Source organism: Rothia sp. HMSC072B04 (genome assembly GCF_001813725.1).
Lineage (GTDB): Bacteria > Actinomycetota > Actinomycetes > Actinomycetales > Micrococcaceae > Rothia > Rothia mucilaginosa.
In genome coordinates, this window is sequence record NZ_KV813796.1 from 1 (window position 1) to 115,343 (window position 115,343).

A 115,343-nucleotide genomic window follows, 5' to 3' on the forward strand; every position below is an offset into this window, starting at 1 on the left:
TCGGTCTAAAAAGCAGGCGGCCCCGGATGCATGCACGCATCCGGGGCTGTCTCTTTTGCTTTTTTGACGAATTCTCTATTGCTATTTTGATATAATCATAGGAGATGTAATTAATAGTCAGAAGGACTGGGTAATATTGATATATTGCAGAATTTTTTCATATTAAAATTTAGTGACGTAACAAGAGAAGTGACTCTACGAGAGGCTATTGGAGGTATCGATGAGTTTTCTAAACTATAACAAAGATGAAAAGCTAGAATTTAACTATAAGAGGGCATGCGGCCTGTGGTTAATTGTGGTGGCGGCAGTTATAGCAATAGCCGCCATGACTGGAGGAAAGCAAATAATAAACATGCAAGTATTCAGTATTGGCTATGTTATTAGCTTTTTCTCGATCAACATGAACAAAAAGGTGCTAAATAGCCTGTCTGATGGTCCTTCAAGTGAATTTCAAAAGAAAGTATCTTCACGTGCCGTTATTCTATTATTTGTCTTGATGATTTTGCTGGGCGGCCCATTCTTTGCAACTGAAAATTGGAGACTGATTTGGCTGGGAGCGCTGATGGCAACCGCGCTGCATTTCTTCCCATACTATTTTGTGCATGGAAAGTCAATGATATATCTGGGTCTTATCTGTGCCATTAACGTGTTTGCAGGATATATTTTTACCAGCATCCCGTTAGAGGTAATTGCATATATCGATGCGGCGATTAAGCTCCTCTTCGGAATCTATCTGCTATTCCTTTCAAAGCCGTCAAAACAAAAGTAAGGCAAATCTTCGGCACGGCAAAACAGGGCGGCCCCGGACGCACACACGCATCCGGGGCCGCTCGCCACCTGTCAGGACCTACTTCTTAGCGCCGAACGCCCGTGTCCACGCCCAGCGGGTCAGCACCGCCGTGCCCACCGCAACCGCCATCGGCAGCCACGCACTCGCACCCTGACCCGTAAAACCAATCAACAACGTCAACGCAGACAACGGCGCATTCATCGAAATACCCAAAAACGCCGCCGTACCCGTCAACGCCGCCGCATACAACACCATCGACGCACCACCTGGCACCCCACCCAAAGCAGGGAACGCCCACAGTGCCAGCGCCGCCACACAAAACGCAGCCGCCGCACCCAACGCCAAACCCGGCGTCAACGTACCGCCATAAGAACCGAAACGCAGACTCAACACCACCACGGCAGCCTTCGCCACACACAACGCCAACACATACACTGCCGCCGCCGCAGTCAAACCGCCCGCCGCCGCATCCAACGACACATTAAACGTGTGCTGAGTCAGCAGACGACCATTACCCAGAATCTCCGGAAGCCACAGCGAAACCACCGCGACCAGCGCAAACGCCACAGGAATACGCCATAGAAGAGAACGATCCTTCGCCTTCAACTTCTCCGCACGCTGCGACAACGCCCTAAAACCCAACGCCAACGGAGTCAACACCACACCCGTCAGCGCCGCCACCGTCAGCGTCGTCGCATCCAACGGAAGCTGCGGCACCGGGTACGTCGGCGCACTCGAAATCACCAGATTCGCCGTGGCCGTCGCCGTCCACACCGTCACCGCACCCACATACAGCGACCACAGGCTCAGACCCGCAGCCATCGCCTCCACAAGGTACACCAGACCACCAATCGGCACCTGATACACCGCCGCCAAACCGGACGCCGCACCCGCCGCTACCAGCAGGCGACGCTCACGATCACCCAGCAGCGGCGAACCATCCGGGCGAGTGCCACCCACACGCTCCAGAAAACGCGCGCACCGACCCGCAGCCAGCGCACCCAACTCACGCGGCGCGACCTCCTTACCCACCGGGGAACCCGCACCTACCGCAACAATCTGAATCACCGAATGCGAAATCTGCCGCCACAGCGGGGGCTTAAGGTCCTCCTCGGTAGCACCCGCAATCTGCGCTTTCACGCTCACCACGCGCCGACCGCCCGACTGCAGGTAATACCAAACCAGCGCCACGAACGGGCCCAGAGCTGCCAGCACCAGCGCACGGCGCGCCGGGTCAGCACCGTCAGTCACCATCGGGTGGTGGCCCTCCGAATGACCGAACGTGAGCTCCTGCATAAAATCCAGCACATAGTGCAGGGCAATCGCTCCCAAACCGCTGAACACGCCCGTGACCAGCGCGGCAAGGGTTAGCCCCAGAAGGAGGCGAAATGAAAAAGAGCGGGAACCCGCAGGCTTCTGCGGGCTATTCGAGGAAGAACCAGTATGAGAAGACATAGAAAAAGGGGTTTTGTGTGTTACGTGCTGTGCGTTGTTGAAGGCTTCATACCCGGCACAAACTGCCGCGGTTGAAGTTGCTTTCATTTTACGCCTGCACTTTTGGCGGCTCAGGGGTGGGCCGCAGAGTGGGAAGCTGAGCCCGGCGCATGGGACGCGGTGCATGTGGCGCGGTATATGGGACGCGGCGCATTGGGGACGGTACATGAGGCACGCAGAGTGAAGCCGCCACCCAGAAAGCCCGGAGAAGCACGAGCCAGGTCACATGCCCGTAGCCGCACCCGCTATGCTGGAAGGGTACGCCTCCACACGCCCGCCGCGCACAGCACACCGCGCACCCGCAGGGCGCAGGCACCCCATTAGGAAGGATCAACGATGACCGCAACTATTGCTTTTCTCGGCACCGGCTCCATGAACGGCTCCATCGCCGCAGGTCTGCTCGCCGCAGGCCACGACCCCGCCCACATCCGCGCCACCGTGCGTAGCGAAGAATCCCGCGCCGCCCTCGCCCAGCGCCTCGGCGACAAGGTCGAAATCATCACCACCGGCGGCGAAGCCGACGGCAACCACAAGGCAACCGCCCACGCAGACGTCGTGCTGCTCGGAGTGAAGCCCTACGGCATCGTCGAGCTCGCCCGCGATATTGCGCCCGCCCTCGCACCGAACGCCGTTGTGGTGTCTGTTGCTGCCGGCGTGACCCTCGAAACCCTCGCCGAGTGCCTTCCCGCAGGTCAGCCCATTGTTCGCTGCATGCCGAACACCCCCTCCTCCGTGGGCAAGGGCGTGCTCGCCATCTCCACCACTGACACCGTCAAGGATGAGCAGAAGAAGCTCGTCGAAGAGGTCCTGGGCACCGTCGGTCTGGTTGTTGAGGTTCGCGAGGACCAGATGGATGCGGTCACCGCCGTCTCCGGTTCCGGCCCGGCATACGCGTTCCTGCTTGCGGAGGCGATGGCCGCCGCCGGCGAGAAGCTCGGCCTGGACGCAGACACCGCCCTCAAGCTGGCCAGCGCAACCGTTGCCGGTGCGGGCTACCTGCTCGACACCAACCCGGATGCGCCCGCCCTGCGCCGCGCCGTGACCAGCCCGAACGGCACCACCGAGCGTGCGCTGAACACCTTTGTGGACGGTGGCCTCTTCCAGCTGACCGAAGATGCGATGCGCGCCTGCGCCGCCCGTTCGGCGGAAATGAGCCAGCTGTACACCGCTGATGAGGACTAATCAGCGGGAATTAACCAGCGGGGACTAATACCGTCCGGTAGCATCTCCCTGGCTAGGTAAAACTATAGAAAAACAGCCTCCTCCCGGCAGAACGGGAAGAGGCTGTTTTTTCTATGTCTAATTGCGGGCTCCTCAATCGCTGGCTCCTTAAGGCAGCGATGAAAAATGCGCTTAGGGTCGCGCCGCGAAACGCTCAATCAGGTCCACCTGACCGGACACAATCAGAATGTCACGCGAGTGAATGCGGGTGGTTGCATCCGCGTAGGTGAAGTCCTCACCGGGCGACTTAATACCGACCACGGACACGCCGTACTTGGAGCGGATATCCGACTCGGCGAGGGTAAAGCCGTGGGTTTCCTTCGGCGGGCGCATCTTCGCAATCGCGAAGTCGTCATCAAACTCAATGTAGTCCAGCAGACGACCCGAGACCAGGTGCGCGGCGCGGCGGCCGGCATCCGCCTCCGGGTAGACCACGTGGTGCGCGCCAATACGCTCCAGAATCTTGCCGTGCGCGGGGGTAATAGCCTTCGCCCAGATACGCTCCACGCCAATGTCTACGAGGTTCGCGGTAATCAGCACGGATGCCTCCACTGAGGTGCCCACACCCACCACGGCGGAACCGAAATCGTCCGCACCCAACTGGTGCAGGGTGTCGATATCGGTCGCGTCGGCGGAGACCACGTGCGTCAGCACGCCGGACCACTTCTGCACCAACTCGGGGTCCTTCTCAATAGCAAGGACCTCCTTGTTCTGCAGGCGCAGCTGGGCCGCCACCGCGGAGCCGAAGCGTCCCAGACCAATCACGAGGACGGGGGCGTTATGTGCACTAGCCAATGGTGGGCCTTTCTTCGGGGAACTTGTAGAGGCGGCGGCGTGAACGCAGCGCCAGGCCGGTCGCGGCGGTTGTGGTGCCCACACGGCCAATGAGCATCAGGCCGCTGAGCACGTAGATACCCGCCGGCGGCAGGCTGGAGGAGAGACCATTCGAGAGGCCGCAGGTCGCGAAGGCGGAGATGACCTCGAAAATGACTTCCTTGAGGTCCGCGCCGCTAATAATCAGAATCGACGCGGCGCCGACACCTACCACGGTAGCACCCATAACAATCACGGAGATAGCAATACGCAGGGAGGACTCGGGGATGGTGCGGTTGAACGCGACAACCTTCTGATCGCCTCGCGCCTCAGCAAGGATAGACAGGGCAATCACGGCGATGGTCGTGACCTTCACGCCACCCGCGGTCGAGCCGGAGCCACCGCCAATGAACATGAGCATGTCCGTCAGGAGTGTGGAGACGGGGGTAATGCTGCTCATGTCGACCAGATTGAAGCCGCCCGAACGCATCATGACGGAGGCAAAGATGGCGTTCAGAACCTTGTCGCCTGCGGAGTAGTCGCCGATGGTGGCGGGGTTGTTCCACTCGAAGAGACCCCAGAAGAACGCGCCAAAAGCAAAGAAAAACAGGGTCGTCACGGTGGTCAGCTTCGCGGTGAGCGACCAGTGGCGGGGGCGGAAAGGGTGATGCTGAATCGCAATGAAAACAGGGAAACCGAGTGAGCCCAGGAACACCGCAATACATATGGGTACGAGCAGGAAAAGGTCATGACCGTAAGGCACGATGCCGTCGGAATGCGGAGTGAAGCCTGCATTGTTGAAGGCTGAGATGGAGTAGAAAATGCTGTGCCAGATCGCCTGGAACGGGTCTTCGCCGAGGGTCAGGAACCGAGGAATCAGCACAAGCGCAATGATTGCCTCGATGGAGAATGAAGCATAGGAGACGCTCTTGATGATGCCACCGACCTCGCCAAGACGACTGATGTTCAGGTCTTCCTGCGCGATGAGTTTGGTGCGCAGACCCATCTTACGGCCGATAGCCAGCGCCAGCAGGGAGGTAATGGTTAGAGTACCCAAACCACCGACCTGACAAGCCACAAGAATCATTGCCTGACCGAAGGTGGACCACTGCTCGGCGGTGGAGACGGTAGTCAGGCCGGTCACGGTCACCGCGCTGGTAGAGGTAAAAAATGCGTGGTGGAAAGGCGCGGGCTGCCCATCATTGGAGGAGATGGGCAGTAGCAAGGTGAGCGTAAAGAAGATGATGACCAACAGAAACGCAGTGATTGCGGTGCGCGAAGGCGAGGCAAGAACGGTCACGTCAATAAAGTCACGGAACCGTTCGAGGGTCTGCAGATTGAACCCCATGGGGGCGCGCTTACGCTGAACCTCGGAGGTTTCGCTCACGTGGTCGCGTAGGGCGAGCAGACGATCGAGGTCAATACCGGGCACGCTCGTGAGGATGCTAAGGTTTTCGGCCTCGAGGCGGTCGCGTCGGCTACGGTGAACCTGCTGCTTTTGAGGTACGGATGTGGTGCCGCTGAGGGTGTCCCAGCGGCGGTTGAGCTGGCCCTGGGGGTGGTGATGTCGGCGCCGGGTGCGGCGGAGTATGCGTCCCATGCGCCTCCTTCAGCGGGTGTCTGGGTGTTGGTGTGTTGGGCGGCGGATTTGTGCCTGTTTTGACGCCTTCTAGTGTATCGCGCCGGGTGCTTTGAAAGGGGGTAGTGTGTTGATAGCTGGACGCTCAATATGTGAGTTTGGCAAAGGCGTAGGGGCGGTTTTCTGTATGAGGCGCGGAAGAGTGTATATGCTCTTTATGGTATATATACTGTGGTGGGTTGAAATATCAGCATATGCCCAAGAAGAGATACAGATATGTACCCTTACAATGTGACGGACACTTCATGCTTTTATCCCCTTCAATCCTGCATTTTGAGCTAGTGCTCAGGCTTCTTTCAGAATTTTTGAAGGTAATTTCTGCATCACCCTCATTCTAAGCTTGAGGCGCCACTTTATATGTCATAATCGCTATATGCATTCTGATGTTTTTTCTGTCATCGCGGATCCGACTCGCCGCCGAATTGTGCGTATTCTCGCCGAGCAAACCCACACTGTGGGTGCAGTGGTCGAAAAGCTGGGCATGAGCCAGCCGACCATCTCAAAGCACCTGAAAGTACTTCGCGATGCAGACGTGGTCTCCGTGACCGTGGAGGGGCAGCGTCGCCTCTACTCCCTAAACCCGGATGTATTCGCCACCGTGACCGAGTGGATTAACGAGACCGTTCAGATTGCACGTCAGTCCAGCGAGGCGCACGTGCCCGTGGCGTTGCCCGGTGGTGCTACCGCTCCCGCTGAGAATAAGGCAGCGGATAAGGCTCCCGAGAAGGTTGCTGTGAAGACCGCTGAGCCGGAGGTCGCGGCATCTGCGAAGCCCGCCGCTGAGACCGAGAAGAAGGTTTCGGAGCCCTCTTCTGCCGAGGCGACCGGCTCTGAGACTCCCATTGTTGAGGCTCCTTCCGCTGAGGAAATCGAACAGGCTCGCATTCAGCGCGCCCGCGCCCAATACCTGACCCCGAGCGCACGCATTTACTCGCGCCCGGCGGAGCAGGCTGTTGAAAGTGCCGCCTCCGAATCGACTGTCGAGAAGAGCGCTGCTGAGCCCACCTCGCAGGAAGAGGCAGTGGATAGCACCCCGATGCGCCCCTTCACTCCTGCATCGTACGGTTACGATGCTGGGGTGACCCCCGCGGCGTCGGCAACCCCCGCTCAGCCCGCTACCCCGGCGACATCTGCTGAGGTGAAGCCCGCTGAGACCACCAAGACCACTGAAGCGAAGCCTGTCGTAGAGGAAAAGCCGGTGGTAATCGCTCAGCCTGCCGCTACTGTGTCTTACGGTATTGATCCGGCTGCGGTTGTGGGCGGTTCGATTCAGCCTATTGCTGTGACCCCCGAAGCTCCTGCTGCCGAGGAGCCTGCGGCGGCTGAGAAGACTGCCAACGAACAGCCCGCAGAAAAGGCTGAGGAGAAGCCCTCGGTTGAAGAAACCGTAGTTGCTGAGAAGCCTGCAGTTGAAGAATCTGCCCCCGAGAAGGCAGCTGTAGAAGAGTCTGACAAGTCTGAAAGCAAGTCTGAGCCCTCCTCTGAAGAGGCTGAGTATCAGACCATGCCCGCCTACGATTCGGTGTACCGCCCCAGCACTGAGACGACCAGCACCGAGGCGAAGGACACCCATCGCGGTGGTCTCTTCGGCTTCCTGCGTGGCCGCCGCCGCTAAGGCGCGCCCTGACGCCGTTCAACCTCCGGCATAACTCATCGATAAAGCACACACACTCTCACTCACCTTTATCTAACCGAAAGACGCATTCACGTGGCTATTCATCGTAAAATTCTGCGCTGGCTCGAGAACGAACTGTTCGAGGGCAATATTCAGCTGGGTCAGGACCTGCCCAGCGATAGCGAGATTGCACGCGCTATTGGTGTGGGTCGTTCCCGCACTCGCGAGGCTCTGCGCACCCTGGAAGATATGGATCTGGTGCAGCTGTACAACGGCCGCGGCAAGGAAATGCTGGTACACCTGAGTGATGAGCCTGCCGCTGCCGCGAGTGCCGCTCTGCGCCTGCACATGTCCAGTTCGCGTTACCCGACTCGTGACCTGGTGCAGACCCGTATTCTGCTGGAAAGCTGGGCGATTGCGCGTATTGACCCGAAGACCGTCTCCTTCGCGGAGATGGACGAGGTTCTGGAGCAGATGGAAGATTTCGACCTGTCGATTCGTGACTTCCTGGAGCTTCTGTTGACGTTCCACCACCAGGTGATGCGTTGCGGTGGTAATGAGTTGCTGGTGGGTCTGCTCGCGTCGGTGCGTCAGCCGAGTTTTGAGTCGATGCTGTCTCTGGTGGGTCGTATGCCGCTGTGGAGTAGCGCTGTTGAGCGTCTGCGTGCTGAGAGTCGCGCTATTGCGGAGGCGCTGAAGGCTGGCGACGCTGCGACTGCGCGTGCCATGGTGATTGGTCAGCTGCGCGGCATGTATTCCGATGCCGGTATTGACCTGGAGCAGGAGGCGACCTCGGCGAATGGCCTGCCGGGCGAGCCGATTGCGTCTGAGTTCGCGCCGGTTGATGTGGATGAGTTCGCCGCTGATGACTTTGACGATTTGCTGCAGGATGACCCGTCCTTCGCTGATGTGGAGGCTCTGCCCGCCGCAGATGCACCCGTTGCGGCACCCGCTTCTGTGGAGCCTGCGGCTGAGCCTGTTCAGGTTTCTGCTCCGTCTTCTGTCGTGGAGTACACGGTGCCTGAGGGCGATATTGTCTACATTGAGGAGACTGCTGCTGAGACTCCTGTGGAGCGGGTTGATGAGCCTGCTGAGGTTCTTTCTAGCTCTAACGCTTCTGGTTCTGACAAGGTAGAACGTTCCATTCCCGCTGTTGCTCAGCCCGCACCTGCTGCACCTGCTGCAGCTCCTGCTGCTCCCGCGCAGCCTACCGCTCATTCGGTGAGCGCGGATGTGCCGCTGAGCTTCGGCACCCCGCGCCGTAGCACCTCGGTATCGCAGGTTACCCCGGCTGCTTCTGCGGCACCGGTTGCTTCTGTAGCGGCTAGCTCCCAGACTCTCGCTTCCCAGCCCCTCAGCTCCCAGACCCCCAGCGGTCAGCTGCCGAGCGTCCCTGCCGCGTACGCGCAGGAAGAAGCTGAGGGTCCCGCGAAGGTTCTGCGCGCCTCCACGGCGGCTCCGCGTCGTCGTAGCGGCCAGATTATTTCTCCGGTGCGTGCGACCATCATTAAGCCGGTGGATCGCAGTAAGGTGCTGACTGCGCCTGCTCGTACGGCGCGTCCTGCGGCTGTTGTGACTGCCGCGGCGCCTGCGGAGACTGAGCCGGCTGAGAAGGTTCTGCGTGCCCCTGCGCGCCAGGAGGCGCCCGCTACTGAGCCTGCTGAGCCTACCCGTCTTGAAGCGGCTGCGACCATCCACGATACCTACGAGAAGCTTCCGCATGATGAGCCGGTGCAGGAGCGCGGCGGCATCTTCTCGAAGATGAAGCGTTTCTTCGGCGTGGATGTGTACGAGCCTGAGCATGACGAAGCGCAGGAGAGCGCCGAGAAGGAGCAGGATCTGAAGGCAGAAACGAAGCCCGAGCCCCAGCCTGAACCCCAGCCCGTCATTGATGCGGAGGCGCTGGCTCGTGCCGAGGCTGAGCGTGCTGAGCGTCTGAAGGCACTGCACGCGGCGGCTGAAGAAGAGGCAGCTGAGGAAAGCGCCGTTGAAGAGGTTTCGGTGGAAGAGCCGGTTGAAGAACCCGTTGAGGCTTCTGATCCCGCGCAGGAATCGGTAGAGGCCGACTCCCCGGCTGAGGAGAGCACTCATGAGGGTGCTGTAGCTTCTTCCGGTTCGGTGCTCTCTCATGGCCGCGCTAAGGGCTCGAAGAAGTCGAAGAAGAAGCGCCGTTAGGGCTACCGAATCCGCGTTTTCGCCCCGAGATATCCTCGATATACCCGCGGGAAAAGCGGAAATTCAGGGAAAAACTCCTGAAAAGCCGCTCTCGAATGGTGAAAATGGGGGTAAACCTAGTACTCTAGGTAGGTAGCGCTCTAAAACGCAAGGGTATTTCTGTGCCTAAAATGCGTTTTGGATCGGTTATACCGGTATAAATATCCCCGGGTAGCTACCGAGTCGAATGGCTCGGCCGGGTACGAGTAAAGTGAGGAAATCCTATGGGTTCCGTTATCAAGAAGCGCCGCAAGCGTATGTCCAAGAAGAAGCACCGCAAGCTGCTTCGTAAGACCCGCCACCAGCGCCGCAACAAGAAGTAAATAGACTTCTTTCGCCCCGCCCTCCGCATGGAGAGGCGGGGTTTTCGCGTTCCTGCAGTTTTGGCGGGCCGGGTTTTGTACGCCAGGTTTTGTATTTGTAGAGGGTATGTGCGGGTCACTTGTTTGGGGTGCGGCGCGCTATCTGAGAGACTGGGATTATGACTGAAACTTCCACCATTAAAGTTCACCTCATGCGTCACGGCGAGGTGCACAACCCCGAGCGTATCGTGTACGGCCGTCTGCCCGGCTACCGTCTGTCCGATAAGGGCCAGCAGATGGTGCGTCTGAGCGCCGAGGAGTTCGCGGCTCGTGCTGGGCGAGGCGCCCGTTTCGTGCATCTGGTCTGCTCGCCGTTGCAGCGTACCCGTGAGTCTGCCGCTCCGGTTGAGGAGCTGCTGGGTCTGACCGCGCAGCCGGATGAGCGCGTCATTGAGGCGGATAACTACTTTGAGGGCCTGCACGTGAATGCACAGGAGCTGCTGAAGAACCCGCGTCACTGGACGAAGCTGTACAACCCGGCGCGCCCCTCCTGGGGTGAGTCGTACCTGGAGCAGATTCGCCGTATGGCTGCAGCTGTTCAGGATGCGGCGCGTACCGCCTACGAGCGCGGCGGCGAGGGTGCGGAGGCGATTATTGTGTCGCACCAGCTGCCGATTTGGATTACTCGCCTGGGGGTTGAGGGCCGCATGCTGCAGCATGACCCGCGTGCCCGTGAGTGCAACCTGGCGTCGATCACGACTCTGGCGTTTAGCACCACTGATTTTGAGCATGAGATGCCGCATTTTGTTGGGTATTCGGAGCCTGCCGCGCCGCTGTACGGTGGCGTGATTCAGCTGCCCGGTAGCTGAAACATCCGGTAGCTAGTTCCTGAAGCTGTTTTTGAGCATAGTAAGAGGCTGTGAGCCCATCCGTTGCGGATGCGCTCACAGCCTCTTGCTGTAAACCTTGAGGGGATGCGAGCCTAGCTGTCCTGACTAGTTCTGCCCGCTGCTTTGACCAGGAGTGTTGTCCTCGGGGTCTTGTTTGTCCTGGGATTCTGCTTCGCGGCTGCGGCGTTCGCGTTCTGCTTTTGCCTTGAGCCAGCGCAGGTACTCTTCATCGTCGTCGGGGGAAGATACCGAGGGCGCCGGGGTGCTGCGTCGCTGACCGAAGCCGGGGCGAGGAGCGCCTGCTGCGGGCTGTGCCTTGGGGCGGCCCAGGATAAGCCACATGAGCGGGCCCACCACGGGGAAGAGTAGGGTGACGAGAACCCACAGCCACTTGGGCAGGGTTCGCGCCTCGTGTGCGGGGGTGCGGACGGCGTCCAAGAGGGTGTAGAGGGTCAGCCCCACGATGAGGGCGGCGCCGCCAATTATCAGCATGGCTCGAATCATAAGCACTACTATGACATACCGCCGCGTTATTGCGGAACTGTGAACCGGGTGCCCGCCAACGGCGTAATGGCGCGGCAATCCGGTGCAGATTTGTACGTCGGCTTAGTAGCCGGTCTTAGTAGCCGGTGAACACCTGAACTTCGTGGCTAATAATATCCAGCGAGCCCAGCCACACGGCGAGGGCAAGAATAACCGAGTACACGAGTGCCACAATACCCGCCTGCTTGAGCACGGGAATCAGCTCGCGGCCACCACGCATCCACACAGTCATGCAGGAGTGAACGGTCGGGCCCACGAGCACGAAGACCAGCATGAACCAGGGGTTCTGGTCGAGCAGCAGGACGGTCAGGAGCAGCGCGAGGGCCATCTCCACGATGTAGGTGATGCGCGACCAGCGTTCACCCAGACGGACCGCCATGGTCAGCTTGCCCGCCTCAATGTCGGTAGGAATGTCACGCACGTTATTCGCCATGAGCAGCGCACAGGAAATCAGACCAATGCCGATAGCGCCAACCCAGCCGAGCAGGGTCAGGGTGTGCGCCTGCGTGTAGAGGGTGCCCAGGGTCGCGACCAGACCAAAGTAGACGAAGACGAACACATCGCCCAGGCCCATGTAGCCGTAGGGGTGCTTGCCGCCGGTGTAACCCCACGCCGCGAAAACGCTGGAGGCGCCAATCGCCAGGAACCACCACTGGTTCGCCAGAGCCACCAGGGCAAGACCGGCAAGCATCGCTAGGCCGAAGCAGGCGAAGGCGGCGTACTTGACGGAGCGGGGGCTTGCCACGCCGGAACCGACGAGGCGTAGCGGACCTACGCGGTCTTCGTCGGTGCCCTTGATGCCGTCGGAGTAGTCGTTGGCGTAGTTCACGCCGACCTGCAGGAAGAACGCGACGAGGAACGCCAAGAATGCGTAGAGCGGCTTGAATTCGTTGACCTCGTAGGCGGCAGCTGAGCCGGCAATAATGGGGGCGACGGCGAGCGGCAGGGTGCGCAGGCGAGCGCCTTCAATCCATTGGGCGGCAGTTGCCACGTGGGTTCCTTCCGGGTCTAAGTGCGTATGATGCGTGGGTTTTGTGCGTGACGGTCAGGGCATGCGGGCGGCTGCGTGTGCGGGGTGAAAACCCGCGGATGAGCCTGCTTTAGCCCTGACGGTAGTCTCTGTCCAGGATACTGTATATTTTTGCGCGGTCCGGCTTGCCGGTGCTGGTGAGCGGGAAATCCGGCAGGATGCTCAGCTGCTTGGGTACGGCGGGGGCGCCGAGCTTTTCGGCGCAGCGGGCACGCAGCAGGGCGCAGAGTTCTTCGTTCAGTGCGGGGCTATTCTCGGTAGACGCAGCCGCGGTACCGGCAGAGGGTACCAGCGTGACCGCGGCGGCAATGGCGGTGCCCCAGCGTGCATCGGGTAGGCCGATTACGCAGGCTTCGCGTACGGCGGGGTGCTCTTCGAGGACGGTTGCCACGGCGCGGGCGGAGATTTTTACGCCTCCGCTGATGAGCACGTCGTCGCTACGACCAAGCACCTGCAGGCGCTGCTCGCTACAGTTCTTGTTGCTGTCGGGAGCCAACAGACCGTAGTCGTCGGTGCGGTACCAGCGGGTGCCGTTGGCGGCGGTGAAGAAGTGCTCGGCGGTGCGGGCGGCATCGCCAATGTAGCCGCTGGCAAGGTGCTCGCCGCTGATCCAAATACGACCCACCTGCGCCGGCTTCCCACCGGTATCCGGCACGGCGGGCATACCTTCTTCGGGTACGAGCTCCACCCGCACGCCGGGCAGAACAGAGCCGGAGTAGACGCATCCGCCGGCGGTTTCGGCACTACCGTAGGTGGTCACCGTATTCAGCCCAAGCGCGGAGGCGGCGGCGAGCAGGTCGGCGCTGGTGGGGGCGCCTCCGAGCAGGATTCCGGTGAAGGAGCCGAGCGCCTCGTGAATCTCAGCGCCCAGGCGCGGGTCGGCATCCGCGCTTTCAAGGAGCTTATGCAGTTGGGTGGGTACCAGGGAGATAAACCGACGTGCCGAGCTCATCTGCTCAACCGCCTGCAGGAAAACCTCGGGGCTAAAGTGGACCGGCTCAATGACGGAGCGGGCAATCACCGGAGCGGTACCGGCGAGTATGGAACGGGCGAGCACCTGAGCACCGGCAATATAGTGCGCGGGAAGAGCCAGGAGCCACTGCGAGGCGGCATCGGAGTTTGAACCGAAGAAGTTCTCGGTGGCTGCCGCACTGGCGGCAAGAGCTCGCGCGGTCAGCGCGGTGCGTTTGGGGATTCCGGTGGATCCGGAGGTGCCCACCACCAGGGCAATAGGTTCCGTAACCTCTACACCCTTAGAGCCCGTGCTTTCCGCCTCTGCACTCTCCGCACCAGCACCCGCCGTGAACTCACCCAGCAGCTGCTCAAAGGCACCCAGCATGGCGTGAGGGTCGGCGGGCTGATCGGCACGCACCTGTACCGCCTGCGGGTGCAGGGCAGTCTCCCACGGGGCGGGTGAAGGGGTGAGCCCGGGTGCGGGGATGTTCATCATGGCTAAATCCTTAGCGACTGTTGGTAGCGGCTGCGTGCTGTCATGCGCCGGGCTGTCATGCGCCGGGGCGGCATCAAATGCGCTGGAGCCGGATTCTTAGCTGAGGTTCTCAGGGTTGAATCCGGCTCCGAGCCTATGCATCTGAAACTACTTCTGCGGAAGGTACTTCCTCTGAGAAGTACTGCTTAGAAGTAGTAGGGGTAGTTGGACCAGTCCGGGTCACGCTTCTGCAAGAACGCGTCGCGGCCCTCCACAGCCTCGTCGGTCATGTACGCCATGCGGGTTGCCTCACCGGCGAAGACCTGCTGGCCGAGCATGCCGTCGTCGGGCAGGTTGAAGGCGTACTTGAGCATGCGGATTGCCTGCGGGGACTGGCGGGCGATGTGCGCCGCGTATTCCAGGCCCTTGTTCTCAAGCTCGGCGTGGGGAACTACGTCGTTGACCGCGCCCATTTCATACATGCGCTGTGCGTCGTATTCCTTGGCGAGGAAGAAGATTTCGCGGGCGAACTTCTGGCCCACCTGGCGTGCAAGCAGTGCCGAACCGTAGCCTGCGTCGAAGGAACCGACGGTTGCGTCAGTCTGCTTGAACTTGCCGTACTCCTCAGAGGCGATGGTCAGGTCAGCCACCACGTGTAGGGAGTGGCCGCCGCCTGCAGCCCAGCCGGAGACGAGTGCGATAACGACCTTGGGCATGGTGCGGATGAGGCGCTGCACTTCCAGGATGTGCAGTCGGCCTGCACGTGCCGGGTCGATGCTTTCTGCGGTCTCACCGCTGGCGTAGTGGTAGCCGTCGCGGCCGCGGATGCGCTGGTCGCCGCCGGAGCAGAATGCCCAGCCGCCGTCCTTGGCGGAGGGGCCGTTGCCGGTGAGCAGTACAGTGCCCACGTTGGAGGTCATGCGGGCGTGGTCGAGGGCGCGGTAGAGTTCGTCCACGGTGTGCGGGCGGAATGCGTTGCGGACCTCGGGGCGGTCGAATGCGATGCGCACGGTGGGCAGATCGCGCAGGATTTCGCCGTTTTCGTCGCGCTCAACCTGGCGGTGGTAGGTGATGTCGGTGAAGTCTTCGAAGCCTTCGACGACGCGCCAGTCGGCGGGGTTGAAGATGTCCGAGACCTTTTCGGGAAGTTGTGCAGTCATAGACCCTATTCTACGTTGCCCGGGCGCTAGGTGAGGCTGCGAACCAGGTTGCCGAGCGTAGCGAATCAGGTAGCCCGGTATAGCGAATCAGATTGCCGAGCATAGAAGAAGGCCCGGACCGCGTGTGTGCGGCCCGGGCCTTAGAAGCTGGGCAATAATCCTTACCCTGCTTTCGTTATGTGTAGGTTACTTGACCTTTGCAAGCTCTACTGCGCGGTCGAACTCTTCGTCAATGACCGGGTTCTTCTTGTAGGTGACCAGGGAGACGATAATTGCGACCAGCATTGCCGAAGCGAAGCCGGGAACCATTTCGTAGAGCACGGACTTCATCGGGCTCTGGCCCCACGCGAATGCCACAACGGCACCGGTAATCATGGAGGCGAGTGCACCCTGGGTGGTCAGCTTACGCCAGTAGAGGGAGAGCAGAACGGTCGGGCCGAATGCCGAACCGAAGCCAGCCCAAGCGAATGCGACCAGCTGCAGAATGGAGCTGTTGGGGTTCCATGCCAGGGCACCGGCGACCAGTGCCACGATTGCCACGCCTGCACGGCCGAGCCACAGGGACTTGGATGCGCTGAGCTTCTTCGAGGAGAAGATGCCGTAGAGGTCCTCCACCAGAGCGGAGGAGCACACAATCAGCTGCGAGGAGAGAGTGGACATAATTGCCGCCAGAACCGCAGCCAGAATCAGGCCCGCAACGAGGGGGTGGAACAGAATCTGGGAGAGGTCCAGGAAGACCGACTCAGCGGTTTCCGGGTTGGTGAGGGATGCCTCAGGGTGGCGTGCAAAGTATGCGATACCCATGAATGCGCCGCTCAGTGCGCCGAACACGGTCAGGACCATCCAGCTGATGCCGATGCGGCGGCCGGACTTAGCGTCCGCGGGGGTGCGCATCGCCATGAATCGTACGATAATGTGCGGCTGGCCGAAGTAGCCCAGACCCCACGCGAGGGACGAAACGATACCAGCGAAGGTGGTGCCTGCGAAGATGCTCAGTGCGTCGGGACTTACCTGGCTGATGGACTCAACCACGGGACCCACGCCGCCGAGGTTAATAATAGTGACGACCGGAACGGCAATCAGCGCTGCGAGCATGAGCAGGCCCTGAACCATGTCGGTGTAGGATGCGCCCATGAAGCCGCCGAAGAAGGTGTAGAACACGGTGATGCCTGCCAGCAGGAGCATACCGGTGTGGTATTCCTGTCCGAAGGAGGACTTGAAGAACAGGCCGCCGGACACCATGCCGGAGGAGACGTAGAAGGTGAAGAACACCAGAATCACGACACCGGAGACGATGCGCAGCACGCGCTTGGTGTCATGGAGGCGGTTGCTCAGGAAGACGGGGACGGTCACGGCGTCGCCTGCTACTTCGGTGTAGCTACGCAGTCGCGGTGCCACGAACTTCCAGTTGCACCATGCGCCGATGGTCAGACCGACGGCGAGCCATGCCTGGGAGAGGCCGCTGAGGTAGACGGCGCCGGGCAGACCCATGAGGAGCCAACCGGACATGTCGGAGGCGCCCGCTGAGAGAGCGGCGACGGTGGGGGAGAGCTGTCGCCCGCCCAGCACATAGTCGTCAAGACTGTTGTTTTTGCTATTTGCCCATAGGCCGATTGCGATCATGGCAACAAAATAAATCGCCAGCGCGATGACCTGGTATGTACTCGCGGCCATAATGTTCCTTCTCTCCTGGTGATAGTGTGCGCCTGTGTGTATTTATGCGCTACCCCATAACTTTATGAGTGGCATAGGATACAGTCTAGGCTCTGAGGGGCTGAAAATAAAGTCTATTTGACGTCTAGGAATGGGAAGCTGTGGAATAAATATGTATTTGCTGTGTAAATTCCATGGTCGTACAGGTGGGGTGCTGTGGGAGCGTGTGCGAAAAAGTGCCCGAAAAATCCCTGGATTTCAGGGTTTCGGGCACTTCGGTGCAAGAGACGCAGTTTAAAAGCAACGTAAACGATCAGAGCTGTATGCATCTAAAACGAATTAAACGAAAAATTTAAAAGCCGTTCGGAGTGTTGAACTGTTACACAACAATGTCACAGAGGCTTAGAGATCCCTCACGACCCACGGCTCAGAAGCCATACGAGCCGGGTCAAAACGCTCCAAAATCGCTGCCGCATTAGGCACCGGAACATCCGCGGAATGGGTGGAGCCATCAGCGTTATACACCGGAATAGACGCGGCAATCCAACCCAAAATCGTCGGAATCTCGACACCCGCCTCACGTAGTTGCGGCAGGGTTACCGCCCCGTCACGCTTCGCCAGGCGCTTACCCTCCTCATTCAGCGCCAGCGGCACGTGAGCGTAACGCGGCTGCGTCAAACCCAAAAGCTGCGCCAAATACGACTGGCGAGGCGCCGAAGGGAGTAGATCATCGCCGCGCACAATCTGCTCAACACCCACAAAGGCATCGTCCACCACCGAGGTCAAGTTATAGGCGTAGGTGCCGTCATTGCGCACCAGCACAAAATCATCCACCAGGCCGGTGTAGGTGCCGTAAAAATCATCCTGCACCGTGTAGCTCGTGCACTCGGCACGCAGACGCAGAGCCGGCGGACGCTGGGTGCGGCGCTCCTCCCGCTGCGCCTTGCTCAGCTCACGGCAGGTGCCCGGGTATGCGCCCGGCGCACCGTGTGGGGCACTCGAAGCCTCCTGAATTTCGCGGCGGGTACAGAAACACTCATAGACGAGGTTCGCCTCACGCAGCTGCGCAACCGCCTGCTCATAGGCGGCAAGGCGCGTGCTCTGATACAGTACGCCCGCCTCTTTAATCTCGGCTCCCTCAACGCGCTCTGCCGGGGCGCCGGGGCTTGCATCCCAATCCAGACCCAGCGCCGCCAAATCAGCAATCTGACGCTCCGCAGCACCCGGGCGCACGCGGTCCAGATCCTCCACGCGCAGGTAGAAGGGCTTGGTGCCGCGGCGAGCCATCGCCCACGCCAAAATAGCGGTACGCAAATTACCCAGATGCAAATCCCCCGAGGGGGAGGGAGCGTAGCGTCCGGTACCGCTGGGGAAAGGCAGGTTTGAAGGGGTGGAAGACGAGGTGAGGGAAGAAGTCATACTCCTATCCTATAGGGCGTGATTTCTGGTTCTTGCTCAGAGCCTAATCAGAGCTGGACTAGCTGGGAGAACGCGCTACCCGACTAATCAATCTGCAGAGGTTGTCAAGCATCACGTGCCACCTGCCCGTAGAGGCGTAATTATGCGGAATGATGCACTTTTATGCCCTTAGTGATGTGCAATAGTGCAAAAATATGTTCTCCAGAAGCCCGAATAGCCCCGCAAGTACCAAAAATTACAGTAGGGTTGTATCTATGGCTCGTACTATTGAACTCGCAGACGGCGTGTACCGTATTGCGACCGACAACTACCGACTGAACACCGGACTGGTCCTCGGACTGGAACGGGCACTTGTCGTGGATACCGGCGCAGGTCCCCGTCAGGCAACCGAAATCTATGATGAGGTTCGCCGTCTCACGCGCCTTCCTATCACCGTCGTAAACACTCATGGACACTATGAGCGTTTCTTCGGTAACGATGTTTTCGCGGCAATGGGTGCCGAAGAATTCTGGGCGCATCCTCGCGCCGCGCGCGCAATTCGTAAATACGGTGAGGCGCAGCGTCCCTACGTCGAGACGCTCGAACCGGAAATGGCGCACCATCAGGGTGCAGCCACCAACATTATTGTCCCCAACCGCCTGGTCGCCAATAGCGGTGACGGTATTACCTTCACCCCCATTGATCTGGGTGAGCGTAGCGCAACCCTCATGTACATGGGTCCCGGCCACACCGATGGTGACATTCTGGTCGGTATTGAAGATGTGCTCTTCATGGGTGGTCTGATTGAAGAGGGTACCGACCCCTACTTCGAGGATTCCTTCCCCGACCGTTGGATTGGCACTCTTGGTGCCGTGCTCGAATTTGACCGTTACCGCGTGTTTGTGCCCGGTAACGGTGAGCCGGTAGACCGTACCTTCGTGGAGCGTGAACGCAACACCATGGTGACCGCTATTGAGTCGATTCGTTCCTCCACCCTGGACCGTGATGACGAGGCGACGACCGCGGCAATGTATAAGCTGCCGTACGCACCGGGTGCTACGCGCTTCCTGCTGGATCGTTTGGCTCAGCTTGAAGGCGCACCGGTAGCGGCGTACCTGGAGGCGGATCACCCGGATACCAGTGGTTTCACGGGTCCGATTACTCTGGGTCAGGCTTCATACTAAAACCCCGTATTCAATATGCCTCATGGGGCATAAATGCAGGTGAGGGCTGGTTTCTACAGTAGAAACCAGCCCTCACCTTTTATATACCCATAACCTTAGGGCACGTATTTAGCGCTGAACGTATTGGGCGCGCATTGCCTCGCAATCAGCTGTCAAAGAGGCAGGGACCTCACCCATCGCCTCGCACAGCTGCACGAAACGGTGACGCCAATCCAGGTGCTGCAGCGCCTGACGAATCTGCTGCTCACCCTGCGCGGGGGTCCAGCGGGAGACCGCATCGGCAACCTGCGCGAGGCCCGCGCGTGCATCCGCATGGTCGATGTCGATGGTTGCGCTATCCCAAAGAATTTCACGCACGGTGGTGGTGTTCGGAACCTTGCCGACCACGGTCACACCCGAAGCCAGGGCATCGGTCCAACGGCCGGTAATGTACTCCTTGGTCGGGTGAGTGTACGGTGCCGGGCTGACCGAAGTGGAGAACGCCAGCAGGAACTTCGCGCGGTTCAGAGAATTCTGCAGGTGCTGAGCCGACTCGTGGTCATTTGCACCGAAAGGCGGGCGGCCCTCAAAGCTCAGGCCCAGCTCGCCGGCAAGAGTGGCGGTCGCCTCGTCATCTTCGTAGGCGGCGGGCTGACGGCCCACGCGCAGCAGATCGGTGCTCTTCGAGCCCAGCGCCGCCAGACGGTCGGTGAAGTTGCTCCACACATCAGCGCCCCAGGGCAGAACGCCGGGGGTCTTCACACCCGCAGCAGTCCAGGGCTGAACGTCGTCAACGTCCGCAACGAAAATACGGTCGTAGGTGGAGGACTTCGCAACGGCGGGAATACGGTCATCCCAGAAGCTATCAATCACCCAGCCGTAGATTGCGCCGTAGCGGCGGAACGCGAAGGAACGCTGCGAAATGGCGTACAGCTGACCGGGATCAGAAGCAATCACCAGGCAGCGCTTGGAACCGCCCTTGAGGCGGGGCAGACGCGCCAGAAGCTTCGTTTCCTTGCTGAGGGATGCGCCCACATCCACGGTGTGTACGGTACCGCCGGTGTAGCGTGCGAGAAGCTCCGCCATGGCGTGTACGGGAACCCAACCGGCTCCGGAGGGGACGGCAACAATAATATCGAGTGAGCTCATGAGAATCCTTGGGAGCGACGTCCGCCGCATGCACCGGGCTCACCGGGGCGTTACTCCGGATTGCGTTCGGTATGCATCAGCAGCGAGACCGTGAATGTCAATCAATGATAGATAGGGTGCCTCAGCAGGCGCGTAGAAAACGCGAATGCAGCGGCGAGTGAAACCGCCACAACCGGCTAGTTTATAGCCATGAATGGCTACGGCACAGGTCGTTTTCAGTATATCGGTCAACCCTGCGCACAGGGCATAGCTTGAAGCCTTTGTGAGCTGCTTTAGGGTGTGTGAATGCGCACCTCAACGCCCGATTCGGTCCCAAAACCGGCAGCCATGCGCGCCAGATCAGTGTTCGGGGCGGCAGCCACCGTGAAGAAACGATCCACAGCGGCGGTGAACTGCTCCTGACGAGCTATATCACCGTGTTCAAGGGTCGTGAAAATACCGCCGCCGGCATCGTCAAAGACCTCAACACGCAGTTCGGGCAGAAGCTCAGTATTCGGCAGGTTCAGCGATGACACATCGTGCTGGAAGGTCAAGTCACCGCACAGCAGGGTCACCGGCAGGGCGGCACCACCAATAATCGGGCGGGAGTTCTCATCCACGCCGGCAGGGTAGTAGCCCGACAGAGACACACCGATAGCGGTCGCAATCGTGCCGTCAATACCGGCAAGACCGCGATTAGCAAACACGCGTGCGGGGGCGGGCTCACCCAGGGCGGGGGCGGCTACATCCAGGTCACGCACCAGGTTCGACGAACCCAGCACGAGCAAGCGGCGCTGAGCCACCGCATCCTGCCAGACGCGGCGGGCGTAGGAGCGGCCGGCGGTGCGGTTGCGGTAATCGGTGTAGTCAACCGAGCTCTCAGCCCCCGGGTGTTCGTAGGCGGCAATGGCGCGCAGGCACTCATCCTGTAGCTCGCGGGCGGGCTCAACCCACTGCTCTAGCCAGCTCAGCTCGTCCACCAGCTCATCAGCGGCAGCAGAGGAAGCGCACGCAAACTCGGCAAGCTCGTGCGGGGTCGACAGCTCCACGAAGGAGCGAGCGCCCGGCTCGTACCAGCTGGCGCGGCGCGGGGCGTAGAACGCGCACTGAATATCTTCGCGTTCCAGCAGCGCCGTAATCGGGCGCGAAAGCGTCGGGTGGCCGAAGAGCACCACACGCTCAATCTGCGCGGCGGGCTTGAAGGACGCATCGCCGAGCAGCTGCGGGTAGTGAGGAATGGAGGTGGCGCCGTGGCGCGCCTCGGAGGAAGGCTCCGCAAACAGTGGCAGGTTCAGCACGCGCGCGAACTCCGCCGCAAACTCACCGGCACCGTCAGCAGCAACCACCACGGTGCGGTGCGCCGGGGTGAACTCCGACAGGTCAGCCTGTGCCTCCAAAGAATCCAGAAGCCAACGCTGCTCGGCGCTGGAGAGTCCGGAACCCTCAGCGCGGGCGGTGCGGGCACGGCCCTCAGCCTGCGGGTCGTAATCTTCCAGCAGGCTCTGCGCCCACTGCGGCAGCATCTGCGCAAAACGACCCGAGGGGGTCAGCGGCGTATCAAAACAAATGTTCAGGTGCACCGGGCCAATCGGCTCGGCAGACTGCTTGCGCCAATGCTCGGCGCTACGACCGGTCAGCGCGTTCAAGCACGCCGCAAAAGCCTGAGTCTGCTCGCCCTCCACCTGCTCGGGGTAGGAGGTCAAATCAGCTTCAGCACGCACAAAAGGATAGAAGAAACTCGCCTGGCGGGTCGTCTGATTCACGCCGCTACCGCGCAGACGCTCCGGGCGGTCCGCGCTCAGCACCGCCAGGGGCACACCGGCGTGATACGCCTCCATGACGGCGGGCACGTACTCGCCCAGTGCCGTACCGGAGGTGCACACCAGACCCACGGGCTGACCGGATGCCTTGGCAATACCCAGGGCGGTAAAGGCTGCACTTCGCTCGTCCACGCGCACGTGCGCAATGAGGGCGCCGGCTTCAGCGGCTGCGGCAATAGCGTACGCAAGAGGTGCACTACGGGAACCCGGAGACACGACAACATGCCGCATACCGGCACGAATCAGCGAATCGAGCACGGATACTGCGGTGAGCATGGCGGGGGTTGAGCGGTTTTCAGTCACCGTACCATTCTAATGCCGTAAGGTTTTTCATTCAGTTATGGTTACCCTTCACGGGCGCGACCTTGATAACTTGCAGTCTTCACAGTCCGCAGGCGCGTTCCAGTACCCGGTAGCAGGCGGTGACGCGCTCCACCCACCATTGGCGGGTCTGCTTGTCGGTGGCAAGACGCTCCAGGCGCCGCGGGGTGGGGGTGATGGCGCGCAGGTCCATGAACCCGTCGCGGGCGATGAGCGGCTCGTCGGTGACGTCCTCAGCCATGAGGGAGACCGTGCCCAGACCGCACCCGTACCTCAAGGTCGGTAGGGAGGCCGCCAGGGACGCACCGACACCAATGCCCACCGAAGACTCCAGCGCAGAAGAAACTACCGCCGGAAGCTGCGCCTGCTCAACCAGAGCGAGCGCACGACGTACACCGCCCAGCGGCGCCGCCTTAATGACCATCAGGTCCGCGGCGTTCGCGCGCGCCACCTTCAGCGGGTCTTCCGCCTTGCGGATCGACTCGTCTGCGGCAATGCGGGCGGGCAGCCCCTCCTTGGCAATGGCAAAGCGGAGCGCCGCCATGTCTTCAATGGATGCCACGGGCTGCTCGGCGTAGATAATGCCGTACTCGCAGAGCTTGCGTAGCGCTTCAAGGGCACCGGCGAGGGTGTAGCCCATGTTCGCGTCCACCTTCAGACGCGCATTCGGGAGCGCCTCGCGAGCGGCTGCTACCCGCGCAATATCGTCGGCGAGGCTCTGACCCTTCTCCGCCACCTTGATTTTCAGTTCCTGAATCTCACCCTCGTACTTGGCGAGCACCTCCGGCACACGCTCGGCGGGCACCGCGGGCAGGGTCGCGTTCAGCGGGATGCGCGTACGCACCGCCTTCGGGGTGGGCAACCATGCCGCCTCTAGCGTGCAGGCAAGCCACGCGGCAGACTCCTGCGCACCGTACTCGAGGAAGGGCGCGAACTCGCCCCAGCCGTACGGGCCGCAAATCAGCGCGCTCTGGCGGCTATTGACCCCGCGGAAGGTGACCGTCATCGGAATTTCGACCGTGAACAGGTTCTCCAGAACCTCCTGCAGCGGCGGCAGGGGAGTGTTCGTGAGGTGAAAACCGTAGCCGAGAGGCGGCACGCTCATACTGGTGTTCAAGGTATCTGCCCTTCTGTGATGCGCTATGAGCTCACCATAACATTCTGGGGGCGGGTGGGTGCGCTCGCACCCTGTCACGCATTCTCTGGAAACTCTCAGGTTGTGGTCGAAAAAACTTTAGTTTTTCATAGCTTAACCTGGGATAGTAGGTAGTTATTCGCCCGAGAACTCGGACGGTGCTTCGCATAAAACGGCAGCTTGGGGGCTACCGTTTTGAGGGGCTGGCATCGGCGGGCTCGGGTATCACTAACAGACATGAGGGCGAGAAGGTACAAAGGGTTATGAAGAAGAAAACACCGGCAAATACATCGGGTTCGGAAAACTCCGGTTGGGAGAGCTCCGAAAACCTCGATGCTACCAGTGTGCTTCACCCCGCTGATGTGCATGCGGCCGCTGCTGACAATGCGCCCACTACGGTGTTTTCCTCTGATGAGACTGCGGTGCTCTCTGATTATCAGGACCCGACTCAGGCGCTTTCTGATTATCAGGATCCGACTGCGGTTCTCTCCGATTATCAGGACGCTACCCAGGTGCTCACCTCCCACGAAACGGCTACCCATGCCGCTGCACAGAGTGATGACCGTACGAAAGTCCTGACGGATTACGGTTCATCGCCGGCTAACGAAGCTGCGCCTGTAGGTTCTGCAAATGCGGGTTCCGTAAACGCTGAATCGGCGAATACCGAAGTTATTTCTTCGCACCAGGACTCTACAGAAGTTATTGGCGCGACCCGTCCTTTGCCGCGCGTTTACCGTGCCCCCATTAAGATTCCTGAGACGATTCCCTCGCCGCAGGAACGCGCTTCCCAGGGGCACTACGGTGCGGATGAACCCATGCAGGCTACGCGCCGCCTTGACCCGCCGAGGCCTCCCGTAAGCGGTTTCCCACTGAACGCCAATATGGGTGCTGGACACATGGGCGCTCCTCAGATGGGTGCTGAACAGATAAGCGCCCAGCAGCCGCTTCCCCAGCGTGTGCCGCCGCAGGCACCTCCGCAGCCGGTGGCTTATCCTCCCGAGGCGTATCCTGCCGCCGCCTACCCGAACGGTGCGTATGTTCAGACCGGTCAGGTTCCCGTGGATGCTTCGGGCCGCCCGGTGAATCGTCCCGGCGAAGAGCAGGGGCACCATCTTCCGAGTACCGGTATTTTGATGCGTCACGTGATGGCGTTGCTGTTCTTGGGTCTGTCTCTCTACGGTGCGTTTGTGTTCTTCATTTACACGGCGACCGGCCAGCAGGTTGATGAGCAGGCGTACACCGAGTATGCGCATCAGTTCAAGAGTTACCGCGGTCCGACCCTGACTGCGCTGGATTCTTTGCCCACGATTGTTGGTGTGATTGCGGTGCTGGGTCTGATTGCGGTGCTGATTTGGAAGCACCGGTTCCTGCCCTCGCTGATTGGCGTGCTAGTTGGGGCTGCGGCGGTGACGAGCACGTACCTGCTCAAGCACTACCTGATCGTGAAGCCCGACCTGGGTGTTCAGGAGGCGCTGAGCAACTCGGCGCCCAGTGGCCACACGACCTTCGCGGCGGCGGCTGGCGCAGCGCTCTTCCTGGCGGCGCCTCGTTTTTTGCGGCCCACGGTGGCTCTCTGCGCGGCGTTGGCAACCTGCCTGACGGGTGCCTCCACGATTATTAACGGTTGGCATCGCCCGGCGGATGTGGTGACCGCTATTCTGGTCACCGCCATCTGGACGGTCGTGGGTATGGGCGTGTTGCGTTATGTGCGTCCGGCAGATTTTGCGGTGCCGGCGCGCGGTGGTTTGGTGCTGGTGCCGTTGATGACGATTGCAACGCTGTTCCTGTCGTTCTGCGCGGTGATCCTGTATCTGATTGCGATTTTTGCGCCGATTCCCGGTGGTGCGTTTACCGCGGCGACCTGCATGATTATTGAGGTGAGCTTTGGTACGACGGCGTTGATGGTGAACCTGTTGCGTCCGCGTAATAGTAATCGCTCCGCCTATTCGAAGGTGTGGAGTTATCAGTAGACGTTGTTCCCCTCCCGGCGCGGGATGTTTCAGCTTGATGTGAGCTGAGGTATTGTCCAGTTGCGGGGAGGGGAATACAATATAAGAAATTTAGTATTTTTAATACCAATATTATGGAGGGGGTTGCGCACCCCCTTTCACTCACCCCTGAAGAGAAAGGTGCGTACCATGGCAGGTACCCATGAAGGCCGCGTCCTCGTATTCCCCCAGCTCACCGAAGCGCTGACCCCCTTTGAAGATAAGCCCCAGGCCCGCAAGATTGTTGATGCCGACGGCGGCAACCTGACCCTCATGGAACTGGCAGCGGGCCAGTCCTGGCACGAGCACCACAGCGTGCACCCCGTCTTCGTGCAGGTGCTCAAGGGCGAGGTGATCTTCCACGTGAAGGACCGCGATATTACCCTGGTGCCCGGCAAGCCGATTCACGTGACCGCCAAGCTGCTGCACTCCCTGCGCGCCGTGAAGGACTCCACCTTGCTGGTGACCATGCTGACCGGCGAATCGCACCCCGAACCCAAGGTCAATATTGACGTCGAAGAGGTCTAATCCCCGGCCTCTAAACCCCTGACCCCAAAACCCCCGACCTCAAAACATTAGCTCGCCGCCGCATCTGCACAGGATGCCGCGGCGAGCTTTTTGTCTGTCCTCCTACCCTCACATATGGCGGCAAGAATACCCTCACGCTACGCCCTGAGCTTTCTGCACGCTCGTACACCCCGCGCGGGCGTACCCTGAAAAGTACACTCCCGCTATTATCACAGGGAGCAACCCGAAAGGATGCGCAATGCCTAAGTCACTGCAACGCCCCGTTGTTCTTCTCACCGGCGCCAGCTCGGGTATCGGCTACGACGTGGCGCCGCTACTGGTGCGCTACGGCTACACCGTCTACGGTGCCGCCCGCCGCGTTGAGAAGATTGAAGAGCTCGCCTCCGAGGGTGTGAAAGCGCTCAGTCTGGATGTTACCGATGAAGCATCCATGGAAGCTGCCGTACAGCAGATCATTGACGCAGAAGGCCGCATTGACGTGCTCATCAACAATGCAGGCTACGGATCCTACGGCGCCATTGAAGACGTCCCCATCGACGAGGCACGCCGCCAGTTCGAGGTGAACCTCTTCGGCCTCGCGCGCCTCACCCAGCTGGTGCTGCCGCATATGCGCGCACAGGGCAGCGGGCGCATCCTGAACATCTCCTCGATGGCGGGGCGCATTACCTCGCCCCTGGGTGCCTGGTACCACGCCACCAAGTACGCCCTTGAGGCGTTCAGTGATGCACTGCGCATGGAGGTTGAAGAGTTCGGTATTGACGTGGTCATTATCGAGCCCGGCGGCATCAAGACCCCCTGGGGGCTCATCGCGGCAGATCACCTGGAGGAATCCTCCCGAAACGGCGTCTATGCCGAGCAGGCGCAGCGGGTTGCGGCAAATATGCGTAAGCTCTACTCGCCGTCCTCCAACCTCTCAGAGCCCAAGGTTATCTCTAACGCTATTCTGCGGGCGTTGGAGGCGCGCCGCCCCAAGACCCGCTACCTGGTAGGTTTCGGTGCTAAGCCCTCCGTGTTCCTGCATACCGTGCTGCCCGACCGTCTCTTTGACAAGGTTGCGCGCCGTATCTTCTAGAACCGAAATAGCCGCGAACTAGAGCATTAAAAAGCGGGCGGTGCTGCGCGAAACAGAATGTTTCGTACAGCACCGCCCGCTACGTTTTTCAAGAGCTAGTACTAGTCTACTACGGCGTGGGTCGGATCGAGCACGCGCGCCAAGAAAGCCTGAGTACGTTCGTGCTGGGGGTTGCCAATCACCTGATCGGCGGGACCCTCCTCCACGACCACGCCATCGGCCATGAAGACGACCTTATCGGCGACCTCGCGGGCGAACGCCATCTCGTGAGTCACCACGATCATGGTCATGCCCTCGTCAGCAAGGTTGCGCATAATGCTCAGAACCTCGCCGACCATCTCCGGGTCGAGTGCACTGGTCGGCTCATCGAAGAGCATCAGGTCCGGGTTCATGGACAGCGCACGCGCAATAGCCACACGCTGCTGCTGACCACCGGACAGCTGAGCCGGGAAGCGGTCTTCCTTGCCTTCCAGACCAACCTTGGCGAGCTGCTCGAGGGCAACCGCCTCCGCCTCCGCCTTGGAACGGCCCAGAACCTTAATCTGAGCGATTGTGCAGTTATCCAGAATGTTCAGGTGGCCGAACAGATTGAACTGCTGGAACACCATACCCATGTGGGTACGCACGCGGTTAATGTCTACGTCCGGGTCGGTGACCTCGGTATCGCCCACCATGATGGTGCCGTCGTTCGGCTCCTCCAGCAGGTTCACGCAACGCAGCAGGGTGGACTTACCGGAACCCGAAGGGCCGATAAGGCACACGACCTCGCCCGGCTTGACCTGCATGTCAATGCCCTTGAGAACCTGAACCTTGCCGTAGGACTTGTGCAGGTTAGAAATGCGCACCGAGGAGGCGGCCATGGATGAAGTTGAAGCAGTCATAGTATCTTCCGTAATCCGTATCTGTCGTTGCGCTTACTTGCGGCCCGCAAGCTGGGTGCGGCGCTCAAAGTATGCGGAGAGCTGGCCCAGCGGAACAGTGATAATCAGGTAGCACAGACCCGCAACCACCAGGGGAGTCAGGCCCGCGTTAGCGGCGGTCAGGCCCTCACGACCGAACTTCGCCAGCTCGTACTGAGAAACCGTCACGCCCAGCAGGTACACGAGGGAGGAGTCCTTGGTCAGCAAGATAACCTCGTTGGTCAGCGGGGGCAGAACCACGCGGAACGCCTGGGGAATAATGATCGAAATCATCGCGCGAGTGTGGGACATACCCAGGGAGCGTGCCGCCTCCATCTGGCCCTTCGGAATCGCCTGCAGGCCCGCACGCAGAACCTCACTAATGTAAGCTGCCGAAACCATACCCAGGGACAGGGTCACCGGAATCAGATTATCCACGAAGCGAATCTTGAACGCCAGGGGAATACCGTAACCGAACGCGAAGAAAACCAGCAGCGCCGGGATACCGCGGAAAAGCTCCACGTACAGGGTCGCAATCCAACGGTAGGGGGCGATAGAGGAAATACGCATGAGCGCGAGCAGCAGACCACCGGAGAGACCCACGATGAAGCCCAAGGTGGTGTACAGCAGGGTGTTCTTCAATGCCACGGTGATGACGTCGGGGAACTGCTGAGCCGCAACGTCCAGGTTGAATACCTGCTGGCTGAGGGTCTTCCAGTCAGCCAAAAGAATGGCTGCCAGGGCGATAACCGCCAGAAGGGCGTACTGTGCGTAGCGGAAGAGCTTCTGCTTCTGACGGGGTGAGAGTTTAGAGGACATGCGCTTTCTTATCCGTGTGCTGTTCGGTCAAGAGCGTTTTATACGCTCACAAGGGTAGAGGCCGGAGAATCCCCCAACCCAAAAGTAATAAGGGTACTCCTGAATTGGGGGAGAGGCTAACCGGCTAGATGCTTAGGAAGCGGAGGAAGAGGCGCTCGCGGAGGTGGAGGAAGTGGCACCAACCCACTTGGCCTTCATCTTGTCGAGTTCGCCGTTTTCCTTGAGCTTGGCGATGGTGGCGTTTGCCTTGGTCAGCAGCGCCTTGTTGTTGGAGGAAACTGCTGCGGCAATCTGCTCGGTGTTCTCGGAATCCTGGTAGGCGATCTTGAAAGAGTCCGGGTCATTGGTCAGTGCCTCGGACACCACGGAGAGGTTCGCTGCGACTGCCTTGACCTGACCGGTCTTCAGGGCGGAGAACATGAGGGAGGTGTCTTCGTACTGGATGACCTCTGCACCGTTTTCCTTGGCGTAGGTTTCGCCGCTGGTTGCCTGCTGTGCACCAACGCTGACACCCTTCAGGTCTGCGGCGGAGGTGATGGAGGAACCCTTGGGGACCAGGATTGCCAGGTTGTCGTCGAAGTAGACGGTGGTGAATTCCATCTTGCTCTTACGTTCATCGGTCACGCCGATACCCGCCAGGGCGATATCGCACTGACCGGTAGCCAGGCCGGTACCGGAGTCTAGGCCCTCGAAGCTAATGGAGGTCAGCTGAGCCTTCACGCCCAGGTCGGAGGCGATAGCGTTGGCGATGTCTGCATCCAGACCGACAATGGTGCCGTTTTCTTCGTATTCGAAGGGCTTGTAGGGGGTGTTGGTGCAGACGCTGAGGGTGCCGGACTTGACGAGGCTGACCTCGCCGTTGGCGTCAGAGTTCTCGTTGGCGGTGGAGACGCAGCCGGTCAGGGCCAGAGGTAGCACTGCCAGTAGTGCGAGGGGCTTAAGGGATGCCTTCTTGAGGATTGCGGTGTTCATTGGGATGCTCCTGTGTAGGGTGTGCTCTATGAAATCTATGGTCTATTGTGCGCGCCTATGTTAAAAAATGCAAGCATATACATAAATATTCATAAATTTTTGCTGAATATGAATAATTTACACCCCCAAAAACTGAATAAAACCCCGAATTAGCGACTCGAAAACCACTTCAGAACGCACCTTAACGCACCGCGCGACACTACTACGGTTTACCCAACTATCGAATCTAGTAACCTCCATGCCACAATTGAGAGCGTGAACGCAGAGAAGAACACCCGCGCAACCCGCGCAACCCTAGACAAGAAAACCAGCGACATCGCCGCCATGTTCGATACCGTAGCCGAACGCTACGACCTCATGAACGGCATCCTTTCCCTCGGCCAGCACATCTACTGGCGCAAGCAGGCAGTCGCAGCCGTAGACGCGCACCCCGGCCAGAAAGTGCTGGACGTAGCCGCAGGCACCGGAGTCTCCTCCGAACCCTTCGCCGACGCCGGCGTGGACGTCATCGCAGCAGACCTCTCCGAAGGCATGCTGGATGTGGGTCGCCGCCGCCGCCCCGACATGACCTTCGTGCAGGCAGACGTCACCGCCCTACCCTTCGATGACGAAACCTTCGACGCAGTGACCATGTCCTACGGCCTGCGCAACGTCGCAAACTACCCCAAAGCGCTGAGCGAAATCTACCGCGTGCTCAAGCCCGGCGGACGCATCGTCATCCTCGACTTCTCCACCCCGACCTTCGCCCCCTTCGGCGCGGTCTACAAGAACTACATCATGAAGGCGATTCCGCCGATTGCCCGCGCAATCTCCTCCAACCCCGAATCCTACGAATACCTCGCCGAGTCCATCATCGCCTGGCCCAACCAGCAGGAACTGGCGCAGAAATTCAAGGAGGCGGGCTTCACCTCCGTGCAGTACCGCAACCTCACCGGCGGCATCGTCGCCATTCACCGCGGTTTCAAGCCCGAAGCACACAACGCATAGACACCGCGTTCACACACCACCGAAGACACCAACACCAAGAAGATAGAAGACACCGTGAGCAACGCAGAGCAGCCCATTGCCGCAACCGACCTGTTGGGAGACCTCGACCTGAAGCTTCCCGCAGGCTTCGAACTCATCGCCGCAGACCCCAAGCTGGGTCCGCAGATTCTTTCCTCCCTCGCGCGTATTGAGGAGCGCCTGGCCGAGGCGATCGCCCAGACCGACCACCTTGCGGATGTCGCATCCCGTCACCTGCTCTCTGCGGGCGGCAAGCGCGTGCGTCCCCTACTGGCACTGCTCTCGGCAGCTGTCGACGGCGAAATCAACGACGAGGTTATCGAAGCCGCCGTGGTCGTTGAACTGACCCACCTGGCAACCCTCTACCACGACGACGTGATGGACGACGCCCCCAAGCGCCGCGGCGTGGACAGCGCCCAGATGATTTGGGGCAACTCCGTCGCGATTCTCACCGGCGACCTGATCTTCTCCCGCGCATCCCTGCTGGTGTCCGAGCTGGGCACCCGCCCCATGAAGATTCAGTCCCAGACCTTTGAGCGTCTGGTGCTCGGTCAGCTCTTTGAGACCACCGGCCCCCGTGAGGGTCAGGATCTGCTGGACCACTACATCGCGGTCATTGAGGGTAAGACCGGTTCCCTGATTGCCGCAGCTGGCGAGTACGGCTCCCTGCTTTCGGGCGCTTCCGAAGATGTTATCTCCATGGTCAAGGCGTACGGTGAGCTGGTGGGCGTGGCGTTCCAGCTGGCTGACGACGTGATTGACATTGTGAGCGACGGTAAGACCAGCGGCAAGACCCGCGGCACCGACCTGCGCGAGGGCGTGCCGACCCTGCCGACCATCCTGCTGGACCGTGCGGTAGCCGCCGGCGACGAATCTGCTATCAAGGTTCGTGCACTGCTGGATGCCGACCTCAGCTCCGACGAGGCTCTGGAGACCGCTGTGGAGGCGCTTGCCGCCCACCCGGTCACCCAGGAAGCATGGCAGATTGCTTACGACTGGGCGGACCGCGCGATTGCCGCGATTGCTCCGTTGCCCGAGTCTACCGCGAAGGCTGCGCTGGAGTCCTTCGCTCACGCTGTGGTTCACCGCGAAGGCTAAAATACCTCACCACGTAGCGTATGCGCTGGCGTAGGTGCTGATGCGTCTCATACTTCAAAACCCCCGCTGAATCTGCCTGGATTCGGCGGGGGTTTTATGCATTATGGCTAGTCAACACCGGTTTTTGGGATGGTTTGGGGTTGCCTTCACCCTCCGAAAGCTTCCGCATGCTGGGGTCTCCTTGACCGCTATATGCCTTTAAGGTAATCCTTATAGGCATGCCTGAGGCGCACATCCACCCTTCAGACGTTTGACGGCTCCCATGCCCAACCCCGTGTTGGAGAGCCGTTTACTATTTCTGGACGCGAGCAGAGCCCAACCACCCCGACGGGTTATTCTCGCACCAACCATCCGCGTCCCCACACATTCGAGGTTTACAACTATGGGAGCATCTACCCCTAAGGCGCCCACGAAGCGCGAAGGCTTCTCTAGCCGTCGCGTCTTTATCTTTGCCGCCATCGGTTCTGCTGTTGGTCTGGGCAATATTTGGCGTTTCCCCTACATCGCATTTGATAACGGCGGCGGCGCCTTCATGATTCCCTATATTGTCGCCCTGCTGACCGCCGGTCTGACCTTCCTGTTCTTTGACTACGCGATCGGTCACCGCGCGCGTGCGTCGTCCCCGCTGGCTTTCCGCCGTCTGAACCGTAAGACCGAGTTCATCGGCTGGTGGCACATGGGTATCAACTTCGTCATCGCTATTTACTACGCCGCTATTGTGGCGTGGTCGCTGCGTTACATGGTTTTCTCTTTCACGAATGAGTGGGGCGATAACCCGAAGGCGTTCTTCCAGGGTGAGTTCCTGAAGGTTGCAGACACCCCCGGTGTTTCCCTGGACTTCAACATGAACGTCCTGATTCCTATGGTCCTAATCTGGGGCGTTCTGCTCGCTGTGATGGCTCTGGGCGTTCAGAAGGGTGTGGGCGCCGCCAACGTTGTCTTCATGCCGATTCTGCTCATCATGTTCGTTGGTCTGGTGATTTACTCCCTGACCCTGCCCGGTGCTGTGGACGGCTTGAACGCTTTGTTCACCCCCAGCTGGGACTCCCTGGCTAACCCCGATGTGTGGGTTGCTGCTTACGGCCAGATTTTCTTCTCGCTGTCCATTGGCTTCGGCATTATGGTCACCTATTCTTCCTACCTGAAGCCTAAGACTGACCTGACCGGTTCTGGTGCTGTGGTTGGTTTCGCGAACTCCGGCTTCGAGCTTCTTGCTGGTATTGGTGTGTTCGCGGCTCTGGGCTTCATGGCTCACGTAGCTGGCACCCAGGTCAGCGAGGTTGCGACCAGCGGTATTGGTCTGGCGTTCATCGCGTTCCCGACCATTATTTCTCAGGCGCCCGGCGGCGTGCTGATCGGTATCCTCTTCTTCGGCTCCCTGCTCTTTGCTGGTTTCACCTCCCTGATCTCGATTCTTGAGGTGATTATCGCCGGTATTCAGGATAAGTTCGCGACGTCCCGTCTGGCGTCTACCATTCTGGTGATTGTACCGATGGCTCTGATTTCGCTGCTGCTGATGCCGACCACTACCGGCCTGTACGTGCTGGATATTCTCGATAACTTCGTGAACCTCTTCGGTATTCTGGCTGCCGGCCTGTGCGCCATTATCGTGGTTGCATACGTGGTGCGTGCTCTGCCCGCTCTGGCTGAGCACCTGAACCGCTACTCCTCCATCAAGGTCGGCAAGATCTGGATGGGTCTGCTGGCTGTCGTGACTCCGCTGGTTCTGGGTTACTCTCTGATTCAGAGCGTTATCAAGCTGATTGCAACCCCGTATGAGGGTTACCCTGCGGACCTGCTGGCGATTTTCGGTTGGGGTATGAGCGCACTGCTTCTGGTTGGCGCAATTGTTGTTTCTCTTCTGCCCTGGTCGAAGAAGTCTCGTGCGGCTGAAGAGCCTCCGGCACCTCCGGTGATTTCCGGTCAGGTGGAGCACGGCCACGTTGATTCGACCATTACCCGTTAGGAGCCCTCATGTCTATCTCCGCAATTGTGATGCTCATTGTGGCAATCCTGATCATTTGGGGTGGCCTGGGTTTGGCTCTGCTGAACCTGCACCGTCATCCGGATCTGGATGCCCTCGATGATGCTGCTGAGGCTCAGGGTTCTGAGCTTTAGCGTGTGAACGCGACATAAAGTGATGCCCCGCAGGCGTTAGCCTGCGGGGCATCATTGTGTTTTGTGCGGGACTGTGTTTTGTGCGGATTTGGGGAGAGCTACTTGCTCTGCACGTCTTCAGCCTGTACCAGCGGAATCATGCCGGTTTCCGGGTCGGACAGCGCGGAGGCGCGGTAGGAGCGGGAAGCGCGCACCGCATCCACGGTGAAAATGATGAGCGCAATCCAGATGAGGCTCAGACCCAGCACCTTATCGGCGCTCATCTGCTCGTGCAGAACGGTCAGCGCCAGAACAAACTGGATGGTCGGGCCCAGGTACTGAACCATGCCAATGACTGACAGCGGTAGAGCCTTGGTAGCCGCCGCAAAGAGCATGAGGGGCACAACGGTGACCACGCCGGTGGATGCGAGAAGCCAGAAGTGCCCGGCACCTTCGCTGAAGAGGGTCATTTGTCCCTGAGCATTGAGCACAAAGAGGGCGGCAATGCCGAAGGGCGCCAGAATCAGAGTTTCGAGAGAGAGTGAAACGATGGGGCTCACGTCGTGGGCTACGCGTGCCTTGAGCAGGCCGTAGATGCCGAAGGAGAACGCCAGGCCCAGACCCGTCCAGGGCACCTGACCGTAGATGAGGCTCATCATCAGCACCGCGATACATGAAATTGCGACGGATACCCACTGCGCGGCGCGCAGGCGCTCCTGCAGGAAAATCACGCCCAGCACCACGGAGACCAGCGGGTTAATGAAATATCCCAGGGACGCATCAATCGTGTGACCGCTGGTTGTTGCCATCACGTAGATAAGCCAGTTCGCGCAGATGAGGAACGATGCCGCCGTCAGCACCAGCATGATGCGGCGGTCCTTGAGGGCGCGGCGGAAGTCCGCGGTTGCCCGCACAATCGGCAGTAGCAGGGCGCAGAAAATGAGGGAGAAGACCACTCGCGCCACCACAATCTCAATCGGTCCTGCCGGCGCCATCAGCACAAAATACAGGGGGAGCAGACCCCAAATGATGTAGGTGCCGATGATGGTGATAAACCCGTTGCGGGTGGTGTGCTTCTGCGTTTCTGACATGGTTTCGTCTGACCTGATTCTTCGGTTACGTTCTTCTAAGCTATTCATCGGGATGCGCCGGCTGGGTATTCACACAGGTTTCGATGCGCGCACACTACTGTACCCGATACGGGGTGCAACATACGCTAAAGACGCCACAGGCGCGGTACCACGAGGATACCGCGCCTGAAGCGTTGCTGCGTATTCGGTTTAGAGGCCGAAGAAGCGGGAGAAGAAGCCCTTCTTCTTGGGCTGCTCTGCCTCGCGGCGTGCAGCTTCTTCCTGCTCGCGGCGGGCTGCCTCTTCGTGCTCTGCCTGCAGGTCGGGAGCTGCGCCAGCGTTGCGGATGGGCTCCACGTGCTGCTCCTCGTACTCTGCCGCTTCCTGCTCAACCTCGACGGGCTGCTCAGCTGCAGTCTCAACGGCGACCGGCTCCTCAGCGTACTCTGCGGAAGCCTCAACGGTCTCGTACTCGGGCTGCTCGGCACCGATGGACTCGTCGGTGTAGACTCGAGCCTGTTCGGTCTCTTCTGCCTCGTATTCGCCGGGCAGGGTCTTCACGGTGACCAGGCCGGGCTCTGCGTACTCTGCCGGCTCCTGATCGAAGGGAGCCTCGTCGGCGGGGTAGAGGTTCTCGGTGCTCTCGACGCCGGGTACCTCTGTGTCTGCGACCGGTGCGTGCTCGGCGATCTCGACGGCGCGCTCTGCCTCAGCCTCGGCACGTGCGGCGGCGCGTTCTGCTGCCTCCTGCTCGCGCTGTGCGTTCTGAGCGGCTGCCTCTGCGGCTGCCACGCGCTCAATCTCGGCGCGCAGTGCGGCGAGGGATTCGCGACGCTGTGCGGCAGCGGCTGCGCACTGCTCCAGAATCTCGGGGCCAACCTGAGGCTCAGCCTGCTCGATGCCGCTGATGCGACCCTCGTCGAACCACAGGCGCAGGGCACCGTCGGTTGCGGTCAGCACGGCGGTTGCCTCGGTGTCCCAGGCAATGTGGAAGCCGCGCTGCTGAGCGTAGGAGTCCACCGCCAGAACCTGGTTGTGTACCTCTTCGCTCTGCAGGGTCTTCGCGATCACGCGACCGATACCCTTGTAGGTCGGGGCCTCGAGGGTCAGCTCGGCACCCTCCAGCAGGGTCCATGCGCGCACGCCAGCGCCCGCGGGCAGCGGGTAGTGTGCGTACAGGCCGCTGATGGTCTTGGTTGCCAGGGTCAGGCGGCGTGCCAGGGACTCGGAGAGGGGCAGCTCGTCGGTGGTCAGTTCGGCCAGGCCGTCACGCTCACCGGTTTCGCGCGCCTGAATAGCAGCGGAAACAACGGAGTCGGGGAAGTAGCCCAGCTGCTGCCAAGACCAAATCCAAGTACCGCGGTTCTCGGATTCGGTGCCCAGCAGGTGCGGCTTGAGCGAAAGCGGGGGAGTGGTCTCAAAATCCAGAGACTGGGAGGTGAAATCCACGTTCCACTCGGAGGTACCCACGAGCTCAGCGAGTCGAGCCTGGTACTCGGTGGAGATAAAGATCGATGCGTCGATAAGGTCCTGCAGAGAATTCGTCATGCTTCAAGATTATCAACCTTTTAGCGTTCACTATGCCGTGTATCCCCGGTTTTGGGGTGCGCTTTAGGCGTATTGGACGTTAAGAGGGTCGAATGCACCGTCTGTAAGAGGTGTAGGGGAGAGGTAGAGCATATATCTTTCGGCGTAAACTATCTGCGTGGAGTGCCTGTGTTCGTTAGAATCGAAGAGACGGCTTCTTCCGGCACCCTGTAAGCCGACACTACGACCGAACACGGATGCCTCCAGCCGCGCCGTATTCACACTCAAGGATGTATGAACTATGACTGAACCCCGCCTCGCCGAGACGAGTAGCCGCGCCGCGCGCATCCAGGATGCGCTGAACAACATTGGAAGCTGGCTGCTGGATGTCGTTAGTGTTGACCCCGGCTGGAGCGAAATGGTGCTGGACGTCAAACCTCTGGCAGGTCAGATTTTCGTGCGTGTGCGTGAATTCCGCGACGGTGAAGAGTTCATTGGCACTATCGGCCCGCTCAAGGACGGCTCGCCCATTATTGCTGAGGTTCGCAAGTTGCAGCGTGCCGCCTACGACGGTAACCGCGGCACCTGGTTCACCGCCTCCATTGTGGTGGCGGCAACCGGCTGGCCGAACCCGCAGTTCAGCGTGGGTGCCTCCTATAACCGTGACGATGAGCCCGCCAGCTGGAAGAATGAAGGCACCCTGACCGCGACCGACGTGCGTGAGCACCTGACTGAGTTCCCGCGTGACGCGTCGCGTATTCCCGCCTGGGCTCGTGAACGTATGGAGGGTCGCGCCCGCCACTCTGCCGCCGCAGCGCTGTCTTCGAGCGAGCACGAGATTCCGAACCCCTACCTGGTCGCCGCTCTTGAGACGTTCCGTAACGATGTGCAGGAGCGAACCCTCATTAACGTGGTTCGCACGATGCTCGGCGGCGACGTTCTACTGGATGCGACCGGTTCCCTGCTGATTCCGTCTGAGACCGACCCGATGGGCCCCGAGTCGGTGCTGACCCACCAGGTTATTCGCATGCCCGAGACCGGTATGCAGGCGCTGTGCGTGTTCTCCTCCTCCGAGCACATTGGCAAGAGCTACGTGCGTCAGGAGTCCGAGGGCGACGAGCTGATTCTGCGCGAACCGGCGATGAAGGTCTTTATCGATTTCCTCGGCAACGAGGCGCTGGACCTGATTGTGGTTGACCCCGGCACCGACCACGAGTGTTACATTGAGCGCGCTCAGGTGCAGTGGATTGTTACTTCGCCCCGTAACGACGGCGCGAAGATGGCGCTGACCCAGGACAACATGCAGATGCTACTCGGCTCGCTGGTATCCCCGGCGTCCGTGCTGCTGGTGGGTGTTGACCCGGCCGACCCGTCCGGTACCTCCTTCGTGTTTGACCCGGATGAGAACGGCAACCCGCAGAGCCTGCTGGTGTTCACCTCACCCATTGAGATTGCGGCACTGGATCCGCATATTGAGGTGCGTTCGGCGAACGCCCTGGATATTCTGCGTTACGCCCTGGAGATTGGTGCTCCGAGCGTGAAGGTGAACGCGATTAACCCCTCCACGGTGTTGACCGCGGCGCAGATTCGCGAGCTGCTGGAGATTGTGGGCTCGCAGCCCCGCATGGGTGCCTAAGCTCCTGCATTAAATAACTTAAACCGTTGAGGCGGCGACACTGCTTGTGTCGCCGCCTCAACGGTTTAAAAGCTCTCATGACCGAGCCTGCCCGATTCCCCGAGCTCTATAGGGTTATGAAGCTAGGGCGCGTGCTGCCGCTTCCTGCTGGGTGCGGGCGAGTGCCGCCTCCTGCTCGGTCTGGCAGTCTACACATACGCCCTGGTAGAGCACGTCTGCGCTGAAAAGTGCCATGCCGTGAAAATCGCTGGGGGTCAGGCAGGGTGCGGAGCCGACCGCGCAGTCCACGTCTTCGACCTTGCCGCAGCGTACGCAGAAGGCGTGGTGGTGGTTGTCGCCCGTGCGGGTTTCGTAGAGGGCGGGGGTTCCCGGCGGCTCAAACTTACGCAGCAGGTCGATGTCGGTCAGGTCGGCAAGAATCACGTAGACCGACTGAACCGTAATGGCGGGGATGCGCTCGCGGACTGCCTGCACGATGGTGTCGGCGGTGGAGTGCGGGTGTTCCTGCACTGCGTGGAGTACGGCGAGGCGTTGCTTGGTGACGCGGCGGCCCCTGGCGCGCAGCCCGGTGGTCCATGCTTCTTCGAGCTGTTCAGGGCTCATTGCGGAGAGCATGGGCAGGCCGGTGGTGTGGGCGCAGCCGGTATTGTAATGGTCTGGGCTTTGAGCCTTCTTCGTGTCGGAGGTTGTCTTTGCGTCGGTCATAAGTTTAAGTCTACACATTATTATGAGAAATTCATCATTATCTTATGAAAAACTCATAATAAGCCGGCAGGGCGTCCCTTTCATCCACTCTGTGGCGCCCCTCCTCACCCCGGCCTCGGGTGTGAAGAGATGCCGTACAATCAAAGAACCTAGAGTAACCCGTACCGGCAATCACCATCAAGGAGGATAGGGTCATGGTGTACGACTTCACAAACCCCATCTACATTCTGCTGATGATTCTGCTCTTCGGTGTGCCCATCGTGACCCCGGTGATTTACGGCCAGTACCGCAGTACTACCACCGGTTTTGATCTGGAAGGTCAGCTGATGCTCGGCCTGCTCTTCATCCTTTTCCTGGGTGCTTACAGCACGATTCTGCTGCTCGGTATTTTTCCGACTGCTACGGCGCAGGTGATGGAGCAAGTGCCCCTGGTGAATATTCCGGGCGCTATTCCCTAATCCCCTTTTGAGCTTTCGGCATATGGGTGACGCTCTGGGTGAATCCGCGCTCCAGAAGGTGCGCACACGGGTGCTTGCACGTATTCTATAGAGTCAAGTACGCGCTGTACGCACTGACCTAATTGTTCAGGAGGATACCCATGCACAGCCATAACAACGGACTGAAAACTGCCCTGTTGATGGGCTCCATGGTGGGCATGATGTTGCTCATCGGTGGCCTGCTTTCGGCGACTTTCCGCACCTCCATTTTCATCTGGGTTATGGGCCTGTTTAGCTTGGGTTCGGTCGCGTACACCTACTGGAACTCCGATAAGCTCGCCCTGCGCTCCATGAATGCGTACCCGGTCAGCCGCGAAGAGGTTCCGGTGCTTTACGACATTGTGGAGGAGCTGTCCTCCCGCGCGGGCCAGCCCATGCCCGCCCTCTATGTGGCACCGACCATGACTCCGAACGCGTTCGCGACCGGTCGTAACCCGCAGAACGCGGCGGTGTGCTGTACCGAGGGTATTTTACAGTTGCTGGATGAGCGCGAGATGCGCGGCGTGCTCGGCCACGAGCTGATGCACGTGTACAACCGCGATATCCTCACCTCTTCGGTGGCGGCGGGTATCGCCTCCATCATCGGTACGATTGCGCAGATTCTTTCGTTTGGCGCGATGTTCGGTGGTTCCAGCCGCGACGGTGAACGCTCGAACCCCCTCGCCATGTTTGTGATTGCCTTGCTGGCGCCCATCGCTACGCAGGTCATTCAGATGGCTATTAGCCGCACCCGCGAATTTGATGCCGACGAAGATGGTGCACGTCTGACCGGTGATCCGCTGGCTCTGGCTTCGGCGCTGAACAAGCTGGAGAGCGGTGTGTCCATGTATCCGATGGACCCGAACAACCGCAACACGGAGGCGGCGAGCGCCATGATGATTGCGAACCCCTTCGGTTCGCTGAAGAACATGCTCTCTACTCACCCGCCGATGGACCAGCGTATTGCGCGTCTGCAGCAGCAGGCTCGTGAGATGGGGCAGTACTAAGTCTTTTCTTCGCTGAATCATCCGGGCGCGAGTGTGTCACTGTATGCATGTGACGCTGTACGAATATGACCCGGCGTGACGATTATGACCCGCGATGACGGGTCGGCAGACAAAAATCCTCGGGGTGGCTACTGTGGAAGTAGCCACCCCGAGGATTTTTGTGTAGAAGATTTTACGTTTCGGCTTCTAACCGCCTCCCTCACCCATTGCTGGGCGGGGAGCCTCGCCTGAGTTTAGCGGTAGTTGACGAACTGCAGGTCAATCTCAAGGTCAGCGGACTTGAGCATTGCAATGACTTCCTGCAGGTCATCGCGGGACTTGGAGGAGACGCGCAGCTCATCACCCTGGATGTTTGCCTTCACGCCCTTGGGACCCTCTTCGCGAATCATCTTGGAGATCTTCTTCGCCTGGTCCTGCGCGATGCCTTCCTTGATGGAGCACTCGATACGGGTTTCCTTGCCGGATGCGTAGGGCTTGCCGGAGTCCAGGGACTTCAGGGAGATGCCGCGCTTGACCAGCTTGGACTGGAAAACGTCGAGCACTGCCAGGGCGCGCTCTTCGGCGTTTGCCTTGATGAGGATCTTATCGCCGGAGTAGTCGATTTCTGCACCTACGCCGCGGAAGTCGTAACGCTGGGAGATTTCCTTCTGCGCCTGGTGCAGTGCGTTGGAAACTTCCTGCTTGTCCACCTTGGACACAATGTCGAATGACGATTCGCTAGCCATGGGCTTTCCTTTCGTGAATGAGGTGCTACTGGCACCGGTTAGTACTAGCCTACCGGGTTGGGGCTCTTGTTCACAGCTAACTATCAGAATAACGGGCCTGTTTTACAGGTGTTACTAACCTTAAAAGAGGACAATAGAAACATGACCACTCCTAACCTGTCCACGACGGACCTGCGCACGAGCGAGGAAGCTCGCGACCTGCAAACCCTCCTTTTCATCGACCTGCATACCTCTCTGGGCGCTGAGCCCGAAGGTATTCCTGAGGCTGAGCGCCTCAACGAGTCTGACCACCACGATATTCATCTTGACCTGCATGCGGAAGAGTCTAAGCATTCTCCTTTTGAAGGCATTGGTATTACTCTGACTGAGCCTTCGCTGGTGGCACGTTTCCGTGGCGTTCGCCGTGACCTGGAGCGTGAGATTGCCGGTGACATGTGCACTGTGGAGCAGGCGCGCCGCTACCTGGAGCACCTGGAGATTGTGCTTCTGCTTGAGCAGGATGGCGATACTCCGTCCCGCTCCTTCTAAAGTTGCTGTAGGCATTGGCTTTATTTATGAGGTGAGAGCGCGGGCGCTGCGATAGATATGGATGCGCGGTGAGCGCGCACCGACGCTCTGATGTGACGAAAAGATGATAAATATAACCAGATATATAACCTTCGTCACAAAACCCTGCGTGAAGTGTACAAGTCTCTAAAACTGCTGTAGAGTAGTCTCTGTTCGCTTGAGCGAGCAACTAGCACCTAGCTAGGCGGCAGGTTACCCGAGCGGCCAAAGGGGGCTGACTGTAAATCAGCTGGCACTGCCTACGGGGGTTCGAATCCCTCACCTGCCACAAATAGCCCGGTTACGAAAGTAACCGGGCTTTTGTGTATCTAAAACCAGTTTCAAGGTGGCTCCCGCAGCTACCCTCCTGCCCAGCGGCTTTCCACCACAGCGGTCTTCCGTGGTTGCGCCCGTATTTTCCCGATGTCCGCGAGGGGCTTTTCTGCGGGGGGGGGGGAGGGAGAGCTCACTCGGTGGCTTCGGTTGCCGGGTCGGGCGCCTCCAGCAGTAGATGCAGGGGCGTTCGCCAGAGTGTTCGCGACACGCCCGTGAACCGGCTGAAACAGCTGCGAAAAGTATTTACTATGACGGCAATTTGTCATATCTTTCACAATGTTTGAATCCCAGGGCGAACAATTAGCGATTGGGGTCTTGAGGGTGTAGCTTTATCTCATGGCTACTATTGAAATTACTCAGCAGAACCTGACTGCTACCGTCGAGAGCAATGACATCGTCTTCCTGGACTTCTGGGCAGATTGGTGCGGTCCCTGCAAGCAGTTCTCCCCCGTCTACGAGGCGGCTTCGGAGAAGCACAGCGACATTGTTTTCGGCAAGGTTGACACCGAGGACCAGGGCCAGCTCGCTCAGGCAGCAGGCATCACCTCCATCCCCACCATCATGGGCTTCCGTGGCGGTATCCTGGTTTACCAGCAGGCTGGCGCACTGCGCGAAGACCAGCTGGAGACCGTGATCGGTTCGATCCGCGAGCTTGACATGGACAAGGTCCGTGCAGAAATCGCAGCAGCAGAGGGCTCTGCAGAGAAGAAGTAAGCTCACCACCACAAAAGAGCTTGAACGGGGCGCACCCGCCGGCACAACCGGCAGGGGCGCCCCGTCCCCTTTTAACCTCGTGAGGGAGCGTTAGCGGCCGCGGTGATCCTCAATGGTCATACGCGCCCCGTAGCGCTGCTTCGAAAAGCCCGAGGCGTGCATGAGCCGCACCAGGCGCTGCCGATGCGGGCTGTAGGGTGCCAATAGGGAGAGCATACCCGCATCATCGGTGCGCTGACCGGTGAATAACTCACCGACCGCGTGCGCCAGATGGTAGTCACCCACGCTGATGGCGTCCGGGTGCCCGCACACGCGCTGTAGAGCCTCGGAAATACTCCACGGGCCCACGCCGCGCACAGTGTGCAGGCTTCGCGCCAGTAGCGCGATGTCCCCACTTGCTGCAATGTTTTTCAGAGACTCAGCCGAACGCGCGTAAGCGTACACGGCATCGTAGCGGCTTTTGTCCACACCCGCCCGATGCCAATCCCAGGTAGGAATCGTCGCCAGGGTCCGGGCGGTCGGGTAGACGCGCATGCCTTCGGGCTGATGCTCCAACCCGGTCGAAGGGGCGGGGGAGCCGTACTTTCGCAGAACCCAGCCCAGGGTTCTGAACGCTTCAGTCTGGGTGATGCGCTGCTCCACAACGGCGTTGAGCATCTGCCGGTCCAGTTGCCCCGAGGCGCTGAGGCGGAGCCCCGGATTCTGCCGCCGCGCCTGCTGGATACGCGGCGGAAGAGAAGCAAAAGAAGGCAGAGCGCCAAACTGCTCGGCGGGGTCGTGCAGACCCAGCCAGTACGTCATTTCCTGCGCCAACGCCTGAAGATCGGCTCGCGCCTGCATCTGCTGATCTGCGGCACTATAAGAAACCCAGATGCGAATACGCACCGGGCGCATCAGCACACGAAACAGGGAAGGGATAGACTCGGGAAGCTCGGCTGGCTGCGCCAAACGTTCGGCGTACAGTACGGCCGGGAACTCGTGAAACGGTGTGCGAGCCGTCACCCAGATTCGCTCGGCACCATCCGCGCGGCTCAGCGCACGATACGAAAGATCCTGAGCACCGCGGCGCAACGAACCCAAAGTCTGCGCCAACTGCACCGGAACATGCGGCTCAATTACAACCTCGCACGCCTCGGGAGCCAGGGCACCGGGAAGAGGCGAAGCGGCGGAGGAGAGAGTACGAACCTGAACGCGCGGCTGGCTAAGAATGGTAGGCTCCTGAAGAACATCCGTAAACGCCGGCGCATAGGGCACACCAGCTGCCGCCAAAGGATGCCGGATGCGCCGTGCACCCGCTGCCGGGAGGCTACCGGAGGCCGTACCGCCGGGGTTTGAGGAAGGAATCGTACTCACTCCACCAGTCTATTCCCTCATCGACCACGCCCCACCAATCTACGCCCCCCAGCTAAAGCACCAGAAATACTCGGCAGGGCAGGCACACCGCTAATGCGATACCCTAAAAGGTAGAGCGAGAACGAACGCAAACTCCGCCACCGGCACAACACAGGCTATGCGTTCCGCCCGTTCACAAGGGCGCCCACGCCCGGACATACACCCCGAGAGAAGGACGCCTATGGCACCGGAAGCACATGACGCACCCTCGACGACTAACGCACCTGAAACGACGAGAGGCACCGCTACAGGCGCGCGCCGCCAGCGTACCCAGAAAAAGCCGCGTCAGTCCTTCACCGAGCGCGTCAAGAGCATCCGCCCCCTTGAACTTCTACCCGGTCTGCTGCTTGCCGCCGCCGTCATGGCGCTGTACACCTACTACTCGCTTCAGCAGATGAAGCACTGGGTGACCCCCTCCTGGGACCTGGCGATTTTCACCCAGATGGCGCAGGCGTACTCGCACTTCTCCGTGCCCATCGTGCCCATTAAGGGGCCCGACTTTAACCTCTGGGGTGACCACTTCCACCCGATTCTGGTGCTTCTGGGACCCATCTACGCGCTGTTCCCCTCGCCGACCACGCTACTGGTCGTGCAGAACGCCCTGGTCGCCTTCGCAAGCTTCGCCATTGTGGGCTTCACTCAGCGTGCCTTCGCACTTGCCCAGAAGGCTGAAGACGCCCAGAAGACTGAGGACGCGCAGAGGAACGAACCTGCGCAGAATGCTCAGTCCGCAAAACTTCAGAGCGTCATCCCGACCATCACCGGTCTGCTACTCGGTGCCGGATTCGCCCTCAGCTTCGGCGTTCAGCAAGCTATCGCCGCCCAATTCCACGAAGTAGCCTTCGCCGTGCCGCTACTCGCCATGAGCCTCGGTTACCTGGTGCTCGCCTCGCGAGTGAGTGGCACCGAACGTGCCCGCTACCTCGCCTACGCCTGCTGGTGGTCCCTGCCCATCGCCTTCGTCAAAGAAGATATGGGTATTACTGTCGCAGCCATCGGCCTCATCATCTTTATCCGCACCGGCTGGCTGAGCATCGCTGTTGACATTCTGATGCCGCGCCTCTCCGCTGGTACCCCCGCCCCCATGCGCACCCGCATGCAGCAGCTCTACTCCTCGTGGGCACGCACCCCCGCCGTCGCAGAATCCACCATGGTGATGATGTGGGGTGTGTTCTGGTCGGTCGTCGCCGTCTACGTGATTCTGCCCTACTTCAACAGCGGTGGAAACTTCGATTACGCCGACAAAGTGAATTTCTCCGCAGCCCTGGGCGACCCCTTCGGCTCAGCGCTGCAGATGCTCAGCAACAACACCAAGCTGGCAACCCTCGGCCTGCTGCTCATTACCGGAGCGGTCCTCTGGGTGATTTCTCCGCTCGCGGCAATTGCCCTGCCGACCCTCGCCTGGCGTCTGCTCTCCACCATGGAATCCTACTGGGCAAGCACCTGGCACTACTCGCTCGTGCTTATGCCCGTTGTCTTCCTCGCCCTGCTCGACGCCGTCATGCGTGTACGCTACGGCGTGGTTCCCGCTGCAATTCCGGTACGCTCGGCTGCGCGAGTAGCCGATAGCGCCTCCGCCAAGGAATCCCAGGCCAATACCGAACCCGGCCGCCTCAGCGCCCTGGCCCGCCGCATACCCGTATGGGTTCTACCCGCCGCGGCGCTCTTCCTTGCCGCGTCCCCGATTTTTGTGCCCGGCTCCCAGCAGCCCCTCGCATCCCTGGGTAATGCGCAGTTCACCGCCTCCGCGCTGACCACCACTGACCAGATGAAGCAGGATGCCGTGCAGAAGGTACCCGAAGGGGTGACGGTCGCATCTGACCTGTCGATTCTGACTCAGCTGATTCCCGGCCGCACCGTCTACTGGATTGGTCACACCGGTGAGCCCGCACCCGACTACGTGGTCATCGACCGCAGGAGCAACTCCTGGGGCGGCAACCCGCCGACCAACGCCGCACAGTACGCGGCCGACCGCTACGGCCATTCCTACGCTAAGTACGCGACCGTCGGCACGATTGATATTGTGCGTCGCGTAGATTAATCCGAGGACTACATAGGCACGATGCGTGCCCGAAAAGCGCCCGCCCTCCGGCTGCGAGGGTGGGCGCTCGCCGTTAAGAGATGAGGTTTTAAGCACCTTTTGGGGTTAATCGGGTGCCGCTAAGGTAGACTAGGTAGAACACGGGAACCCCCGATGAAGGTCTTGTGCGCACCCGGCACCCAAGGTGGTGCTGGAATTGTAGGTGCGCCGTACTCACCATCACCGATTGATACGCCCCATAAACTTGCGGTTTACACCGTACACGCGGGCTTCTCTTAACGATCTCTGGTCCAGCGTCTTTGCTGCGTCTGCTGTAACAGACACACCACCGCCGTGTAAGCGGGAAGGCGAACCACCAGGAATACGTGACATTGCATGTGAGCATTACCCACCCTGTACACCCCTGATCCACAGGGACTACTGTGCGCCAAGCGCAGAGTACGAACAAGCGTGCGGATAATGTGCCGAGAAATTCAAGACCACCCCCAGCAAAAGCCGCTACCCGCAGCATCCGCAGAACACCTCTGCAGAATGCGCCGGTAACGGAGGACCCCTGGACGTTCTACTCCCCAGGGGATGATGTGTGGCTGGGCCGTGAAGGGGACACCCGGTAAGCGCCGAAAAGCGTGCGCTTCCACCCCTACCGTATAGAGGAAAAATTGACTGAGAATACTGCTACCCCGGCCGAACTGAACGCCGAGGCAGAGACCGTTGTGACCACTGAGAACATCACCGAGAACACCGTTGAGAGCCCTGCTGTAGAAGCAGAAGAAACCACCGCAGAAGCTACTGTAGAAACCCCCGCAGAAGAAACCGCCGACAAGGCTGAAGAAGAAGGCGTACGCTTCACCGACCTGGGCCTGGACGCTCGCGTCCTGGCAGCTCTGGAAGAGGTAGGCTACGAGAAGCCGTCCCCCATCCAGGAACAGACCATCCCGCTGCTGCTCGAAGGCCACGATGTGGTCGGTCTGGCACAGACCGGTACCGGTAAGACTGCAGCATTCGCGCTGCCGGCACTGTCCCGCATGGCTGAACTTGCTGACGTCAACGGCATCTCCCGCGACACCCAGGTTCTGGTCCTGGCACCCACCCGCGAGCTGGCTCTGCAGGTTGCAGAAGCCTTCTCCTCCTACGCAACCCACATGGAGGACTTCACCGTCCTGCCCATCTACGGTGGCTCCCCCTACGGCCCGCAGCTGGCTGGTCTGCGCCGCGGTGCGCAGGTCGTCGTCGGTACCCCTGGCCGTGTGATCGACCACCTGGAGAAGGGCTCCCTGGATCTGTCCAACCTGCAGTACCTGGTACTGGACGAGGCAGACGAAATGCTGCGCATGGGCTTCGCCGAAGACGTGGAAAAGATCCTCGAAGGCACCCCCGACAGCAAGCAGGTTGCGCTCTTCTCTGCAACCATGCCCAACTCGATCCGCAAGATCGCTCAGCAGTACCTGAACGACCCCACCGAGATTCGTGTCAAGGCTAAGACCACCACCAGCGCAAACATCTCCCAGCGCTACATGCAGGTCATGCACTCCCACAAGCTGGATGCAATGACCCGCGTGCTCGAGGTCGAAAACTACGATGGCATCATTGTCTTCGTGCGCACCAAGAAGGAAACCGAGGAAGTTGCCGACAAGCTGAAGGCACGCGGTTTCGCGGCAGCAGCGATCAACGGTGACATCCCCCAGCAGCTGCGTGAGCGCACCGTTGACGCCCTGCGTGATGGCCGCATCGACATCCTCGTAGCAACCGACGTGGCTGCACGCGGCCTGGACGTTGAGCGCATCTCCCTGGTCGTCAACTACGACATCCCCCACGACACCGAGTCCTACGTGCACCGCATCGGCCGTACCGGCCGTGCAGGTCGTGAAGGTGCCGCAATCCTCTTCGTCACCCCGCGTGAGAAGTACATGCTGCGTCAGATCGAGAAGGCAACCCGCCAGAAGGTCGAGCCGATGCACATGCCCACCGCAGAGGCAGTGAACGAGACCCGTAAGCAGCGCTTCGCACAGCAGATTACCGAGACCATCGAGTCTGAGGACCTGAGCTTCTTCCGCCAGATTATCGAGGACTACGAGAACGAGCACGACACCACCGCTGAGGACATCGCAGCCGCACTGGCTGTTATCGCCCAGCAGGGTCGCCCGTTCTTCCTGGATGAGGAAGAGGACATCGCGCGCAACTCCCGCCCCTTCTCCGACGACGATTCGGACCGCGGCGGCCGCAAGGCAAAGCGCGCGCACAACGACGAGGGCATGGTCAACTACAAGCTGAACGTTGGCCGTTCCTCCCGCGTGACCGCAGGCGCTATTGTGGGTGCACTGGCTAACGAGGGTGGCATTAAGGGCTCCCAGATTGGCTCCATCGACATTCGCCAGCACTTCACCATTGTTGGCCTGCCTGAGGACCTGCCCCGCGACTTCTTTGACCGTCTGCGTGACACCAAGATCGCTGGCGAGTTCATCAACATCCGCAAGGACAACGGTCCCAAGGGCGGCGGCGGTGGCCGCAGCTTCGGTGGTGGCCGTCGTGAAGGTGGCTACCGTGGCAACCGTGACGGTGGCCGCGACTTTGGTGGTCGTGATAACCGCCGTGAGGGTGGCTACCGCGGTAACCGTGAGGGTGGCCGTGATTTCGGTGGCGACCGCGACTTCAAGCGTGGCGGCCGTGACTTCGGTGGCAAGCGCAATGACCGTGACTTCGGCGGTCGCGACTTCGGTGGCCGTGATAACCGCCGTGAGGGTGGCTACCGTGGCAACCGTGACGGTGGCCGCGACTTCGGCGGTCGCGATAACCGCCGTGAGGGCGGCTACCGCGGTAACCGTGACGGCGGCCGCGACTTCGGCGGCCGCGGCAAGCGCTACTAAGATTTCAGCTAAGCCTGGATTTGCGGTAGGAGGGGCTTGCTGAGGCTATCGGCTAGCAGCCTTGTCATCCGCATATGAGTCAAAGACCGGCAGGGGAGCGATGAGCTCTCCTGCCGGTCTTTTGTATTTGTGTGTTGATGTGTTTGCATCAGCTGTTGCGGTGGCGCCTGGTCATTACTGGGGCTCCTGGCCATTGCTGGAGCCCCTGGTCAAAGCTGGGCTCTCATGCGGCAGTGCGGAGAACAGGAAAACGTTAAATGTGGTGCATGCCATAGCTTCTCCGCTTGCGAGCATTCTTGAAGACCTGTATAGTTTTACCTGTTGCCCCGATAGCTCAGTGGTAGAGCGCCATCTTGGTAAGATGGAGGTCCCGGGATCGATTCCCGGTCGGGGCTCTCTCATTAATTCATGCGAGAGCACGTATTGATGATGTGGCGGTGTAGCTCAGCTGGTTAGAGCGCACGACTCATAATCGTGAGGTCGACGGATCGAGCCCGTCCACCGCTACGCCCCGATAGCTCAGTGGTAGAGCGCCATCTTGGTAAGATGGAGGTCCCGGGATCGATTCCCGGTCGGGGCTCAGATAAGCCTGTCTCTTCGGAGGCAGGCTTTTTTGTTTGCCAATTTTCTCTGCCTATTTTCTTTGCCTGAAGCCCGGTCTGCATGCGCTCAGCGCACGGCTCGATACCGGGCATAGCGAAGCCCCCGAGAAAAATACTCGGGGGCTTCGTCTTTATGCTCTGATCAAAGCGTTAGGAGGCGCGGCGTACCACCGGCAGCTGGGACAGTAGCTCGTAGGAGCGCAGGCGGTCCTCATGCTCCCACGCCTCGGTCATGACGATGAGCTCGTCAGCGCCCGTGCGCGCCACCAGGTCCTCAATACGAGCCTGCGCGGTGGCGGGGGAGCCTACGATTGCTTCGGCGGTCATGCGGTCAATGTGCATCTTCTCCGTGTCGGTCCAGACGGCGTCCATATCTTCCACGGGAGGTGCGAAAGACAGATTGCCGCGCACCACGCCCAGGAAATGCTGCTGCTGGCTCGTGTACAGGTAGCGTGCCCGCTTGTCGGTATCGGCGAGCATTGCGGTGGCACCCACCATGACGTAGGGCTGCTCCAGGTGCTCCGAGGGCTTGAAGTTTGCGCGGTAGGTGTCTACCGCCTCCTGCAGCATTGCGGGCGCAAAGTGCGAAGCGAACGCGTAGGGCAGGCCCAGCTGTGCGGCAAGCTGCGCACCGAACAGGGAAGAACCCAGAATGTACAGGGGCACCTTCGAGCCCTGGCCGGGAATGGCGTGCACGCGGTGCATGGGGGAGGGCTCACCCAGGAAGCGCTGCAGCTGCTGCACCTCGGCGGGGAAGCTCATGGCGGCAGAATCGTCGCGGCGCAGAGCGGCGGCGGTCATCGGGTCGGTGCCGGGCGCACGACCCACACCCAGGTCAATACGACCGGGGTGGAATGCGTTGAGGGTACCGAACTGCTCCGCCACCACGTAGGGTGCATGGTTGGGGAGCATAATGCCGCCTGAACCCACGCGAATACGCTCGGTTGCGGCAGCGATTTCCGCCATGACCACGACGGTTGCTGAGGACAGCAGGGAGCCGGCATTGTGGTGCTCGGCGACCCAGAAACGCTCGTACCCGTAGGACTCAGCCGCGCGGGCGGCATCGATGGTGTTGAGCATGGTCTGGTGCTGGCTCTGGTCGGGGCGGTGCGGCATCAGGTCAAGCACCGAAATTTTTACGTTGGAAGACATAACTTTTCCTTCTGAAATAGATTGCGGGTACCCGTCCAGCCTACGCCTGCTTGGGCTGGATGGGTAGGGGCCTTCGCTAGCAGGTAAAAATGCGACGAAATACTGCACGCCTGCACGCTGGTTGCCTGCACGCCGGTTACCTGTACAGTGGTCTGTCCACTCTGTGCGTATGAGCTGAACACTGTGCACAAGAACGGTAGACTGAAATCATGAGCATTAACCCTGAGATTGTGGGCAGGGTCTACCCGTCCGAGAACACCTACGTTGTCGGTCGCGAAAAGATCCGCGAATTTGCCCGAGCAGTTCACGCAGAAAACCCCCTCCACCACGACGTTGAGGCAGCCCGCGCGGCAGGGTACGCAGATGTGATTGCCCCGCCGACCTTCGCCATTATCCTGGCGCAGGCAGCTGACGCGGCACTCATCAACGACGATTCCGCCGGTATTGATTTCTCCCGCGTGGTGCACGCCGACCAGCGCTTCACCCACCACCGCCCCATCGTTGCCGGTGATGAGCTGCGCACCGAAGTTCACGTGGACTCCGTGCGCGTTATGGGTGCCGGCGCAATGCTGACCACCCGCGAAGAAATCGTTGACGCGCAGGGCGAGCCGGTCACCACCTGCATCTCTTCCCTGCTGGTTCGTGCTGAGGAGGAAAACTAATGGTGCGTTTTGTAGATCTTGAAAAGGGCCAGGAAATCGGTTCGCGTACCGTGGAGCTCTCCCGCGCTTCGCTGGTGCGTTACGCTGGCGCATCCGGTGACTTCAACCCGATTCACTGGAACGAGCGTTTTGCTCAGTCGGTGGGCCTGTCCGGCGTGATTGCTCACGGCATGCTGACCATGGGTACCGCCGTGCAGCTCGTGAGCGACTGGGCGGGCGACCCCGGCGCAATCGTGGACTACCAGACTCGATTCACCAAGCCCGTTCCCGTGGCGGATGCGCCCGGCGGCGAAAACCCCGACACCCCCACGAACGCCCTGACCATCAGCGGTAAGGTGGGTGCCCTGAATGAGGAGGAGCGCACCGCCCGCATTGACCTGACCGTCACCGCTCGTGACGAGGAAGGCAAGGAGCAGAAGGTTCTGATGAAGAGCCAGGCTGTGGTTCGTCTCTCGGTATAGAGTTTCTGTGCTTGCAGATAGCCGTGTGAAAGCAACTATGTGAAGGCCCCGGCGCTACCCGATGCGGTGGTTCCGGGGCTTTTGCATGCTCGGCTGCGCGCTCGCCGGCGCAGGTGGTGGCGCTTCTTTCTGCGGGAGGCGCGCCGGAAAATGAAGGAAAAATCACCATAAGGTTTTCGTGACTTTAACGCGTGGCGGGTGTTGACCCCGCACAACGACCGGTATTCTTAACCTATGACTGAAAAGCTGTTGAGCGAACTGACCACCGCCCAGGTAGGCGGTCCCGCTAAGACCTACGTCCGCGCCACCTCCGAAGCAGAAATTATCGAAGCAGTCTCCGCTGCAGACGCCGCAGGCGAACCCGTCCTCATCGTGGGCGGCGGCTCCAACCTGCTGGTTTCCGACGAAGGCTTCAACGGAACCGTCGTGCACATCGCCTCCGAAGGCGTAGAGGTTCTGCCCATCCCCGCATGCGGCGGCGCAAACGTGCGCGTGCAGGCGGGCACCATCTGGGACGACTTCGTGAAGCTCAGCATCGAGAACGAATGGGTTGGCCCCGCGGCTCTCTCCGGTATTCCCGGCACCGTGGGTGCAACCCCCGTGCAGAACGTCGGCGCATACGGCGTTGAGGTGGGCGAGTTCATCGCCTCCGTACGCACCTGGGACCGCGAAAAGAACACTCGGAAGACCTTCGCGAGCGCAGACCTGCGCTTCGGCTACCGCGACTCGGTGCTCAAGCGCGCAACCGTCAACGGCTCGCCCCGCTACGTGGTGCTGACCGTTGATTTCCAGTTCACCCTCGGTAGCCTGTCCTCCCCGATTCGTTACGCCGAGCTGGCGAAGAGCCTGGGTGTTGAGCCCGGTCAGCGCGCCGAATCCGCCCTGGTACGCGAGAAGGTGCTTCAGTTGCGCGGCTCCAAGGGTATGGTGCTCAACCCCGAGGACCGTGACACCTTCTCCACCGGTTCTTTCTTCACCAACCCGATCGTTCCGCGCTCGACCCTGGATTCCCTGCCGGAGGGCGCCCCGAACTTCCCGGTGGTCGTGAAGACTTCCCCGTTCACCGCGGGTGTCGAGGACCCCGATCACGTGAAGCTTTCGGCTGCTTGGCTGATTCAGCACGCCGGTTTCGAGAAGGGCTTCGGTCTGGAGGGTGAGTCTCGCGAGATCGCTCAGGGCCGTGCAAGCCTGTCGACCAAGCACACCCTGGCGATTACGAACCGCGGCGGCGCATCCGCTGAGGACATCTTCGCTATCGCCCGCGCTGTGCGCGATGGCGTGCGTGAACGTTTTGGTGTGACCCTGGTTCCTGAGCCTGTCGTGGTCAACGGCGAAATCTAAACGCTCAACTTCTCGCCTCTCGTAGCGCGAGGATGCATAGAATAAACGCTTCGGGCGGTCTCTGATAAAGAGGCCGCCCGAAGCGTTGTATTGACTTGCTGAGCTAGTGGCGAGGTGAGGAGATGCGCACCTGCCCCGGCAGGTAGGGCCTGCGCTTGGGCGCTGTGCGCGTTGCCGCAAGGGGAGCGGCGGGCAGGTGCTCCATCAGTACCTGAACCGCCAGGGGAAGCTTCTGCGGCGGGCTGGGGGCGTGGAAAATCGGCTTATGGCGCGTGGGCCGGTACGGGTAGTATTCCGCATCCTCGCTGTGCGACCAGACAAGGTTGCCGAACTCGCCGGGAACGGGGGAAAGCACGTTGGCGTAGTAGGCGCGCGTCTGCAGATCGGCACGCTCGGAGGCGCCGGTAGTGGTGCCGGTGGATACGCCGCTGGGCACGCGGTCCTGCTCGATGATGAGGGCGCGGACCATGCCGCCTACGGTGCTAATCGCGTTTACGTGTAGGGCGAGCAGATCCCCGTCCTTGTGGTCGACCTGTACCTGCCCGTCCGCGAGGATTTGGGTGCCCATTGTGATGCTGCTGGCGATTCCTTCGCAGAGGGCGCGGATGAGCGCCATGCGTGCAGGGTAGAGGTCTGCGATATCCCAGCCGATGAGGGCGGGCGCGGCGGAATTGCCTGCGTATTCCTCGCAGGATTCGTAGGCTACGACGTCCACGTAGCCGCGGGCGATGGGCTCATGGTCGTAGGGGCGGCCGTCGCGCTGTTCCCAGAAGCTGAGGGCGGTTGCGGTGAAGACAGCCTGGCCGTCGCGTACGGCGACGCTGAGCGTAAAGTCCTGTGGGTAGCCGTTTTTGGTGCGCGGGCGCAGGGTGATTGCGCGGGTGTATTCGTTGAATTCCTCGGGCCAGTCCAGGTAGTAGCTCATTTTTGCCCCGTCGCCACGGTGCACGGTGAGTTCGCCCGGCAGCAGCATGGCTTCGGGCACCCCGCCGGCACGTTCGGTGGCGTAGTGTTCGCTCACGGGCCAGGGGCTGAACTCTGTGCGGTAGGGGCTGGAGAGGAAGGAATCGAGCATAGAACGTATCCTCTCATAGTTTGAGGTTGTGGCGCATGGATAGGGGGCTTAAATGACAAATGAGCTGCCCCTTCTGACTGCTCGGAAAAAGCGTTCAGGAGGGACAGCCCATCATGTAGGCTAGGCGGCTCGTTAGAGGGACTCGCCGCGGCGTTCAGGCAGCAGGAACACGGTGGTTGCCGCTACCAGGAACGCGGTGGAGAAGAGCGTAAAGAGCAGCGGGGTTCCACCGAATGCGACCAGCGGCGGCACAATGAGCGGCGCCGCGATGGAGGCGATACGGCCGATACCGGCGGCGGCACCGGTGCCGGTTCCTCGCAGGTGGGTCGGGAAGATCTCCGGGCTCAGGGCGTAGAGGGCGCCCCACGCGCCGAGGTTGAAGAAGGAGAGCATGCAACCGGCGAGGATAATGAATACCTCGGAGTGCGCCATGCCGTAGCCAGCTGCCGCCAGTGCGGAGCCGAGCAGGAAGGTCGCCAGGGTTGCGCGTCGGCCCCACTTTTCGATGAGGTAGGCGGCGACCGCGTAGCCGGGCAGCTGGGCGAGGGTCATGATGAGGGTGAATGCGAAGGACTTCACGAGGCTGAAGCCCTGGGCGTTCAGCAGCGCCGGAATCCAGATGAACGCGCCGTAGTAGGAGAGGTTGATGCAGAACCAGATGACGCACAGGGCGATGGTCTTGCGGCGCTGACCGGCAGCCCAGATGGAGTGAATCTTCGCGGATTCTGCGTTGTCGGCACTTTCTGCGGCACCGTGTGCGGAAGCGTCTTCGGCCTGCTTCTTGGTTCGGGAGAAGAGCGCGGGGGAGGCCTCGAAACGTTCGACCACCTGGCGTGCCTGATCGTGCTTGCCGACCGACTCCAGGAAGCGCACCGACTCGGGGGTTCCCATACGGATCACGAGCGAGTAGATGGCGGGAATCAGACCAATGGCAAGCGCCCAACGCCAGCCGTTAGCCTGCGGAACGATGAAGGTACCGATGAGAGCGGCGAGGATCCAGCCCAGAGCCCAGAAAGCCTCCAGAGCGACCACGACGCGGCCGCGGATAGCGCGCGGCGAGAACTCAGAAATCAGGGTGGATGCCACGGGAAGTTCCGCGCCCAGACCCAGACCGACCAGGAAACGGAAGACGAGCAACACACCCAGGGAGGTTGCCAGGGCGGATGCGCCGGTCGCCAGACCGTAAATCAGCAGGGTGAGGGCGAAGATGTAGCGGCGGCCGAGCTTATCGGCGAGTAGACCGCCGAAGGTTGCGCCGAGCGCCATGCCGACGAATCCGATGGAACCGAGCCAGGAGGCTTCGGTGGGGCTGAGCTGCCATTCCTTGATGAGGGCCGCCATGACGAAGGAGATGAGACCTACGTCCATGGCGTCGAGTGCCCAGCCGAGACCCGAGATACCCAGGAGTTTGCCGTGGGCGCGGGTGAAGGGCAGGTTTTCGAGGCGTTCGTTGAGGGTCGGTGCGGCGTTGCGTTCAGCAGCGGGTGCAGAGGTACCAGCGGGTGCAACAGCGTTGGTGCGGGATGAGTCCGTTGATACGGGACGGGGGGAGGACACGGTAGTGGGTCGCTTCCTTAGTGTTTAGGCGTAGTGCCGAGCGAATTGTTCCCTTACAGTGTATAAAGGTACTTTCGACTTGAACACTATTGAAACGAAAAAATTTTGAAGATGACGGAAAAATCTCAACATGAAGAAATCTTTCACAGCACCCATCCAGCGGTAGGTGCTATTCTCTAACCACCGCCGCCCGGTGAAACTCACCTACGGCACGTCTGGAAGGACCACCCCTGAAAACCATTGAAGATGAAGTCAAGGAAAGCGAGACCAGCCGCTTTCACCGCTGGCTCGAAGCCCGCAAGGAGCGCATGCACGCGCATCCGGTCATGCGTCATCTCTACAAGCCCCTCGTCATCGGCGTGGGCGCCTTCTGCTTTATCGCCGGACTGATTATGCTCGTCACCCCCGGCCCCGGCTGGTTGTTCATCTTCATCGGCCTGGGCATTTGGGGTACCGAATTCACCTGGGCACGCCGCGCCAATGTCTTCATGAAGCACGTGGTGCTCACCGCCTGGTACCGCTACCGCGCCTGGCGACAGCAACGCAAGGAACGCAAAGCCGCACGCAAGGCAGAACGCAAAGCCGCCGCCGCAAACCAGCGCTAACCCGGCCAGCGCTAAACCAGCTCGCGCTAAGCCCACACGCGCTATACGCAGGCACAAAAAGCCCTCGCCCCCATCCGAAAAGAATGGTAGCGAGGGCTTTCTTATAGCTTGTCAGTGAGCCTTAGAGCTTGCCAACAGCAATCTGCAGCATGCGGCGAATCGGCTCAGCAGCACCCCAGAGCAGCTGGTCACCCACAGTGAACGCGCTAATGTACTCGGGGCCCATCGCGAGCTTACGCACGCGACCAACCGGAATTTCCAGAGAACCGGAAGCAGCCACGGGGGTCAGCTGCTCCATGGAAGCCTCACGCTCGTTCGGCACGAAGCGAACCCAGGGGTTGTCCTCAGCGATGATGCGCTCGATCTCCTCGATCGGCAGATCCTTCTTGAGCTTGATGGTCAGCGCCTGAGAGTGCGAGCGCATCGCGGCGATGCGGACGCACAGACCGTCCATGGTGATCTTGTCATCTTCGGAGCGGCCCAGGATCTTGTTGGTCTCAACCTCAGCCTTCCACTCTTCGCGGGACTGACCGTTACCCAGATCCGAGTCGATCCAGGGAATCAGGGAGCCGGCGAGCGGCACACCGAACTGGGAAGAATCCAGCTCACCGGAGCGCTGCTTAGCAAGGATCTTGCGGTCGATGTCCAGAATTGCGGATGCGGGGTCGTTCAGTTCCTCGGAGACCTCGTTGCCCAGGTCGCGGAACTGTGCGAGCACCTCGCGCATGTGGCGGGCACCGCCGCCGGACGCTGCCTGGTAGGTCATGGAGGTAGCCCACTCAACCAGGTCATTCTTGAAGAGGCCGCCCAGGCCCATCAGCAGGCAGGAGACGGTGCAGTTACCGCCGACGAAGTCCTTCACGCCAGATGCCAGGCCGCGGTCGATGACGTCGCGGTTAATGGGGTCCAGCACGATGATGGAGTCATCGTTCATGCGCAGGGTGGAAGCGGCATCAATCCACAGGCCGTCCCAGCCGGCTGCACGCAGCTTCGGGTGCACAGCCTCGGTGTAGCCACCGCCCTGAGCGGTCACAATAATCGAGTGCTTACGCAGCTCATCAATGTCGTATGCGTCCTTCAGTTCGGACGGTTCAATTACGCCGTCGAAGGTGGGCGCAGCGCCACCAACATTAGAGGTAGTGAAGAAGACGGGGGTAATGCCCTCGAAGTCGCCTTCCTCAACCATGCGCTTCATGAGGACCGAGCCCACCATACCGCGCCAGCCAACAAAACCTACAGAGTCACCGGGATTAAAGTTCATGGTTCCCAGTGTACTCTCAGGCTGGCGGGTGCGGACTAACACCGTACAAAAAATTTGATATTCGGAACGGGACATTCCGCGCAGGCGCTAGGCTTGGTATCCGACTCGGCACCAGGTACTGTATCGGGGCGCGTTAAAGCGTTCAAGCCCGCGGTACTCCGGGCGGAGTAGCCGCAGGCTTGAGTCGCTCGTCTGAGCTTGTTTGTCAGAGGTTGTTTGCTAGAGCTGACGGTCTATGGAGACGTTCTTAGGAGAGACGTTCCAGACGCTGGAACGAGAAGTACATGGGGTTCTTCGTGCCCGACTCATCGAGCAGGTAACCCTTCTCGCTATTCTCCCAGGCGCTCTCGGAGGTGACCCGCCAGCACCCGTTCGGGGAGCTGACCTCGCAGTTACCCGCAGAATTTGCAAGCTGCAGTTCGGGCGCTCGCGTATCGCCGGTAATCTCGTTACCTTCCTGGCAGTAGAAGAGGGTCCGCTCCACCGTCTTCACCCGGCCGAAGACGGGCAGGTCGGTGCGGGAGAGTGCCTCCGCGTAGACGGAGCCGCCACCAATAATCCAAGCATCAACCGCGGCGGTATCTGCCGGGGTAGCTTCGACCGGCGCGCCTGCAACGTCACGAGCCGCGTACAGCGCCGCATCCAGCGAGGGAACCCACAGCGCACCGTCGCGTTCTTCCGCCTCGGTGACCGAACGGCTAATCACAATATTCGTACGGCCCGGCAGGGGACGAAAACGCGGCGGGATCGACTCCCAGGTGCGGCGACCCATAATCACCGGAGCACCCAGCGTCACCTTCTTGAAGTGCGCCAAATCCTCCGGAGCGTACCAGGGCATATCCCCGTCACGGCCGATAATACCGGCATCAGTTTGTGTCCAAATAGCGCCCAAACGATACATCATGCCTCCTCGTTACCTGCAGTTAGACCGCAATCGGGGCGGCAATACCGGGGTGGTGCTTGTAATCCACCAGCTCAAAGTCTTCATACTCGTAATCGAAAATAGAAGGCTTCTTCGTCTTAATAACCAACTTCGGGTACGGGTACGGTTCGCGCGGCGGGTAGGGGTTACCCTCCGGGTCGGTGCCGTAGCCCAGCTGCTTCTTCACCTGCTCCAGGTGGTTCGAGTAGATGTGGCAGTCGCCGCCGGTCCACACGAACTCGCCCGGCTCCATACCGACCTCCTGCGCAATCAGGTAGGTCAGCAGAGCGTACGAGGCGATGTTGAAGGGCACGCCCAGGAACATGTCCGCGCTACGCTGGTACAGCTGGCAGGACAGCTCCTTCACACCGTCCGGGCGCTCGTGCACGTAGAACTGGAAGAGTGCGTGGCAGGGCGGAAGCGCCATGTTGTCCACCTCGGCAGGGTTCCACGCCGAAACAATATGGCGGCGCGAGCTCGGGTTATTCTTCAACGAATCAATAACCTTCGCAATCTGGTCAATCGTGCCACCATCGGGGGTCGGCCACGAACGCCACTGCACGCCGTACACCGGGCCCAAATCGCCGTTCTCATCAGCCCACTCATCCCAAATGGTCACGCCGCGCTCCTGCAACCAACGCACATTCGAGGAACCGCGCAAGAACCACAGCAGCTCAATGGCAATAGACTTGAAGTGCACGCGCTTGGTGGTAATCAGCGGGAACGACTCACGCAGGTCAAAACGCATCTGACGGCCAAACACGCCGAAAGTGCCGGTGCCGGTACGGTCGGAACGCTGCGCATCCGCCGCGATGGCGTCCTTGTTCTCCTCGAGGATTTCGCGCAGAAGATCTTCATAGGGAGTGGGGATTGCGTGAGTCATAAGAAAAACCTTGAATCCTGTCAGTAGACGTGAGAGACGGTCACAAATCAACCGCCCCTCTATTGTAAAACCCCCGAATGGGCGCGGGTAGAGCAAACGCGCTGAGTATAAAGCCCAGCGCGCTCGCCGTTAGAAGATCAAAGTATATGGATGCTAGTCCAGAGCCGCGCGTACTCGCTCCACCGAGACAATACGCGGGTTATCGCCCTCGGTCACCTGCAGAACCAGGGCGTCGCCGGGCTCCAGGTACGGGTCCTCAGTCGGAAGAACCTCCGCGGAACCCTCAAACAGGTAATCACGCAGAACATCCATCACCTGGGGCAGCACCGGGCGGTGAGTGCACAGCAACGAGGAAGAATCCTTATCGAACAGTGACGCCACGGTGCGGGCAGTACGTGCCGGGTGACGCTGAGCGCCAGCCTCCGACAGGGACTTCTTCTCCTTCACAGACACACCGTAATCCACCGAGTACGGGGTCACGGTCTGAACGCAACGCAGCCACGGGGAAGAAATAATACGGCTCGGAGCCCACGCCGCAAAGAGACGGCTAGAAGCCAGCGCCTGACGCTTGCCGGTAGCCGCAAGCGGGCGGTCATCCTCAGCGGCAGCCCAGTTCGAACGCGGCTTCGCCTTCGCGTGGCGGGCAATGAGAATCGGGCGGGTACGCAACGCATCCGCCTCAGCCAGAGCCTCCAGGGACTCCAGGGGTGCCAGGTCGTCCTCGTTGGTCAGCAGGGCGCGAGCAACCTCGGTGGATACCCAGCGCAGCTCATCCACTTCACCCTCATCCGCCAGGGCACGGGCGCCCTCGGGAAGCTCAGCAGACCAGTAGAAAACATCCTTCGGACGGCCACCCACCGGATAGGAAGTCACCGCCAGGGGCACACCCAGAACAACCTGCAGACTGACCTCTTCGCGAATCTCACGGATAGCGGTCTCAGCCAGGGACTCGCCCGGATCCTGCTTGCCCTTAGGCCAGGACCAGTCGTCATAGCGGGGGCGGTGAATGATCAGGACCTCAAGCGCACCATCGCGCATGCGCCAAATCAGTGCGCCAGAAGCAACAATATCCGCAGTGTTCGCGGGGGCTCGGTCAATGCTGTTGACCGCGTCAAAACGTCGTGCCGAGTAGTAGATGGAGGGGGAATCCAGCGGTGCCATATCTCTCTCTGAACCTCTTCGCTAGGCTTGCGCACAATGCCAGAGGGCACCATGCTCCGCGTCTAATTGTAGGTGAGAGAGCGGTCAAGTTGTAATCTCAACGTAACCTGTTGTTCACTTTTGCGCTAAGTGCACTAGTCCACCGCACGTTTTTGCACGACACGCGGAAAACCCCGCCTGCCCCACGCTATAAAGCGTGAGAACAGACGGGGTTCACAACCAGAAATCACTGGCAGATCAGAGGAAAGTCCTTAGACCTTATCCACCACGTTCTTACGGGAACGCGAGCTCAGGTAGTACGACTGCACGTCCTGCAGCGGGTTGCCCTGATCGTCGGTGTCGTGGCGGGTCCAGTTGCCCTCAGAATCCAGGTGCCAGGTACGCGAAGAATCACTCATGTAGATGGTGAACATGTCACGCAGGTACTTCACATGGCGCGGATCCTTCACCGGTACTAGAGCCTCAATGCGGCGGTCCAGGTTGCGGTGCATCATATCGGCAGAACCAATGTAAACAATCGAATCGCCACCATTCTCAAACGCAAACACACGCGAATGCTCCAAGAAACGGCCCAGCACCGAACGGACGCGAATATTCTCGCTCAGACCCTTAACACCCGGGCGCAGAGCGCAAATACCGCGAACCACCACATCCACCGGCACACCAGCCTGCGAAGCGCGGTACAGCGAATCGATGACGGCCTCATCCACCATGGAGTTGCACTTAATCTGAATCTTCGCCGGACGACCAGCCTTGTGGTTCTCAATCTCCTGGTCAATGCACTCAATCAGGCCGCTACGCAGAGTACGCGGCGCTACCAGCAACGACTGGTAGTTGGTCTTCGGCGCGTAACCGGACAGCTGGTTGAACAGGCGGGAGACATCCTCACAAATCTGCTCATCGCAGGTGATGATGCCCAAATCCTCGTAGAAACGAGCCGTCGACGGGTGGTAGTTACCGGTACCAATATGAGCGTAACGGCGCAGGTGGTTACCCTCACGGCGCACCACCAGCGACAGCTTGCAGTGAGTCTTCAGACCCACGATGCCGTACACCACGTGCACGCCGGCGCGCTCCAGCTTACGAGCCCACGAGATGTTGGCTTCCTCATCAAAGCGAGCCTTAATCTCCACCAGCGCCACAACCTGCTTGCCAGCCTCAGCCGCCTCAATCAGCGCATCCACAATGGGGGAGTCACCACTGGTGCGGTACAGGGTCTGCTTAATCGCCTGAACACGCGGGTCAGCGGCAGCCTGCGCCAAGAACGCCTGCACACTGGTCGCAAACGAATCGTACGGGTGGTGCAGCAGTACGTCGTGGTCGCGGGCGGCAGCGAACACATCCGCAGCCTTCGCGGTCTCGGTGGCGTTGAGCCAACGGGAAGTGTGCGCAATGTGCTTGGGGTAGTGCAGCGCCGGACGGTTCGCACGAATAATCGCACTCATACCGCGCAAATCCAGCGGGGCCGGCAGACGGTACACCTCAGACTCGTTGATGTTCAGCTCAGAAATCAGCAGATCCAGGATGGTCGGGTTGATGGTGTCCTCAACCTCCAGACGGACCGGAGGACCGAAACGACGGCGCAGAAGCTCCTTCTCCAGAGCCTTCAGCAGGTTCTCTGCGTCGTCCTCTTCCACCTCAAGATCCTCGTTACGGGTCACGCGGAAGACATGGTGCTCCACAACATCCATGCCCGGGAAGAGGGTGTCCAGGTGCTCAGCAATGATGTCTTCGAGCGCAATGTAGCGGCTCTCGCGGCCCGCAGTGTTGGCGGCGCGGGAACCATCCACAGAGACCATACGGTCCAGCTGATCGGGCACCTTCACACGAGCGAACAGCTCCTTGCCGGTCTGCGGGTTACGCACCAGCACCGCAAGGTTCAGCGACAGACCCGAAATGTACGGGAAGGGGTGCGCCGGGTCAACAGCCAGAGGGGTCAGAATCGGGAAGATATCCTGCATGAACTCCTGGCGCAGACGCTGCTTAGCGTCCGCATCCAGGTCGTTCCAACCCACAATGCGGATGTTCTGCTCCTCCAGAGCCGGAAGAACCTGGTTGTGGAACACATCAGCGTGGCGAGTCTGCAACTGGTGCGCGCGCTCAGCAATCTCTTCCATCTGCTCCTCGGGGCTCAGACCTGCTGCCGAAGGCACCGCCAGACCGGTCGCAATGCGGCGCTTCAGACCCGCCACGCGCACCATGAAGAACTCATCCAGGTTAGACGCCACAATCGACAGGAAGTTCAGACGCTCCAGCAGGAACAGGTTCGGGTCCTCCGCCAGCTCCAGCACGCGGGTGTTGAAGTCCAGCCAGCTGCTCTCACGGTCGAAGAAACGCTCCGGGCCGAACTCCTCTTCCAGACTGAAGTAGGAGCGCTTCTCGCCCTTCTCAATACGGTCGCCGCGAGACTCGGCACGCTCAATCTTCGAAATATCGTGGCCGATATGAATGACACCGGTCATGGGTGCCGGCTCAGACGGCTTAGGCTTAGGCGCCTTATTCAGGCCATTGGGGGCGGGTACCATACTGTACTTGCCTTTCTGATCGGGGATAAGTCGTGAAGAAGCACGCCAACTGTGGCGCACCAAAAACTAGGCGGCAGGCGCGTCCTGCTGGGCGGGGGCGTACATGCGGTCAACCGTCGCCACACCGAAACCCAACGAAGTGTAGAGGGAATATGCGGTGGTGTTATCGGCGTCCACGTACAGGTCGATGGCGCGCAGCGGCTCGCCGTTCTCGTCCTCAGCGCATGCCAGGTATGCCAGCGCGCGCAGGGTGAGGGTTCGGCCCAGGCCGCCTCCCTGAGCCTGCGGGTTCACACCCACCACATAGATCTCGCCGGAGGGGGACAGCTCGCCCTGCTCCTGACCGGTCGGAATCTTCGTCCAGGTGAATGCCGCAATGGCGGAGTCATCATCCACCTCGGAGGCGATGAAGAAACCCTCGGGACGGAACCAGGGGGAGCCGGTGCGCTCGCGCAAATCGGCAAGGGTGAGCTTGCCCTGCTCCGGGTGGTGCGCAAACGCTGCGGCATTCACGCGCAGCCAGGGGAACTCGTCCGCGCCGGTGAAGGTGCGCATCCGCAGGTTCTCCGGCAGAGTGCGCGCGTCGGAGCGTTCCACGAGCTCTTCGCGGGTCTGAGCGTCCAAAGGCAGAACCATCTTGTACAGCACGCGCACCGGCTCGAAGCCGTGCAGGGTAGCGAACGCGTGGGCGGGGCTTTCAATGCCGGTGTCGGTAGCGCTGCCGTGAACCCAGAGTCGGTATCGTACAGCGTCTTCACCCAGCTGTCGGACGGCGTGGTCGAAGAATGCGCTGCCGGCGCCTCGTCCGCGGTATTCGGGGGCGACGGCTGCCTCAATTACGCCGGTATCTTCGTCGTCTGCCGGGGTGAGCGCCACGAAGACGGCGGCGAGGGTGCCGTCGTCCTCGGCAACAAAGAAACGCGGAGGGGTGAGGGTGCTTTCGCGCAATGCCTTGCTCAACTCAACGCGGGTCTGCTCAGAGAACGCCGAGACGCCGTCATGGCGGGCAACCTTCTGCGCAAAGGAATCGAATCGTTCCAGCAGCTCTTCGGTGAGATGCGGTTCCGCGTAGACAAGGGAGCTTTCAGCGGGCAGGGTGGAGGGATTGGGTGTCTGACTGTGTACCATCATCGCCTTCTTTCGTAGCCTTCTGATTCAACTCTACCGGGGATAGTTGCTCTTTGAAGAGTTTGTTCTTCGTCCTGGGCGAATATGACAAGAACCGGAACATTTACACATTCTGGTACTCGGCTCAGCGGAGAGGCTACTTTATAACGGGTACACCAAAACAGGGGTTGGAGCCCCAAAATTTAGCGGGTGCTGTTGAAGGAATAGCCCACGTTACGCACGGTCGAAATCATCTGCTCGTATTCGGTGCCGAGCTTGGAACGCAGACGACGCACGTGCACGTCCACGGTGCGGGTGCCGCCGTAGTAGGAGTCGTAACCCCACACCTCGGAGAGCAGCTGGGCTCGGGAGAAGACGCGTCCGGGGTGCTGAGCCATGAACTTGAGCAGTTCAAACTCTTTGAAGGTCAGATTCAGAGCGGTGCCGGAGAGGTGCGCCGAGTACGCCTGGGTGTCAATGACGAGGTTGCCCGCACGCACGATGCGCTCTTCGGAGTTCTCTTCTTCTGCGGCTGCGTCGCTCTTGATGGCGAGGCGCAGGCGCGCATCCATTTCGGAGGGGGACGCCTGGTCAGAAACAATATCGTCAACCTGCCAGGAGGCTGCAACCGCCGCCATACCGCCTTCATTCAGGAGTGCGATGAGCGGCAACTGTACGCCGGCGGCGCGCAATAGCTGGGCGCATTGGCGTGCTTTGACGAGTGCGGTGCGGGCGTCGACCATGAGCAGGTCGAATGTCTCGGTTTCGAGAGCCGTATGGGCGGTGTCGAGGGGGAAAACGTGTACCTTGTGGCTGAGTAGACTCAGCGAAGGAATCATATCCTGCGCGGCGGTATCGCTCAGAAGCGCAATACGGTACACACCCTCTCCTTTCCCGGTAAAATATTAGGCTCTTTCTAGTGTACTCGCCCGGCTGTGATGCAGCTGTGGGAGCCGGCGCAGGCGGGGCGCAAATATCGTATTCCGGACTGTTCATATAGCCTTTTCAACCGATGACTGCGGGGGTTCTGGCATGCTGGCGCGGAACCGGGGTCTTGCCCGGCGCTAGGCGCGTCTTGCACCCGGGAAGCAGCTTGGGTGTCCACTATGTTTCCGCTGTTGATTCTGCGCCCTTTCGGGGTGGGTCTGTGGTAGGTTTAAGGCATGGAAAACAATCTTATTGCTCTTGAAGCTCTCTTCATGTCGCTGATGGCTATTATCTCCGTGTGCATCGGTATCGGTGCATTCGCAGTGTTGCGTGGCCTCTTCAGCGGTCAGAAGTAGTCTTCCCCGCACAGAGCAGAAGCATCGCCCACACAGGGCTTTAGGCGGTCGTACGGTTCGTACCGCCTCGCCAATGACGGCGTGAACCCCCACCCGGTCCCCTCCGGTTGGGGGTTTTCTTTATGCTGCCTGCCGTACCGTTTACTCTGCAGACGGCGGCGCTACCCCGTGCCGTGAGCGAACGAACAGGCTACCGTTGTACGCACGGGTACTAAAATGGAAGGTATGGCTATTGAAATCCCTACCAACCTAACCCCTGAACTTGTTCCCTTCGCATGGCTGCTTGGCACCTGGGAAGGCACCGGAACCATGTGGTACGAAGGCCAGGAAAACACCCCCTTCGGCCAGATTATTACTTTTGAGCAGGATGGTCTGCCCTTCATCGAATACCGCGCTGAGTCTTTCCTGCTCGATGACGAGGGTCAGAAGCTGCGCCCCATCACCGTTGAAACCGGTTTCTGGCAGATTGACCGCCCCCTGACCGACGCTGACGGCGGCTTCGGCATTGTCCCCAAGGACGTTGTTCCCGCCTTCGCTGACGCGGCAAGCGTAGAGACTCTCCGCAATGCCGACGACGGATTCTCCCTGCTGGCGACCATTGCGCACCCCGGCGGTATTAGCGAAAACTACGTGGGCATGGTCAAGGGCCCGGTCATTCGCATGCAGACCGGCAACCTGCTACGCGATGATATTTCCCACGACTACGCCGGCTCCGTGCGCCTGTGGGGTCTGGTCAACGGCAACCTCATGTGGGACTGGGAGGTCGCAGACGCCGAGGGTAAGCTGCACAAGCACGCCTCCGCTGAACTGCGCAAGACCTCCTCGATGACCGGTGAATCCCTGGGCACTTCGATGTTCGGTTCCCTGGATGGCGAAGAGCCCACCGGCGAGCCCGGCTCCGAGCCCACCGCCTAATAACTAACTTGTGTCTGCCCCGCCGGTCGGCGGGGCAGACTCTTTGCGTGAAAGGTGCACCTTCCGTGACTGAATCTTCGCTTGAAGCGCCTCAGGCTGAGGCACCCCAGCCCGATGCCGCCCGCCCGGTGAGCCCCCTGCTGAGCCTGCACGGCGCTTTTGCCGCCTCCGGGCTGGATGCCGGCGTCGCCGCACACTACGGCAACCCCATGCTGGAGCAACGCGCCCTCAGCTTCGACCGCTCCGCCAGTGCGGACGAGCCGCTGGTGCTGGTGGACCGCTCCTCCCTGGGCGTGGTGCGCGTTGAGGGGCCGGACCGCCAGACCTGGCTGACGTCCATCGCCTCGCAGATTCTGACCGGCATGACCGCCGGGGAGAGCCGCGAGTTCCTGCTGCTTTCCCCTCAGGGCCGCGTGGAGTACGCACCCTCCGCAATTGAAGACGGCGAGGCGCTCTGGCTGATCGTTGAGGGCTACCAGGCTCAGCCGCTGACCGATTACCTAAACCGCATGAAGTTCATGATGCGCGTTGAGGTGCAGAACCTCAGTGACGAGTATGCGGTACTGGAGAGCGCCCGCAACCCGATCCTGCAGGACGGTTCGGTACATCCTGCGCTCGCTGAGGGTAAGCCGCTGGTGTGGGAGGACCCTTGGCACACTCCGGCACCGGGTAGCTACCGCTACGATGAGGCGGGCGATGCTCACCCGGGTGCGGACTACGTGCGTTTCTTGAGCATTGTGCCGCGCTCTGTTCTGCCCGCCCTAGCTGAGTCTTCGGACGCGCGTTTTGCGGGGCTGTGGGCTGCGGAGGCTCTGCGTATTGAGGCATGGCGCCCGCGCTACGGTACCGAGGCGGACGATAAGACGATCCCCCAGGAGCTGGATTACACCCGTACGGCGGTGCATTTTGATAAGGGCTGCTACAAGGGGCAGGAGACGGTGGCTCGCGTGCATAACCTGGGTCGCCCGCCGCGCCGCCTGGTGTTCTTGGATATTGACGGTTCGGAGCACACCCTGCCGGCGGCAGGTAGCGAGCTGTTTGTGGAGGGTAAGTCACGCCCGGTCGGTCGTATTACCTCGGTGGCGCTACATTATGAGGCGGGCCCGATTGCTCTGGCTGTGATTAAGCGCGGCGTTGACCCGCAGGCGCCTTTGCGTGCGGTTGATGGCGGCGATTTCCTGCCCGATGGTTCGCCGGCGCCGGCGACCGAGTACGCGGTGGCTCAGACGACGGTGGTTTCGCCGGAGTCCGGTGAGGTGGCGCGTCGTTCTTTGGCGGGTCAGGACTTCCTGAAGCGCTAGGCGCTCCCCGACCCAAAACCGCCTGAACTAGAACCCATCCCAACTAGAACCGCGGAGGCGGACACCCGTTGCGAGTGCCCGCCTCCGCGGTTCTAGTATGAGTGCTCAGCGAGCTTGCTGAGCTTGCGGGGTTTAGCGGCCGAAGAGGACGGCTGCTTCTTCCCAACGTTCCTGAGGTACGGACTTCAGGCCGTCCAGTGCCTCTTCGAGGGGTACGTACTTGATCTCGGTGCCCTGCACAGAGACCATCTTGCCCCACTGCTTCTGAGCGACCATGTCGACTGCACCCATGCCCAGGCGGGTTGCGAGCACGCGGTCGTAGCCGGTGGGCGCGCCACCGCGCTGGATGTGGCCCAGGATGGTGTTACGGGTCTCGACGCCGGTCATCTTCTCGATCTCGTGGGTGATGTACTCACCGATACCACCGAGGCGGGGACGACCGTCCTTTTCGGTACCCTTGTTTGCCATGACGTCGTCGAAGCCTTCGGGGATGAAGCCTTCAGCAACGACAACTAGGGGAGAGCGGCCGCGGTCGTGTACTTCCTTGACCCATTCAGCAACCTGCTCCATGGAGACCTTGACCTCGGGGATCAGGATTGCGTGTGCGCCTGCAGCCATGCCGGAGTGCAGTGCGATCCAACCGACGTGGCGGCCCATGACCTCGGCAACCATGCAGCGGTGGTGCGACTCACCGGTGGTGCGGATGCGGTCCATTGCCTCGGTTGCGATGGACACAGCGGTGTCGAAACCGAAGGTGTAGTCGGTTGCGCGCAGGTCGTTGTCAATGGTCTTGGGGACACCGATGACGGGCAGGCCTGCGTCTGCCAGACGCTTTGCGCCTGCGAGGGTGCCTTCACCGCCGATAGCAACGATTGCGTCGATGCCGTGGCGTTCCATCATAATTTCGATGTTTTCGGGGCCACCGTTGGGGCCGTCGAAGGGGTTGGTGCGGGAGGTACCGATGATGGTGCCGCCCTGGGCTGCCAGGCCGCGGACCTTCTGACGGGGCAGGTCCATGTAGTCGCCTTCAACGACGCCGCGCCAGCCATCACGGAAGCCGACGAACTCGTAGCCGTACTTCTTGACGCCGTTGAGGACAGCGCCGCGGATGACAGCGTTCAGGCCGGGGCAGTCGCCGCCGGAAGTAAGCAGACCGATCTTCATGGTTGGCTCCTAATGTCTGCGCGTTTTAGGTGTTGTGCGCGCGTGTATATAACTATGACCTCCACGAATTCGGCACGCGAATGTTCGCCGGTCGGGAGGTCGTTCTCTTGGTCTCTATTTTAGCGATGTTTGGGTTGTGTGGGTAGTGGTGGAAAGCCGTGGGAACGCCCGTTTCGGTGCTGAAAAGTTCAGGTTTTTAGTACCTGTATGTTTGGGTTTGAAACACAAATAGCCGCCCTTTCCCACCTATGGCACCGAAGAGGCGAATGAGGCTTCCTCACATCTGTAAAGATGCGGGAAGCCTCATTCGTTTTAAAAATATTTTTAAATATTTGTGGGATTCTCCGTTCTTAGGACAAAAAACGGTCAATAGTCCTGTGATTGATCGTTTCGCACCGGTTTATCCCACGTCTGAACCGCTTCCCACGGGGTGAGTTGCAGGTTCAGCAGGCGCGCTCAGAGGGAGACGGAACTAGTCGTGTGCCTGACCGAGGAACTTCTGCAGGCGTGCCAGACCCTCCGCCAGGTCCTCGTCGCTCAGGGCGTAGGAGAGGCGCAGGTAGCCACTGGGGCCGAATGCCTCGCCGGGAACTACGGCGACCTCAGCCTTTTCGAGGATGAGCTCAGCCAGCTCTGCGGTGGTCTGCGGGCGTACGCCCTCAATTTCCTTGCCGAGCAGTTCGCGTACGTCCGGGTAGGCGTAGAACGCACCGGTGGGTACGGGGCAGTGCACGCCTTCAATAGCGTTCAGGCCATCTACGATGGTGCGGCGGCGGCGGTCGAAGGCTGCGTGCATGATTTCCACGTCGTCCTGCGGGCCGGTCAGGGCGGCAAGGGCTGCGCGCTGTGCGATGTTGTTGACGTTGGAGGTCATGTGGGACTGCAGGTTGGAAGCTGCGGCGATGACGTCGCGCGGGCCAATCATCCAGCCCACACGCCAACCGGTCATGGCGTAGGTCTTTGCCACACCGTTGAGGATGACGCACAGGTCAGCGAGTTCGGGCACCGCCTTCAGAATGGAGACAGCCTGAACACCGTCATAGGTGAGGTGCTCGTAGATTTCGTCGGTCAGAACGAAAATACCCTTGGACAGAGCCCATTCGCCGATGGCGCGGGTTTCCTCTTCGGTGTAGACGGCACCGGTCGGGTTGGAGGGGGAGACGAAGATGAGCGCCTTGGTGGCGGGGGTGTAGGCTGCTTCGAGCTGCTCGACGGTGACCTTGTAGTGCTGGTCGCTACCGGCGAACACCTCGATGGGGTTGCCGCCGGCCAGGCGGATGCACTCGGGGTAGGTGGTCCAGTAGGGTGCGGGCAACAGGACGTCGTCGCCTTCGCCAATGACGGTTGCGAATGCCTGATAGACCGCCTGCTTGCCGCCGTTGGTGACGACAACCTGGGAGGGGTCAATCTCTACGCCGGAGTCGCGCAGGGTCTTTTCCGCGATTGCCTTCTTCAGCTCGGGAAGACCGGAGGCGGGGGAGTAGCGGAAGTTCTTGGGGTCGTTGAGCGCTTCGCGTGCGGCGTCCACAATGTGCGCGGGGGTGGGGAAGTCCGGTTCGCCTGCGCCGAAACCGATGACGGGGCGTCCCTGAGCCTTGAGTGCTTTTGCCTTTGCGTCGACGGCAAGGGTTGCGGAGGGTGCGATGGCACCGATGCGGCTTGAAATACGCGCCATGGGGCTCTCTTCTCTTTCTTCTTGTGCGCTGCCGGCGTGAAGTCGACAAGGAAATAGGTGATGGGAATGCGCGTGTGGGACCAATCCGCGCGTGATGGGCGCGGGTGTGTGCGGCGTTCCTTGTAATAGGATACGGTCCACTAGTAGCGATACGGAACCCTTCGTCAAGGTATCTCAAGAGGTTTTTCGAAAAATATTACATTTTGAAGTTGCATCGGCCCCGAAAGATGGTTTACAGTTAGTTCTGCACCCGCAAGGGTGTAATTGTTTGCCCCTCTAAAGCCCACGGCTTGCGAGGCAATAGAGGAGTGAACGAGTGAGAAGCAACTCTCACACCTGAAGTGAAAACTTCAAAGGGTGGTGGCTCAATTGGTAGAGCAGCGGTCTCCAAAACCGCAGGTTGCAGGTTCGAGTCCTGTCCGCCCTGCTTTTATTGCCTCAATAAATAATTTGTACGCCCGCACTCCGGGCGTACTTTTTTAGACTCAGAAAGGGGCAGAAGAAATGGCATCGTCTGCTACCGCCGAGAAGGCTGTTCAGCCCGGCGCATCGTCGAAGAACGATAAGAAGCTCGGTTTCTTCGGCCGTATTTTTGCATTCCTCCGTGAAGTTTTTGCGGAGTTGAAGAAGGTTACTACTCCCACCGGACGTGAACTGGTTGGTTACTTCTTCGGAGTTCTGTTCTTCGTCGTGGTGATGCTCCTTCTTATTTCTGGTCTGGATTATCTTTTCGGCCAGGGAGCATTCTGGATTTTCGGTAACGGAACGATTCAGCGTAACTAGTACTGGTTGCATCCTTATCTGGGGTGCCCCATCAGTGATTTCCCTCAGCGCATTGGCGAGTGGAAGTCCCCTCTAGATGATTAACGATAGAAAGTAGGAGCGACGTGTCCGAGCAGGAACTGGTATCCGAGATTGAAGAGGTCGAGGTAGCCGCTGCTGAGGCTACTGAGGAGTCTGCAGCTATTGAGCAGCAGGCTGAGGAAGCTACCGAGGCTGTCGAGGTGGCTGAAGCAGCTGCTGAGGCTGCTGAGGAAGTCGACGCTCTGGAAGAATTCAAGTCCAAGCTGCGCCGTCAGATGGGCGACTGGTACGTGGTTCACACCTACTCCGGCTACGAGAACAAGGTGAAGACCGGTATCGAGACCCGTATCCAGAACCTGGAAGCTGAAGATGAGATCTTCGAGGTTCAGGTTCCCATGGAGACCGTGGTTGAGTTCAAGAACACCGTGAAGAAGACCATCCGCCGCGTGCGTGTTCCCGGTTACGTTCTGGTTCGTATGGAACTGACCGACCACTCGTGGGGCGTTGTCCGCCACACCCCCGGTGTGACTGGCTTCGTGGGTCAGGATGCGTACAACCCGGTCCCGCTGCGCATGGACGAGGTCTTTGACATGCTCCTGCCGGTCTTCGAAGAGCAGCAGCAGAGCCAGGGCCTGCCCGTTTCCAAGCCCGTTATCGAGTCCGACTACACTGTGGGCGAGAACGTCCGCGTGAAGTCCGGTGCTTTCGAGGGCATGGACGCTACCGTTTCGGAGATCAAGGGCGAGTCCCAGCAGATTGTCGTGATGATTTCCGTCTTCGGCCGCGATACCCCGGTGACCTTGAGCTTCACCGAGATCGAAAAGATTTAACGCTTTTAGCGTGTGAATATGAGCCTCGCACTTCGGTGCGGGGCTCATATTTTGTGTCGGCTGTATAACCAACGGTGGCTGTGCGGGTGGGGTTTACTCTTTCTGCTAGCTGGCGCTGGATTAAGTCGCTGATTAACGCTAGAATGTTGGTTTGTGTATGCGCATGTCACGCTTTCATGCGGATACACGGGTGACCGCGCCACGGTCACCGTCTTGCCGGCGTACGCTCCTGTGCGTCGGTTCCCAGCTAAGAAAAGGACCCTACATTGGCTCCCAAGAAGAAGGTCACTGGCCTCATCAAGCTGCAGATCCAGGCAGGCGCCGCTAACCCGGCTCCCCCCGTCGGCCCCGCACTGGGTTCGCACGGTGTGAACATCATGGAGTTCTGCAAGGCATACAACGCTGCAACCGAGTCGCAGCGCGGTAACATCATCCCCGTTGAGATTACCGTCTACGAGGATCGCTCCTTCACCTTCATCACCAAGACTCCTCCGGCTTCCCAGCTGATCAAGAAGGCTGCTGGCGTTGCTAAGGGCTCCGCTGTTCCTCACACCACCAAGGTTGGTTCGCTGACCGAGGCTCAGGTGCGCGAAATCGCTGAGACCAAGATGCCCGACCTGAACGCAAACGACCTGGATGCTGCTTCCAAGATCATCGCAGGTACCGCTCGTTCCATGGGTATCACCGTCGAGTAATTTCGGTTCGCCGAATAGCCGAGTAATCGGCACCGTAGATTTTTCTACACAGAACTTGTAAATGCCCGTCATATGGACGGGATGTGGCAGAGCCGAGCGCGGCTCACGAGACCACAACTGCATAAGGAGAAAAGCAGATGGCAAAGCGCAGCAAGGCGTACAAGGCAGCTGTAGCCAAGATTGAAGAGGGTAAGCTCTACACCCCCGCTGAGGCAGTTGCCCTGGCGAAGGAAACCTCTTCCACCAAGACCGACGCAACCGTTGAGGTTGCAATGCGTCTGTCCGTTGACCCCCGTAAGGCAGACCAGATGGTTCGCGGTACCGTGAACCTGCCCCACGGCACCGGTAAGACCGCTCGCGTGGTCGTTATCGCAGCAGGCCCCAAGGCTGCTGAGGCTGAGGCAGCTGGCGCTGACTACGTTGGTTCCGACGAGCTGATCGCAAAGATCGCTGGCGGCTGGACTGACTTCGACGCAGCGGTTGCAACCCCCGACATGATGGGCAAGGTCGGCCGCCTGGGTAAGATCCTGGGTCCCCGTAACCTGATGCCGAACCCCAAGACCGGTACCGTGACCATGGATGTTGCAAAGGCTGTTGCAGACATCAAGGGCGGTAAGATCGACTTCCGCGTTGACCGTAACTCCAACCTGCACTTCATCATCGGTAAGGCTTCCTTCACCGCTGAGCAGCTCGAGGAGAACTTCCAGGCAGCTCTGGAAGAGGTTAACCGTCTGAAGCCCTCTTCGGCTAAGGGTCGTTACATCTCCAAGGCAACCGTTGCTACCACCTTCGGCCCCGGCATCCCCGTTGATCCGGCTGCCGTTGCTGCCTAAGGTATGCACCTGTAGCTTCTAGCATTTAGCTAGTAGTCGCCCCCGACGTTTAGGCGTCGGGGGCGACTTTTTTGTGCATGATTTTGTCTGTGTGAAGATTCAAAACACAGCGTGAAGATTCAAGACATGCATGACCGGGGCCAGTTAAAGTACGTCACGGACTTCCAGCTTGTATAGGCTTAAAACATAGAATGATTTTCTGGTCCCTATGGTGTTGCCCATGCCCCGGCACCGTCGAAACACATATTGGGGCTGCGTGTCCCCATCCTGCCCTACAACTATGAGAGGTAAAACCTAATGCCTTCTTCCCTTCAGAGCGAGCAGAGCGCCCGTCGCGGTCTCAGCGTGCCGGTCAATTATTTTGCGGTGGCGCTGGGCACCGGTGCTTTGGGGGCTGCCTGGCGTACCGCTGCGTCGAAGGGAATGGCACCTGATTGGGTGGGGGAAAGCATCCTGGCTTTTAACGCTGTGGTGTGGCTGCTCCTTGTGGGGTTTTTGGTTCATTCGGTGGTGAAGTACCGTGCGTGGGTGCGTAGTTTTTGGGAGCATCCGGCGCGTACCTGCTTCTTTTCGCTGATTCCGGCGACGACGGCGCAGGTGGGTGCGGCTCTCTACCTGTATGCTAAGGTTCCGTCTCTGACTCTGGTGGTGCTGGGAGCTGTAGGTCAGTTGTATTTCGCGTCTCATCGTATTGCCGGTACGTGGCGTGGTGGGTATGCGCCTGAGGCTGCCTCGCCGGTGCTGTATCTGCCGACTGTGGCGACAAATTTTGCGACCGCTACGGCGATGGGTTTTGTTGGATGGCACGACATGGCGATGCTCTTCTTCGGTGCGGGCCTGATTTCGTGGTTCAGTGTCGAGGCCGCGATTCTGAGCCGCCTGCGCACCCTGGCCCCGCTACCTCAGGGGGAGCGCGGCATTATTGGTATCCAGATGGCGCCGCCTTTTGTGGGTGGTAACGCGTACCTAGCGGCTAATGGCGGCACGGTGGACTGGTTCTTCCTGGTGCTGACCGGTTATGGCATTCTGCAGCTGTTCTTCTTGATGCGTTTGCTCCCGTGGACTCTTGAGGGTGGTTTCTCGATGAGCATGTGGGGTTTCTCGTTCGGTATGGCTTCCATGGCGGCGAGCGGTATTCGCTTGACGGCAGCTGGCTCGCTGGGGTTGGTGGGTTCTGCGCTAACGGTGGCGGGTACGGCTTTCCTCATCTTCCTGTGGGTGGGTACGCTGCATCTGGCGTTGAAGGGGCGTTTGCTGGTACGACCGAGCTAGGGTGCTCACATGAGACTCTGGTGCGAGGCTCGCGCGTTGTTTTATGACGGTGCTTATCTTCTGCACCCGTGCCGGGCACAAGTTTCGGCGATAATGGGGGAATGACTTCTGCATCCTATTCTTCTGCCGCGGCGGAGCCTTTTGAAGGCCTGCGTATTCGAGGTGTCGCTAAGACCTTTGGCACCGATACGACGGTTCTGAATGAGATTGACCTGGATGTGCACCCTGGCGAGTTGATTTCTCTGGTTGGTTCTTCGGGTACGGGTAAGTCGACTCTGTTGCGTATTATTGCCGGCCTGGAGGAGCCGAGCGCCGGTCGGGTGACCTACGCTGGTCAGCCTCTGGAGCGCGGCTCGGTGGGTGTGGTTTTTCAGCGCCCTATTCTGTACCCGCACCTGAGCGTGAAGGACAATATTCTGTTTCCGACCCGGCTGGGTGCGTTCGCCGGTCAGGTTGATATGGACTACTACCGTGAGCTGCTGGAGGCTTTGAAGCTTGAGGGGCTGGAGTCCCGTAAGCCTTCGCAACTGTCGGGTGGTCAGGCTCAGCGTGTGGGTATTGCGCGTGCTTTGATTCGTCGTGCCCCGGTGGTTCTTTTTGATGAGCCGCTGGCGAGTGTGGATGAGCAGATGAGTGCGAGTATCCGCGCCGACATTGTGCGCCTGCATGAGCGTTACGGTTTTACGGGCCTGTACGTGACCCATGATCAGAATGAGGCGCTCATGCTGGGCCAGCGGGTGGCGGTCATGGACGCCGGCTACCTGGTGCAGGTGGACACTCCGGAGCGGCTGCTGGCGCATCCGCATACTCTGCAGGTGGCTAAGCTTTTGGCGGCGCCCGCGCTGAACCTTTTGAATCTTGAGGATTCTGAGTCGCTTCCTGCCGGGTGTGAGCTGGCGATTCGTGCGACCGCGCTGTGCTCTGTGGCAGCAGACGCTGCTCATGCTCTGCCGGTGCAGGTGCTTGGCAGCCGCCATCTGGTGGGTGGCATGCTGTACCGTGCGCGTCTGTTGGAGGCGGTGTCCCTGCCTCTGGAATCTCGGCGGGCTTCGGCGGATTCTGAGCTGTGTGCCCGAATGTGTGCCCGAGTGCGTGCCGGTCAGGAGCTTGAGTTCTTTATCTCGGATGCGCAGGGCGCCACCTTGAGCGGCACCTCCCCGAACAGTACCTTCCTGAGTGCGGGGGAGCGGGTGCACCTGGGCGTGGCGGCGGAGCGTTGCTTCTTGTTCTCAGGCGGAAAGCGCTTTTACCTCTAGAACACGGTTTCTGAGCCTTTCAACCGGGCCTTTTAGGCGGGAGAAAGAGCGGTTAATTGGCTTAAAAGGGGTCTTTAAGTGATTAATCCCGCTTAATCACGTTTTTAACTTGCGACTCGGGCTTTAACCTGAGATGATGAATGAACCAAAGACCGCCGGTCTAGAACTATGTCCTTTATCGCCACCTCGATGGAGACGAAGAACAGAGTTCTGATAAGAGCAGATTTCACTAGAAATCGCCGCCCGCGTAGGTAACTCGAAGTGAATAGCCGTCGCCCTCATGCAGGGTTCCGTCTATCGTGCCTCGTACGCCTACGCGTCGGGGCATTTTTTATTGCTTGCAATAAATACTTCGAGGCTCTACCGGCGACCTTACAAGAATCGGAAGAAGGAACTACCATGGCGACTCAGGAAAAGATCGCTGCAGTATCCGAGCTGAAGGAACTCTTCGAAGCTTCGAACGCAGTCATCCTGACCGAATACCGCGGTCTCACTGTTGCACAGCTCAAGGAGCTGCGCCGCGCACTCGGTGCAGAGACCGAATACGCCGTGGTGAAGAACACGCTGGCTGCTATTGCAGCTAAGGAAGCTGGCATCGACGCATTCGAAGGCCACCTCCAGGGTCCCTCCGCACTGGCATTCATCAAGGGCGACCTGATCGATGCTGCTAAGGGCCTGCGTGACTTTGCCAAGGCTAACCCCCAGCTGATTGTGAAGAACGGTTACTACGAAGGTGCCGCTCTGACCGAGGACGACGTCAAGCGCTACGCTGACCTGGAATCCCGCGAGGTTCTGCTGTCCAAGGTTGCAGGTGGTGCAAAGGCTACCATCGCACGCATCGCACAGGTTGTGGACGCACTGCGCGTCAAGCTGGAGGAGCAGGAAGGCGCAGCTCCCGCTGCAGCCGAGGAGGCTTCGGAAGAGGCATAAGCCCCTTTCGTGCTACTGCACCAGCGCTGAGATACTCAGCAGCGTGAACGCGAATAGCGTGTAACGCACCCTAAATTTGACCGACCCTTTCGGGTAGGTACTGAAGATTTACACCGCGGGCGTCAGCCCGCACCAGATAGTGAAGGAGCCAAACAATGGCTAAGCTGTCCATCGAAGAACTCATTGCAGCATTCAAGGAACTGTCCCTCGTTGAGGTTTCCGAGTTCGTCAAGGCATTCGAGGAAGAGTTCGACGTCACCGCAGCTGCTCCCGTTGCAGTTGTAGCAGGCGGCGCAGCAGGCGAGGCTGCTGAAGAGAAGTCCGAGTTCGACGTTGTCCTGGAGTCCGCTGGCGACAAGAAGATCGCAGTGATCAAGGAAGTTCGTGCCCTGACCTCCCTCGGCCTGAAGGAAGCAAAGGACCTGGTTGACAGCGCTCCCAAGGCTCTGCTCGAGGGCGTTTCCAAGGAAGACGCTGAGAAGGCTAAGGAGCAGCTCGAGGCTGCTGGCGCAACCATCACCCTCAAGTAATCGACTTCTTCTCGATTCTTACGCGGGCGGTGCATCCATCGGATGTGCCGCCTCGCGGCATTTAACGGCCCCGAACCCGCCCGGTATGAAGACTGGGGAGGTTCGGGGCTTTGCCGTGTCCGCTCTTTTCTCCTGTAGCAAACGGTGGTGCTGTCCCATCTGACCGTGTCACCCGCAGAAGTCGCTGTGACCGCCCTGTGCCCCGGATGAGAGAGGCTGAGAGCACTGTGGTGCCTCTCTCCTAGAGCCCGGTAACGGGTCAGAGGTGCCGTATGATGGGATGAGACAACCCAGACATTCCTTTGCACGAAAGCGGATAGACATGAGCGAGCAGAAGAAAAAGAAGAAGAGTGCGACCGAGCGACCCGCCCGCGATCTGGCGGCTGAAGCACAGCAGATTCTGGACGCTTTCGGCGCCGGTGTTCGTGAAGATCGCGATTACCCGGCACTGCACCTGGCGCCTCCCGTGGGTCGCCTGAACGACCCGAACGGTCTGGTCTTTGACGGTAAGCGCTACCACGCCTTCTACCAGTACTCGCCCCTGCATCCGGAGCGTATGGTCTACTGGCGTCATGCGGTGAGCGAGGACCTGACCCACTGGACCGATGAGGGTACCGCGCTGGTTCCCGATAGCCGCTACGACTCGCACGGCTGCTACTCCGGCTCCGGTATTAAGGTTCCCGGCGGTTTTGAGTTCTTCTACACCGGTAACGTGAAGGACGAAAAGGGCAACCGCGAAACCTACCAGATTCTCGCAACTGCGGGTGAGGACGCGAAGCCGACCCGTCAGCTGCCCCCGCTGATTTCCGGCCCCGCAAAGGGCTACACTGCACACTACCGCGATCCGCACGTCTTTGAGCGTAACGGCGAATGGTGGATGGTTATTGGTGCTCAGCGTGAGGACCTGACCGGTGCTGTGGTCGTGTACACCTCCAAGGACCGCCGCGAGTGGACCTTCCGCGGCGAGCTGGGCATCAAGGACAAGACCCTCAAGGGCACCTACATGTATGAGTGCCCCTCCCTGCTGAGCATGCGCGATGAGCTGACCGGCGAAATCCGCGACGTGCTGATTTTCAGCCCGCAGGGCATAGAGCCCCTCGGCGAGAAGTACAACAACATTTTCCAGAGCGGCTACATTGTCGGTTCGCTGGATAACGAGACCCTCAAGTTCACCGTGGAGACCCCCTTCACCGAGCTGGATGCAGGTTTCGAGTTCTACGCTCCGCAGACCATCTCCGGTACCGGCCTGACTGCTGACCCGAAGGCACCGCACACCGTGAGCGGCGATGCCCCGGTGATGATTGCGTGGCTGGGTAACGCAGCCCAGGACGACCTGCCCTCGTGGAGTCACCGCTGGGTGCACATGTTCACCTACCCGCGTGAGCTGCACCTGCGTAACGGCAAGATTTTCCAGCGTCCGGTTCCGCAGCTGAATGACGCGATGGAGATGAACCCTCTGTACCGTGAGGAGGAGAAGGGCAAGCTCGTGGAGCTGAAGAACGCCCTGACCTTCCGTCTGCGTGGCCGCGTAAATGTCTCTGATGAGCGCGTGAAGCTGAAGATTAAGGACACTCACGGCGTGGCTCTGAGCATTGTGCTGGATAAGGACTTTGTGCAGATGGACCGTGGCGGTACCCGCTACACCGAGGGTGGTAGCCTGCGCCGCCGTACCCTGAAGCGTTCGAAGATTCGCGAGTTTGATCTGCTGGTGGATGGCTCGGCTACTGAACTGTACGTGGGCGGCAAGTTGGTCGCGTCCATGGGCGCTGAGGTCATGACCGCTCGCACCTTCTTCAAGGGTGATAAGCGCCGCGTCCGCCTGACCGGTGGCGAGGTGCTGTCCCTGGAGTACGGCCGTCTCTAAGCCGTTTTCTAAGCGTTAGGACCCGCCTGCACGGGTGGTTTCTGGTAATTTCTGAATATGTCTGAGGGCTCACTTTCCGTATGGAGGGTGGGCCCTCGCTTTTAAGAACTTTCCCGTGATACCATGTTTTACATCCGATATGTCAAACGTATGACATATGCATGACATGCACACACAGACATATCTCACCTCATTCACAAAGCATCATACGGTGGTGCTCCAAACAAAGGAGAGCGAGCGTGGACCACAAGTCAGTGGCACAGCGCGTGCTGAATGACGTCGGTGGCGCCAGCAACATCGTTGCAGCCGCACACTGCGCAACCCGCCTTCGCCTCGTCCTGAAGAACCAGGACAAGGTCGACCAGGCGGCAATCGACAACGACGAAGACCTCAAGGGCAGCTTCCTTAACGCTGGCCAGTTCCAGATCATCGTCGGCCCCGGCGACGTCAACGAGGTACATAAGCACCTCATCGCTGCTGGCGCACCCGAGGCATCCAAGGACGAGCTCAAGGAAATTGCCTCCAAGCAGGGCAACATTGTCTCCCGCTTCATCAAGACCATTGCTGACATCTTCGTGCCGCTCATCCCGGTGCTGGTCGGTGGCGGTATGCTGATGGCGCTCAATAGCCTCCTGACCTCTAAGGGTATTTTTGGCCCCCAGGCAGTTATTGAACTTTTCCCTGAGTGGGCTGACTTCGCGGATATCGTCAACCTGCTCTCCGCAGCTCCCTTCGCCTTCCTGCCCGTGCTGGTCGGCTTCTCCGCCACCAAGGTCTTCGGCGGTAACCCCTACCTGGGTATGACCATGGGTGCCGCAATGGTATCCCCGGCCCTGATGAATGGCTACAACGTCGCAGCATCCCTGGCAGGTGCTGAAGGCACCGACCCGATGAAGTACTGGAACCTCTTCGGTCTGCAGGTTCAGCAGGCGGGCTACCAGGGTACCGTGCTGCCCATCATGCTGGTCGCATTTATCCTGTCCCACGTCGAGAAGTTCTTCCACAAGGTCTTCAAGGGAACCATCGACTTCATCTTCACCCCGACCCTCACCATCCTGATCACCGGCTTCCTGACCTTCCTGTTGGTCGGACCCCCGATGTTCCAGCTGGGCACCTGGCTGGGTGAAAGCATCAACTGGCTCTACACCGTTGCCGGCCCGCTCGGCGGTCTGCTCTTCGGTACCTTCTACGCATTCATCGTGATGACCGGTATGCACCAGGCATTCCCGCCCATCGAGATGAGCCTGTGGGCTACCGGTGGTTCCTTCATCTTCGTCGTTGCCTCCATGTCTAACGTGGCTCAGGGCGGTGCCGCAGCCGGTGTCGCGCTGACCACCAAGAACAAGAAGATTAAGGGTATTGCTTCTGCAGCCGCACCCTCCGCGTTCCTGGGCATTACCGAGCCCGCAATGTTCGGTGTCAACCTGGCTCTGCGCTGGCCCTTCTACATTGCAATCGTTTCCGCGGGTATTGGTTCGATGGTTACCTCTATTCTTGGAATTAAGGCGGGTAAGCTGGGCGCTGCTGGTTACCTTGGCTTCCCCTCGATTGAAGCAACCGTTGGTGCAGGTATCCCGGGCTTCTTGGGCTGCCTCGTCCTGACCACCGTCATCGCCTTCGTTGCCTCCTTCATCTGGGGTAAGAAGGTCGAGGCAGGCAACACTGAGGAAGTTGAGGCACCCGCTGCTGCAACTCCCGTAGCAGCTGCCGCAGCCCCCTCTACTGCCGTAGCAGCTGAGGTTGGCGAGAGCGTCGAAATCGGCTCCCACATGGTCGGTTCCGTGGTTCTGCTGGCTGACGTCAAGGACCCCACCTTCTCCTCCGGCGCACTGGGTGCAGGCACTGCTGTGGAGCCCACCGAAGGTAAGCTCTACGCACCGGCTGACGGCAAGATTACCGTCGCATTCCCCACCGGCCACGCCTACGGTCTGCGAACCGAGGACGGTCTGGATTTGCTGATGCACATCGGCATGGACACTGTTGAGCTCGACGGCAAGCACTTCGAGCCCAAGGTTGCTAAGGGTGACACCGTCAAGCGCGGCGACGTGATCGCTGAGTTCGATATTCCCGCGATTAAGGCTGCTGGCTATCCGCTGGCAACCCCCATGGTGATCACCAACTCCAAGAAGGCAGCTGCTTCGGTTGAAGATGTCCAGGCTTCGGGCGCTTCTGTGACCAACGCGGATTCGCTCCTGAAGGTTGCACTGAAGGCAAAGGCTAACGCATAGTCTGCACTCTTAATGAGTAGATAACCTCAACGTGATGTGCACCCCGTACCGCTCTCCCTAGAGTTGGTGCGGGGTGTTCAATTTTTCCTGCAAGAGCGTGCAAAAAGTATGTGAATAAATATTCACTAAAATTATGCATATTGGTGCAATATAAGCTGGCACACATTGGTGCATAGCCATGAAAAATGTCTTGATAAGGAACAATTTATTAGCCAGGAGTGAATAATCCAGCTAATATTTATGTATAGTTTCAAGCTTTTGTAAAGGGTGAATATGACCTCAGCTTCCTATACCGTCCGCACCGCCGAGTCTCATGAATATGCAGATGCGCTCGAGGTGCTGATTGCCGCATTCGACGGAGACCCCGCCATGATGGCAGTCATTGCAGGTGGTAGCCGCCGACAGGAACTTGCCAAGCTCCGCGCAATCATGACCCTGCAGGTCTACGGTAACTTCCAGGGCCGCGGACGTATCGACATTGCTATTGATAACACCACCGGAAAAATCGTGGGTGTCTGCCTCTGGAACACCCCCGAGTCCCAGGAAGGTTCCTTCGCTAACGAACTCAAGCAGATTGGCGCCTACTACAAGGCGCTCGGCTGCAAGACTCTGCTGAAGGCGATCCTAATGGAGCTGCATCTGCTCAAGTACCGCCCCGCGTACAAGCACTGGTACCTCTTCAACATTGGTGTTCTCGAAGAGTATCGTAGCCGGGGCATTGGCTCCCAGCTACTCGACTACGGTACCGAACGCATTGGCGACTACCCCGCCTATCTCGAAGCGTCGACCTACGACAGCGCACGCCTCTACGAGCGCCGCGGATTCTTCTCCCTCGGCCCGCTCCACGGCATCTTCTCTAAGGCACACGCCGTCGGCATGGTCTACCCCGGCACCGGTCCCACCGAGATTGTGCAGCGCACCTCCTAAACTTCCGGACGCGCACAAAACCGATAAATGTATATGCAAAATCCGCCCCACCGTGAGCACTCGCACGGTGGGGCGGATTTTTATCGTTAGAAGAGGAGCCTCTTATTGGAGCTCGTCCGGGGCGGAGGTGTCAGGCTGAATCTGATCCAGATTGGGGATGGAACGCACCGTTGCACCCAGATGGAGCTCAACGGGGAGCATATCCTCGGGCTGGGTAATTGGGGGAGTGGCATCCTCGGGGGAATCCTCCTGCTGTAGCTCAATGAGCTCCAGCAGACGCTGCGCGGTGCGCTTCGCAATACCCTCAATCGGCTGAACCACGGTCGCCAACTCCGGCATGAGCAGCTGAACGCTCTGCGTGCCGTCGTAGCCAATCACCTGGAAATCCTCCGGAACACGAATAGCGCGTGCACGCGCCCAGCCCAGCGCCAATGCGGCGTAATTATCGTTGGAGGCGAAGACCGCATCCACCGGCTCCGGGCTATCGGCGCGTTCGTCGAGGTAACGGTAGAGCACCTCACGCTTAATGCCCAGGGAGGGGCGGAAGCCCAGCTCCAGGAACTCCGGCATGAGCCCGGCTTCGAGCATTGCCTCACGGTATCCGCGCTGACGCTCATTGTGCTCACCCAGAGTCGACGTCACGTGCACGATATTCTGCGCACCCGTGGCGATCAGGTGCTCCGTGGCGGCGCGAGCGCCTCCGTAGTTATCGGAACGGATATTCGGGTAAAAGCCGCTTTCGAGGCGGTCCACGGTCACCAGGGGAGCCTGAGCATGCGGAATATTCACCAGCGCATCGGAGTGCGCGCCGCTGATAATACCGTCCACCTGATTGGAGAAAAGCATCTCCAGGTAGCGCTTTTCCTGCTCGGGGTGGTCATCGCTATTGCAGAGAATGACGCGGTAGCCTGCCTCGGCAAGGTAACTTTCGAGGCGGTACACCATCTCCCCGTAGAAGGGGTTTGCGACCGTGGGGAAGATGAGGCCCACCATCTGCGAGCGCTGACCCTGCAGGCTACGGGCGATGGCGTTGGGCCGGTAGCCGAGTTCCCGCATTGCCTCGTGGACCTTGGTGCGGGTGCTTTCGCTCAGGTAGCCGCGGTTGTTGAGCACGCGGGAGACCGTGGTGGGGGAGACTCCCGCCAGGGCCGCAACGTCGCTGAGTTTGGGCTTAGCCACGGAGGCTCCCTTCGGTATGCTAAACGATTGACATATCTCTCTACTATACCCCGACCGCATACCGCATAAACATTCCAACGCCGGAAAATAGCGCCTTACTACAGCACCGGAATAATCGGAACCCGGGCCCCCACCTCATGAGCAGAACCCCGAACCGAAGAATCATCCAACACCGCGCAGTGAGTAGCCGCCGCCAACGACGACAGCATATGCGACGCCGACTTCGGCAGAGGATACGCCACACCATCACGCACCGACACGGGAAGCAGACGAGCCCCCGCCGGCTTACGCAAAGTATCAACAGGCTCACCCAGAACCGCAGAATCCAGCTCCGGCAGAGGCATATCCCTCATACCAGCCAAAAGCGGCGGCAAATACGAATACAGGGCAGTGTAAGCCGCCAAAGGATTACCCGGCAGACCCAGCACAAAACGCTCACGACCCGAATTCGGGCCTGTCTCCGGAACCGGCAGGCGCGCAGCCAATGCAGGGTGCCCCGGACGCACATCCACCGACTCAAACAGATACGTCGCACCCATATCGTTGAGCACCTTACGCACCAAATCAACACCCGAAGTGCTCGACCCGCCCGTAAACACCAGCACACGAGCCGTCGACGTGGACAAGAACGTGCGGAACTCAGACTCAACATCCGCCAGGCGAATCGAAGGGCGCGCCTCACAGCCAGCAGAAATAATCGCATGCTCCATAAAGCCGCCAAACGCATCACGCACCTGACCCGGCGCAGGCACACCAAACGTAATGACCTCATTACCCGTAAACGCGCAACGCACCGGAATCGGAGCATACACCGGCAACTCATCAAAACCATTCGTGCCCAAGAACGCCGCCATACGCGCAGAAATACGGTCGCCGTGGCGCGCCAACAGCTCGCCACGCTCCAACTCAGCACCGGCATGGCGAATATCAGCACCCGGCGCCGGAGGCTCAAAACCCTCCGCCATATCCAGGTAATGAATGCTCGACTGAGTCTCCAAATGAGCAGCTACACCAGGGCGAGACGAAGCCTCCGCACCCTCATATAGGCGGGAATGCTCCTCACGCACAATCGCCTCAGCACCCTCCGGAATCAAACCACCCGTCAGAATCGGGGTCGCCTCGCCCGGTGCAATCGGCACGGTCAGGCGGTGAATATTCGCGCGAGAATCCTCCGGGTACGCCGGGGTCACCAGACGCCACGGAGGCGCACCCGCCACCGCGTAACCGTCCATCGCCGAAGAGCTGTAGTGGGGCACCGGCATCATCGAATAAACGTCGTCCGCCAAATAGTGGCCAATCGTCGCCAACAGCGGCAAAGACTCCGTCTTCACATGGTGAGCAATCTCCAGACCCTGCTCATGCAGAATCTGGCGGGCCTGCTGCCACGAAACAGAAGGAATATGGTGAGACATCGTACCTCGTAAAAGTGTGTGCGGGACGCGCAACAGCGCGCGAGCTCAAAAACATCGCCCGGTCGGGCGTTAAGAACTGAGACCTACCACTAGGGTACTCGTAGCTTGGCAACTAGCGCTCCTGCGCGCCTCAGATGCTAATAACTCGTGCTAATAACTCGACCAGAGCGAGGTCGTATAGCCGAGAGCCTGCGCCTGCTCCCACGTATCAACATCGGCGGTGTCAGCGGCAGACATCTCCACCGCCGCAGGGTTCAAACGGCGCAAAAAAGAACGAACAGAAGCGTCAGTCGTACCGGTCGAAAAGACCGAACGAATCGCCTCAAAGCGGTAAATACCCACCAGCGGCTGATAGATGCCCTCAGAGACACCCCAGAAGCCCTCAGAAGCTTCAGAGTCACTGGGCGCTTCAGAACCGGTGGTGGAGAAGGTAGTCGCGGTCTGCTCGGCACCCCGCGCAGCGGTAAGCAACTGCTGAACCGCCGGAGCAATACGCGGAGTATCCACACCCAAAATCAGGCACCAGCCCGGCAACGGGGTCTGCGAGCGCTCGCAATCCGCCGCAATACACTCCAACCCGGCATGAATCGCCGCGGCAGGACCCGAAAACGGCGGATCCTCACGAGTACGCAACACCCCCGACGGCAACGGCAAGCTCTCAGGACCCACCACCACGCGCGGGGACGCGCTCGCCACCGCCTCCAGGGCGCAATCCAGCAGGGTGCTCGTGCCGTCAGACAGGGACGCCTTCGGAACGTGGTTCAGGCGGCGAGAAGCACCTCCGGCAACAACGACCGCGGCGCACGAAAAATCACCCTCAGCGGGAAGCTCCGAACCGGGCATCTGATCCGCCCGCATTATCCACCCGCAAAGGGAGGCAGAACGTCCACACGATCGGCATCCTGCAGCGGAGCCTGCGCATCAGAACGGGAGCCATTGACCAGGAACGAGCACTGCTCCATGACCTGCGCAAGAGTCAGACCCGAAGGGGTTGTACCCTCCAAACTCTGGCCCAGATGCTCAATCAGCGCGCCAAGAGTTGCAGACGGCAGCTCAGCCAGGGGCACCGACAGCTGCGCGGTACCCGCCGCAGAACGCGCGGCAGCGAAAAAATGAACCTGCATAATGCTCCTCAATCCTTGAATAAACTCTGAGCAGGGTAGCCGAAAGCCAGGGGGTAAGGTGGCAGTAAAAGACCTTGTCCCACGCATATTTGGCTGTATATCCGGCTAATAAATAGGGTAGCTTCCTTAGCCGCCAATAGCGCTCATCGAGCGGCTCGCCTTGGCGAACTCCTCAATATCGAAGTCAGCGTCTTCCTTGCCGTGAGCGCGCGGCTTAAACCACATGCCTTCACGCCAACGCAGAGCCAGCTGCTGATCGTCAGCACCGGAACGTAGAAGCTGCATCAGGTCAGTCTCAGTGTCAGAGAACAAACACGAGCGAATCTTGCCGTCCGCCGTCAGACGGGTGCGGGTGCACGCATTGCAGAACGACTCCGTCACCGAAGCGATAATGCCCACACGGCCCAGCGACTCGGTGCCGTCAGCCGGGAATCCTGCCTCATCCAGGGCAGTGCCGAGCGGGTACACCTCCCACAGCTGAGCGGGGGAATCGCCACGTGCCTCAGCCACCGAACCCAGAACGTACTCAGCCGATAGCTTCTCGCGAATCTCAGCGGCAGTAATCGTGCCCTCGCGGGTCCAACGGTTATCGGCATCCAGCGGCATCTGCTCAATAAAACGCAGCTGATAGCCACCCGCCAATGCCCAGCGCAGAAGCTCCGGAGCCTGATCATCATTCAGACCTGGCATCAGCACAGCATTAATCTTGATGGGCCACAGGCCAGCCTCAGCAGCACCGTCAATACCCTTGAGTACAGCATCGAGCTTGTCGCGGCGGGTCAACTCGGCAAAGGTTTCACGGCAAATCGTATCCAGAGAAACATTGATGCGGGTCAGACCAGCCTCCGCCAGGGCGGTGGCACGCTTCTCCAAACCAATACCGTTCGTCGTAATAGCAAGCGGAACATCCGGATGCGCCTGATGGATACGGGAAATAATGTCCACCAAATCGGCGCGCACCAGCGGCTCGCCACCGGTAAAGCGGATCTCCTCCACGCCCAGCTCAGTAATCGCAATATCGGCAAGGCGTGCAATCTCCTCTGCAGAGAGCAGATTCTCCTTGGGAAGCCACTGCAAACCATCCGCCGGCATGCAATAAATGCAACGAAGATTACATTTATCGGTCAGAGAGATACGAAGATCCGTCGCCACGCGACCCCAACGGTCCAAGAGCGGACCGCTATTCGTAATATTCGGAAGTTTACGCTGGGCCTTTACGCCACTCTCAGATTTTTGGGGCGTCACAAAAGCAGCCCCGTTACCCTCCGCAGAAGATAAGGTGCTTAACATTGGGCCCGCAATGAGCTCAGAAGAAGCTGAATTTGCCGTGTACGCCATGTAAAACCTATGTGGAAAATTTGCATATTTCAGGTGACAATATGATTATTCCATGTTCCGGCGCCCCGCACATAGTGTGTGCAGGGTAAGTTACAACTGCGCCACCGCAGACCACGTGACGAAAACAACGTGTACAAGCTAGGGACGTACACGGAACGTCACACAGAGCCCGAACAGGAAAACACCTCACCACCGCAAGAGTACGAACCACCAAGGAAACAAATTTCATGAAGACCCCCCTCGCAGCCCTCAGCGCGCTCGCCGCAGCAACCCTTGCCCTCACCGGATGCGGCGCCACCCAGAGCTCCTCTTCGTCCACTGCCTCCGCATCGAGTAGCCAGGCTGCCTCCGGCAAGGTCGAAGTTTTTGCCGCCGCCTCCCTGAACAACGCCGGTGCAGACCTTGAAAAGGCATACGAAGCCGCCAACCCCGGCGTAGACGTCACCTTCGTCTATGAAGGCTCCGCAAAGCTCGTCAACCAGGTCGAACAGGGCGCAACCCCTGACCTGCTCATCACCGCAGACACCAAGAACATGGACAAAGCAAAGAAGCTCGACCAGTTCTCGGCTTCCGAAACCAACGTTCTGGTCACCAACAAGCTCGTACTCGTCACCGCCGAAGGCAACCCCGGCAAGATCAACAGCCTCGACGACCTCAAGACCACCGATGGCGTCGTCGCAGTCTGCAAAGAAGACGTCCCCTGCGGCACCATCGCCCACCAGGAACTGAAGAAGCACGACATCACCCTCAAGAACGCAACCACCGAAAGCAAGGTCACCGACGTAGCCACCAAGGTCACCACCGGTAACGCCGATGCGGGCTTCATCTACACCACCGACCTCGCCGCCGCCAAGAAGAAGGGTGTCAACCTCGGCTCCGTCGAGCTGACCGATGTGGAACGCAACGAATACCCCGCGGCGCTCAGCAAGACCGGCTCTTCTTCCGAAACCGCGAAGAAGTTCAACGAATGGCTGAAGAACTCCGACGAGGCGAAGAAGATCCTCACCGAGTACGGCTTCAACACCGCACAGTAATTCAACACCGCCACAGTAGGGAACAACCCGCGTCTCATCACCCATGACAGACACTACCGCTACCCATCGCAACGCCGGAACCTCACGCACACCCGGAAGCAGACTCTTCGCCTCCGTGCCCGTGCTCTTCCTGGTTCCGGCGTCGCTGGGTATTTTCCTCATTGCCGGACCGCTCCTCGGGCTCTTCCTCAACATCCCCTGGAACCAGCTCGGCAGCATCTTCACCCCGCAGGTGCTCGGGGCGGCGAACCTCTCACTCAGCACCGCCGCCGCCTCCACCCTCATCTGCGGGCTTCTCGGCGCACCCCTGGCGCTCGTGCTCTCCAAAGTGCTCAACCGCTCGCGGCTACACCGATTCGGGTCAGTTCTCTACGCCATCATCTACACCCCGGTGATTCTCTCCCCGGTAGTCTCCGGCCTCGGGCTGCTCTTCTTCTGGGGACGCAAAGGCATGATCGGCACCTACCTCTACCAGGCAGGAATCTCCATCCCCTTCACCCCCAACGCGGTGATTATCGCCCAGGTCTTCGTCGCCCTACCCTTCTTCGTTGCCACCGCGGTCACCACCCTGCAGGCTATTCCCCGCGAATACGAAGAAATCGCCCTCGTCGAAGGCGCTAAACCCGCAGAAATCACCTTCAAAGTGCTCCTGCCCCTCGCCGCGCCCGGCCTCGCCACCGCATTCCTGCTCTCCTTCGCCCGCGCCCTCGGCGAATACGGCGCAACCGTCACCTTCGCCGGCAACGTGCAAGGCAAAACCCAAACCATACCCCTCGCCATCGACCTAGCCATCAACAGCAGCGACATCCCCAGCGCCCTCGGAAGCGCCCTGATACTCATCAGCCTCTACTTAGGAATCTTCGGGGTCCTCGGCCTAATCCGCGCCCTCAAAAAACTACGCGAAAGCACCCGATAAGCCACCCCGCCGCTCACCCCACCCACCCTGGTATGCAGAGAGCCTTAGGACAAGCTCCATTTACCAGCCCACAGACACACACCTACACTAGTCATAACCGCCGTCGCACGATTGGAACCTCCATGATTTCCCCCGAATTCAACGGAACCCCCAGCACCGAAGAATACCGCGCCTACCTGGCGCTACTGCTACGCGAAGTCTTCATCGGCACAGCAGAAACGGTTCCCCTCTACCACGCGGCAGGACGCATCCTCGCCCAAGACGTCACCGCACGCATGGACGTACCCAGCTTCGACAACTCCCAAATGGACGGCTACGCCCTCACCGCTGAAGCCGCAGGACGCGAAGACCGCATCTTCACCGTAGGACGCGAAATCCCCGCCGGCCGACCCCTCCAGCGTTCCCGCTCCTCCGACGACCTGACCTACCCCATCATGACCGGCGCGCCCATGCCCAAGGGCTACGACGCCGTTATTCCCGTCGAACAGTCCGAACGCATCGAATACCCCGACCTGCCCGAATCCTTCGGCCGCCCCAGCGAAAAGGTCAAACTTGCCCCCGGCAAGCCCGGGCAGTTCGTGCGCCGCCGCGGTGAAGACGTCGTCACCGGTCAGGTCCTCGCACGCGCCGGTGAACGCGTCACCCCCGCTCTGCTCGGCGCGCTCGCATCCCAGGGCTATGCCCGCTTGACCGTCGCGGCAGGTCCCCGCGTGCTCGTCTGCACCGGTGGCGACGAGATCCTCTCCGGTGTTGAAGAAGACGGCACCGCTACCTCGCAGGAGCTGGCTCAGGGGCAGATTTTTGACGCGAACGGGCCCATGCTGACCGCTATGCTCCGTGAAGACGGCGCTGAGGTGCGCCGCATCGCTATTGGTGATAACCCCATCGAGTTGCTGCACCGTCTCGCGGCAGAATACGAGAGCTTCGCGCCGGACATCATCATCACCTCGGGCGGTATTAGCCACGGTAAATACGAAGTGGTGCGCAACGCCATCGCCAAGGCACACGAAGCCGACATCCTGGTGCCCGTCTCCTGGTTTGGTCACGTGAGCCAGCAGCCCGGCGGACCGCAGGGCGTAAACGTTCTCGACTTCAAGGGCCATCGCGTGCCCATGATTTCCTTCCCCGGCAACCCGGTGAGCACCCTCATCTCGTACGCGCTGATTCTGCGCCCCTACCTGCGTGCAGGCGGCCCCTACGGTGTGCCCTATGCGGTTGCCTCCGAACAGGCAACCCTGAACAACGCACCGCGAGGCGTGCTCGTCACCGAAACCCCGATCACCGCCCCGGCAACCAAGCGCCAGTTCCTGCGCGGAACCCTCGGCATGGTCGAGGTCGAGCCCGGAACCTACCGGGTGGAACTCTACCCCGACGTGCTCTCCGGCTCGCACCTGTTACACCGCGCCGCACAGGCGGACGTGCTCATTGAGCTGGCGCCCGGAACCACCTACACCGGGGGAGAAGCGGTACCCTACCACCGCATCCGCCTCACCGATAACTAAGCCCCCGCCCCGCATTGTTCCTTGGTCGAACGACAAGGAATAATTGAGACTCACACTAAGTAACGATTCGCGGCAGAAGAATACCGCGCAGAAGCCAGGAGAAACGATGACCTCTACCTCTCAGCCCAACCAGGAACTGACTCACGTGCGCGCCGACGGCTCGGCACACATGGTGGACGTTACGGAGAAGTCAGTTACCACCCGCACCGCCCTGGCTGAAGCAACCGTGCGCACCCGCGAAGACGTGATTGCCATGATTTTTGACGCTGACCTGCCCAAGGGCGACGCTCTTCCCGTTGCACGTGTTGCCGGCATCATGGGCGCTAAGCGCACCCCGGAAATCATTCCCCTCTGCCACCCGCTGCCCCTGGGCAAGATCACGGTGGACTTTGAGCGCGGCACCGACTTCGTGCGTATTGAGGCCTCCGTGAAGACCCGCGGCGTCACCGGCGTAGAGATGGAGGCGCTCACCGCCGTCTCCTCGGCGGCACTGACCGTTTTCGACATGATCAAGGCAGTCGATAAGTACGCCGTAATTACCGATATCCGTGTTCTGGAGAAGAGCGGCGGCAAGTCCGGCGACTGGTCCGTCCGCGAGGAATCCTAAGCTACGGCGGTGCACCGCCCCCACCGTCATCTGATAGATACAGAAAAGGAAAGCCAATGAGTAGCGAAGACTACACCATGCCCGAGAACCTCACCGGTCTGGTTATTGTCGCCTCCACCCGCGCAGCCCGCGGCGTGTACGAGGATAAGTCCGGCCCCATCGCCGTGGAGTGGCTGCGCTCGCGCGGCTTCGACACCCCGGATGCCGTGGTCATTGAAGACCGCGATATTGTCGAGTACTTCAACACCCTGGTGACCGAAGGTAAGAAGAACGGTAACCTGCCGACCTTCATCCTGACCAGCGGTGGTACCGGTCTGAACTCTGACGACCAGACCGTGGAGGCGGTTCGCCCCCACCTGGACAAGGAAGTTCCCGGCGTTATGCATGCCTTCTGGATGAACGGTCTGAAGAACATTCCCGCGGCGGTGCTTTCACGCGGCGTGGCGGGCGTCATTGACCGCACCTTCGTGATGACCCTGCCCGGTTCGCGCGGTGGCGTGAAGGACGGCGTGGCAACCCTCGACCCGCTTGTTGAGCACATTTGCCGTCAGATGGAGGACTACCATGACCACTAAGCCGCAGAACGAAGAATCCCTGGACCATTCGGGTGCGCACGGTGTTGAGCCGAGCGGCTCGACCGTGGTGTTCACCGATATTACGGAGGCGCCCCTGGAGCCGCTGTACGCTGCGGCTAAGGCTGAGGTCATGACCGACGCCATGGGTGCGCTGGTAATTTTTGACGGCATTGTGCGCAACCATGATCACGGTAGCGCGGTGCGCGGGCTGTCCTATAGCGCGCATCCGCAGGCTCGTGAGTATATTGCGGAGGTTGCCGCCGAGGTTGCTGCCGAGCTGGACGGTGTGCGTCTGTGGGCTGTGCATCGTGTGGGTCCGATTGCTATTGGTGAGTCGGCTCTGACCGTGATGGCGGCGGCTGCTCACCGTGGCCGCGCGTTTGATGCCTGTGAGCTGGTGGCTGACCGGGTGAAGGCTCGTGTGCCGATTTGGAAGGAACAGGAACTGCTCGATGGAAGCATCGAGTGGGTTGGTGTGGACACTTCGCCTGCTTAGCCTTCTGAATATTCTGATATCTCTATATAAGCCTGTCAGGGGGATTTCTCTCGGGCAGGCTTATTCTCCTTGAAAGCTCAAGTCACCTCTACTACTAGACGCGAGGAATCCCTATGTCTTCTCAGCCTTCAACCGGCACGGGCGAGCTCTCTGCCGCTGAGCGTGCGTTCTATTCTCGTCAGCTGATCCTGCCCGAAATGGGGTATGAGGCTCAGCTGGCGCTCAAGGGCGCGCGTGTGGTGGTGCTGGGCGCTGGCGGTTTGGGTGCTCCCGCTCTGCTGTACCTGGCGGGTGCCGGTGTCGGTCAGATTGTGGTGGTGGATGATGACGTCGTGGATGCCTCGAATCTGCACCGCCAGGTGATTCATACGCATGCCAGGGTGGGCAATTCTAAGGCTGAGTCCGCTGCTGAGTCCTTGCGCTCGCTGAATCCTTTTATTGAGGTGTTGCCGGTGCGTGAGCGCCTGACGGAGGCGAATGTTGATGAGCTTCTGTCTGGCGCTGATCTGGTGCTGGATGGTAGCGATAATTTTGAGTCGCGTTATGTGGTCTCGGCGGCGGCTGCGCGTGCCGGGATTCCGCATGTGTGGGCTGCGATTCTTGGCTTTGATGCGCAGCTGAGTGTGTTTTGGGCGGGGCGCGGTCCTGTGTATGAGGATTTGTACCCTCATGCTCCTGCTGTCGGTAGCGTGCCGTCGTGTAGTACTGCTGGCGTGGTGGGTGCTATGGCTGGCGTGGTGGGTGCTGCGATGGCCATGGAGGCGGTGAAGCTGCTGACCGGGGGGGGGGAGCCGCTCATGGGTGAGGTTGGCCTATATTCGGCATTAAGCGGAAGGTGGGAATATATACCTCTTGTAGCTAGCGTGCAAGCTGTACCTAAGAAAAGCGCTGTTTTGCCCCAAGAAACGAGTCATAAGCCCAAAAATCATGTAACAATTCGTAATATTTCTCAGGATTTTACAAGCTCTTCTGCTGACTCGAAGCCCCGCTCGATGAGCGCTCAGGACCTTAAAAAGATGTCATCGGGTGAAAATATTGCCCTTTTGGATGTCCGTGAGCAGGTGGAGTTCAATGCCTTTGCGATTGACGGTGCCATTAATCTACCCCTCACTGAATTGCTTGAAGCGGCTCGAAATGACTCCCTCAAAGCCCTAATTGAGCGTAAAATCCCCGCAAATGCCCAGAAAATCGTTATTTACTGCACCGGATACACCCGAACGGTTGAAGCGGCTCGTGAAATAGCGCCTCTGGAGGAGCGTTCTGTGTACATGCTTGAGGGTGGAATTTCCGCCTGGCTTACGGTCTAAAACACCCTTATTTCGCATGAATTAGGCAAGGTTTTTATCTCGTATTTTCTATGCCAAATTTCCGATATATTGGGCAGTATGGAACAAGCATCACAGATTAAGGGCCCGGATGGCCCCCTTACCGATCAGCTGATCAAGTTCGGTAAGTTCTTCTCCCGCTGGGATGAGACTGAAGACGGCCGCGCCGTCTTCCGTGAAGGCGGCCGCGAAGGTGACGCCTTCTACCGCGACCGTTGGAGCCACGATAAGGAAGTTCGCTCTACCCACGGCGTGAACTGCACCGGCTCCTGCTCCTGGAAGGTGTACGTCAAGGACGGCATTATCACCTGGGAAGCACAGGAAACTGACTACCCCTCGGTTGGTCCCGACCGCCCCGAGTACGAGCCCCGCGGTTGCCCCCGCGGTGCAGCATTCTCGTGGTACACCTACTCTCCCACTCGCGTTAAGTACCCCTACGTTCGCGGTCTCCTGCTGGAGATGTACCGCGAAGCGAAGGCAATCCACAACGATCCCGTGGACGCCTTCCACTCCATCGTGTCCGACCCCGCCAAGCGTGCACGCTACGTGAACGCACGCGGTAAGGGTGGTCTGGTGCGCTCGACCTGGGCTGAGGCTCTCGAGCTGATGGCTGCTGCTCACGTGCACACCATCAAGTACTACGGCCCCGACCGTAACACCGGCTTCACCCCGATTCCGGCAATGTCCATGGCGTCCTTCAGCGCGGGTGTTCGCTACATCCAGCTGGCCGGTGGCGTCATGACCAGCTTCTACGACTGGTACGCTGACCTCCCCGTGGCTTCCCCGCAGGTCTTCGGCGACCAGACCGACGTTCCCGAGTCCGGCGACTGGTGGGACGCTGCATACCTCATCATGTGGGGTGCAAACGTTCCGCTGACCCGTACCCCGGATGCTCACTGGGTCTCCGAGGTCCGCTACCGCGGTACCAAGGTTGTCACCGTGAGCCCCGACTACGCCGACAACACCAAGTTCGCTGACGAGTGGCTACCCGCCCAGGCAGGTACCGACGCGGCACTGGCAATGGCGATGGGCCACGTCATCCTCAAGGAGAACTACGTCGACCAGCGTGTCGAGTTCTTCGAGGACTTCTCCCTGACCTACACCGACCTTCCCTTCCTGGTCACCCTGGAAACCCGTGAAGATGGCATTAAGGTTCCCTCCAAGTTCCTGACTGCAGCTAAGCTCGCTGGCGAGGCTGAGCAGCCGAACGCTGACTTCAAGCCCGTCCTGATGGACCGCGAGACCGGCGAGGTCTTCGTGCCCAACGGCACCATGGGTCACCGTTACGCTCAGGAAGACCAGGGCAAGTGGAACCTGGATTTGCAGGGTCGTAAGCCGATTCTGTCGATTCGCGACCTGCCTCAGGGCCAGACTGCAGCTGCAGAGATCAAGATGCCGACCTTCGACAACCCGAAGGGCCACGGCGACGTCATTACCCGCGGCGTGCCCGTAACCTACGTTGATGGTCACGAAGTTACTACCGTCTTCGATATCATGCTGGCACAGTACGGTGTGGGCCGTGAGGGTCTGCCCGGTACCTGGGCTAAGGACTACGAGGACTGGAACGTTCAGAATACCCCGGCATGGCAGGAGCAGATTACTTCTGTCCCCGCCGAGGCTGTTATTCGCGTTGCCCGCGAGTTCGCCAAGAGCGCCCTGGATTCCGGCGGTCGCTCCATGGTCATCTTCGGTGCAGGTATTTGCCAGTGGTACCACGCTGACACCACCTACCGCGCTATCCTCGCTCTGCTGAACCTGACCGGTTGCCAGGGCCGTAACGGTGGCGGTTGGGCTCACTACGTGGGCCAGGAGAAGGCACGTCCTCTGACCGGTCTGACCAACATCGCGAACGCTCTGGACTGGAGCCGCCCGCCGCGTCACATGATTGGTACCGGCTTCTGGTATATGCACACTGACCAGTTCCGTCAGGATGCGTACTCCACCGACTACCTGCAGTCCCCGCTGGCTAAGGGCGAGCTGCGCGACGTTCACACTGCTGACGTTGTGGCACGTTCTACCCGTATGGGCTGGATGCCGTTCTACCCGCAGTTCCCTGAGAACTCGCTGGACCTGGCAGACAAGGCAGAGCAGGCTGTGGCACGCGGCGAGGCTTCCTCGAACGCGGACTACATTGCACAGCGTCTGAACTCCGGTGACCTGGAGTTCTCCGTTGAGGACGTTGACAACCCCGTCAACTGGCCTCGTACCCTGACCCTGTGGCGTTCGAACCTGTTCGGTTCCTCCGCTAAGGGTGAGAGCTACTTCCTGAAGCACCTGGTCGGTAGCATGGACAACGTCCAGGGCTCCGACTCGGAGAAGCTGCCGAACGAAGTGAAGTGGGTTGAGGACGCGCCTCAGGGCAAGCTGGATCTGCTGGTCACCTCGGACTTCCGTATGACCTCCACGACCCTGCTGTCTGACATCGTTCTGCCGACTGCTACCTGGTACGAGAAGCACGATATCTCCTCGACCGATATGCACCCGTTCCTGCACGCGTTCTCCCCGGCAATTGACCCGCCGTGGGAGGCAAAGACCGACCACGAGACCTTCAAGGCACTGGCGTTTGAGTTCAGCCGCCTGGCTAAGAAGCACCTCGGCGTCCGTAAGGACATCGTTTCGGTCCCGCTGTTGCACGACACCCCCGGCCAGATTGCTCAGCCCGGCGGTCACGCACCCGACTGGAAGAACACCCCCGGTATGGTGGGCGTACCCGGCAAGAACATGCCGAACTTCGTCACCGTCGAGCGCGACTACGGCGCACTGTACGACATGTACACCACCGTTGGCCCGCTGTTCGATAAGCTCGGTGCAACCACCAAGTTCATCACTTACGACCTGAAGGACGAAGTCGCGAAGATGGCTAAGGAATTCGGTGTGATGGACTCCGGTAAGGGCGCAGGCCGTCCGGCACTGGATACCGACGTGAAGATTTCTGAAGCAATCCTCATGATTTCCGGTACCTCCAACGGTGAGGTCGCTGTCAAGGGCTTCAAGGAGCTTGAGAAGCAGACCGGTCTGCACCTGATGGACCTGGCAGAAGGTAACGAGGAACGTCGTATCACCTTCCCCATGACCCAGGCCGCACCGCAGCCCGTGATGACCTCCCCCGAGTGGTCCGGTTCGGAGACCGGTGGTCGCCGTTACGCTCCGTTCACCGTCAACATCGAGAAGAAGAAGCCGTTCCACACCCTGACCGGCCGTATGCACTTCTTCCTCGACCACGACTGGATGCACGAAATGGGCGAGGCTCTGCCGATTTACCGTCCGCCGCTGGATATGACCGGCCTGTACAACGAGCCTGAGCTCGGTACTACCGATGGTGTTTCGGTTGCTGTTCGCTACCTGACCCCGCACAACAAGTGGGCAATTCACTCGCAGTACTTCGATAACCACTACATGCTGAGCATGTTCCGTGGCGGTCCGACTGCATGGATGAGCCCGCAGGACGCTGAGAAGATTGGCGTCAAGGATGGCGAGTGGATTGAGTGTGTGAACACCAATGGTGTCTTCGTCGGCCGTGCGGTTGTTTCGCACCGTATGCCCGAGGGCGTTTGCTACGTCTACCACGCTCAGGAGCGTATGGTTAGCCCGAAGTCTGAAGTCACCGGTAAGCGCGGTGGTATTCACAACTCGGTGACCCGTATTCTTCTGAAGCCCACCCACATGATTGGTGGCTACGCTCACCAGGCGTTCGCCTTCAACTATCTTGGACCGACCGGTAACCAGCGAGACATCGTCTCGTACATCCGTCGCCGTAAGTCCCAGGAGGTAACTTTCTAATGCGCGTTATGGCACAAGTTGCTATGGTGATGGCGCTCGATAAGTGCATCGGCTGCCACACCTGCTCCGTGACCTGTAAGCAGGCATGGACGAACCGAGCCGGTACCGAGTACGTCTGGTTCAACAACGTTGAGACTCGTCCCGGTCAGGGTTACCCCCGCCGTTACGAGGATCAGGAGAAGTGGAAGGGCGGCTGGGTGCTGAACAAGCGCGGTCGTTTGGAGCTCAAGAGCGGTAACCGCTTCCAGAAGCTCTTCACGATCTTCGCTTCCCCGATTCAGCCCGAGCTGAACGACTACTACGAGCCCTGGACCTACGATTACCAGAACCTGACCAGTGCTCCTCTGGGTGATGACTTCCCGGCTGCTAAGCCGGTCTCCCTCATCACCGGTGAGGACACCAAGGTCGAGTGGGGTATGAACTGGGACGACAACCTGGCTGGTGCGACCGAGTACGGTCACCTGGACCCGCTGGTTGAGAAGGTTCGCAAGAAGGCTGAGGACAAGATTAAGTTCGAGTTCGAGCAGACCTTCATGTTCTACCTGCCTCGTATTTGTGAGCACTGCTTGAACCCCTCCTGCATGGCTTCTTGCCCCTCCGGCGCTATCTACAAGCGCGCTGAGGACGGTATCGTTCTGGTTGACCAGGACCGTTGCCGCGGTTGGCGTCAGTGCATCACCGGTTGCCCCTACAAGAAGGTGTACTTCAACCACAAGACGGGTAAGGCTGAGAAGTGTACCTTCTGCTACCCCCGTATTGAGGCTGGTATTCCGACCGTGTGTGCTGAGACCTGTGTTGGTCGTATGCGCTACATCGGTATCTTCCTCTACGATGCAGACCGCGTGACTGAGGCTGCTTCGGTCGAGGATGAGAAGGATCTCTACGAGGCTCAGCTGTCGCTGATGCTTGATCCTTCGGATCCGGCTGTGATTGAGCAGGCTCGTAAGAACGACATCCCCGATGCGTGGATTACTGCAGCTCAGAAGTCGCCCGTGTACAAGCTGGCGAAGGAGTGGAAGGTGGCTCTGCCCCTGCACCCCGAGTACCGCACCATGCCGATGGTTTGGTACGTGCCGCCGCTGTCTCCGATTGTTGACCTGCTCAAGGAGCAGGGCCACGATGCAGAGAACAGCAACAACCTGTTCGGCGCTATTGAGTCTCTCCGTATTCCGGTTGAGTACCTGGCTGAGCTGTTCACCGCTGGTGACACTGAGGTTGTTACTAACGTTCTGCGCCGCCTGGCTGCGATGCGTTCGTACATGCGTGACATCAACCTCGGTGGCGAAGGCAACGAGGAGATTGCTCAGGCAGTTGGCATGACTGGTCAGCAGGTGTACGAGATGTACCGCCTGATGGCTATCGCTAAGTACAACGAGCGTTACGTCATTCCGAAGGCTCACATGGAAGACGCCCACAACCTTGAGGAAATGGGCTGCTCCTTGAGCGTGGATGGCGGACCCGGCATGTACGGCGATGCGTTCAACGACATGGAGGGTCGCCCGACCCCCGTGTCCACCGGTGTCTACGAGGCTAACAACAAGGTCAGCTTGTTCAGCTGGGACGGTTCTTCCCGTCCTGACGGCCTCTTCCCGAATACCACCGGAAAGAAGTAATAAGTGGCTGGATTCTTTTCCAAGCTCATGGGCAAGGCCGGTTCCGAGGCTACTGTCTCGGAACCGGCTCAGCCGGAGAATCCGTTCGATATCGATTACGGTCCCGGCGAGGATAAGGACTCGGTGATTTACCAGGTGAGCGGTATGCTCCTGGGCTACCCCGATGAGGAAACTCTGAAGGTTCTGCCTGAACTGGTGGAGATTACCGCTTCCACCCAGGATGAGGCTTTCATTGCTGCCGTTGATGCGGTTCAACAGTGGCTGACTTCTAAGGACCTGGAGGATGTGCAGTCCGAGTACGTGCAGGAGTACGACCTTTCGCGTCGTCATTCTCTGCATCTGTCCTACTGGACCGATGGCGATACCCGCCGCCGTGGTGAGACTCTTCTGCGTTTTAAGCAGATGTACCGCGACTCCGGTATGTTGACCGTTTTGAATGGTGAGCTTCCGGACTACCTGCCGCTGGTGCTGGAGTTCTGTGCGTTGGTGGATCGCCGTAAGGGCCGTTCCGCTTTGCAGGCGTACCGTCCGTCCCTTGAGCTTCTTCGTCTGTCCATGAAGGACGGAAATCTGCCCCACTACGGGTTGTTGCAGAGCATCTGCGATACCCTTCCTGGCGTCTCTCCGCAGACTCAGGAGGAGGTCCAGAAGATGGCTGGCTACGGCCCTCCCGTCGAGACTGTTGGCCTGAATGGCTACGCTGATCATCAGCTGCTCCAGCAGGCTTCGGCTCGTTCTAACTAGTTTTATCCCTTGTGAGGAGACAACACGTGTACGTACTTGCTTCTGAGAACGCAGGACATGCTGCACAGGCTGTAGCCGATCCGGGTATTGTTGACATCCTGCTGTGGGGCGTTCTGCCCTATGTTGCACTGGTCATTCTGATTGGTGGCACCATTTGGCGTTACCGTACTGACCAGTTCGGATGGACTACCCGCTCGTCCCAGGTCTATGAATCGAAGCTGTTGCGCATCGCTTCGCCCCTGTTCCATTACGGTCTTGCGGCCGTTTTCCTTGGCCACGTTGGTGGTCTGGTGGTGCCTAAGGCATTCACCGACCTGGTCGTTTCGGATGACACTTACCACATTGTGGCGCTGGTCGGCGGTTCTGTTGCTGCGGTCGCAACCATTGTTGGTATGTTCGTTCTGATTGGTCGCCGTGTTTCGAACTCTCGTGTGCGTTCGGCTACCACTCGTAATGACGTTTTCATGTATGTCGTTTTGGTTCTGGTGATTCTCGCCGGTACTGCGGCTACTCTGATTTCGGCAGTGAACCCCTCGGGCGGTTTGCCTCCGGTGAATGGTCACGAGGTTCACTTCAACTACCGTGAGACCATTTCTGTGTGGTTCCGTTCGCTGTTCTACTTCCACCCTGAGGTAGCTTTGATGGTGAATATTCCCGTGGCTTTCAAGATTCACATCGTGGTGGCTATGGTTCTGTTCATCATTTGGCCCTTTACCCGCCTGGTGCACGCACTGACTGTGCCCCTGCACTACCTCTTCCGCCCCTACACCGTGTACCGCTCTCGTGGCGGCCAGCGTGTTGGTGCACGTCGAGGTTGGGATCCGGTAGGTACTCTCCCGCGTGAGCGCGCCGACCGCTAATACACATATCCATATTGCAAAAGAGGAAATATGAGCACCCCTGTTGCACCGAGCTACGACCTGAAGAATGGTCAGCTCCGTAACGTTCTGCTGGCAACGTTCATCTCGACCATCGGCTTCTGGGCTTGGACTATTGTTGGTCCGCTGGCCAAGCTGTACGCCAAGCAGATGCACTTGGACGCTGGTATGACCAGTGTTCTGGTGGCTATGCCGATTTTCATCGGCGCTATCGGCCGTATTCCCGTTGGTGGTCTGACTGACCGCTACGGTGGTCGTATTATGTTCACCGCTGTTCTGGCGATTAGCGCACCCCTGGTCTTCCTGGTTGGTGTTGCTGGTCAGATGAACTCGCTGCCCATGCTGCTTGTTGTGGCGTTCTTCCTGGGTATTGCGGGTACCGTGTTCGCTGTGGGTATTCCCTTCAGTTCCGCATGGTATGACGCTTCCAAGAAGGGTTTTGCGACCGGTGTGTTCGGTGCCGGCATGGTGGGTACTGCAATTTCTGCATTCGCTACCCCCCGCCTGGTGCAGGGTATTGGTTACTTCCAGACTCACGTTCTGATTGCTGTTATCTGTGCTGTAACCGCTGCTATCTCTTTCTTCTTCTTGAAGGATTCTCCGGCAACCATCGGCCGTGAGGTTACTCCGCTGATGCCGAAGATTGTTCAGGCATTCAAGGTGAAGACCACTTGGCAGCTGTGCTTCCTCTACGCTGTTGTGTTCGGTGCGTTCGTGGCATTCTCGAACTACCTGCCCACTTACCTGAGCAACATCTACAACTTCAACGCTAACGACGCTGGTATGCGTGCGGCTGGCTTCGCGGCTGCTGCCGTGATTGCTCGTCCCTTCGGTGGTGTGCTGGCTGATAAGTTCGGTCCGAAGATTATCACCCTCATCTCCCTGGGTGGTGTGGTGATCCTGGCAGTTATTACCGCGTTCCAGCCTGATGCTGAGCACGTGTATGGTGCTGTTTTCATCCTGATGGCTGCTCTTCTGGGTCTGGGCCACGGCTCGGTCTTCGGCTGGGTGGCTCGTGCGGCTGATCCGAAGAACGTTGGTGCGGTGTCCGGTGTGGTTGCTGCTGCTGGCGCTCTGGGTGGTTTCTTCCCGCCGCTGGTGATGGGTGCAACCTATAACCAGGCTGAGAACAACTACTTCATCGGTCTGATGCTGCTGGCTGTGACTGCGGCTCTGGCTTTCCTGTCGGCATTCCTGGTGCCGCACGGTGGCAAGCCCAACCACGCTAAGTAGGTTCTTCTAGTACATCCTTCTGCAGGATGTATGCGAAGTTTGCTTTGACTGAGTCCGGCTCGTTTTCTCTTCGGAGGGAACGAGCCGGACTTTGTGCTTTTCTGCTGTTTTGTCCTCTAACAGGGGTGGGCTTTGGCGGGGCAGAAGAGTTTGATGTTTGGGCATGTCGAATGTTGGTAAAGCTAGCGAAACTTTGTGGAGATGTGGGACACTTTAAAGTGTTCGACTCGTCGCAATAGCGCGACGTGACCCCTCTACGGTTTGCGCCGACCAATAGGAGAATCCTATGTCCTTTATTGATCGTCATCTCGGCCCCCGTTCCGCAGACGCAGAGCAGATGCTCGAAACCCTGGGATACTCTTCCCTGGATGCGCTGATGGACGCTGTCGTCCCCTCCCAGATTCGCCTTGACGGCGAATTGCAGTTGCCTGCTCCGCTGTCGGAGCATGAGGCTCAGGCAAAGATTGCCGGCTATGCTGCGAAGAATAAGGTTCTCGCCCAGATGATTGGTGCCGGATACTACGATGCAGTAACTCCCGCGGTTCTGCGCCGTAATATTCTGGAAAACCCCGGTTTCTACACTTCTTACACCCCGTACCAGGCTGAGATTTCTCAGGGCCGTCTGGAGGCTCTGCTGAACTTCCAGAACACCGTGATGGAGCTGACCGGCCTGGAGATTGCAAACTCCTCCCTGCTGGATGAGGCATCCGCAGTAGCTGAGGCAGCTGTCATGATGCACCGTGCGAACCGCAAGGTGAAGAACGGCTTCTTCGCGATTGACTCCCGTTGCCTGCCTCAGGTTATTTCGGTGACTCGCGGCCGTGCAGAGATGCTCGGCATTCCCTTCGTCATTACTGATTTCTCTGAGGGTCTGCCCGAGGGCGACCTGTACGGTATCGTCCTGGCGTACCCCGGCAATGAAGGCGATATTCGCGATATTGAGCCGCTGATTAAGGCCGCTAAGGAGCGTAACGCCCTGGTCACTGTGGTCGCTGACCTGCTGGCTCTGACCCTGCTGAAGTCTCCGGGTGAGCTGGGCGCTGATATCGCTGTGGGTAACACTCAGCGTTTCGGTCTGCCCTTCTTCTTCGGTGGCCCCCACGCTGCTTACATGGCTGTTCACAAGGGTATGGAGCGTACCATGCCTGGCCGTCTGGTGGGTGTTTCTAAGGATTCGGCTGGTAAGCCTGCGTACCGTCTGGCTCTGCAGACTCGTGAGCAGCACATTCGCCGTGAGAAGGCTACTTCCAATATTTGTACTGCTCAGGCTCTGCTGGCGATTGTTGCTGGCGCTTACGCGATGTACCACGGTCCTGAGGGCCTGCGCGCTATCGCGAACCGCCTGCACACCAACGCCGCTCGTGTTGCTACCGCGCTGAAGGCTGCGGGTTACGGTATCGCTCACGATACTTTCTTCGACACCGTTGTGGTGGAGGCTGCTGGCCGTGCTGACGAGCTGGTTGCGAAGGCTCTGGACGCTGGCGTGAACATCCGCCGCTTCGACGAGAACCGTGTTGGTATTTCCGTGGGTGAGTCTCACGGTGAGGAACTGCTCAAGGGTCTGGTCGAGGCTCTGGGCGGCACCCTGGGCGAGGCAGATGCACAGTACGATCTGCCTGCTGAGCTGCTGCGTACCGATGAGTACATGCAGCACCCGATTTTCCACAAGTACCGCTCCGAGACCGAGATGATGCGCTACCTGCGTCACCTCGCTGATAAGGACCTGGCTCTTGACCGCACCATGATTCCGCTGGGTTCGTGCACCATGAAGCTGAACGCGGCTGCTGAGATGGAGCCCATCTCCTGGCCTGAGTTCGCGAACATTCACCCGCTGGTCCCGGAGGATCAGGCTGAGGGCTGGCACGAGCTGATTAAGGACCTGACTGAGTGGCTGGTTGCTATTACCGGTTACGATGCTGTGTCCCTGCAGCCGAACTCGGGTGCAACCGGTGAGTACGCTGGTCTGCGCGCTATCCGTTCCTTCCACGAGGCTAACGGTGACCACGAGCGCGATACCGTCCTGATTCCGCTGTCTGCTCACGGCACCAACGCGGCATCTGCTGCTCTGGCTGGTCTGAAGGTTGCCGGTGTGGCAACTGCGGCTGACGGCTCGATTGATGTTGATGACCTGAAGGTCAAGATCGAGAAGTACGGTCCCAAGGTTGCCGGCATCATGATTACCTACCCCTCCACCCACGGTGTGTTTGAGGAGCAGGTTGCTGAGGTTTGCCAGCTGGTTCACGAGGCTGGCGGCCAGGTGTACCTGGATGGCGCGAACCTGAACGCTCAGATGGGCTTCGCTCAGCCCGGTAAGTTCGGCGGCGACGTTTCGCACCTGAACCTGCACAAGACCTTCTCCATTCCTCACGGTGGTGGCGGCCCCGGTGTTGGCCCGCTGGCTGTTCGTGAGCACCTGGCGAAGTTCCTGCCCGGTGACGCATACCGCGCTGATGCTGAAGGTAAGCTCCCCAACGATGCTGCACTGCCGATTTCGCAGGCGTTCTTCGGTTCTGCCGGCGTTCTGCCGATTAGCTGGATGTACATTGCGATGACTGGTGCTCAGGGTCTGAAGGACTCTTCGCAGTACGCGGTTCTGAACGCTAACTACATTGCGAAGAAGCTCAACGACAAGTACCCGGTGCTGTACACCGGCCCCGGCGGTCTGGTCGCTCACGAGTGCATCCTGGACCTGCGTCAGCTGACCGATCAGTCTCACGTGACTGCTGAGGATGTCTGCAAGCGTCTGATGGACTTCGGCTTCCACGCTCCGACCCTGGCGTTCCCGGTTCCGGGCACCCTGATGGTTGAGCCGACTGAGTCTGAGTCGAAGGAAGAGCTGGACCGCTTCATTGAGGCAATGGAGACCATCTACGATGAGATTATCGAGGTGGCTGAGGGCAAGGTCGCTGTGGAGGATTCGGTTCTGCGCAACGCACCGCACACCGTTGATGTGGTGAGCGCTGATGAGTGGGATCGCCCCTACAGCCGTACTCAGGCAGCTTTCCCTGTCCCGAGCCTGCGCGCTAATAAGTACTTCACTTCGGTGGGTCGTATTGATGGCGCTGGCGGTGACCGTAACTTCGTGTGCGAATGCCCCCCGATGGAGGCTTTCGACCTGGAAGCATAAGGAGCCTATAACGCTCCTGGGTAGGCTGTAGCGGTCTACCTGCCTCACCCGTCCTCAGGTTCCTGGGGGCGGGTGAGGACCGCCTCCGCAGCGTATCTCGTGTCTGTGGGGGTGAACTAAATCTACGACGATTGAACGATAACAGCACAAGGCTGTGCGTGAGGAGAATCTAATGTCCCCCAAGAAGACCTCTCTGTACTCTGTCCATGAGAAGCTTGGCGCTTCTTTCACCGACTTCGGCGGCTGGGATATGCCCCTGAAGTACGCTAATGACGTTGCTGAGCATGAGGCGGTCCGTACTCGTGCCGGTATTTTCGACCTGTCCCACATGGGTGAGTTCCGTGTGACCGGTCCGGATGCGGGTGCGTTCCTGGATTACGCTCTGGTGTCGAATATGTCCATCCTGAAGGTCGGTAAGGCAAAGTACTCGATCCTGGTCAACGACAAGGGCGGCGTCATTGACGACCTGATTACTTACCGTCTGGGCGATGAGGAGTTCATGGTCGTTCCGAACGCTTCGAACATTGACACTGACTTTGCTGCGATGAGCGAGCGCCTGGGCGATTTCAACGTTGAGTTCGTGAACGAGTCGGATCAGACTTCTCTGGTGGCTGTTCAGGGTCCTCGTGCTGAGGAGATTCTGCTGGCTGCTGGTGTTTCTGATGAGGAGGCTGTCCGCGAGCTGAAGTACTACGCTTCGGTGCCGCTGACTGTTGCCGGTGTTGATGTTCTGCTGGCTCGTACCGGTTACACCGGTGAGGACGGCTTCGAGCTGTTTGTTCCGAATGAGAACGCTGTTGAGCTGTGGGATAAGCTGGCTGCTGCTGGTGAGCCTTTTGGTATGATTCCTGCCGGCCTGGCCTCTCGTGACTCCCTGCGTCTTGAGGCTGGTATGCCGCTGTACGGTCATGAGCTGGGTCTTGAGATTACTCCGTTTGAGTCCGGTCTGGGCCGTCTGGTCGAGATTGCTCTGGAGAAGAAGGCGGCTGACTTCGTTGGTCGTGAGGCTTTGGCTGAGCTGGCTAAGAGCGAGTCGAAGCGTATCCTGGTTGGTTTGAAGGCTCAGGCGAAGCGTCCTGCTCGTGCCGGTTCTAAGCTGGTGGATGCTGAGGGCAATGAGATTGGTGAGGTTACCTCCGGTATTCCTTCCCCGACTCTGGGCTTCCCGATTGCTATGGCGCTGGTGAACCGTGAGTTCTCTGAGGTTGGTTCTACTGTGGATGTTGATATCCGCGGTAAGCGTGCTCCGTTTGATGTTGTGGCTCTGCCGTTCTACAAGCGTGAGAAGTAAGAGTTTTTCTGCAGGTAATCTGTAGGGCAGAGGCGTCGTGTCCTGTGTGGGCACGGCGCCTTTTCTGCGCCGTGAGGTGGGCGTTGAGCGGCGGGGGGGTGTGTGAGGTGTTCTGAGCCTTAGTTTGTGCTGGTTCTGAAGTGCGTTAGGATTAGAGCGGCCAGTCAAAGGTGATTGTCCGCACTTATAGACCGCAGGTTGATGTGTGGTTCCTCCGTTGAGGGGCGCGTATCTTTTGGTGCGGTGCACAGACATTATTTATTTGAAGGACAGAACGTGGCTATTAACCAGAGCGCACCCAGTAGCGCCCAGAAGAAGGCAGAGGCTCTGCCGTATGACATCAGTGTTTTTGAGATGTTCAGCGTTGGTGTGGGCCCTTCGAGCTCGCATACGGTGGGGCCGATGCGCGCTTCGAACCGTTTTGTGGCGGAGCTGATTGATGAGGGTCTGCTGGACCGTGTGACGGGTGTGCATGTTGACCTGTATGGTTCGTTGGCGGCTACGGGTGCTGGTCACGGTACGATGAGTGCTGCGTTGAAGGGCCTGTGTGGTTTTGTTCCGGAGACTATCAATATCGCTGATTCTGAGGCGATGATTGAGCGCAATAGCGTGGATGGTACTTTGCCGCTTGCTGGTTACCCGTCCTCTGCGTACGGTGTGACTGCGCCCGGTGGCGAGGAGCAGAAGGTGTACGGCCCGGTGGTGAAGTACCGTGAGCTGGATATGACTCTGCGCCCTCTGACGGTTCTTCCGCGCCATACGAACGGCATGAAGATCGCGGCGTTTGCCGGTGAGCAGTTGTTGTTGGAGCGTACCTACTATTCGATTGGTGGCGGTTTCATTGTTGAGGGTGATGAGGAGGCGACCGGTGGTGCGTCGCTGATGAACCCTCCGTATCCGTTCGGTTCGGCTACTGAGCTGCTGGAGATGGCGAATGAGGCTGGGTTGTCGATTGCGCAGTTGAAGATGGCGAATGAGTGTTCTCTGCGTTCTGAGCAGGAGGTCCGTGATGGCATCTTGCATATCTACCGTGTGATGAAGGAGTGCATTGGCTCTTCTCTGGCACGTGTGGGTTATTTGCCGGGCCCGCTGAAGGTGCGTTGCCGTGCGGGCGCGTGGCATCGCGATTTGATGGTGGAGGATCCTTCGAAGTCTCCTGAGTTCGCTATTGACTGGGTGAATCTGATTGCTTTGGCGGTCAATGAGGAGAACGCTTTTGGTGGTCGTGTGGTGACTGCTCCGACGAATGGTGCTGCGGGTATTATTCCTGCGGTGTTGCATTACGCGATGAATTACACGCAGGGTATTCGCCATTGCGGTCAGGCTGCTCGTGATCAGGCGGTTGTTGATTTCTTCTTGGCGTCTTCTGCTGTGGGTGTGCTGTATAAGAAGCGCGCGTCGATTTCTGGTGCTGAGGTTGGTTGCCAGGGTGAGGTGGGTAGTGCTTCCTCAATGGCTGCAGCCGGTTTGGCGCAGGTGATGGGTGGTACTCCCGAGCAGGTTGAGAATGCGGCTGAGATTGCGATGGAACACAACCTGGGTCTGACGTGTGACCCGGTGGGTGGTTTGGTGCAGATTCCCTGTATTGAGCGTAATGCGATGGCTGCGTCGAATGCTGTGACGGCGGCTCGTATGGCGTTGCGTGGTGATGGTACGCACCGTGTGTCGTTGGATCAGGTGATTGAGACGATGCGTCAGACCGGTTTGGATATGTCTCACCGCTATAAGGAGACGTCCATGGGTGGTTTGGCTGTGAACGTGGTGGAATGCTAGGTGCACGCTGTGGCAGGTTTGCACTCCTGATGAGGGTGTGGTAGACAGAAGGGATTTCTTCCTGTATCGTTAGTATTTACGCTTTCCCTAACCTTTGTGCCTTCATATAGCGGTGGGCACGGGCTGAAGGTGACGTTTTTCCGTCCGACTCTATAGCTTCGAGCACCGTTTTATTCGGGGGCTGAGGTTGTCGTGTCGCCGGTAATGTCGCCGGGAGGCTGATTGCTAACAGACATGTCTGTGGAAGGATCCCCATTTTGGTCGCTTCGAGCACCTCTAACCATGACGCCGCTAACGGCGCAGAGAACGTCTCGCGCCGAATTTCATTCGCGAAGATTAACGAACCGCTGAAGGTTCCCAACCTGCTTGCTATCCAGACCGATAGCTTCGACCGCCTCGTTGGTAACGAGCGCTGGGCGGAGCGTCTGGAGAAGGCGCAGGCTGCTGGTGACACTTCTGTCCCCGCTCAGTCCGGTCTGGCTGAGATTTTTGAAGAAATCTCCCCGATTCGTGACTTCCAGGAGACTATGCAGCTCTCCTTCTCTGAGCCTGAGTTTGCTGACCCCAAGTACTCTGTTGAGGAGTGCAAGGACCGCGACGCAACCTACTCGGCTCCGCTGTACATTAAGGCTGAATTCATGAACCTCGCTACCGGCGAGGTCAAGCAGCAGACCCTGTTCATGGGTGACTTCCCCCTGATGACCGAGGCCGGTACCTTCGTTATTAACGGTACTGAGCGTGTGGTCGTTTCTCAGCTGGTGCGTTCCCCCGGTGCTTACTTCGAGAAGGCTCCGGACCGTACCTCCGATAAGGACATTTACTCTGCCCGCGTGATTCCTTCCCGCGGCGCATGGTTCGAGCTTGAGATTGATAAGCGCGACCAGGTTGGCGTGCGTCTGGACCGCAAGCGTAAGCAGTCCGTGACTGTTCTGCTGAAGGCTCTGGGCTGGACCGAGTCTAAGATTCTGGCTGAGTTCGGTCAGTACGACTCCATCCGCGCAACCCTGGAGAAGGACTCCGTCAAGGACCGCGACGAGGCTCTGCTGGACATCTACCGCAAGCTGCGTCCGGGCGAACCCCCGACGGTTGAAGCTGCCCAGGCTCTGCTGGACAACATGTACTTCACCCCGCGCCGCTATGACCTGGCGAAGGTTGGCCGTTACAAGCTGAACCGTAAGCTCGGTGTGGACGTTCCCATGGATTCCCCCGAGGCTTCCGTGCTGAGCCAGGACGACATCGCTCAGATGATTCGTTACCTCTGCGCTCTGCACGCAGGCGAGACCAGCATCCCCGGCGTCCGTGACGGCGAGGAGATCTCCCTCAAGATTGATATCGACGACATCGACCACTTCGGTAACCGTCGTATCCGCACTGTGGGCGAGCTGATTGAGAACCAGATCCGTACCGGTCTGTCCCGTATGGAGCGCGTGGTTCGCGAGCGCATGACCACCCAGGACGTGGACGCTATCACCCCGCAGTCCCTGGTGAACATCCGCCCCGTCGTGGCAGCTATCAAGGAGTTCTTCGGTACTTCTCAGCTGTCCCAGTTCATGGACCAGAACAACCCGCTGGCAGGTCTGACCCACAAGCGTCGTCTGTCCGCACTGGGTCCGGGCGGTCTGTCCCGTGACCGTGCAGGCATGGAAGTTCGAGACGTCCACCCCTCGCACTACGGTCGTATGTGCCCCATTGAAACCCCTGAAGGCCCGAACATTGGTCTGATCGGTTCGCTGGCAACCTACGGTCGCATCAACTCCTTCGGTTTCATTGAGACCCCCTACCGCGTGGTGACTGACGGCCGCGTGACCGATGAGGTCCGCTACCTGACCGCTGACGACGAGAAGTCTGTTGTTATCGCACAGGCAAACGCACCGCTGAACGCTGACCGCACCTTCGCTGAGAACGAGGTTCTCTGCCGCGCGGGCGATGGTTCTGGCGAAGCTGTTCTGGTTGCTCCCGGCGCCGTTCAGTACATGGACGTCTCCCCGCGCCAGATGGTGTCTGTTGCTACCGCTCTGATTCCTTACCTGGAGCACGACGACGCTAACCGAGCACTGATGGGTGCTAACATGCAGCGTCAGGCTGTGCCCCTGCTGGAGTCTGAGGCTCCCGTGGTTGGTACCGGTATGGAGAAGTACGCAGCACTGGACTCCGGTGACTCCGTGCTCGCGAAGAAGCCCGGTGTGGTTTCCTCCGTGGACGCTAAGACCGTTATCGTCCGTAACGACGACGGCTCTGTCTCCACCTACCCGATCATGAAGTTCTCCCGCTCGAACCCGGGTAACTGCTACAACCAGCGCGTTGTGGTGAAGGAAGGCCAGCGCGTCGAGTACCGCGACGTTATTGCTGATGGCCCCTCCACCGACGGTGGCGAGCTGGCACTGGGTAAGAACCTGCTCGTGGCATACATGCCGTGGGAAGGCCTGAACTACGAGGATGCAATCATCCTCTCCCAGCGCATGGTTTCTGAGGACGTGCTGACCTCGATTCACATTGAGGAGCACGAGATTGACGCCCGCGACACCAAGCTGGGCCCCGAGGAGATTACCCGCGACATTCCGAACGTGTCCGAGGATGTTCTCTCGGCTCTGGACGAGCGCGGCATCATCCACATCGGTGCTGAGGTTGAGGCTGGCGACATCCTCGTCGGTAAGGTCACCCCCAAGGGCGAGACCGAGCTGACCCCCGAGGAGCGCCTGCTGCGCGCAATCTTCGGCGAGAAGTCTCGCGAGGTTCGCGACACCTCCCTGAAGGTTCCTCACGGCGAGTCCGGTACCGTCATCGGTATCCGTATCTTCGACCGCGAGAACAACGATGAGGACGATCTGCCCCCGGGCGTGAACCAGCTGGTCCGCGTGTACGTGGCTCAGAAGCGTAAGATTACCGACGGCGACAAGCTTGCAGGCCGCCACGGTAACAAGGGTGTTATTTCCAAGATCCTGCCGATCGAGGATATGCCCTTCCTGGAAGACGGTACCCCCGTGGACGTCATCCTGAACCCGCTGGGCGTGCCCGGTCGTATGAACATTGGTCAGGTTCTGGAAGTCCACACCGGTTGGCTGGCTAAGCAGGGTTGGAAGATTGAGGGCGAGCCCGAGTGGCTTAAGCACATGCCGAACTTCCCGAAGGAATCCGGCCCGACCCGCCTCGCAACCCCGGTGTTCGACGGTGCCCACGAGGACGAACTGTTCGACCTTATGGACCACTCGAACCCGAACCGCGATGGTGACCGTCTGATCAACCGTTCCGGTAAGGCACGTCTGATTGACGGCCGTTCCGGTGAGCCGTTCCCGGACCCGATTTCGGTTGGTTACCAGTACATCCTGAAGCTGCACCACCTGGTGGATGACAAGATTCACGCTCGTTCCACCGGTCCGTACTCGATGATTACCCAGCAGCCTCTGGGTGGTAAAGCGCAGTTCGGTGGTCAGCGCTTCGGTGAGATGGAAGTGTGGGCGCTGGAAGCATACGGCGCTGCATACACCCTGCAGGAAATCCTGACCGTCAAGTCCGATGACGTGGCGGGCCGTGTGAAGGTTTACGAGGCTATCGTGAAGGGCGAGAACATCCCTGAGCCGGGTATCCCCGAATCCTTCAAGGTTCTTATCAAGGAAATGCAGTCTCTGTGCCTGAACGTCGAGGTGCTCTCCACCGACGGCAAGATTATTGAGATGAGCGACTCGGAGGAAGAAGGCTTCCGGGCAGCAGAAGATATGGGCGTGAGCCTGACCCACGACGAGCCTAGCTCCGTCGACGAGGCATAAGCACCGCCTCCTTCTAGGGTGGGGAGCCCCGCATGCGCTCGCGTGCGTTGTGGGGTTCCCGCCCGCTAACCCAAGTCTTCAGAAACTTACAGAAAGAGATTAGGACCGATATGTCCAACGAATCTTCGCTTGGTTTGATGCGAATTGGCCTCGCCACCGCCGACGACATCCGTCGTTGGTCTTTTGGTGAGGTTAAGAAGCCCGAGACCATCAACTACCGTACCCTGAAGCCCGAGAAGGACGGCCTCTTCGACGAGCGTATCTTCGGCCCCACTAAGGACTGGGAGTGCTACTGCGGTAAGTACAAGCGCGTGCGCTTCAAGGGCATTGTGTGTGAGCGCTGTGGTGTTGAGGTGACCCGCTCTAAGGTACGTCGTGAGCGTATGGGTCACATTGAGCTGGCTGCTCCTGTTACCCACATTTGGTACTTCAAGGGTGTTCCTTCCCGCCTGGGTTACCTGCTGGATCTGGCTCCGAAGGACCTGGAGAAGGTCATTTACTTCGCTGCGTACATGATCACTAAGGTTGACGAGGAGGCTCGTCACGAGGATCTGCCGATGCTGCAGGCTGCTCACGATCGTGAGAAGCAGGAGCTTGAGGCTGCTCTGAACGCTGACGTGAACGCTATCAGCCGTGAGGTTGAGGCGGAGCTGGCTCGTATTGAGGCTGAGGGCGGCAAGGCTGCTGAGAAGCGTAAGCTGCGCGATAACGCTGAGCGTCAGCTCGCGTCGGTGCGTAAGCGCTACGAACGTGAGGCTGAGCACTTGGATCGTGTGTGGGATCGCTTCAAGAACCTGAAGGTCGCTGACCTTGAGGGTGATGAGGCTCTGTACCGTTCCATGATTGATAAGTACGGCCTGTACTTTGAGGGCGCTATGGGCGCAGAGGCTATTAAGAAGCGTCTGGAGTCCTTCGACCTGGAGGCTGAGGCTGAGGCTCTCAAGGAGATTATTCAGACCGGTAAGGGGCAGAAGAAGACCCGCGCTCTGAAGCGTCTGAAGGTTGTTAACGCCTTCCTGACCACTAACAACTCTCCGCTGGGTATGGTCCTGGATGTTGTTCCGGTTATTCCGCCGGAACTGCGCCCGATGGTTCAGCTGGACGGTGGCCGTTTCGCGACCTCCGACCTGAACGACCTGTACCGTCGTGTGATTAACCGTAACAACCGTTTGAAGCGTCTGCTGGAGCTGGGTGCTCCCGAGATTATCGTGAACAACGAGAAGCGTATGCTGCAGGAAGCCGTGGACTCGCTGTTCGATAACGGTCGTCGCGGTCGCCCGGTGACCGGCCCCGGTAACCGCCCCCTGAAGTCTCTGTCTGACATGCTGAAGGGTAAGCAGGGCCGTTTCCGTCAGAACCTGCTCGGTAAGCGTGTTGACTACTCGGGTCGTTCCGTGATTGTGGTTGGTCCTCAGCTGCAGATGCACCAGTGTGGTCTGCCCAAGCAGATGGCGCTGGAGCTGTTCAAGCCCTTCGTCATGAAGCGTCTGGTGGAGCTGAGCCACGCTCAGAACATTAAGAGCGCTAAGCGTATGGTTGAGCGTTTCCGCCCGCAGGTTTGGGACGTTCTGGAAGAGGTTATTGCTGAGCACCCGGTTCTGCTGAACCGTGCACCTACCCTGCACCGCCTCGGTATTCAGGCGTTTGAGCCGAAGCTGGTTGAGGGTAAGGCTATTCAGCTACACCCGCTGGTTTGCTCCGCGTTCAACGCTGACTTCGATGGTGACCAGATGGCAGTTCACCTGCCGCTGTCTCCCGAGGCTCAGGCTGAGGCTCGTATCCTCATGCTGTCCTCGAACAACATCCTGAAGCCGTCGGATGGCCGCCCTGTGGCTGTTCCTTCGCAGGATATGATCATTGGTCTGTTCCACCTGACGACTCCTCGCGATGGTCAGAAGAACGAGGGTCACGCATTCTCCTCGGTGTCTGAGGCTCTGATGGCGATGGATCGTCACGAGATTGAGCTGTACACCAAGGTGAAGATTCGCCTTGATGGTGACCAGTTTGTTGCTCCTGAGGGCTGGGAAGCTCCTGAGGGTTACAAGGCTGGCGACCCCGTGCTGCTGGACTGCACCGTTGGTCAGGTTCTGTTCAACCAGGCTCTGCCGAAGGATTACCCCTGGTTCTCCGGTGTGGCAGATAAGAAGGGCCTGGGTAGCCTGATTAACGATCTGGCTGAGCGCTACCCGATGGATGTTGTGGCTCGTGCTCTGGATAACCTGAAGAACTCCGGTTTCTACTGGGCTTCTCGTTCGGGCGTGACCGTGGCTGTTTCTGATATTGCTACTCCTGCTGAGAAGCCGGCAATTATGGAGCGCTACGAGAAGCAGGCTGCTGCAATTCAGGACGACTTTGAGATCGGTACCATCGATGACGAAGAGCGTCGTCAGGAGCTGATTAAGGTTTGGACCGAGGCTACCGACGTGGTTGCAGAGGCTATGCGTGAGAACTTGAGCTCTCACGGTGGTCTGAACACCATTTACCGTATGGTGACCTCCGGTGCACGTGGTAACTGGATGCAGGTCCGTCAGATTGC

The 115,343-nt window shown here is 59.6% G+C and carries 92 protein-coding genes and 5 tRNA genes (1 of these 97 running past the window's edge); 60 read left to right on the plus strand and 37 right to left on the minus strand.

The features are described 5' to 3' along the window. Positions 1 to 220 precede the first annotated feature (220 nt). Positions 221 to 769 (plus strand): DUF6609 family protein, encoded by a 549-nt coding sequence (locus HMPREF2928_RS09215; RefSeq protein WP_070614891.1) that lies wholly within the window; start codon positions 221 to 223, stop codon positions 767 to 769. Positions 770 to 847: 78 nt separating this feature from the next. Here the strand turns inward: HMPREF2928_RS09215 and HMPREF2928_RS01875 are convergent, their stop codons facing one another. Then, positions 848 to 2,245, minus strand: coding sequence for a chloride channel protein (locus tag HMPREF2928_RS01875; protein ID WP_070687213.1), 1,398 nt, complete (start codon positions 2,243 to 2,245; stop codon positions 848 to 850). A 375-nt stretch (positions 2,246 to 2,620) separates the two neighbouring features. Here HMPREF2928_RS01875 and proC point away from each other — a divergent pair, with 375 nt between their 5' ends. Next, complete coding sequence (gene proC, locus HMPREF2928_RS01880) at positions 2,621 to 3,466, plus strand: pyrroline-5-carboxylate reductase (RefSeq protein WP_070687215.1); 846 nt, start codon at positions 2,621 to 2,623, stop codon at positions 3,464 to 3,466. A gap of 171 nt (positions 3,467 to 3,637) precedes the next feature. Here the strand turns inward: proC and HMPREF2928_RS01885 are convergent, their stop codons facing one another. Both HMPREF2928_RS01885 and HMPREF2928_RS01890 read right to left on the minus strand, forming a co-directional pair. Next, on the minus strand, positions 3,638 to 4,300 hold the full coding sequence (locus HMPREF2928_RS01885; protein ID WP_005504725.1) for a potassium channel family protein: 663 nt from the start codon (positions 4,298 to 4,300) through the stop codon (positions 3,638 to 3,640). Further along, positions 4,293 to 5,918 (minus strand): TrkH family potassium uptake protein, encoded by a 1,626-nt coding sequence (locus HMPREF2928_RS01890; RefSeq protein WP_070687218.1) that lies wholly within the window; start codon positions 5,916 to 5,918, stop codon positions 4,293 to 4,295. The genes HMPREF2928_RS01885 and HMPREF2928_RS01890 overlap by 8 nt, the downstream gene beginning before the upstream one ends. A 412-nt stretch (positions 5,919 to 6,330) precedes the next feature. Between HMPREF2928_RS01890 and HMPREF2928_RS01895 the strand changes: the two genes are divergently transcribed. The 4 genes from HMPREF2928_RS01895 (at position 6,331) to HMPREF2928_RS01905 (ending at position 10,957) form a co-directional block, all read left to right on the plus strand. After that, positions 6,331 to 7,572 carry an ArsR/SmtB family transcription factor gene (locus HMPREF2928_RS01895; RefSeq protein WP_070687219.1) on the plus strand — a complete coding sequence of 414 codons (1,242 nt, stop codon included), beginning with the start codon at positions 6,331 to 6,333 and terminating at the stop codon, positions 7,570 to 7,572. A gap of 93 nt (positions 7,573 to 7,665) precedes the next feature. Next, a complete protein-coding gene (locus HMPREF2928_RS01900) occupies positions 7,666 to 9,747 on the plus strand; it encodes a FadR/GntR family transcriptional regulator (RefSeq protein WP_070687220.1) in 2,082 nt (693 codons plus the stop codon). Between the two features lie 263 nt (positions 9,748 to 10,010). Continuing rightward, entirely contained in the window at positions 10,011 to 10,109 is a 99-nt protein-coding gene (locus tag HMPREF2928_RS08925) for a 30S ribosomal protein bS22 (RefSeq protein ID WP_005504750.1), read from the plus strand. 158 nt (positions 10,110 to 10,267) lie between these two features. Then, entirely contained in the window at positions 10,268 to 10,957 is a 690-nt protein-coding gene (locus HMPREF2928_RS01905; RefSeq protein WP_070687221.1) for a histidine phosphatase family protein, read from the plus strand. A gap of 126 nt (positions 10,958 to 11,083) precedes the next feature. Here the strand turns inward: HMPREF2928_RS01905 and HMPREF2928_RS01910 are convergent, their stop codons facing one another. The 6 genes from HMPREF2928_RS01910 to gluQRS all read right to left on the minus strand — a co-directional run bounded on the left by HMPREF2928_RS01910 (position 11,084) and on the right by gluQRS (position 18,212). Beyond that, positions 11,084 to 11,470, minus strand: a complete 387-nt coding sequence (locus tag HMPREF2928_RS01910; RefSeq protein WP_246823541.1) for a PLD nuclease N-terminal domain-containing protein — start codon at positions 11,468 to 11,470, stop codon at positions 11,084 to 11,086. A gap of 127 nt (positions 11,471 to 11,597) precedes the next feature. After that, the gene (locus HMPREF2928_RS01915; protein WP_070687223.1) at positions 11,598 to 12,512 is read right to left on the minus strand and encodes a 1,4-dihydroxy-2-naphthoate polyprenyltransferase; all 915 of its coding nucleotides are present in this window, start codon (positions 12,510 to 12,512) and stop codon (positions 11,598 to 11,600) included. A 109-nt stretch (positions 12,513 to 12,621) separates the two neighbouring features. Continuing rightward, a complete protein-coding gene (locus HMPREF2928_RS01920) occupies positions 12,622 to 14,001 on the minus strand; it encodes an AMP-binding protein (RefSeq protein WP_070687225.1) in 1,380 nt (459 codons plus the stop codon). Positions 14,002 to 14,186: 185 nt separating this feature from the next. Next, positions 14,187 to 15,140, minus strand: a complete 954-nt coding sequence (locus tag HMPREF2928_RS01925) for a 1,4-dihydroxy-2-naphthoyl-CoA synthase (protein ID WP_049331736.1) — start codon at positions 15,138 to 15,140, stop codon at positions 14,187 to 14,189. Positions 15,141 to 15,326: 186 nt separating this feature from the next. Next, entirely contained in the window at positions 15,327 to 16,814 is a 1,488-nt protein-coding gene (gene putP, locus HMPREF2928_RS01930) for a sodium/proline symporter PutP (RefSeq protein WP_070687227.1), read from the minus strand. A gap of 381 nt (positions 16,815 to 17,195) precedes the next feature. Further along, positions 17,196 to 18,212 (minus strand): tRNA glutamyl-Q(34) synthetase GluQRS, encoded by a 1,017-nt coding sequence (gluQRS, locus tag HMPREF2928_RS01935; protein ID WP_070687229.1) that lies wholly within the window; start codon positions 18,210 to 18,212, stop codon positions 17,196 to 17,198. A 254-nt stretch (positions 18,213 to 18,466) separates the two neighbouring features. On the opposite strand from gluQRS, the gene HMPREF2928_RS01940 reads away from it, so the two are divergent. Beyond that, positions 18,467 to 19,375 carry an MBL fold metallo-hydrolase gene (locus tag HMPREF2928_RS01940; protein ID WP_070687231.1) on the plus strand — a complete coding sequence of 303 codons (909 nt, stop codon included), beginning with the start codon at positions 18,467 to 18,469 and terminating at the stop codon, positions 19,373 to 19,375. A 108-nt stretch (positions 19,376 to 19,483) separates the two neighbouring features. On the opposite strand, the gene HMPREF2928_RS01945 is transcribed toward HMPREF2928_RS01940, so the two are convergent. The 3 genes from HMPREF2928_RS01945 to HMPREF2928_RS01955 form a co-directional block, all read right to left on the minus strand. After that, positions 19,484 to 20,503 carry a glycosyltransferase gene (locus HMPREF2928_RS01945; protein ID WP_070687233.1) on the minus strand — a complete coding sequence of 340 codons (1,020 nt, stop codon included), beginning with the start codon at positions 20,501 to 20,503 and terminating at the stop codon, positions 19,484 to 19,486. A 272-nt stretch (positions 20,504 to 20,775) separates the two neighbouring features. After that, complete coding sequence (menD, locus tag HMPREF2928_RS01950; protein ID WP_070687235.1) at positions 20,776 to 22,605, minus strand: 2-succinyl-5-enolpyruvyl-6-hydroxy-3-cyclohexene-1-carboxylic-acid synthase; 1,830 nt, start codon at positions 22,603 to 22,605, stop codon at positions 20,776 to 20,778. 79 nt (positions 22,606 to 22,684) lie between these two features. Continuing rightward, positions 22,685 to 23,728, minus strand: a complete 1,044-nt coding sequence (locus HMPREF2928_RS01955; protein ID WP_070687237.1) for an o-succinylbenzoate synthase — start codon at positions 23,726 to 23,728, stop codon at positions 22,685 to 22,687. A 293-nt stretch (positions 23,729 to 24,021) separates the two neighbouring features. On the opposite strand from HMPREF2928_RS01955, the gene HMPREF2928_RS01960 reads away from it, so the two are divergent. The 3 genes from HMPREF2928_RS01960 (at position 24,022) to HMPREF2928_RS01970 (ending at position 27,346) form a co-directional block, all read left to right on the plus strand. Continuing rightward, entirely contained in the window at positions 24,022 to 25,728 is a 1,707-nt protein-coding gene (locus tag HMPREF2928_RS01960) for a phosphatase PAP2 family protein (RefSeq protein ID WP_070687239.1), read from the plus strand. A 168-nt stretch (positions 25,729 to 25,896) separates the two neighbouring features. Next, positions 25,897 to 26,274, plus strand: coding sequence for a cupin domain-containing protein (locus HMPREF2928_RS01965; RefSeq protein ID WP_005504776.1), 378 nt, complete (start codon positions 25,897 to 25,899; stop codon positions 26,272 to 26,274). Positions 26,275 to 26,512: 238 nt separating this feature from the next. After that, the gene (locus tag HMPREF2928_RS01970; protein ID WP_070687241.1) at positions 26,513 to 27,346 is read left to right on the plus strand and encodes an oxidoreductase; all 834 of its coding nucleotides are present in this window, start codon (positions 26,513 to 26,515) and stop codon (positions 27,344 to 27,346) included. Positions 27,347 to 27,447: 101 nt separating this feature from the next. Here the strand turns inward: HMPREF2928_RS01970 and HMPREF2928_RS01975 are convergent, their stop codons facing one another. The 3 genes from HMPREF2928_RS01975 to HMPREF2928_RS01985 all read right to left on the minus strand — a co-directional run bounded on the left by HMPREF2928_RS01975 (position 27,448) and on the right by HMPREF2928_RS01985 (position 30,036). Then, on the minus strand, positions 27,448 to 28,227 hold the full coding sequence (locus tag HMPREF2928_RS01975; RefSeq protein WP_070666021.1) for an amino acid ABC transporter ATP-binding protein: 780 nt from the start codon (positions 28,225 to 28,227) through the stop codon (positions 27,448 to 27,450). Between the two features lie 33 nt (positions 28,228 to 28,260). After that, positions 28,261 to 29,064: an amino acid ABC transporter permease gene (locus HMPREF2928_RS01980; RefSeq protein ID WP_005504788.1), complete on the minus strand. Its 804-nt coding sequence runs from the start codon at positions 29,062 to 29,064 to the stop codon at positions 28,261 to 28,263. Between the two features lie 132 nt (positions 29,065 to 29,196). Beyond that, positions 29,197 to 30,036, minus strand: a complete 840-nt coding sequence (locus HMPREF2928_RS01985; protein ID WP_049349163.1) for an ABC transporter substrate-binding protein — start codon at positions 30,034 to 30,036, stop codon at positions 29,197 to 29,199. A 255-nt stretch (positions 30,037 to 30,291) separates the two neighbouring features. Between HMPREF2928_RS01985 and HMPREF2928_RS01990 the strand changes: the two genes are divergently transcribed. From HMPREF2928_RS01990 to HMPREF2928_RS08930, 4 genes are all read left to right on the plus strand, one after another. Beyond that, entirely contained in the window at positions 30,292 to 31,023 is a 732-nt protein-coding gene (locus HMPREF2928_RS01990) for a demethylmenaquinone methyltransferase (RefSeq protein ID WP_070687243.1), read from the plus strand. Positions 31,024 to 31,077: 54 nt separating this feature from the next. Then, positions 31,078 to 32,139, plus strand: a complete 1,062-nt coding sequence (locus HMPREF2928_RS01995) for a polyprenyl synthetase family protein (RefSeq protein ID WP_070643047.1) — start codon at positions 31,078 to 31,080, stop codon at positions 32,137 to 32,139. A gap of 382 nt (positions 32,140 to 32,521) precedes the next feature. Beyond that, a complete protein-coding gene (locus HMPREF2928_RS02000) occupies positions 32,522 to 34,105 on the plus strand; it encodes a sodium-dependent transporter (protein WP_070687245.1) in 1,584 nt (527 codons plus the stop codon). Between the two features lie 8 nt (positions 34,106 to 34,113). Next, positions 34,114 to 34,257 carry a methionine/alanine import family NSS transporter small subunit gene (locus HMPREF2928_RS08930; protein WP_080974200.1) on the plus strand — a complete coding sequence of 48 codons (144 nt, stop codon included), beginning with the start codon at positions 34,114 to 34,116 and terminating at the stop codon, positions 34,255 to 34,257. 98 nt (positions 34,258 to 34,355) lie between these two features. On the opposite strand, the gene rarD is transcribed toward HMPREF2928_RS08930, so the two are convergent. Then, the gene (gene rarD / locus HMPREF2928_RS02005) at positions 34,356 to 35,327 is read right to left on the minus strand and encodes an EamA family transporter RarD (RefSeq protein ID WP_070687247.1); all 972 of its coding nucleotides are present in this window, start codon (positions 35,325 to 35,327) and stop codon (positions 34,356 to 34,358) included. Positions 35,328 to 35,516: 189 nt separating this feature from the next. Further along, the gene (locus tag HMPREF2928_RS02010; RefSeq protein ID WP_070687249.1) at positions 35,517 to 36,854 is read right to left on the minus strand and encodes a DUF6882 domain-containing protein; all 1,338 of its coding nucleotides are present in this window, start codon (positions 36,852 to 36,854) and stop codon (positions 35,517 to 35,519) included. A 280-nt stretch (positions 36,855 to 37,134) separates the two neighbouring features. On the opposite strand from HMPREF2928_RS02010, the gene HMPREF2928_RS02015 reads away from it, so the two are divergent. Continuing rightward, positions 37,135 to 38,469, plus strand: a complete 1,335-nt coding sequence (locus tag HMPREF2928_RS02015) for an SseB family protein (RefSeq protein ID WP_049338047.1) — start codon at positions 37,135 to 37,137, stop codon at positions 38,467 to 38,469. Between the two features lie 114 nt (positions 38,470 to 38,583). Here the strand turns inward: HMPREF2928_RS02015 and HMPREF2928_RS02020 are convergent, their stop codons facing one another. Further along, positions 38,584 to 39,174, minus strand: a complete 591-nt coding sequence (locus HMPREF2928_RS02020; RefSeq protein WP_070687251.1) for a Fur family transcriptional regulator — start codon at positions 39,172 to 39,174, stop codon at positions 38,584 to 38,586. 194 nt (positions 39,175 to 39,368) lie between these two features. Here HMPREF2928_RS02020 and HMPREF2928_RS02025 point away from each other — a divergent pair, with 194 nt between their 5' ends. Together HMPREF2928_RS02025 and htpX are read left to right on the plus strand one after the other, a co-directional pair. Further along, complete coding sequence (locus tag HMPREF2928_RS02025) at positions 39,369 to 39,632, plus strand: hypothetical protein (RefSeq protein ID WP_070687252.1); 264 nt, start codon at positions 39,369 to 39,371, stop codon at positions 39,630 to 39,632. A gap of 140 nt (positions 39,633 to 39,772) precedes the next feature. After that, a complete protein-coding gene (gene htpX, locus HMPREF2928_RS02030; RefSeq protein ID WP_070629952.1) occupies positions 39,773 to 40,657 on the plus strand; it encodes a zinc metalloprotease HtpX in 885 nt (294 codons plus the stop codon). Positions 40,658 to 40,890: 233 nt separating this feature from the next. Here htpX and HMPREF2928_RS02035 read toward each other — a convergent pair whose 3' ends face one another. Beyond that, positions 40,891 to 41,382, minus strand: coding sequence for a YajQ family cyclic di-GMP-binding protein (locus HMPREF2928_RS02035; protein WP_005504808.1), 492 nt, complete (start codon positions 41,380 to 41,382; stop codon positions 40,891 to 40,893). A 141-nt stretch (positions 41,383 to 41,523) separates the two neighbouring features. Between HMPREF2928_RS02035 and HMPREF2928_RS02040 the strand changes: the two genes are divergently transcribed. From HMPREF2928_RS02040 to HMPREF2928_RS02050, 3 genes are all read left to right on the plus strand, one after another. Beyond that, on the plus strand, positions 41,524 to 41,910 hold the full coding sequence (locus HMPREF2928_RS02040) for a hypothetical protein (RefSeq protein WP_005504812.1): 387 nt from the start codon (positions 41,524 to 41,526) through the stop codon (positions 41,908 to 41,910). 225 nt (positions 41,911 to 42,135) lie between these two features. Next, a tRNA-Tyr gene (locus tag HMPREF2928_RS02045) sits at positions 42,136 to 42,217 on the plus strand. Between the two features lie 383 nt (positions 42,218 to 42,600). Then, positions 42,601 to 42,978, plus strand: a complete 378-nt coding sequence (locus HMPREF2928_RS02050; protein ID WP_005504813.1) for a thioredoxin family protein — start codon at positions 42,601 to 42,603, stop codon at positions 42,976 to 42,978. Positions 42,979 to 43,068: 90 nt separating this feature from the next. Here the strand turns inward: HMPREF2928_RS02050 and HMPREF2928_RS02055 are convergent, their stop codons facing one another. After that, the gene (locus HMPREF2928_RS02055) at positions 43,069 to 44,331 is read right to left on the minus strand and encodes a DNA-3-methyladenine glycosylase family protein (RefSeq protein WP_070615248.1); all 1,263 of its coding nucleotides are present in this window, start codon (positions 44,329 to 44,331) and stop codon (positions 43,069 to 43,071) included. A gap of 220 nt (positions 44,332 to 44,551) precedes the next feature. Between HMPREF2928_RS02055 and HMPREF2928_RS02060 the strand changes: the two genes are divergently transcribed. The 5 genes from HMPREF2928_RS02060 to HMPREF2928_RS02080 all read left to right on the plus strand — a co-directional run bounded on the left by HMPREF2928_RS02060 (position 44,552) and on the right by HMPREF2928_RS02080 (position 49,855). Further along, complete coding sequence (locus HMPREF2928_RS02060; protein ID WP_070687254.1) at positions 44,552 to 46,411, plus strand: DUF2079 domain-containing protein; 1,860 nt, start codon at positions 44,552 to 44,554, stop codon at positions 46,409 to 46,411. A 659-nt stretch (positions 46,412 to 47,070) separates the two neighbouring features. Continuing rightward, positions 47,071 to 49,275, plus strand: coding sequence for a DEAD/DEAH box helicase (locus tag HMPREF2928_RS02065; protein ID WP_070687256.1), 2,205 nt, complete (start codon positions 47,071 to 47,073; stop codon positions 49,273 to 49,275). A gap of 323 nt (positions 49,276 to 49,598) precedes the next feature. Beyond that, a tRNA-Thr gene (locus tag HMPREF2928_RS02070) sits at positions 49,599 to 49,670 on the plus strand. Positions 49,671 to 49,708: 38 nt separating this feature from the next. Beyond that, positions 49,709 to 49,782, plus strand: a tRNA-Met gene (locus tag HMPREF2928_RS02075). Between the two features lies 1 nt (position 49,783). After that, positions 49,784 to 49,855 (plus strand) — tRNA-Thr (locus HMPREF2928_RS02080). 172 nt (positions 49,856 to 50,027) lie between these two features. On the opposite strand, the gene HMPREF2928_RS02085 is transcribed toward HMPREF2928_RS02080, so the two are convergent. Continuing rightward, a complete protein-coding gene (locus tag HMPREF2928_RS02085) occupies positions 50,028 to 51,029 on the minus strand; it encodes an LLM class flavin-dependent oxidoreductase (RefSeq protein WP_070629948.1) in 1,002 nt (333 codons plus the stop codon). A 209-nt stretch (positions 51,030 to 51,238) separates the two neighbouring features. On the opposite strand from HMPREF2928_RS02085, the gene HMPREF2928_RS02090 reads away from it, so the two are divergent. The 3 genes from HMPREF2928_RS02090 (at position 51,239) to HMPREF2928_RS02100 (ending at position 53,493) form a co-directional block, all read left to right on the plus strand. After that, on the plus strand, positions 51,239 to 51,691 hold the full coding sequence (locus HMPREF2928_RS02090; protein ID WP_005504824.1) for a MaoC family dehydratase N-terminal domain-containing protein: 453 nt from the start codon (positions 51,239 to 51,241) through the stop codon (positions 51,689 to 51,691). After that, positions 51,691 to 52,152 carry a MaoC family dehydratase gene (locus tag HMPREF2928_RS02095; RefSeq protein ID WP_070615225.1) on the plus strand — a complete coding sequence of 154 codons (462 nt, stop codon included), beginning with the start codon at positions 51,691 to 51,693 and terminating at the stop codon, positions 52,150 to 52,152. Before HMPREF2928_RS02090 ends, HMPREF2928_RS02095 begins: the two co-directional genes overlap by 1 nt. Positions 52,153 to 52,386: 234 nt before the next feature. Beyond that, positions 52,387 to 53,493 (plus strand): UDP-N-acetylmuramate dehydrogenase, encoded by a 1,107-nt coding sequence (locus HMPREF2928_RS02100; protein ID WP_070615220.1) that lies wholly within the window; start codon positions 52,387 to 52,389, stop codon positions 53,491 to 53,493. Positions 53,494 to 53,596: 103 nt separating this feature from the next. On the opposite strand, the gene HMPREF2928_RS02105 is transcribed toward HMPREF2928_RS02100, so the two are convergent. Both HMPREF2928_RS02105 and HMPREF2928_RS02110 read right to left on the minus strand, forming a co-directional pair. Continuing rightward, complete coding sequence (locus tag HMPREF2928_RS02105) at positions 53,597 to 54,568, minus strand: histidine kinase (protein ID WP_070687258.1); 972 nt, start codon at positions 54,566 to 54,568, stop codon at positions 53,597 to 53,599. 132 nt (positions 54,569 to 54,700) lie between these two features. Further along, a complete protein-coding gene (locus HMPREF2928_RS02110) occupies positions 54,701 to 56,125 on the minus strand; it encodes an MFS transporter (protein ID WP_070687260.1) in 1,425 nt (474 codons plus the stop codon). A 308-nt stretch (positions 56,126 to 56,433) separates the two neighbouring features. Between HMPREF2928_RS02110 and HMPREF2928_RS02115 the strand changes: the two genes are divergently transcribed. Beyond that, the gene (locus tag HMPREF2928_RS02115) at positions 56,434 to 56,730 is read left to right on the plus strand and encodes a PGPGW domain-containing protein (protein WP_246823542.1); all 297 of its coding nucleotides are present in this window, start codon (positions 56,434 to 56,436) and stop codon (positions 56,728 to 56,730) included. Between the two features lie 121 nt (positions 56,731 to 56,851). Here the strand turns inward: HMPREF2928_RS02115 and asd are convergent, their stop codons facing one another. From asd to HMPREF2928_RS02150, 7 genes are all read right to left on the minus strand, one after another. Beyond that, complete coding sequence (asd, locus tag HMPREF2928_RS02120; RefSeq protein WP_070687262.1) at positions 56,852 to 57,991, minus strand: aspartate-semialdehyde dehydrogenase; 1,140 nt, start codon at positions 57,989 to 57,991, stop codon at positions 56,852 to 56,854. A 247-nt stretch (positions 57,992 to 58,238) separates the two neighbouring features. Then, positions 58,239 to 58,892 (minus strand): dihydrofolate reductase, encoded by a 654-nt coding sequence (locus HMPREF2928_RS02125; protein ID WP_070687263.1) that lies wholly within the window; start codon positions 58,890 to 58,892, stop codon positions 58,239 to 58,241. Between the two features lie 22 nt (positions 58,893 to 58,914). After that, the gene (locus tag HMPREF2928_RS02130; protein ID WP_070687264.1) at positions 58,915 to 59,796 is read right to left on the minus strand and encodes a thymidylate synthase; all 882 of its coding nucleotides are present in this window, start codon (positions 59,794 to 59,796) and stop codon (positions 58,915 to 58,917) included. Positions 59,797 to 59,949: 153 nt separating this feature from the next. Beyond that, positions 59,950 to 60,957, minus strand: coding sequence for an NUDIX hydrolase (locus HMPREF2928_RS02135; RefSeq protein ID WP_070687265.1), 1,008 nt, complete (start codon positions 60,955 to 60,957; stop codon positions 59,950 to 59,952). A 251-nt stretch (positions 60,958 to 61,208) separates the two neighbouring features. Beyond that, positions 61,209 to 63,482 (minus strand): RNA degradosome polyphosphate kinase, encoded by a 2,274-nt coding sequence (locus tag HMPREF2928_RS02140; protein ID WP_083311364.1) that lies wholly within the window; start codon positions 63,480 to 63,482, stop codon positions 61,209 to 61,211. 66 nt (positions 63,483 to 63,548) lie between these two features. After that, positions 63,549 to 64,613 carry a mycothiol synthase gene (gene mshD / locus HMPREF2928_RS02145; RefSeq protein WP_070687266.1) on the minus strand — a complete coding sequence of 355 codons (1,065 nt, stop codon included), beginning with the start codon at positions 64,611 to 64,613 and terminating at the stop codon, positions 63,549 to 63,551. A gap of 179 nt (positions 64,614 to 64,792) precedes the next feature. Further along, positions 64,793 to 65,470 (minus strand): winged helix-turn-helix transcriptional regulator, encoded by a 678-nt coding sequence (locus HMPREF2928_RS02150; protein ID WP_083311365.1) that lies wholly within the window; start codon positions 65,468 to 65,470, stop codon positions 64,793 to 64,795. 627 nt (positions 65,471 to 66,097) lie between these two features. Between HMPREF2928_RS02150 and HMPREF2928_RS02155 the strand changes: the two genes are divergently transcribed. Continuing rightward, positions 66,098 to 66,787, plus strand: a complete 690-nt coding sequence (locus HMPREF2928_RS02155) for a nitrobindin family protein (protein WP_070687267.1) — start codon at positions 66,098 to 66,100, stop codon at positions 66,785 to 66,787. Positions 66,788 to 66,852: 65 nt separating this feature from the next. Beyond that, on the plus strand, positions 66,853 to 68,088 hold the full coding sequence (locus tag HMPREF2928_RS02160; protein ID WP_070687268.1) for a CAF17-like 4Fe-4S cluster assembly/insertion protein YgfZ: 1,236 nt from the start codon (positions 66,853 to 66,855) through the stop codon (positions 68,086 to 68,088). A gap of 132 nt (positions 68,089 to 68,220) precedes the next feature. Here HMPREF2928_RS02160 and HMPREF2928_RS02165 read toward each other — a convergent pair whose 3' ends face one another. Next, positions 68,221 to 69,252 (minus strand): 6-phosphofructokinase, encoded by a 1,032-nt coding sequence (locus HMPREF2928_RS02165; protein WP_005504866.1) that lies wholly within the window; start codon positions 69,250 to 69,252, stop codon positions 68,221 to 68,223. Positions 69,253 to 69,724: 472 nt separating this feature from the next. Further along, complete coding sequence (locus HMPREF2928_RS02170) at positions 69,725 to 70,927, minus strand: pyridoxal phosphate-dependent aminotransferase (RefSeq protein WP_070687269.1); 1,203 nt, start codon at positions 70,925 to 70,927, stop codon at positions 69,725 to 69,727. Positions 70,928 to 71,281: 354 nt separating this feature from the next. Here HMPREF2928_RS02170 and HMPREF2928_RS02175 point away from each other — a divergent pair. The 12 genes from HMPREF2928_RS02175 to HMPREF2928_RS02230 all read left to right on the plus strand — a co-directional run bounded on the left by HMPREF2928_RS02175 (position 71,282) and on the right by HMPREF2928_RS02230 (position 83,096). After that, positions 71,282 to 71,354: transfer RNA gene (locus HMPREF2928_RS02175), tRNA-Trp, on the plus strand. 77 nt (positions 71,355 to 71,431) lie between these two features. Next, positions 71,432 to 71,710 carry a preprotein translocase subunit SecE gene (secE, locus tag HMPREF2928_RS02180; RefSeq protein ID WP_049327538.1) on the plus strand — a complete coding sequence of 93 codons (279 nt, stop codon included), beginning with the start codon at positions 71,432 to 71,434 and terminating at the stop codon, positions 71,708 to 71,710. Between the two features lie 104 nt (positions 71,711 to 71,814). Then, a complete protein-coding gene (nusG, locus tag HMPREF2928_RS02185; RefSeq protein ID WP_049338063.1) occupies positions 71,815 to 72,561 on the plus strand; it encodes a transcription termination/antitermination protein NusG in 747 nt (248 codons plus the stop codon). A 266-nt stretch (positions 72,562 to 72,827) separates the two neighbouring features. Next, the gene (gene rplK, locus HMPREF2928_RS02190) at positions 72,828 to 73,256 is read left to right on the plus strand and encodes a 50S ribosomal protein L11 (protein ID WP_005504870.1); all 429 of its coding nucleotides are present in this window, start codon (positions 72,828 to 72,830) and stop codon (positions 73,254 to 73,256) included. Positions 73,257 to 73,393: 137 nt separating this feature from the next. Then, entirely contained in the window at positions 73,394 to 74,089 is a 696-nt protein-coding gene (gene rplA / locus HMPREF2928_RS02195) for a 50S ribosomal protein L1 (RefSeq protein ID WP_005504876.1), read from the plus strand. A gap of 297 nt (positions 74,090 to 74,386) precedes the next feature. After that, positions 74,387 to 75,361, plus strand: a complete 975-nt coding sequence (locus HMPREF2928_RS02200) for a TDT family transporter (protein WP_070687270.1) — start codon at positions 74,387 to 74,389, stop codon at positions 75,359 to 75,361. A 101-nt stretch (positions 75,362 to 75,462) separates the two neighbouring features. Continuing rightward, positions 75,463 to 76,617 carry an ABC transporter ATP-binding protein gene (locus HMPREF2928_RS02205; RefSeq protein WP_070687271.1) on the plus strand — a complete coding sequence of 385 codons (1,155 nt, stop codon included), beginning with the start codon at positions 75,463 to 75,465 and terminating at the stop codon, positions 76,615 to 76,617. A gap of 399 nt (positions 76,618 to 77,016) precedes the next feature. After that, on the plus strand, positions 77,017 to 77,547 hold the full coding sequence (rplJ, locus tag HMPREF2928_RS02210) for a 50S ribosomal protein L10 (RefSeq protein WP_005504882.1): 531 nt from the start codon (positions 77,017 to 77,019) through the stop codon (positions 77,545 to 77,547). 155 nt (positions 77,548 to 77,702) lie between these two features. Beyond that, complete coding sequence (gene rplL / locus HMPREF2928_RS02215; protein ID WP_005508362.1) at positions 77,703 to 78,077, plus strand: 50S ribosomal protein L7/L12; 375 nt, start codon at positions 77,703 to 77,705, stop codon at positions 78,075 to 78,077. A 322-nt stretch (positions 78,078 to 78,399) separates the two neighbouring features. Then, positions 78,400 to 79,941, plus strand: a complete 1,542-nt coding sequence (locus tag HMPREF2928_RS02220; protein WP_070687272.1) for a glycoside hydrolase family 32 protein — start codon at positions 78,400 to 78,402, stop codon at positions 79,939 to 79,941. 239 nt (positions 79,942 to 80,180) lie between these two features. After that, on the plus strand, positions 80,181 to 82,169 hold the full coding sequence (locus tag HMPREF2928_RS02225; protein ID WP_070687273.1) for a PTS sucrose transporter subunit IIABC: 1,989 nt from the start codon (positions 80,181 to 80,183) through the stop codon (positions 82,167 to 82,169). Between the two features lie 273 nt (positions 82,170 to 82,442). Beyond that, positions 82,443 to 83,096, plus strand: coding sequence for a GNAT family N-acetyltransferase (locus HMPREF2928_RS02230; RefSeq protein ID WP_070687274.1), 654 nt, complete (start codon positions 82,443 to 82,445; stop codon positions 83,094 to 83,096). A 102-nt stretch (positions 83,097 to 83,198) separates the two neighbouring features. Here the strand turns inward: HMPREF2928_RS02230 and HMPREF2928_RS02235 are convergent, their stop codons facing one another. The 5 genes from HMPREF2928_RS02235 to moaA all read right to left on the minus strand — a co-directional run bounded on the left by HMPREF2928_RS02235 (position 83,199) and on the right by moaA (position 88,149). Next, complete coding sequence (locus HMPREF2928_RS02235; RefSeq protein ID WP_070687275.1) at positions 83,199 to 84,275, minus strand: LacI family DNA-binding transcriptional regulator; 1,077 nt, start codon at positions 84,273 to 84,275, stop codon at positions 83,199 to 83,201. 98 nt (positions 84,276 to 84,373) lie between these two features. After that, complete coding sequence (locus tag HMPREF2928_RS02240; RefSeq protein ID WP_070687276.1) at positions 84,374 to 85,687, minus strand: molybdopterin molybdotransferase MoeA; 1,314 nt, start codon at positions 85,685 to 85,687, stop codon at positions 84,374 to 84,376. Positions 85,688 to 85,837: 150 nt separating this feature from the next. Continuing rightward, entirely contained in the window at positions 85,838 to 86,530 is a 693-nt protein-coding gene (locus HMPREF2928_RS02245; RefSeq protein WP_371440517.1) for a molybdenum cofactor guanylyltransferase, read from the minus strand. Positions 86,531 to 86,544: 14 nt separating this feature from the next. Continuing rightward, positions 86,545 to 86,811 (minus strand): MoaD/ThiS family protein, encoded by a 267-nt coding sequence (locus HMPREF2928_RS02250; protein WP_070615179.1) that lies wholly within the window; start codon positions 86,809 to 86,811, stop codon positions 86,545 to 86,547. A gap of 126 nt (positions 86,812 to 86,937) precedes the next feature. Continuing rightward, positions 86,938 to 88,149, minus strand: a complete 1,212-nt coding sequence (moaA, locus tag HMPREF2928_RS02255; RefSeq protein WP_005504903.1) for a GTP 3',8-cyclase MoaA — start codon at positions 88,147 to 88,149, stop codon at positions 86,938 to 86,940. A gap of 227 nt (positions 88,150 to 88,376) precedes the next feature. Here moaA and modA point away from each other — a divergent pair, with 227 nt between their 5' ends. The 17 genes from modA to HMPREF2928_RS02340 all read left to right on the plus strand — a co-directional run. Beyond that, positions 88,377 to 89,183, plus strand: a complete 807-nt coding sequence (gene modA / locus HMPREF2928_RS02260) for a molybdate ABC transporter substrate-binding protein (protein WP_070687278.1) — start codon at positions 88,377 to 88,379, stop codon at positions 89,181 to 89,183. A gap of 43 nt (positions 89,184 to 89,226) precedes the next feature. Then, complete coding sequence (locus HMPREF2928_RS02265; protein WP_044145744.1) at positions 89,227 to 90,099, plus strand: ABC transporter permease; 873 nt, start codon at positions 89,227 to 89,229, stop codon at positions 90,097 to 90,099. Between the two features lie 122 nt (positions 90,100 to 90,221). Next, positions 90,222 to 91,601 carry a molybdopterin molybdotransferase MoeA gene (locus HMPREF2928_RS02270; protein ID WP_070687279.1) on the plus strand — a complete coding sequence of 460 codons (1,380 nt, stop codon included), beginning with the start codon at positions 90,222 to 90,224 and terminating at the stop codon, positions 91,599 to 91,601. 106 nt (positions 91,602 to 91,707) lie between these two features. Beyond that, positions 91,708 to 92,208: a cyclic pyranopterin monophosphate synthase MoaC gene (gene moaC / locus HMPREF2928_RS02275; protein ID WP_049341109.1), complete on the plus strand. Its 501-nt coding sequence runs from the start codon at positions 91,708 to 91,710 to the stop codon at positions 92,206 to 92,208. 56 nt (positions 92,209 to 92,264) lie between these two features. Continuing rightward, complete coding sequence (locus tag HMPREF2928_RS02280) at positions 92,265 to 92,783, plus strand: MogA/MoaB family molybdenum cofactor biosynthesis protein (protein WP_049341111.1); 519 nt, start codon at positions 92,265 to 92,267, stop codon at positions 92,781 to 92,783. Next, complete coding sequence (locus HMPREF2928_RS02285) at positions 92,773 to 93,279, plus strand: molybdenum cofactor biosynthesis protein MoaE (protein ID WP_049341113.1); 507 nt, start codon at positions 92,773 to 92,775, stop codon at positions 93,277 to 93,279. Before HMPREF2928_RS02280 ends, HMPREF2928_RS02285 begins: the two co-directional genes overlap by 11 nt. Before the next feature lie 113 nt (positions 93,280 to 93,392). Continuing rightward, a complete protein-coding gene (locus HMPREF2928_RS02290) occupies positions 93,393 to 94,586 on the plus strand; it encodes a ThiF family adenylyltransferase (RefSeq protein WP_070687280.1) in 1,194 nt (397 codons plus the stop codon). Positions 94,587 to 94,664: 78 nt separating this feature from the next. Continuing rightward, on the plus strand, positions 94,665 to 98,384 hold the full coding sequence (locus HMPREF2928_RS02295; RefSeq protein ID WP_049353783.1) for a nitrate reductase subunit alpha: 3,720 nt from the start codon (positions 94,665 to 94,667) through the stop codon (positions 98,382 to 98,384). Beyond that, complete coding sequence (narH, locus tag HMPREF2928_RS02300) at positions 98,384 to 99,997, plus strand: nitrate reductase subunit beta (protein ID WP_005504921.1); 1,614 nt, start codon at positions 98,384 to 98,386, stop codon at positions 99,995 to 99,997. Before HMPREF2928_RS02295 ends, narH begins: the two co-directional genes overlap by 1 nt. Positions 99,998 to 100,000: 3 nt before the next feature. Continuing rightward, entirely contained in the window at positions 100,001 to 100,741 is a 741-nt protein-coding gene (narJ, locus tag HMPREF2928_RS02305; RefSeq protein WP_005504922.1) for a nitrate reductase molybdenum cofactor assembly chaperone, read from the plus strand. A gap of 26 nt (positions 100,742 to 100,767) precedes the next feature. Then, complete coding sequence (narI, locus tag HMPREF2928_RS02310; protein WP_049347293.1) at positions 100,768 to 101,601, plus strand: respiratory nitrate reductase subunit gamma; 834 nt, start codon at positions 100,768 to 100,770, stop codon at positions 101,599 to 101,601. Positions 101,602 to 101,631: 30 nt separating this feature from the next. Continuing rightward, a complete protein-coding gene (locus tag HMPREF2928_RS02315; RefSeq protein ID WP_049353781.1) occupies positions 101,632 to 102,852 on the plus strand; it encodes an MFS transporter in 1,221 nt (406 codons plus the stop codon). A gap of 286 nt (positions 102,853 to 103,138) precedes the next feature. Then, positions 103,139 to 105,979 (plus strand): aminomethyl-transferring glycine dehydrogenase, encoded by a 2,841-nt coding sequence (gene gcvP / locus HMPREF2928_RS02320; protein ID WP_070687281.1) that lies wholly within the window; start codon positions 103,139 to 103,141, stop codon positions 105,977 to 105,979. 172 nt (positions 105,980 to 106,151) lie between these two features. Beyond that, complete coding sequence (gcvT, locus tag HMPREF2928_RS02325) at positions 106,152 to 107,270, plus strand: glycine cleavage system aminomethyltransferase GcvT (protein ID WP_070687282.1); 1,119 nt, start codon at positions 106,152 to 106,154, stop codon at positions 107,268 to 107,270. A gap of 276 nt (positions 107,271 to 107,546) precedes the next feature. Continuing rightward, complete coding sequence (locus HMPREF2928_RS02330; protein WP_070593731.1) at positions 107,547 to 109,043, plus strand: L-serine ammonia-lyase; 1,497 nt, start codon at positions 107,547 to 107,549, stop codon at positions 109,041 to 109,043. Between the two features lie 257 nt (positions 109,044 to 109,300). Beyond that, positions 109,301 to 112,807, plus strand: a complete 3,507-nt coding sequence (gene rpoB, locus HMPREF2928_RS02335; protein WP_005504932.1) for a DNA-directed RNA polymerase subunit beta — start codon at positions 109,301 to 109,303, stop codon at positions 112,805 to 112,807. A 110-nt stretch (positions 112,808 to 112,917) separates the two neighbouring features. Further along, a protein-coding gene (locus tag HMPREF2928_RS02340; protein ID WP_070687283.1) for a DNA-directed RNA polymerase subunit beta' crosses the window boundary here: on the plus strand, positions 112,918 to 115,343 show its 5' portion. The gene runs 1,477 nt beyond the window's last position; only the first 2,426 of its 3,903 coding nucleotides appear in the window; the start codon lies at positions 112,918 to 112,920; the stop codon falls past the right edge of the window.

Bases quoted from the DNA above. Each gene is read 5' to 3' on its own strand.
- HMPREF2928_RS02090 (WP_005504824.1), top strand. From the start codon at position 51,239: ATGAGCATTAACCCTGAGATTGTGGGCAGGGTCTACCCGTCCGAGAAC.
- moaA (WP_005504903.1), bottom strand. From the start codon at position 88,149: ATGGCGTACACGGCAAATTCAGCTTCTTCTGAGCTCATTGCGGGCCCA.
- HMPREF2928_RS08930 (WP_080974200.1), top strand. From the start codon at position 34,114: ATGTCTATCTCCGCAATTGTGATGCTCATTGTGGCAATCCTGATCATT.
- HMPREF2928_RS01910 (WP_246823541.1), bottom strand. From the start codon at position 11,470: ATGCTGATAATTGGCGGCGCCGCCCTCATCGTGGGGCTGACCCTCTAC.
- HMPREF2928_RS01895 (WP_070687219.1), top strand. From the start codon at position 6,331: ATGCATTCTGATGTTTTTTCTGTCATCGCGGATCCGACTCGCCGCCGA.
- HMPREF2928_RS02035 (WP_005504808.1), bottom strand. From the start codon at position 41,382: ATGGCTAGCGAATCGTCATTCGACATTGTGTCCAAGGTGGACAAGCAG.
- HMPREF2928_RS02280 (WP_049341111.1), top strand. From the start codon at position 92,265: ATGAGTAGCGAAGACTACACCATGCCCGAGAACCTCACCGGTCTGGTT.
- HMPREF2928_RS02015 (WP_049338047.1), top strand. From the start codon at position 37,135: ATGACTGAACCCCGCCTCGCCGAGACGAGTAGCCGCGCCGCGCGCATC.
- HMPREF2928_RS02285 (WP_049341113.1), top strand. From the start codon at position 92,773: ATGACCACTAAGCCGCAGAACGAAGAATCCCTGGACCATTCGGGTGCG.
- HMPREF2928_RS01890 (WP_070687218.1), bottom strand. From the start codon at position 5,918: ATGGGACGCATACTCCGCCGCACCCGGCGCCGACATCACCACCCCCAG.
- rplA (WP_005504876.1), top strand. From the start codon at position 73,394: ATGGCAAAGCGCAGCAAGGCGTACAAGGCAGCTGTAGCCAAGATTGAA.
- HMPREF2928_RS02000 (WP_070687245.1), top strand. From the start codon at position 32,522: ATGGGAGCATCTACCCCTAAGGCGCCCACGAAGCGCGAAGGCTTCTCT.
- htpX (WP_070629952.1), top strand. From the start codon at position 39,773: ATGCACAGCCATAACAACGGACTGAAAACTGCCCTGTTGATGGGCTCC.
- HMPREF2928_RS01940 (WP_070687231.1), top strand. From the start codon at position 18,467: ATGGCTCGTACTATTGAACTCGCAGACGGCGTGTACCGTATTGCGACC.
- HMPREF2928_RS01970 (WP_070687241.1), top strand. From the start codon at position 26,513: ATGCCTAAGTCACTGCAACGCCCCGTTGTTCTTCTCACCGGCGCCAGC.
- HMPREF2928_RS02020 (WP_070687251.1), bottom strand. From the start codon at position 39,174: ATGACCGACGCAAAGACAACCTCCGACACGAAGAAGGCTCAAAGCCCA.
- HMPREF2928_RS02240 (WP_070687276.1), bottom strand. From the start codon at position 85,687: ATGTCTCACCATATTCCTTCTGTTTCGTGGCAGCAGGCCCGCCAGATT.
- HMPREF2928_RS02115 (WP_246823542.1), top strand. From the start codon at position 56,434: ATGCACGCGCATCCGGTCATGCGTCATCTCTACAAGCCCCTCGTCATC.
- HMPREF2928_RS01945 (WP_070687233.1), bottom strand. From the start codon at position 20,503: ATGAGCTCACTCGATATTATTGTTGCCGTCCCCTCCGGAGCCGGTTGG.
- rplL (WP_005508362.1), top strand. From the start codon at position 77,703: ATGGCTAAGCTGTCCATCGAAGAACTCATTGCAGCATTCAAGGAACTG.
- HMPREF2928_RS02230 (WP_070687274.1), top strand. From the start codon at position 82,443: ATGACCTCAGCTTCCTATACCGTCCGCACCGCCGAGTCTCATGAATAT.
- HMPREF2928_RS01955 (WP_070687237.1), bottom strand. From the start codon at position 23,728: ATGAGCGTGCCGCCTCTCGGCTACGGTTTTCACCTCACGAACACTCCC.
- proC (WP_070687215.1), top strand. From the start codon at position 2,621: ATGACCGCAACTATTGCTTTTCTCGGCACCGGCTCCATGAACGGCTCC.
- secE (WP_049327538.1), top strand. From the start codon at position 71,432: ATGGCATCGTCTGCTACCGCCGAGAAGGCTGTTCAGCCCGGCGCATCG.
- mshD (WP_070687266.1), bottom strand. From the start codon at position 64,613: ATGATGGTACACAGTCAGACACCCAATCCCTCCACCCTGCCCGCTGAA.
- HMPREF2928_RS02315 (WP_049353781.1), top strand. From the start codon at position 101,632: ATGAGCACCCCTGTTGCACCGAGCTACGACCTGAAGAATGGTCAGCTC.
- gcvT (WP_070687282.1), top strand. From the start codon at position 106,152: ATGTCCCCCAAGAAGACCTCTCTGTACTCTGTCCATGAGAAGCTTGGC.
- HMPREF2928_RS02050 (WP_005504813.1), top strand. From the start codon at position 42,601: ATGGCTACTATTGAAATTACTCAGCAGAACCTGACTGCTACCGTCGAG.
- HMPREF2928_RS02010 (WP_070687249.1), bottom strand. From the start codon at position 36,854: ATGACGAATTCTCTGCAGGACCTTATCGACGCATCGATCTTTATCTCC.
- gcvP (WP_070687281.1), top strand. From the start codon at position 103,139: ATGTCCTTTATTGATCGTCATCTCGGCCCCCGTTCCGCAGACGCAGAG.
- HMPREF2928_RS02205 (WP_070687271.1), top strand. From the start codon at position 75,463: ATGACTTCTGCATCCTATTCTTCTGCCGCGGCGGAGCCTTTTGAAGGC.
- HMPREF2928_RS01925 (WP_049331736.1), bottom strand. From the start codon at position 15,140: ATGACTGCACAACTTCCCGAAAAGGTCTCGGACATCTTCAACCCCGCC.
- HMPREF2928_RS02250 (WP_070615179.1), bottom strand. From the start codon at position 86,811: ATGCAGGTTCATTTTTTCGCTGCCGCGCGTTCTGCGGCGGGTACCGCG.
- rarD (WP_070687247.1), bottom strand. From the start codon at position 35,327: ATGTCAGAAACGCAGAAGCACACCACCCGCAACGGGTTTATCACCATC.
- asd (WP_070687262.1), bottom strand. From the start codon at position 57,991: ATGAACTTTAATCCCGGTGACTCTGTAGGTTTTGTTGGCTGGCGCGGT.
- HMPREF2928_RS02220 (WP_070687272.1), top strand. From the start codon at position 78,400: ATGAGCGAGCAGAAGAAAAAGAAGAAGAGTGCGACCGAGCGACCCGCC.
- HMPREF2928_RS02130 (WP_070687264.1), bottom strand. From the start codon at position 59,796: ATGACTCACGCAATCCCCACTCCCTATGAAGATCTTCTGCGCGAAATC.
- HMPREF2928_RS08925 (WP_005504750.1), top strand. From the start codon at position 10,011: ATGGGTTCCGTTATCAAGAAGCGCCGCAAGCGTATGTCCAAGAAGAAG.
- HMPREF2928_RS02095 (WP_070615225.1), top strand. From the start codon at position 51,691: ATGGTGCGTTTTGTAGATCTTGAAAAGGGCCAGGAAATCGGTTCGCGT.
- HMPREF2928_RS02105 (WP_070687258.1), bottom strand. From the start codon at position 54,568: ATGCTCGATTCCTTCCTCTCCAGCCCCTACCGCACAGAGTTCAGCCCC.
- HMPREF2928_RS02155 (WP_070687267.1), top strand. From the start codon at position 66,098: ATGGCTATTGAAATCCCTACCAACCTAACCCCTGAACTTGTTCCCTTC.
- HMPREF2928_RS01985 (WP_049349163.1), bottom strand. From the start codon at position 30,036: ATGAACACCGCAATCCTCAAGAAGGCATCCCTTAAGCCCCTCGCACTA.
- HMPREF2928_RS01875 (WP_070687213.1), bottom strand. From the start codon at position 2,245: ATGTCTTCTCATACTGGTTCTTCCTCGAATAGCCCGCAGAAGCCTGCG.
- HMPREF2928_RS02290 (WP_070687280.1), top strand. From the start codon at position 93,393: ATGTCTTCTCAGCCTTCAACCGGCACGGGCGAGCTCTCTGCCGCTGAG.
- HMPREF2928_RS01905 (WP_070687221.1), top strand. From the start codon at position 10,268: ATGACTGAAACTTCCACCATTAAAGTTCACCTCATGCGTCACGGCGAG.
- narH (WP_005504921.1), top strand. From the start codon at position 98,384: ATGCGCGTTATGGCACAAGTTGCTATGGTGATGGCGCTCGATAAGTGC.
- HMPREF2928_RS02165 (WP_005504866.1), bottom strand. From the start codon at position 69,252: ATGAAGATCGGTCTGCTTACTTCCGGCGGCGACTGCCCCGGCCTGAAC.
- HMPREF2928_RS02140 (WP_083311364.1), bottom strand. From the start codon at position 63,482: ATGGTACCCGCCCCCAATGGCCTGAATAAGGCGCCTAAGCCTAAGCCG.
- HMPREF2928_RS02025 (WP_070687252.1), top strand. From the start codon at position 39,369: ATGGTGTACGACTTCACAAACCCCATCTACATTCTGCTGATGATTCTG.
- HMPREF2928_RS02100 (WP_070615220.1), top strand. From the start codon at position 52,387: ATGACTGAAAAGCTGTTGAGCGAACTGACCACCGCCCAGGTAGGCGGT.
- HMPREF2928_RS01975 (WP_070666021.1), bottom strand. From the start codon at position 28,227: ATGACTGCTTCAACTTCATCCATGGCCGCCTCCTCGGTGCGCATTTCT.
- rplJ (WP_005504882.1), top strand. From the start codon at position 77,017: ATGGCGACTCAGGAAAAGATCGCTGCAGTATCCGAGCTGAAGGAACTC.
- HMPREF2928_RS01980 (WP_005504788.1), bottom strand. From the start codon at position 29,064: ATGTCCTCTAAACTCTCACCCCGTCAGAAGCAGAAGCTCTTCCGCTAC.
- HMPREF2928_RS02200 (WP_070687270.1), top strand. From the start codon at position 74,387: ATGCCTTCTTCCCTTCAGAGCGAGCAGAGCGCCCGTCGCGGTCTCAGC.
- putP (WP_070687227.1), bottom strand. From the start codon at position 16,814: ATGGCCGCGAGTACATACCAGGTCATCGCGCTGGCGATTTATTTTGTT.
- HMPREF2928_RS02085 (WP_070629948.1), bottom strand. From the start codon at position 51,029: ATGTCTTCCAACGTAAAAATTTCGGTGCTTGACCTGATGCCGCACCGC.
- HMPREF2928_RS02125 (WP_070687263.1), bottom strand. From the start codon at position 58,892: ATGTATCGTTTGGGCGCTATTTGGACACAAACTGATGCCGGTATTATC.
- HMPREF2928_RS01965 (WP_005504776.1), top strand. From the start codon at position 25,897: ATGGCAGGTACCCATGAAGGCCGCGTCCTCGTATTCCCCCAGCTCACC.
- HMPREF2928_RS02245 (WP_371440517.1), bottom strand. From the start codon at position 86,530: ATGCCCGGTTCGGAGCTTCCCGCTGAGGGTGATTTTTCGTGCGCCGCG.
- HMPREF2928_RS02170 (WP_070687269.1), bottom strand. From the start codon at position 70,927: ATGGCGCGTATTTCAAGCCGCATCGGTGCCATCGCACCCTCCGCAACC.
- HMPREF2928_RS02040 (WP_005504812.1), top strand. From the start codon at position 41,524: ATGACCACTCCTAACCTGTCCACGACGGACCTGCGCACGAGCGAGGAA.
- HMPREF2928_RS02060 (WP_070687254.1), top strand. From the start codon at position 44,552: ATGGCACCGGAAGCACATGACGCACCCTCGACGACTAACGCACCTGAA.
- moaC (WP_049341109.1), top strand. From the start codon at position 91,708: ATGACCTCTACCTCTCAGCCCAACCAGGAACTGACTCACGTGCGCGCC.
- HMPREF2928_RS02265 (WP_044145744.1), top strand. From the start codon at position 89,227: ATGACAGACACTACCGCTACCCATCGCAACGCCGGAACCTCACGCACA.
- HMPREF2928_RS02135 (WP_070687265.1), bottom strand. From the start codon at position 60,957: ATGGCACCGCTGGATTCCCCCTCCATCTACTACTCGGCACGACGTTTT.
- HMPREF2928_RS09215 (WP_070614891.1), top strand. From the start codon at position 221: ATGAGTTTTCTAAACTATAACAAAGATGAAAAGCTAGAATTTAACTAT.
- HMPREF2928_RS01960 (WP_070687239.1), top strand. From the start codon at position 24,022: ATGAAGAAGAAAACACCGGCAAATACATCGGGTTCGGAAAACTCCGGT.
- HMPREF2928_RS01920 (WP_070687225.1), bottom strand. From the start codon at position 14,001: ATGATGAACATCCCCGCACCCGGGCTCACCCCTTCACCCGCCCCGTGG.
- gluQRS (WP_070687229.1), bottom strand. From the start codon at position 18,212: ATGACTTCTTCCCTCACCTCGTCTTCCACCCCTTCAAACCTGCCTTTC.
- HMPREF2928_RS02270 (WP_070687279.1), top strand. From the start codon at position 90,222: ATGATTTCCCCCGAATTCAACGGAACCCCCAGCACCGAAGAATACCGC.
- modA (WP_070687278.1), top strand. From the start codon at position 88,377: ATGAAGACCCCCCTCGCAGCCCTCAGCGCGCTCGCCGCAGCAACCCTT.
- HMPREF2928_RS02295 (WP_049353783.1), top strand. From the start codon at position 94,665: ATGGAACAAGCATCACAGATTAAGGGCCCGGATGGCCCCCTTACCGAT.